This window comes from Nocardioides aestuarii (assembly GCF_039527245.1).
GTDB classification, from domain to species: Bacteria; Actinomycetota; Actinomycetes; order Propionibacteriales; family Nocardioidaceae; genus Nocardioides; species Nocardioides aestuarii.
In genome coordinates this window covers 954,089-1,040,830 of sequence record NZ_BAAAJT010000002.1, presented here as the reverse complement: position 1 = coordinate 1,040,830, position 86,742 = coordinate 954,089, and the positions used below count along the sequence as shown (strand labels likewise).

Genomic DNA, 86,742 nt, shown 5'->3' with positions numbered 1-86,742 from the left:
CGCCTGCTCGGATCAGGTGCTGGAGCCGTCGGACTCCAGCGTGACCGTCGTGGTCTGCTCCTGGTCCCCGCGCTGGTAGGTGAGGGTGACCTCGTCGCCGGGGCGGTAGGAGCGGATGGTCGCGATGAGCGAGTCGGCGCTGGTGATCTCGTGGTCGTCGACCTTGGTCACCACGTCGCCCTGCTCGAGGCCCGCGTCGGCGGCCGCGGAGCCGTTCGTAATCTCCCCGACGACGGCGCCGTCGGTGATCTGGACGGCCGTCGAGGTGGTGGCGGCGTCGGTGACGCCGATGCCGAGCCGGGCGTGGGTGGGGGTCTCACCCGCCGCGAGCTGGTCGACGATGTCCATGACCTCGTCGATCGGGATCGCGAACCCGAGGCCGATCGAGCCGGCCTGGGTGTAGGAGGACGACCCGCTCGAGCGGATCGAGGAGTTGATGCCGATGACGTGGCCCTCCATGTCGACCAGCGGGCCGCCGGAGTTGCCGGGGTTGATCGCCGCGTCGGTCTGGATCGCGGGATAGACCGTGGCGTTGCCGGTGTTGTCCGTGCCGACGTTGACCGGTCGGTCGAGGGCGCTGACGATGCCGCTGGTCACGGTCGCGTCGAGGCCGAACGGCGAGCCGATCGCGACGACCTCCTGGCCGACGTCGACGTTGCCGGACTTCCCCATGGTGGCCGGCGTCAGGCCGCTGACCCCCTCGGCCTGGATGACCGCGGTGTCGGTCAGCGGGTCGGTGCCGAGGACCCGGGCGTCGGCGTGGCTGCCGTCGCTGAAGGAGACGGTGATCCGGCCGTCCTGGCCCGCGCCCTCGACCACGTGGTTGTTGGTGAGGATCTGGCCGTCGGAGCTGAGGATGATGCCCGAGCCCGACCCCTCGCCCTGGCTGGTCGCGACGTCGATCTTCACCACCGACGGGAGGACGGTGCTGGCGACGTCCTCGACCGAGCCCTTGGCCGCAGGGGCGTCGCCGGTGTCCACCACCTGGGCCGAGGTGGGCGACCCGGCGGCGGTGTCGGCGCCGCCCTGGGCCGCGTCGTACGCCGCGGCACCGCCGACCCCTGCGGCGGCCCCGACCACGAGGGCCCCGGCCACGACCGCGGCCGCGAAGCCCGCCCGGCCGCGCTGCCGCTGCGGGGCGGGCGTCTGCTCCGGGGCGGGCTGCGGGGAGGCGTAGGGGTTCGGGGGAGGCGGCGGGAGGATGCGGTCGTCGGACATGACACCCACCCTGCGGGCCGTCCCTGTGCCGTTCCTGAGAAGCCGCTGGCACCGCGTCAAGAAGTGGGTCGTGCGCCCTCGATCCCGTGGACGGCCGGTTGTGGGCGATGTGTGACCCCCGCCACAATCGACTTCCATGAGCCTTGCTGACCCGACCTTCGTCGACGACCGCCTCGCCCACTGGGCGGCGGAGACCCCCGACGGGGAGGCGGTCACCTACCTGGGGCGGACCTTCACCTGGAGCGAGTGGGACGACCGCGTACGCCGCCTCGCCGGCGCGCTGCAGGCCCACGGCGTCGGCCGCGGCGACGTCGTCGCGTTCCTCGACAAGAACCATCCCGCCTGCGTCGAGCTCAGCCTCGCCGCCGCCTCCCTGGGCGCGGCCAACGCCATCGTCAACTGGCGCTCCGCGGGCGACGAGGTCGACTACGCCGTCAACGACTCCGGCGCGCGCGTCCTCCTGGTCGGCTCGGAGCTGATGCCGGTCATCGACAAGATCCGCGACCGGCTCACGAAGGTCGAGAAGATCGTGGAGGTGACGCCCGACGGCGCCGAGGGCGACGCCTACGAGGCCTGGCTCGCGGCGTCGTCACCGGTGTCGCGACCCGACGACGTCAGCCCCGACGACACCTGCCTCGTCATGTACTCCTCGGGGACCACGGGCCGCCCGAAGGGGATCATGCTGACCCACGCCAACATGGTCGCCCACACCCTCAACGCCCACGACGGCTGGGGGTTCGACGAGGGCGACAAGAACATGGTGTCGATGCCGCTCTTCCACGTCGGCGGCTCGTCGTACGTCCTTTTCGGCATCCACGACGGCGTCCCGAGCGTGATGACCCGCGACCCCGACGGCGCCTCGCTCGCGGGCGCGATCATGGCCGGGGCCAACCGCACCTTCCTCGTCCCGGCGGTCCTGGCGCAGGTCCTGCAGTCCGGTCCGGAGGCGATCGGGCTGTTCGGCAGGCTCAAGACCTACTGCTACGGCGCCGCCCCGATGCCGCTGCCGCTGCTCCGGGCGGCGATGGAGGCGTGGCCCGACACCGACTTCATCCAGGTCTACGGCCTGACCGAGGTCGGCGGCGTGATCACCCACCTGATGCCGGAGGACCACCGCGAGGCCGCGGCCGGCGACCGCCCCGAGCGACTCGTGAGCGCCGGCCGCGCCATCCCCGGCTGCGAGACGAGGGTCGTCGACCCGGCCACGCTCGAGGACGTCCCCCCGGGGGAGCACGGCGAGCTCTGGTTCCGCACGCCCCAGCTGATGAAGGGGTTCCTCGGCAAGCCCGAGGCGACCGCCGAGGTGATCACCGGAGACGGCTGGTTCCGGACCGGCGACATGGGTCGGATCGACGCCGACGGCTACGTCTACGTCCAGGACAGGCTCAAGGACATGATCATCTCCGGTGGCGAGAACATCTACAGCCCCGAGGTCGAGCGGGTCCTGGCCGAGCACCCGGCCGTCATGGAGGTGGCCGTCATCGGCGTCCCCGACGACACGTGGGGCGAGGTGGTCAAGGCGGTCGTGTCGCTCCACGAGGGCGCCTCGGCGACCGAGGACGAGATCATCGCGCACTGCCGCGAGCACCTCGCCAAGTTCAAGTGCCCGCGCAGCGTCGACGTCATCGAGGCGTTGCCCCGCAACCCCACGGGCAAGATCCTCAAGCGCGAGCTCCGCCGCCCCTACTGGGAGGGCCGCGACCGCCAGACCGTCTGACCGACCTCTAGGGTGCCGGGGTGACCACTGCCCGGACCGTCCCCGTCACGACGGAGATGGACGGGGACGAGCTCGACGCGGAGGACGCCTGGCACCTGGTACGTCGGCACGGCGTGAAGAAGGTGCTGGTCGAGGCGTTCGTCCGGTTCCGCTACGGCGACGGCTTCACCAACAGCCGCGCGCTGGCCTTCCAGACCTGCCTGGCGGTCGTTCCCTTCCTGCTGGCCGTCACCGGGCTCGCCGCCGACATCGACGACGAGCGCTGGGCCAAGGTCGTCGCCTCGACCGTCAACGCGATCGCGCCCGGGCACGGGCGCGACGACGCGCTGGCGGCCGCCGCCGACGGGTCCGAGTCGAGCGGCGAGGTGGCGCTGTGGCTGGGCCTGGTGTTCGCGCTGGTCTCGATGACGACCGCGATGGCCCAGGTCGAGCGGGGGACCAACCGGATCTACGGCATCCGCCGCGACCGCCCGGCCCAGTGGAAGTACGGCCGCTCGGCGATCTTCACGCTGCTCCTCGCGGGGCCGGTCGGGGTCGGGTTCTTGATGCTGGTCGGTGGCCAGGCCTTCGGTGACGCGATGGTGAAGCAGGGGTTGTGGTCCGAGACCGCCGAGAGCTGGTGGGACTGGCTGCGCTGGCCGGTGGGGGTGGTCCTGCTGGTGCTCGCGATCGCGGTGCTGCTCGACCACTCGCCGCGTCGGCGACAGCCCGCCCTGTCCTGGCTCGCGCTGGGGTCGACGATCGCGGTGCTCGTCAGCGCCCTGGCGACCGGCGGGCTGGCGGCCTACGTCGTCGTCAGCGCGTCCTTCAGCTCCACCTACGGCCCGCTGGCCGGGATCGTCGTGCTGCTGCTCTGGAGCCAGCTGAGCGCGATGGCGCTCTTCTACGGAGCCGCCGTCTGCGCCCAGCTCGAGGCGCTGCGCGCCGGTGAGACCGACCCGGTCTACGACGACCCGGGACGCCCGCGCCACACGCACGTCTGACCTCCCCCGACCGTTCACGTGGCGTTCCCGCGGCGGTCGTCGCACGTCCCTAGCCTGCCCGCGACCGTCTCGGACCCACGTCACGTCGCCCAGGAGGCCCCGTGCACCGCCGTACCCTCGTCCCCACCGTCGCCACCCTCGCCCTGGCGCTGCCCCTGGCCGCCGCCACGCCGGGGCTCGCGGCGCCGGCCCGCGGCGTCGTCCAGTACTCCGCCCCGGGAGCCGCCCTCGAGCTCACGCCGCTGGGTGCCTACGAGACGGGGATCTTCGACGAGTCGGCCGCCGAGATCGTCGTCCACTACGCCGCGAAGCAGCGTCTGCTCGTGGTGAGCGCCGCCGCCGCGACCGTCGAGGTGCTCGACGTCGCCGACCCCGACGACCCGACGAAGCTGTTCGACCTCGAGACCGCCGGCGTCGGTGACATCCCCGCAGGGGCGGTCGCCAACTCGGTCGCCGTGCGCCCCGACGGACTGGCCGTCGTCGCGGTCGAGGCGCCGGTGAGGACCGACCGTGGCTGGCTGGCCTTCTACGACGTCCGCGGTGACAGCGGGCGCGCGCTCGGGGCCGTCCGGGTCGGCGCCCTGCCGGACATGGTGACGATGACGCCCGGCGGCGACCGCGCGGTCGTGGCGAACGAGGGCGAGCCCGCCGACGACTATCTCGTCGACCCCGAGGGCTCGGTGTCGGTCGTCGACCTCCCGGGGAGGGTCAGGGCCGCGACGCAGGCCGACGTCCGCACCGCCCGCTTCCACCGCTTCGAGGACTCGCTGCCGAGGGGTGTACGGATCTACGGCGGCCGCGAGGACGCCGGCACCGGGATCCCGGAGCGACCCGTCAGCGAGAACCTCGAGCCCGAGTACGTGACGACCTCCGGCCGGTTCGCCTACGTCACCCTCCAGGAGGCGAACGCGATCGCCCGGGTCAACCTCAACAGCGCGAAGGTGCAGAAGGTCTTCCCGCTCGGCACGGTCGACCGGATGGTCGTCCCGATGGACGCCTCCGACCGCGACGGCGCGATCGACCTCGCGACCTGGCCGGTGAAGGCCTACCGCTTGCCCGACGCGCTCGCGTCCTACCGCGTCAAGGGACGTACCTACCTCGTCACCGCCGACGAGGGCGACACCCGCGACTGGGGCGCCTACAGCGAGGAGGCCCGGGTCAAGGACCTCGGCGACCCCGAGGAGGGGCTCGCCCCGATCTGCGACTCGGTCGCCGAGAAGGCCGGGATGACCCTGGAGGAGCTCACCGCCGACGAGAACCTCGGCCGGCTCAAGGTCACCACGGCCCAGGGCCTGACCCGCGACGGCAGCTGCTACCGGACGCTCTTCGCCTTCGGCGGCCGCGGCATCTCCGTGTTCACCACCGGCGGCACGCTCGTCGGCGGGACCGGCTCGGAGCTCGAGGAGATCACCGCGGCCGCGGTGCCCGACGGCTTCAACTCCGACCACGGCGCGTCCGCCTTCGACGACCGCAGCGACGACAAGGGCCCCGAGCCCGAGGGCATCACGGTCGGCACGGTCGACGGCACGCCCTACGCCTTCGTCGGGCTGGAGCGGGTCGGCGGGGTGATGGTCTACGACCTCAGCAAGCCGGCCCGGCCGCGCTTCGTCACCTACGTCAACACCCGCGACTTCACCGTCAGCGGCGAGGACGACCTGGCCGCCGCCGGCGACCTCGGCCCCGAGGGGCTGGCGTTCGTGAAGCGCGCCGACAGCCCCACCGGCACGCCGGTGCTCGCGATGGCCCACGAGGTCAGCGGCTCCACGCGGCTCTACGACGTGACGACGCTCGACTGACGACCGATGAGCTCGGCCGTCGGGGCCGGTCGGCACCGTCATGAGACTGGTGCGCGTGAGCGGCCCCGACGACCGTGATCCCGTCGAGCTCTGCGTCGACGAGCACGGTGACCCCGCCGACCCCCTCGTGGTCCTCGTGCACGGGGCGGCCGCATCGATGGACTGGTGGGACCCGGGGCTGTGCGACGCGATCGCGGACCGCGGCAGGCGGGTGGTGCGCTACGACCACCGCGACACCGGCCGGTCGACCACCGGCCGGCCGGGCCACCCGGACTATGACGGGGGAGTGCTGGAGCGCGACCTCGTCGCCCTCGTCGAGGCGCTCGGTGCGCCGGCCCACCTCGTCGGGCTGTCGATGGGCGGGGGCATCGCCCAGTCGGTCGCGCTGCGGCGGCCCGGCCTGGTCTCCGGCCTGACGCTGGTGGCCACGACCGCCGTCGGTGGCGTCGACGCGGACCTCCCGGGGATGTCGGCGGAGCTGCAGGCCTGGTTCGCCGACCCGCCGCCCCCGCCCGACTGGGACGACCGCGACGCGGTCGTGGCCGCGCAGGTCGCGGCCCAGCGCGCGTTCGCCGGGCCCGACTTCGACGAGTCGCGGGCGCGCCGCATCGCCGGCGAGGCCGTCGACCGCAGCATCGACCCGGCGGCTGCCGACAACCACTGGCTCGTCATCGGGTCGGGCGACGAGGACGGTCCACCGCTCGACGTACGCCGGATCGCGGTGCCGACCCTCGTCGTGCACGGCACCCACGACCCGATGTTCCCGCTGCCGCACGGCGAGGCGCTCGCGGCGGCGATCCCGGGCGCACGACTGCTCGTCGTCGACCGGATGGGCCACGAGACGCCCCCGCGCTCGGCCTGGAAAGACGTCGTACCCGACCTGAGCGTCGTGGATCGAGGAGATCGCGACGCTCAGGCCGGGTACGACGGGTGAGAGTGGGTCAGGCCCAGCGCTCGGAGGCCGGCACGAAGTCGAGCGTGCGGTCGCCGGTGTAGATCTGCTTGGGCCGCGCGATCTTCTGCTCCTTGTCCTGCACCAGCTCGAGCCACTGCGCGAGCCAGCCCGGCGTACGGCCGATGGCGAAGAGCACGGTGAACATCTCGGGCGGGAACTGGAAGGCCTCGTAGATCAGGCCGGAGTAGAAGTCGACGTTGGGGTAGAGCTTGCGCTTGACGAAGTACTCGTCCTCCAGCGCGATCTTCTCCAGTTCCAGCGCGATGTCGAGCAGCGGGTTGGTGCCGGTGACCTCGAAGACGTCCTCGGCGGACTTCTTGATGATCTTGGCGCGCGGGTCGTAGTTCTTGTAGACCCGGTGGCCGAAGCCCATCAGCCGCTCGTTGCCGTTCTTCACGCCCTCGATGAAGGCGGGGATGTTCTCCTTGCCGCCGATGCGGCGCAGCATCCGGAGGACGGCCTCGTTGGCACCACCGTGGAGGGGGCCGAAGAGGGCGCCGACGCCGGCGGAGACGGCCGAGTAGGGGTCGACCTGGCTGGAGCCGACGGAGCGGACCGCGTTGGTCGAGCAGTTCTGCTCGTGGTCGGCGTGGAGGATGAACAGCACGTCGAGGGCCCGCACGAGACGCTCGTCGGCCTCGAAGTTCTTCTCGCTCATCTTGAAGAGCATCGAGAGGAAGTTCGCGGTGTAGGACAGGTCGTTGTCGGGGTAGATGAACGGCTTGCCCTGCGCGTGGCGGAACGACCAGGCACCCAGCGTCGGCATCTTCGCGATCATCCGCACGATCTGCATGTGGCGGTTCTCGGCGTCGGAGATGTTGCGCGCGTCGGGGTAGAAGGTCGAGAGCGCACCCACCGAGGCCATCAGCATGCCCATCGGGTGGGCGTCGTAGCGGAAGCCCTCCATGAAGGACTTCACGTTCTCGTGCACGAAGGTGTGGAAGGTGATCTCGTGCACCCACGCGTCGTACTCCGCCTTGCTGGGCAGCGAGCCGTGGATGAGGAGGTAGGCGACCTCCATGAAGTTGGAGTGCTCCGCCAGCTGCTCGATGGGGTAGCCGCGGTACTCGAGGATGCCCTTGTCGCCGTCGATGTAGGTGACCGCGCTGCGGCACGAAGCAGTGTTGACGAAGCCCGGGTCGTAGACGGCGAGCCCCGGCTCGTCCTCTCCGGTGCCCTTGATCTGGCCCAGGTCGGCGGCCTTGATGGTGCCGTCGGTGATCGGGACCTCGTACTCCTGTCCGGTGCGGTTGTCGCGGACGGTGAGAGAATCAGTCACCCGCCCAACCTAACCCCGGCGGTGGAGCGGTGCGAATCCGCCGTCTCAGGGTCACCTCAGTCGGGCCTCAGGTCGCGCTCACCACCCGCCGGCCCGGCACCCCCGCGTTTTGACCCGTACGACGCGCCGCCGGTACCTTGACATGTCGCGACTCCTGCCGCGTCCTGACCTCCCACGTGGGTCGGGACGCAGTCCCGGACTGTAGTTCGAGCCGGGCCGTGTTCGTCAGAAGCCGCAGCACCACCGCCGACCGGCACCCGCCGGCTCGGATCCACGAACGAGAAGGGCCACTCACGTGCGCACTTACAGCCCCAAGCCGGGTGACATCCAGCGCAGCTGGCACGTCATCGACGCGGAGGACGTCGTCCTCGGTCGGCTCGCCGTCCAGACCGCGAACCTGCTGCGCGGCAAGCACAAGCCGATCTACGCGCCCCACATGGACACCGGTGACTTCGTCGTCATCGTCAACGCCGAGAAGGTCGCCCTCTCCGGCGACAAGGCCACCACCAAGCTGGCCTACCGCCACAGCGGCTTCCCGGGCGGCCTCACGGCCACCCCGGTCGGCGAGATCCTCGAGAAGGACGCCCGCAAGGTCATCGAGAAGGCCGTCTGGGGCATGCTCCCCAAGAACAAGCTGGGTCGTCAGATCATCAAGAAGCTCAAGGTCTACTCCGGCCCCCACCACCCCCACCAGGCCCAGCAGGCCACGCCCTTCGAGATCTCGCAGATCTCCCAGTGACGACGAGGAAATTTGAAGTGACTGAGAACACCGCTGAGGTCGAGGAGACCTTCGAGACCAACGAGCAGGGCGTCGCCTACAGCTCGGAGAGCGCCCCGGCCGCCGACGCGCCGGTCAGCTCCGCCATCGCCCCCGCCTCCGCCACCGGCCGCCGCAAGCAGGCCGTCGCGCGGGTGCGGATCGTCCCGGGCACGGGCAACTGGACCGTCAACGGTCGCACGCTCGACTCCTACTTCCCGAACAAGCTGCACCAGCAGGTCGTCAACGAGCCCTTCGCCGAGACCCGCCTCGAGGGCCGCTTCGACGTCATCGCCCGCATCCACGGCGGCGGCATCACCGGCCAGGCCGGTGCGCTGCGCCTGGGCGTGGCCCGCGCGCTCAACGCGGTCGACATCGAGGCCAACCGCGCGGTCCTCAAGAAGGCCGGCCTGCTCACCCGTGACGCCCGCGTCATCGAGCGCAAGAAGGCCGGTCTGAAGAAGGCCCGCAAGGCGCCGCAGTTCAGCAAGCGCTGACCTGCCTCGACACGGAGCGCTTTCCGCTGATGCCTAAGCGCTACTTCGGCACGGACGGGGTCCGGGGCCTGGCCAACGGTGACCTCACCGCTGAGCTGGCCCTGGACCTTTCCGTTGCCGCCGCCCACGTCCTCGCCGATCGCGGCGAGTTCGAGGGGCACCGTCCGTTCGCGGTCGTGGGCCGCGACACCCGGATCTCCGGGGAGTTCCTCGAGGCCGCCGTCGTCGCCGGCCTCGCCTCGGCCGGCGTCGACGTGATGCTGCTGGGGGTCCTGCCGACGCCGGGCGTCGCCTTCCTGACCGAGAAGCTCGGCGCCGACCTCGGGGTCATGCTCTCGGCCTCCCACAACCCGATGCCCGACAACGGCATCAAGTTCCTCGCCCGTGGCGGCCACAAGCTCGACGACGCCGTCGAGGTCGCCATCGAGCAGCGGATGCGCGAGGAGTGGCGGCGCCCGCAGGGTGGCGCCGTCGGGCGCGTCACGACGTACGACGCGGCGATCGACGACTACGTCGGCCACCTGATCGACTCGATCAGCCACCCGCTGGTCGGCATCAAGGTCGTCCTCGACTGCGCCGAGGGCGCCGCCCACGAGGCGGGGCCCCGCGCGCTCGTCGGCGCGGGCGCCGACGTGAGCGCGATCCACGCGATGCCCGACGGGCTCAACATCAACGAGCAGTGCGGCTCCACCCACCTCGAGGACCTCCAGGCCGCCGTCATCAAGGACGGCGCCGACGTCGGCTTCGCGCTCGACGGCGACGCCGACCGCTGCCTGGCCGTCGACCACGAGGGCAACGTCATCGACGGCGACCAGCTGCTGGCGGTGCTCGCGCTGTCGCTGCGCGACCAGGACCGGCTGGTCAAGGACACCGTCGTCGCCACCGTGATGAGCAACCTCGGCTTCGTGAAGGCGATGCAGGGAGCCGGCATCGGCGTTCGCCAGACCAAGGTCGGCGACCGCTACGTCCTCGAGGCGATGAAGGTCTCCGGCTACTCCCTCGGCGGCGAGCAGTCCGGCCACGTGATCATGAGCGACCACGCCACGACCGGCGACGGCATCCTCACCGCTCTCGCGATCCTCGAGCGGATGGCCACGACCGGCCAGTCGCTCCAGGAGCTCGCCTCCGTCGTCGCCCGGCTGCCGCAGGTGCTCGTCAACGTCCCCGACGTCGACAAGTCGCGCGCCGACGACGACCCGGTCGTCGCCGCCGCCGTCGCGGAGGAGGAGGCGGGGCTCGCCGGCAACGGCCGGGTCCTGCTGCGCCCCTCCGGCACCGAGCCGATCGTGCGCGTGATGGTCGAGGCGCCGACCGACGAGCTCGCCCGCGACGTCGCCGACCGGCTGGCCGGCGTCGTACGACGCCAGCTCGCGCTCTGACGTCCGCGATCCGGGAGGACGAATCTCACATCCCGGGCGATCCGGGAACACTCGGCGCGGGTGCGCCCGTTGTGCCCGGCATGACGCAGACACCCGAGAAGATCGTGTACACGGCCAACGCCACTGTCACCGGAGGTCGCCGCGGCGGCCACGGCAAGACCGACGACGGCCAGCTCGAGGTCGACCTCCAGGCTCCCGTCGAGATGGGCGGACCCGGCGGTGGCACCAACCCCGAGCAGCTCTTCGCCGTCGGCTACGGCGCCTGCTTCACCGGCGCGCTGGGCCTCGCGGGGAAGGCGGAGGGCGTCGACACCTCCGGCGCGACCACCCAGGTCGCCGTCGGCTTCGGCCCCGAGGGCGAGTCGTTCGCCATCGCCGTCGAGCTCGCCGTGACGATTCCCGGAGTCGACGACCAGACGGCCCAGAAGCTCGTCGACCGCACGCACGAGCTGTGCCCCTACTCCAAGGCGGTCCGCGGCAACGTCGACGTGACCGTCACCGGCAAGGGCGCCTGACCCACCCGCGCTCCGGAACCCCGCGACCCCCACGGTCGCGGGGTTCCGTCGTCTAGAGCTTCTTCAACCGGACGTAGCGCACCGAGTGGTCGCGGTCCTTGCGCAGCACGAGCGTCGCCCGGCTGCGGGTGGGCAGCACGTTGTCCGTGAGGTTGGGGCCGTTGATGGTGTCCCACAGGTGGGAGGCCATCTCGACGGCCTCGTCCTCGCTGAGCGCGGCGTACTTGGAGAAGTAGGACTCCGGGTCGCGGAAGGCCGTCTCGCGCAGCCGCAGGAACCGGGTGACGTACCACTGGCGGATGTCGTCGGTGCGCGCGTCGACGTAGACCGAGAAGTCGAAGAAGTCGCTCAGCGTCAGGCCGGCGCGGCCGTCGTCGCGCACGCGGGCCGGCTGGAGCACGTTGAGGCCCTCGACGATGACGATGTCGGGGCGCTGCACGACGACCCGCTCGTCGGGGACCACGTCGTAGACGAGGTGGGAGTAGGTCGGCGCGGTGACCTCGTCCTTGCCGGACTTGATGTCGACGACGAACCGCAGCAGGGCACGGCGGTCGTAGGACTCCGGGAAACCCTTGCGCTGCAGCAGGCCGCGGCGCTCGAGCTCGGCGTTGGGGTAGAGGAAGCCGTCGGTGGTGACCAGCGCGACGTTCGGGTGCTCGGGCCAGTGGGCGAGCAGCTGCTGGAGGACGCGCGCTGTCGTGGACTTGCCGACGGCGACCGACCCGGCGACGCCGATGACGAACGGCGTACGGCGCGGCTGCGGCTGGTGGAGGAACGACTCCTGCTCGCGGTGGAGGCGGCCTGCGGCCGCGACGTACATGCTCAGCAGGCGCGAGATCGGCAGGTAGACCTGCTCGACCTCCTCGAGGTCGAGCGAGTCGCCGAGGCCGCGCAGCCGCTGGATCTCGTCGGCGGAGAGGGGGCTCTCGACCTCGCGACCCAGCGCCGACCACGCGTCACGGTCGAGCTCGACGTACGGCGACGGCTCGCGTCCGGAGTCGTCGGACGACCCGCCGGCAGCAGACATGCGCGGCATTCTTGCAGCAGGCCGGCCACCCGTAGACTCGCGCCCATGTGTGGAATCGTCGGCTACGTCGGACCGAAGCAGGCCCAGGACGTCGTGATCGAGGGTCTGCGACGCCTCGAGTACCGCGGCTACGACTCGGCCGGCATCGCTCTCGTCAACGACGGCGCCATCGCCTCCGACAAGCGCGCGGGCAAGCTCGCGAACCTCGAGAAGGCCATCGACGAGAGCCCCCTCCCGGCCGCCACGACCGGCATCGGCCACACCCGCTGGGCGACCCACGGTGCGCCGAACGACCGCAACGCCCACCCCCACCTCGGCGCCACCGGCCGGGTCGCCCTGGTCCACAACGGCATCGTGGAGAACTTCGCGCGGCTCCGGGCCGAGCTCGAGGCCGCCGGGCACGAGCTGGTGTCCGACACCGACACCGAGGTGGTCGCCCACCTGCTCGAGGCGGACGTCGTCGCGGGCGCCGACCTGACCACCGCGATGCAGCAGGTCTGCCAGCGGCTCGAGGGTGCCTTCACCCTCGTCGCCACCGACGCCGCCGACCCGGGCCGGGTCGTCGCCGCCCGCCGCAACAGCCCGCTGGTCGTCGGCATCGGCGAGGGCGAGAACTTCGTCGGCTCCGACGTCGCCGCCTTCATCGAGCACACCCGCGAGGCGATGGAGGTCGACCAGGACCAGGTCGTCACGATCACCCCGGAGGGCGTGTCGGTCGCGGGCTTCGACGGCACCCCCACCGAGGGCACGCGCTACCACGTCGACTGGGACCTCTCCGCCGCGGAGAAGGACGGCTACGACTGGTTCATGCGCAAGGAGATCTTCGAGCAGCCCCGCGCCGTCGCCGACGCCCTCCTCGGGCGCCACACCGCGAGCGGCCAGCTCCAGCTCGACGAGGTCCGGCTCTCCGACCAGGAGCTCCGCGACATCGACAAGATCATCATCGTCGGCTGCGGCACCGCGGCCTACGCCGCGCTCGTCGCGAAGTACGCCATCGAGCACTGGTGCCGGATCCCCTGCGAGGTCGAGCTCTCCCACGAGTTCCGCTACCGCGACCCGATCCTGACCCGCAACACCCTCGTCGTCGCGATGAGCCAGTCCGGCGAGACCGCCGACACCCTGATGGCGCTGCGCCACGCGCGGACCCAGGGGTCGAAGGTGCTCGCGATCTGCAACACCAACGGCTCGACGATCCCGCGGGAGTCCGACGCGGTGATCTACACCCACGCCGGCCCCGAGATCGGCGTGGCGTCGACCAAGGGCTTCCTGACCCAGCTGGTCGCCTGCTACCTGCTCGGCCTCTACCTCGCCCAGGTCCGCGGGACGAAGTTCGGCGACGAGATCACGTCCGTCGTCCACGAGATCGCGGCGATGCCCGCCCACCTCGAGCGTGTGCTCGCCGGCGCCGACGACATCTACGCGCTGGCCCGTGACTTCGTCGACGCGCGCACGGTGCTGTTCCTCGGACGCCACGCCGGCTACCCCGTAGCGCTCGAGGGCGCGCTCAAGCTCAAGGAGCTCGCCTACCTCCACGCCGAGGGGTTCGCCGCCGGCGAGCTCAAGCACGGCCCGATCGCGCTGATCGAGGAGGGGCTGCCGGTCTTCTGCGTCGTGCCGCCCCGCGGTCGCGACCAGCTCCACGACAAGATGGTGAGCGCGATCCAGGAGATCCGGGCCCGCGGCGCCCACACGATCGTGCTGGCCGAGGAGGACGACGACGAGGTCGCGCCGTACGCCGACCGGCTGATCCGGCTGCCGAAGGTGCCGACGCTGCTGCAGCCGGTCGTCGCGACCGTCCCGCTCCAGCTCTTCGCCTGCGAGCTCGCGACGCTGCTCGGCCACGACGTCGACCAGCCGCGCAACCTCGCCAAGTCCGTCACGGTGGAGTGAGCGGGTCGCCGGGATGGCCGTGATCGGGGTCGGCATCGACGTCGTCGACATCGAGCGCTTCATGGGGTCGCTCGCGCGCACGCCGGGCCTCTCCGACCGGCTGTTCACGCCCGCCGAGGCGTCGCGCCCACCCGCGTCGCTGGCCGCGCGGTTCGCCGCGAAGGAGGCGCTCGCCAAGGCCCTCGGCGCCCCGGTCGGCATGGCCTGGCACGACGCGGAGGTCACCTCGGAGGACTCCGGCCGCCCGCGGCTGGTGCTGCGCGGCTCCGTCCTCGCCCGCGCCGACGAGCTCGGCGTGCGCCACCACCACCTCTCGCTCTCCCACGACGCCGGCATCGCCTCCGCCGTCGTCGTCCTGGAGTCCTGAGATCCGTCCTACCCGACCTCAGCGTCGCGAAACGGCCGGATCACGACGCTGAGGTCGGGTACGACGGCGCTAGCGTGGGACCCATGCGGCGGGCGCACACGGTGGAGCAGGTGCGGGCAGCGGAGGGGGAGCTGCTGGCCCGGTTGCCCGAGGGGGCTCTGATGCAGCGCGCCGCCGCGGGCCTGGCCCACGCCGTCATCGACCTGCTCGACGGCGCCTACGGGCGCCGCGTGGTGCTCCTGATCGGTCCGGGCGACAACGGCGGTGACGCGCTGTGGGCCGGGGCGATGCTCGCGCGCCGCGGTGCGGCCGTGGAGGCGTGGCTGGTCGCCGACCGGGCGCACGAGGCCGGCCTGACGGCACTGCGTGCGGCCGGGGGACGGGTGGCCGAGCCGCACCCCGACCACGGCGCCGACCTCGCCCTCGACGGCATCGTCGGCATCGGCGGTCGCCCCGGTCTCCGGGACGGGGCCGTGGCGGCGCTGCGGCACCTCGACGGCGTTCCCGTGGTCGCGGTGGACATCCCGAGCGGCGTCGACGTCGACACCGGCGAGCTCGACGGGCCGCACGTCGAGGCCGCGCTCACCGTCACGTTCGGCACCCACAAGGTCGCCCACCTCGTCGACCCCGCGAGCGCCGCCTGTGGCGTGGTCCACCTCGTCGACCTCGGCCTCGCGCTGCCCGAGCCGGCCGTCGAGGCCCTCCAGCCCGCCGACGTACGGGGCCTGCTGCCGCGGCCGGCGAGCGACGCCCACAAGTACACCCGCGGGGTCGTCGGCGTGCGCGCCGGCTCGGCGCACTATCCGGGCGCCGCGCGGCTGGCCGTCGCCGGCGCGTCCTGCGGCCTGGCCGGGATGGTCCGCTTCGTCGGCGACGCGGCCGACGGCGTCCGCGCCGACCACCCCGAGGTCGTGGGGGAGGGGCGGGTCCAGGCGTGGGTCGTCGGCCCGGGCGGGGGCGACGCGGCCGGGGAGGCGCTGGCGGCGGCGCTCGCGGACGGCGTGGCCCTCGTCGTCGACGCGGATGCCCTGGCCCACGTCGATGCTCCGTTCGGCGTCCCGGCCGTCCTCACCCCCCACGCCGGCGAGCTCGCGGCCATGACCGGTGCCGACCGTGCCGACGTCGAGGCCCGACCGCTCCACCACGCCCGGGCCGCCGCGGACCACTACGGCGCCGTGGTGCTGCTGAAGGGCCGCCACACGCTCGTCGCGGACCCCGCCGGCCCGGTCCGGGCGACGACCACCGGGGTCCCGTGGCTGGCGACTGCCGGCGCCGGTGACGTGCTGGCCGGTGTCATCGGTGCGCTGCTCGCCTCCGGCCTCTCGCCGTACGACGCCGCGTCGGCCGGCAGCTGGCTCCACGGGGCGGCGGCGACCCTCGCGAGCGGCGGCGGGCCGCTGACCGCCGGCGACGTCGCCCGCGCACTCCCCGAGACGGTGCGCCGGGTGCTCGACCCGGGGATGGAAGAATCACCCGCGTGACACGTGGCCGGGCAGACATCGTGGTCGAGCTGCCGGCGATCCGTCACAACGTCGCGCTGCTGCGCCAGCACGCCGGGGTGCCGGTCATGACAGTGGTCAAGGCCGACGGCTACGGCCACGGGCTGGCGCCCGCGGGGCAGGCGGCCCGCGAGGGCGGCGCGACCTGGCTCGGGGTCGCGACGATCGACGAGGCGCTCGCGCTGCGCGCCGCGGGTGACACGGGCCGGGTGCTCTGCTGGCTCACCGTCCCGGGCGAGGACCACGCCGCCGCCATCGAGGCCGACGTCGACGTCACGGTCTACTCGCGGGCCGAGCTCGCGGAGGTCGTCGCCGCGGCGGCCGGGCGTGCCGCGAGGGTGCAGGTCAAGGTCGACACCGGCCTCTCCCGCGGCGGCGCGCCGCGCGGGGAGTGGGAGGAGCTCTTCCGGCGGTGCGCCGACGAGGAGCGCGCCGGGCGGATCCGGGTCACGGGTGTGTGGTCCCACTTCGCGTGCAGCGACGAGCCCGACCACCCCGCCAACGACGCCCAGCAGGCGGCTTTCGACGACGCCCTCGCGCTGGCCGCCGCCGCGGGGCTGAGCCCCGAGGTCCGCCACCTCTCCAACTCCGCGGCCGCGCTGCTGCGTCCCGCGGCGCGCTACGACCTGGTGCGCCTCGGCCTGGCGTCCTACGGCCTCGACCCGGCGCCGGGCCGCAGCCCCGACCTGCGGACCGCCCACCGCCCGGGCCTGCTGCCTGCCATGGGGGCGGTGGCCCGGCTCGCGATGGTCAAGCGCGTCGCCGCCGGCGAGTCCGTCTCCTACGGCCACACCTGGACGGCCGACCGTCCGACCACGCTCGGGCTGGTCCCGGTCGGGTACGCCGACGGCGTGCCGCGCCACGCGGGCAACCGCGCCGAGGTGCTGGTCCGCGGCAAGCGGCGGCCGGTCCGCGGCAGGGTCTGCATGGACCAGTTCGTCGTCGACCTCGGCGACGACCACGCCGAGCCGGGCGACGAGGCCTGGCTGTTCGGCACCGGCCTGCTCGGCGAGCCGACCGCCCAGGAGTGGGCGGAGTGGTGCGACACCATCAGCTACGAGATCGTCAGCCGGATCGGCGGTCGGTTCCGCCGGGGCTGGGTCGACGAGTCGACCAGAGGGAGCAACGCATGAGCGTCCGCCGCAGGGTCCTCGGGATCGCCGCCTCCGCGGCCGGTGTCGCTGCCGCGGGAACCGCGATCGGGGTCGCGCGCCAACGGCGCGTCATCGCCCGGCGTGGCGCCGGCGACGAGGCCGGACTCGGGTCGCTGCGGTCGACGCCGGTGACCGTCGTGGCCAGCGACGGCGTCCCGCTCCACGTCGAGGTCGACGAGCCCGACGGCCGGGGCGCCCCGGTGACCGTCGTCTTCGTCCACGGCTACGCCCTCAACCTCGACTGCTGGCACTTCCAGCGCGCCGGCTACCGGGGTCTGGTCCGCGCGGTCTACTACGACCAGCGGTCCCACGGCCGCTCGGGCCGCACGACCGACGGCCACGCGACGATCGACCAGCTCGGTCGCGACCTGCTCCAGGTCCTCGACGACGTCACGGAGGGGCCGGTGGTCCTCGTCGGTCACTCGATGGGCGGGATGAGCATCATCGCCCTGGCCGAGGCCCATCCCGAGCTGTTCGGCAGCAAGATCGTCGGCGTCGGGCTGATCTCCACGACGGCCGGTGGGCTCGAGCCGCACCGGCTCTTCGCCCCCGTGCTGCCGCGGACGATCGGCAGCACCCTCGCGCTGCGCGGCGTCGCCTTCCTCGGCCGTGGCCACCGCACGGTCGACGTGCTCCGGCGCGCCAGCCGGGCCGTCGCCACCGTCGCGACCGACCTCTTCGCCTTCGGCGACGACGTGCCCGAGAGCTATGTGACGTTCGTCGACCAGATGCTGTCGGAGACACCGTTCGAGGTGATCGCCGAGTTCTTCCCGTCCTTCGGGTCCCTCGACAAGTTCGAGACCGTCGCCGCCCTGTCGTCCGTCCCTGTCTCGATCGTCTGCGGCACCGGCGACCGGCTCACCGCCATCGGCCACAGCCGCAAGCTCCAGTCGCGCATCGAGGGCTCGACCCTGCTCGAGTGCGAGGGCGCCGGCCACATGGTCATCCTCGAGCGCCACGAACAGGTCAACGCCGCCCTCGACCAGCTGCTGGCGGCCGCGGGGGAGCGGGTGACCCACCGGTGAGCGAGGGACTGGTGGAGGTCCGCCCGATCGGACCCGACGACGCCGAGCTGCTGCTGGAGACGATCCGTCCCGCCTTCGAGGCGCGGCCGCCGCTCGACCCGCCTGCGGCCACGCTGACCGAGTCGGCCGACTCGCTGGCCGAGCTGCTCGGCCACCGCGGCGGCCTGATCGCGACCCTCGACGGCGAGCCGGTGGGTGGGCTGGTGCTCGACCCGGTCGGCACGACCATGTACATCCGGCGCTTCGGCGTACGCCCCGAGGTCCAGGGGCACGGCATCGCCGCGCGCCTGATCGCCGCGGCCGTCGAGGAGTCCCAGGACTTCGACGACCTCACCGTCGTGGCCCGGCTCGAGCTGCCGAAGACCGTCGGCTTCTGGGAGCGCCGCGGCTTCCGGGAGGTACGCCGCGACGAGCCCAACGTCGAGCTGCGCCGACCGCTCAACACCTTCCTCTTCGACGTCCCCGACGCCGACGCGATGCGCGACCTCGGCGCCAGCCTCGCCACGCAGCTGCGCGCCGGCGACCTGGTGGTGCTTAGCGGCGAGCTCGGGGCCGGCAAGACGACGCTGACCCAGGGGATCGGCGCGGGGCTGCAGGTCCGCGGCGGCATCACGTCGCCGACCTTCGTGATCGCCCGGGTCCACCCGTCGCTGGTGGCCGGGCCGTCGCTGGTCCACGTCGACGCCTACCGGCTCGGCGGCATCGACGAGCTCGACGACCTCGACCTCGACGCGTCGCTCGACGACGCGGTGACGGTGGTCGAGTGGGGCGAGGGTATCGCCGAGGGGCTGGCGGACTCCCGCCTCGAGCTGCGGGTCATCCGGGCGCTCGCCCACGACGAGGACCCCGCTGCTGATCCGGGGGGGCTCGACCCCCGCCGGGTCCTCATGACGCCGGTGGGTCCCCGCTGGTACGAGCTCGTGGTCCCCGACTCCCAGCGGCCGCCGCTGGCCCAGAAGCCCGACGAGACCCTGCTCGTCGACTTCTGGGCCTGCGACGAGGGCGACCTCCACGACCTCGACCGCGACGTGCCGCTCACGATGTCGATCCTGGTGGCCGAGCACGGCGACCGGGCGCTGCTCGTCCACAACCCGCGCAGCGCCGAGTGGGAGCTGCCGCTGGCCCGGCTGCGCGACCACGAGTCGCCGCGGGCGGCGGTCGTCGACCAGTTCCGGCTCGTCACCGGCACCGACCCCGCCGAGCCCGAGTTCGCCGGCGTCGCGACGATCCAGTACGGCCACGAGCGCTTCATCAAGCGGGTCGCGCTCTACCGGACCACGCTCCCGGAGGACTCGGGCATGGCACCTGGCGGCGACGTCGACGCGCTGGCGTGGTGGGACCCGGCCGACGACCACGGAAACCTCTCGGCCATCGACGCCCACCTGGTGCGGGTGCTGCGGGGTCGCTGAGCCACCCGCGACTACCCTGACCGTCGTGCTGCTCGCCTTCGACACCGCGACCCCGACGGTCACCGTCGCCCTCCACGACGGCACCGACGTCGTCGTCGAGCACACCAGCGAGCTGACGATGAAGCACGGCGAGCAGCTCGCCCCGCTCGTCGAGCGCTGCCTGGTCGACGCCGGCGTCGTACGCCAGGACCTCACCGCCATCGCGGTCGGCACCGGCCCCGGACCCTTCACCGGCCTGCGGGTCGGTCTGGTCACGGCCCGGACGCTCGCCCACGTGCTCGAGATCCCGGTCTACGGCGTGTGCACGCTGGACGTCCTGGCGGTCGAGGCTGTCGACACCGGCGCCGTGATCGGCGACTTCGTGGTCGCCACCGATGCCCGGCGCAAGGAGGTCTACCTCGCCTCCTACGACGAGGAGGGCCGCCGGATGGCCGGCCCGGTCGTCGACCGGCCGGCCGACCTCGCGACGCAGGCGCAGGTCGTCGGCGAGGGTGCGCTGCTCTATCCCGACTCGTTCCCGACGGCGGTCGGCCCGCAGCGGCCGTCCGCGGGCTGGCTCGCGCGCACCGTCTTGGGCGAGCGGGCAGAGCTGACCGATCCCGAACCGCTCTACCTGCGCCGCCCCGACGCGGTCGCGCCCGGTCCCCGCAAGCCGGCCTCGTGACCGTTCCCCTGGACGGCGCCGTCGTCGGGCCCGCACACGTCGACGACGTCGACGACGTCGCCCGCCTCGAGGAGATCGCGCTCGGCCCCGACGCCTGGTCCCGCCGCCTGGTCGAGGACGGCATCGGCGGCCGCCTCCCGACCGTCCACTACCTCGTCGCGCGCGTGGCAGGCAGTGTCGCGGGCTACGCGGTGGTCAGCGTCGCCGCCGACGTCGCCGAGCTCCAGCGGATCGCGGTCGACCCGGCGCTGCGTCGTACGGGCGTGGCGACGCTCCTGCTCGACGCCGGTGTCGCGGTGTCCGGGGAGGCGGAGCGGATGCTGCTGGAGGTCCGGGAGGACAACGAGGGGGCGCAGGCCTTCTACGCCGCCCGCGGCTTCACCGAGCTCGACCGTCGTCCGCGCTACTACCGTGACGGGGCCGCGGCGCTGGTCATGGTGCTGCCGTTGACCGGGCCCGAGCGGAACGTGTGGGCCACGGCGTAGCCCAGGTCGCCGTAGATCCGCAGCGCCGGGTCGTTGTCGGTGTAGACGCCGAGGGAGCAGACCCCGGTGTCGGCCATCGCGGCCCGGGTGACCGCGCGGGAGACGTCGCGGCCCAGCCCGCGACCGCGGTGGGCGGGATCGACGGCCACGGCCCGGACGTGGCCGGTGCCGTCCGGCTGCCGCAGCACCCCGCCGGTCGCGACCAGCGCTCCGTCGTGGCGGATGCCGAGCCACGCCTCGATGCCCGGCGTTCCGGGGCGAGCCAGGGAGTCGGGTGAGACCCGGTCGAGCAGGGCGGCGACGTCCGCCTCGTCGGCCACGACCTCCACGTCGGCCTCGGGGGCCGGAGCCGGCCGCGTCGTGAGCATCCAGTGCCACGACCGCAGCTCGGTCAGCGGCCAGGCGTCCGGGACCACTGCGGCGTCGGCGTCGACCATCACGCGGTCGGGCCGTACGCCGCGCGCGGCCAGCCGCTCCAGCAGCGGCGCGAGGTCGGCGGCGTCGCCGAAGCCGTGGACGGCGAGCACGGGGCCGCCGGGCAGCAGGCGGCGCGCGAGGACCACGGCCGCGTCCCCCGACCGCCACGCGCCCTCGACGAGCGACGGGTCGACCTGGTGGCGGACGAACGGGACGTCGACCAGCTCATCCACCCCCACGCTGCGCACGGCCCCATTGTCGTGGGTGATGATGTGCTCCATGGACGCACCCCTCGTGCTCGGGATCGAGACCTCCTGCGACGAGACCGGCGTCGGCATCGTGCGCGGCCACGAGCTGCTGGCCGACGCGGTGGCGAGCAGCGTCGACGAGCACGCGCGCTTCGGGGGCGTCGTGCCCGAGGTCGCGAGCCGGGCCCACCTCGAGGCGATGGTGCCGACCATCGAGCGTGCCTGCGACACCGCCGGGATCAGCCCCCACGACGTCGACGCGATCTCGGTGACGAGCGGCCCGGGTCTCGCGGGTGCGCTGCTGGTCGGGGTCGCGGCGGCGAAGGCGCTGGCGCTGGGGCTCGGCAAGCCGCTCTACGGCGTCAACCACCTCGCCTCCCACGTCGCGGTCGACCAGCTCGAGCACGGGCCGCTGCCCGAGCCGTGCCTGGCGATGCTCGTCTCGGGCGGCCACTCCAGCCTGCTGCGGGTCGAGGACGTCACCGTCGGCGTGGAGCCGCTCGGTTCGACGATCGACGACGCGGCCGGCGAGGCCTTCGACAAGGTCGCCCGGCTGCTCGGCCTGCCGTTCCCCGGTGGCCCCCACATCGACCGCGCCGCGCGCGAGGGAGACACGGTCGCCATCGACTTCCCACGCGGTCTGACCTCCCGTCGTGACCTCGAGCGACACCGGTTCGACTTCTCCTTCTCCGGCCTCAAGACCGCCGTCGCCCGGTGGGTCGAGATGCGCGAGCGCACCGGCGAGCCGGTCCCGGTCGCGGACGTCGCGGCCTCCTTCCAGGAGGCGGTCTGCGACGTGCTGACCCGCAAGGCGCTCGACGCCGCCCGCGACCAGGGCATCGAGGACCTGCTGATCGGCGGCGGGGTCGCCGCCAACTCCCGGCTCCGGGCGCTCGCCGAGGAACGGGCGTCGTCGATGGGGATCCGGGTGCGCGTGCCGCGCCCGGGGCTGTGCACCGACAACGGCGCCATGGTGGCGGCGCTCGGCGCCGAGATGGTCGCCCGCGGGCGTCGGCCGTCGTCCCTCGACCTGCCCGCCGACTCCAGCCAGCCGGTGACCGAGGTCCTCGTCTGAGGGCTGCCCCTCAGTCCAGGACGGACGGGGCGGCGTCCTCGTCGTCGAGCCAGTCGTGGTCGTCGACGAGGTGGGTCATCGTGACGCCCTCCTCCTCGCGCTTGCGACCGCCGCGACCGCTCGCCCCGGCGGCGCCGGCGCTCCCGCGGGAGCCCGAGGTGCCCTTCCCGTCACCGGCCTTCGCTGCCTGACCGCGCGCACCGGCCTGGCCGACCGCTCCGGCCCGACCCGCAGGCCCGCCGCGACCGGTGGTGCCCGAGCGGCGGCCGCTCGTGGCGCGGGTCGAGGTCGATCCCGCCGCCCCGGCGCGGGCGGCCGACCCGGCGGCGCCGGCGCGCGTCGTGCTGCCGGCGGCACCGGTGGTGCCGAGGGTGCGGGTCGCGGCGGTGCGGCTGGTGCTGCCGATGGCGCGTGCGTTGGAGGAGGTCGCCGCGGCCGACGTAGGGCCGGGCAGCGCCCCGCCGCGTACGCCGCCGAGCACCCCGCTCGCACCACCGGTCGCGCCGGCCCCGACCGCGCCGGCCACCCCGGCCGCGCTGCTGCCGAGCGTGCCGCTCGAAGCGGCGGCGGGCGTCGTACCGGTGACCACGGCCGGGGTGGCGCCGGTGCTGCCACCGGCCACGGTGCCCTGGGGCGTGCCGGTCGCTCCGGGAGTGGTGGTCGTCGTGCCGTTCGTGCTGTTCGTGCCCGTTGTCCCGGTCTCACCGGTGGTCTGGCCTGCGGAGCCCTGGTCGGTGCCCCCGCTCCCTCCGGTGCCCCCGGTGGCGCCGGCTCCCGTCGTCGTCGTGGCTCGGCCGCCGGGCCCGCTGCCGGAGGGAACCGCGGGCTGCGGGACCGGGTCGGGCTCGCCGTGGATGCGCTTCATCACCGCTGTCGACTCGCGGTTCTGGGTGTCCATCGCCTCGTTGTGGCCTCGCGAGAGCTCTTCGTTGAACCGCTTGTTGCGCTCGTAGGTGCCCACGGCCGCGTCGTGCTCCGACCTGGCGCGGACCTCTTCCTTCGTCCTCGGCTGGCTCGGGCCGGTGTAGAGGCCCGGGTCGTCGAGGGGCTTGAGCTTGGCCCGGTCCTCCTGGGCCAGCCGGAGCCTGTCGGCGGCGCGCGACAGGGCCCGGCTGCCGTCGTCGAGATCGCCGGCCTTGAGGTCCATGGCGTCGGCCGACGTGTGGAAGGCTTCGGCCATCCGCGGACCGGTCTTCTCCGACACGTCGGGTGCCTGCGTCGCCTGGTCGCGCAGGCGGGTCGCCACGTAGCGCAACTTCTCGGCGGCGGTGCTCCAGTCGCGCGCCGCGCGTGAGATCACGGCATGGTCCTGCCCGTCGAGCGCCTGCTCGAACCGTGCCTGCTCCGCACCCTTGCTCACTGCTACCCCTCCGCGACGCACTCCGCGTTCTCCCCGGCCCTGGCCCGGCTGTCGGCCGAGAGCTACGACCCCGGCGAGATCGACGTGACCTACGACGCCGAGCTGGGCGGTGAACCGGCCTACCAGCTGCTGCGCCGGCTCCCCGACCTCCCGGCCACCTACGAGTACGGGGCCGGCCACAGGGGTCGGGCGACGATCGTCGGCATCGCGTTCCACGGCGGCTCGGCGCGCGCCGAGGAGGAGCAGCTCGTCGACGAGGTGCTGGCCGGGTTCGTGTGGAACTGACGTCCACCCGCGCTCAGCCGGTCGGGCCGAGCACGCCGTACGCCGGGGTGACGTCGTCGCCGCGCGGTCTCGGGCCGAGCACGACCTCCCGGGTGCCGTCGGTGCCGAGCCGTACGACGCTCCAGCCCTTCTCGTAGTCGTAGGTCGTGACCAGCAGGTGGGTGCTGTCCTCCCACGTGCTGCTGAAGACGAAGCCGCCGCGACCGGGCTCGAACCGGACGACCTCCTCGCCGTCGGCCTGAAGGATCGCGACGAAGCTGGCGCCGGCGCCGTCCTCGTCGGCAGGACCGGCGCTGAGGTGGGCCCCGTCGGGGGAGAACCGTCCGTAGGTGAGGGTGCACGAGTCGGCGTCGGTCGCGACGCCGTCGAAGACGGCGCTGCAGCTCCCGCCGTCGATCGGCTCGGCGCGGGTGACGACGGAGACGCGGCCGTCGGTCGCCACGTCCTGGACCTTCACCCCAGGAGGGGGCTCGACCCGGGGACCGCCGTTCTGGACGACCTCGAAGCCTCCCTCGCCGCGGTTGACCCACACCGCGCACGAGCCAGGAGCCGAGCAGTCCGGGCCGCCCACGAGGGAGACCGGCGAGAGGTTCGCCCGCTGCTCGCCGAGGTCGAAGACCGCGCCGTCGAACGACTCGACCACGACGTGGTCGTCGGCCCGGACGTAGGCGACGGCGGACGCGTCGCTGTTGGTGGCGAGGGTCGTCGTCGCGAGGGGCACCTCGCTGCCGTCCTCGTGCACCAGCCGCGCCTCGCCGGTCTCCCGGTCCTGGGCCACGGCCAGCACGGTGTCGCCCAGGACGACGGCGCCGTCGTAGCGCCCGGGGAGCTGGCGCTCCTCGCCGCTCGGCAGGACCAGCGTGCGGCCCTCGAGATAGGGAAGGCCGATCGCGCTGGGCTGCTCCTCGACGGCCTCGGTGGGGCTGGGGTTGGTGAAGTCGGGCGTGGAGTCGGTCCGCGAGGAGAGTCCGATCCCGGCCGGGACAGCGACGGCGAGGACGGCCGCGGCGACGACGCCGGAGGTCATCGCCCGCCGGCGACGGCGGATCGTGCGGGCCCGGCCCTGCACGCCCTCGAGGGTGAGCGGGGTGTCGTGCCAGCCGTCGACCTGGTCGTGCAGCTGCCGGCTCAGCCGGTCGGTGAGCTCGTCGTTCATCGGTCCTCCTCCCCGGAGGTCTCGTTCGGGTTCAGTGTCTCGGGTGCCCGGTCGCGCAGCGCGGCGAGGGCGCGGCTGGCCTGGGACTTCACGGTGCCGACGGAGATGCCGAGCACCTCGGCGGTCTCGGCCTCCGACAGCTGCTCGTAGTAGCGCAGCACGACGACGGCACGGGCCTTCTTGGGCAGGGTCTGCACGAGGTCCCACAGCTCACGGCCCACCCCGGAGTCGTAGTCGTCGTGGTGCGGGTGCTCGGGCAGCTGGTCGGAGCTGAGCTCGCGACGCTTCCACGCCCGCCGCCACAGCGAGTTGTGCTCGTTGACCACGATCCGGCGGACGTAGCCGTCGATCGAGCCCTGGTCGCGGACCTTGTCCCAGGCGAGGTAGAGCTTGGCGAAGGCGGTCTGGGTGAGGTCCTCGGCCGTGTGGCGGTCGCCGGTGAGCAGGTAGGCGGTGCGGAGCAGGCTCGCCTGGCGCGCCTGCATGTACGCCGCGAAGTCGGCGTCCTTGCCCGTGGCCCGGTCGGACTGTCCGATCGCCATGGTCACCCCCGTCCCCGCGAGTGCGTGCGTGCTGCCCATCGGCTGCACCTCCATTCCATCGCCTCCCAGACGCGAACGGGGGGAGGAAGGTTGCAAAACCGTGGACGTGTCGTTCCGGGCGCAGGACTACCGTCGACGGCATGACTCCAGGCCAGCTGCTCACCGATGCCCTCGGCCGCGTCGCCGAGGGAGTGCCGGCCGTCCTCGACGGCCTCTCGTCCGACGAGCTCGGCCACCGGCCGACGCCCGACGCGAATCCGATCGGGTGGCTGGTCTGGCACCTGACCCGTGTCTACGACGACCACGTCGCGGCGGTGTCCGACCAGCCGCAGGTCTACGTCGAGGGTGGCTACACCGAGCGGTTCGGCCTGCCCTTCGACGACCGCGAGATCGGCTACGGCCACAGCTCGGAGCAGGTGGCCCTGGTGCAGGCGCCGGGCGAGCTGCTCGCCGAGTACGCCGCCGCGGTCCACGCCCGGATGTCGCCGTGGTTGTCGGGCCTCGACGCCGCCGAGCTCGACCGGGTCGTCGACGAGCGGTGGGACCCGCCGGTCACGCTCGGGGTCCGGCTGGTCAGCGTCGTCAACGACCTCAGCCAGCACCTCGGGCAGGCGGCGTACGTGCGTGGACTGCTCGGGCACTGACCACCGGTCGCGGCCTATCCTCGCGGTGTGAGCATCCCCGTCGAGATCTCCGCCCTGGATGACGCGCTCGCGGACCGCGGGCCGGGCTACCTGCTGACCGCCGGCGCGGACGGCCGGGTGAAGGCCGTGACCGTCGAGCCGACGCTGGCCGACGGCGTCCTGCGCTGCCAGCCCAGCCGCGGCTCGGCCGGCAACCTCGCGGCGAACCCGACGGCGACGCTGCTCTTCCCACCGCCGGTCGCGCGCGGCTACACGCTGCTCGTCGACGGCACGGCGACCGCGAGCGACGACGACATCGTGTTCACGCCGGCCACGGCCGTGCTTCACCGGCCCGCCCACCACGCCGACGGGCCGGTCGAGGGTGACGGCTGCGGCCACGACTGCGCTCCCGTCGAGTGAGGCCCTTCTGGACCTCGGCGTTCCTCGACCTGGCCGCCGAGTCGCACGCCGACGGGCTCGGCTTCTGGCAGGCCGCCACCGGGTGGTCGGTGTCGCCGGTCCGGGGCGAGGCCGGGGAGTTCGTCACGCTCCTCCCGCCCGCGGGCGACGACCACCTGCGCGTGCAGCGGCTGGCGTCTGGCCGCTCCCGGCTCCACCTCGACCTCCACGTCGACGACCCCCGTGCGGCGGCCGACCGCGCGGTGTCGCTCGGCGCGCGCGAGATCGCCGACCTGGGCTACGTCGTGCTCCGCTCGCCCGGCGGCTTCCCGTTCTGCCTCGTGACCCACCCTGCCTCGACGCCGGCGCCGGCATCCTCCTGGCCGGGTGGCCACCGCTCGTCGGTCGACCAGGTCTGCCTCGACGTGCCGGCTCAGCTGCACGACCGCGAGCTCACCTTCTGGCACGCCCTGACCGGGCGCGAGCTCGCCGGGTCGCCGGGGCACCCCGAGTTCCACCGCCTGCGCCGTCCCGACGGCGAACCGCTCCACCTCCTCGTCCAGCGCCTCGCCGAGCCGCTCGGCGAGGTCCGTGCCCACCTCGACCTCGCCGCCTCGGACGTTGCCGCCGAGACCGCGCGCCACGAGGCGCTGGGAGCCCGCGTGGTGGCGACCTTCGACGAGTGGACCGTGCTGACCGACCCGACCGGCGCGGCGTACTGCATCACGGGGAGGAATCCGCAATGACGATCCGGGAGGCCGTCGAGGGCGACTGGGAGCGGATCTGGCCGATCTTCCGCGAGACCGTCGCAGCCGGCGAGACCTACGCCTTCCCCGAGGACCTGACCTCGCAGGAGGCCGCGGCGCTCTGGATGGAGCGGCCGCCCGGCCGCACCGTCGTGCTCGAGGAGGACGGGGTGCTGCTGGGCACGGCCAAGATGGGGCCCAACCGGGGTGGCCGCGGTGCCCACGTCGGTACCGCGTCGTTCATGGTCTCGCCGCAGGCGCGAGGTCGCGGCGTCGGGCGACGGCTCGGCGAGCACGTCGTCGCGTGGCACCGCGAGCAGGGCTTCCGCGCGATCCAGTTCAACGCCGTCGTCGAGACCAACACGGCCGCCGTGGCGCTGTGGCACTCGCTCGGGTTCGTCACGATCGGCACCGTCCCCGCGGCGTACGACTCACGTGAGCACGGCTACGTCGGCCTGCACGTCATGCACCTCGACCTCACCGGCCCTCTGGGGACGCGTGGCAGGGTGGCGCCATGATCTTCATCTGCGTGAGGTTCCCCGTGAAGCCCGAGCACGCCGACGACTGGCCCGAGCTGGCCCGCGGCCTGACCGAGGGCACCCGGAGCGAGCCGGGCAACCTGTTCTTCGAGTGGTCGCGCAACGTCGAGGACCCCACCGAGTACGTCCTCATCGAGGGGTTCCAGGACGACGCCGCCGAGGCCCACGTCACCTCCGCCCACTTCAAGCAGGCCCAGGCCGACCTCCCGCAGTACCTCCGCGAGACGCCCTGGATCCGCAACCAGCAGATGGAGGGCGACCACTGGGACCGCCTCGGCGAGTTCGAGGTCCCCGCCCAAGGGTGAGTCGCGGACTTGTGACCGTCGAGTCGCGCATTGGTGACGCGTTCGGTGTCACGAGCGCGCGACTCGCAGGTCACCAACCCACGACTCAGCCTTCGGCGAAGCCGGGGAGGTGCTGCTCCATGATCGCGCGGAAGGGGGCCTCGGCCTCGAGCTGGGAGAGGACCCCGAGCCCGCCCAGCCAGGTGCGGTGGATCAGCAGGTAGGACGTCGGCAGGTTGAGCTTGGTCGCGACCGTGAACGACGGGTTGCGCGGGTTGTTGATCCGCTCGAACTGCTCGCGCATCCACACGCGGGTGAACCGGAACGTGTCGTGGCGGGTCGGCTCGATGAAGGGTGAGAGGTAGTCGAGGACGAGCTGGGGGTCGACCTGGATCCTGTCCTTGATGAAGCCCTCGCGGCGCAGCTCGGCGACGAGCTCGTCGGCGGTGCTGTCGGAGGCGATCCGGATCAGGCGACCCATCGCCGACGGCAGCCCCCGCTCGGGCAGTCGGGCGACGGCACCGAAGTCGAGGACGCCGATCCGGCCCGGGGAGCCGTCCTCGTGGGGGAGGACGCGGTAGTTGCCGGGGTGGGGGTCGGCGTGGAGCATGCCCGTACGCCGCGGGCCCTCGAACAGGAACGTCACGAACAGCCGGCCGTAGTGGTCGCGCTCGGCCTGGGTGCCCTCGCGGATGACGTGGGAGAGCGAGTGCGGGCTCTCGAGCCACTCGGTGATCAGCGCCTGGTCGCCGACGTCGACCACGTCGGGGACGACGACGTCGGGGTCGTCGCGGAACGCGGCGGCGTAGGTGCGCTGGGCGTCGGCCTCGAGGGTGTAGTCGAGCTCCTCGGCCGCCCGCGCCTGGACCTCCTCGACGAGCGGCTTGATGTCGATGCCGGGGAAGACCGGGGCGATGCCGCGCGCGACCCGGGCGAGCTGCCGCAGGTCGGAGAGGAGCGCCTCACCGGCGCCGGGGTACTGGACCTTGACGGCGACGTCGCGGCCGTCCTGCCAGGTCCCGCGGTGGACCTGGCCGATGCTGGCGGCCGCGGCCGGGGCGCCGTCGAGCCACGGCAGCCGCTGCTTCCAGTCGTCGCCGAGCGAGAGCGCGAGCTGCTCGCGCACGGTCTGGGTCGGCATCGGCGGCGCGGAGTCCTGCAGCGCCGTCAGCTGGTCGCGGTAGGGCGCCGCGACCTCCTCCGGCAGCGCGGCCTCGAGCACGCTGAGCGCCTGGCCGAACTTCATCGCCCCGCCCTTGAGCTCGCCGAGGGTGCGGAACAGCTGCTCGGCCGTCCGCTGCTGGACCTCGGTGAGGACCGCCTCGGCCGGGGCGCCGCCGAGACGCTTGCCGAGGCCGACGGCCTGGCGCCCGGCGTAGCCCAGCGGCAGGGCCGCGAGACGGGCAGTGCGCGCGGCGGCCTTGCGGGGCAGGTCGGACATGGCCCCATTGTCACCGACCGGTGGTGACGGGTCACCACCGTTTCGACAGACTGGCGGCGTGAGGCGCTCCCGACTCGTGCTGCCCGCGGCCGCCCTCGCTCTGGTCGCGAGCGGGTGCTCGGCCGACGGCGACGGCACGGCCCCGGCCGGCCACAGCCACGGGGACGGCCAGGCGATCGTGTCGCTCCCGGTCGGCGACGGCACCGAGTCCGAGCGGGTCGGCTACGCCCTCGAGGACGTCTCGCTGCCGGCCAGGGCCGGGGCGACGGGCGACGTCGCGTTCCGGGTCACCTACCAGGGCGAGCCGGTCACGCACTACATCGAGGAGCTCACCCGCGACCTCCACCTCTACGTCGTGTCCGAGGACCTGACGACCTTCCGCCACCTCCACCCGGCGATGGCCGACGACGGGACGTGGACCGCGCCCGTGCAGCTCCCCGCGAGCGGCGACTACCGGGTCGTCGCCGAGTTCGTCGCCCGTGACTCCGGCGGCAACGGCGACCACCTGGTGCTGGGACGGTCGGTCGAGGTGCCGGGCGGCGCCGCGGCGTACGACGCGCCGGCCGACCCGGTCATCGAGGTCGACGCGACCCAGGCGCCGGTCGCCGGGTCCAACGGCCGGATGGAGCTGCGGGTCCGCGACACCGACGGTGAGCCGGTGCGGCTCGGCACCTACCTCGGCGCCTTCGGCCACGTCACGGGCTTCCACGAGGAGACCGGCTCGATGGTGCACGTCCATCCCCTCGACGCCCCCTCGGTCACCGAGGACGGCTCGACGCTGACCTTCCACACCGAGATCGAGCAGCCGGGCGACTACCGACTGTTCGTGCAGGTCCGCGTCGACGGCTACCTCCACACCGTCCCGGTCGAGGTGACCGTGGGCAGTGCGCCGGCGTGAGGATCGGTGGCTAACGGGTGATCCGGTGCGCTACCCACGGGCTACAACCCGTGGGTAGCGCACCCGATCCGACGTTAGCCACTCATCCGCCCGCGACTCACTCCTGCGGCGCGACCTCGAACCGCACCGTGGTGACGGGATTCTCGAACTTCGAGAGCCGCAGGCCGACCTGCACCTCCCAGGTGCCGGGCTGGGGGAGCAGCACGTCGGCCGACCAGGTGCCGGCGTCGGTCGGCTGCACGGGGACGCTGCCGAGGTCGAGCCCGGACGTGCGCAGCTGGACGTCGGGCGTGCGGTCGGTGACGACGGGCTCGCCGGTCTCGTCCTGCAGCTGCACCAGGAGGGTCGTCCGGCCCTCCCGGCGCGGGCTGAGCAGGACGAGGACCTCGAGGTCGGAGACCGACCCGTCCTGGACGCCGGTCCGGCCCTCGGGCACCGTGACCGGGGCCGGCCGCGGCGACTGGTTGACGAGGAAGCCGGTGACGGCGAGCAGCACCACGACGACCAGGGCCTCGACCCGGACGGTGCGGGTCACGGCACCGGCGGTCGCCGTCCGGTCGTCGTGACCGGCCGCGGCACGGACGCGGGGGAGCAGCCGGAAGCGGTTCCAGCCGCCGAGGCCCGCGACGACGAGCGCGAGGCCGATCTTCACCAGCAGCAGCCGGCCGTACGTCGTGCCGACGAACGGCGCCCAGCCGTCGAGGATCCGCCACGCGAGGACCGTGCCGGTCGCGGCCACGGCGAGCACGAGCCCCCCGGCCACCGTCGAGAACCGGGCGAGGGTCTCCGCCGCCAGCCGCTCGCGGCCGGCGAGGGCGCGCAGCGAGAGCCACAGCCCGACCAGCCCGCCGAGCCACGTGGCGCCGGCAAGCAGGTGGACCGCGTCGGAGGCCACGAGCAGCGACGTGGGCTGGTAGGCACGGGTGTGCCCGACCACGACCGGCCCGAGCAGCGCCACGGCCGCAGCGGCGGGGGCGAGCCAGCGCCGGGGACCGGCGGGGGTCGTGTCACCGAGCAGCGACACGGCCGCACCGAGCCCGGCGACGACGAGCGCGGCCGAGACGAGCTCGTCGCGCACCGCGGCGAGATCGAGGCCCTCGAGGACGGCGGGGAGCTCGGCCCCCTGCGCGTAGACCGCGGCGACCGGGACGGCGAGCACCACGCCGAGCGCGGCCACCGCGGCGGCGGCGCGGGCCAGGGTCCGCAGCCGCCGGCGCAGCACCGGCCCGTCGTACGACGTGGGCAGCAGCAGCGAGGCGAACAGGACCAGCCCCGCGGCGGTCAGGAGACCGAGGTAGGTGAGTCCGGCCAGCACGCCCTGGGTCGTGGTCACGACCCGGGAGGAGGTGGGTGGGGGCGGCGGCTCGGCGACGTCCTCGCTGCGCTCGCCGACCGAGAAGGTGAGCGAGCCCGAGATCGGGTGGCCGTCGGCGGAGACGACGAACCAGCCGACGACGTGGGTGCCACGCAGCGACGACGGGTCGTCGAGCGTGATGACGACGTCGGTGCCGGTCGTCCGTGCGGACGACGGGACGGTCGCACCGTCCGCGTCGTAGACGGTGATCTCCTGCGCCGTGAGCCGGACCGGCTCGTCGAAGGTCAGCGTCACCTCCGAGGGCGCGGTCTCGAGCAGCGCGCCGTCGGCCGGGTCGGTCGCGACCAGCTGGGCGTGGGCAGCGGCCGGCGCCGCCGTCCCGAGCAGGGCGAGGACGCCGAGCAGGACGGCGAGCGCCAGCCGCGACCTCATGCCCGCGTGCGGCTGCGGGCCAGGGCGGTGCCGCCGGCGACCAGGCCGAGCCCGCCGAGCACCAGCCCGGCCCAGCCGACCATGCCCGTCGACGGCTCCTCGACAGTGGCCTCGGTGGGCTCGTCCGAGGACTCCTCGGCGCCGTGGCCGTGGCCGTCACCCTCGGCCGCGGTCACCACGAAGGAGGGTGCGGGGGTGTCGAGCTCCTCGGCGTCCTGGCCGTCCTCGGGGATCTGGGTCCAGCCCGTCTTCCCCCGCTCGCAGGTCTGGATCGTCGGAAAGGCGAGCGTCTCGCCCTCGGCGTCCTCCGGGATCTGGAAGGAGAGCTCGAAGGTGTCGCGCTGTCCGTCGGGGAGGGCGGTGTCGGCCGTGTAGGTGACCGAGGCGACCCGCTCGGTGACCTCGTTGCCGTGGGTGTCGGTGATCGGCTCGTCGAGCTGCTCGATGTTCTTCTCGAGCTCGTAGAGCGGGTTGCGGGTCGGGGTGACCGCGTTGACGCCCTCCGGGACCTGGATCTCGATCCCGGTCGTGGGCGATCCCTCGCAGCCGTGGCCGACGCTGAAGGTGACCACGGTGAAGGCGCCGGCCGCGGTCGTCGTCGGCGTGCCGGTGACGTGGGCGGCGGCGGGGGATGCCGCGAGCGCGACGAGCGCGAGCGCGGCGGTGGGCGCGCCGAGGCGCGTCAGGGTACGGGTGTTCATGGGTCTGCTTCCTGGTCTGGGTCTCGGGTGGTGTCACGCGGGGCGTGGCAGCACCGGCGGACCCCGACGGGGAGCGACGGAGGAGTGGGCGCGTCGTGCGAGCGCGCGCGGGGAGTGAGCGTCGGTCGGTCGGCGCGGCGGCTCGACGACGACCCGGTGGTGGAGAGGCGGCAGCGCGCCGAGCACGCCGGTCGCCGCCCGGGCAGCGAGCCACCAGATCGCGGCGGTCAGCAGCGTGACCCCGCCGTGGGCGAGCAGCATCTGCCAGGTCCACACGTCGTGGCCCGCGTGGACGTGCTCGCCGGCCGACGGGACCGACGAGAAGGCGGCGTGGAGGCCGGCCTGTGCGAGCGCGACCACGGGCAGCAGCCAGCGGCCGGCCACCAGGCCGTGCATCACCAGCAGCGACCCACCGAGGACGAGCGCGCCCAGCGCGACGAGGGCGGCACCGTCGGGGACGTGACCGCCCGCCGTGGTGTGGGCGCCGACGGCCCCGGTCATGACGAGGACGGTCGCGGCGAGAGCACGCCACGCGGCGTACGGCGCCCGCCGAATCTCCACCGTCATGGTCGACATCCTGCCATCCACGAGGTTGGACAATGCTGGGGTGCACGAGCTCAGGACCGTCGACCCCGCCTCCCCGCCGGCACGCTGGGCCATGGGGCAGTACTTCGCCGAGATCTCCGAGCGGTTCGGCTTCGAGGCCGGCTCCGCGATCGACGACGCCGCGGCGGCGTTCTCACTGCCTCGCGGCTTCTTCGTCCTCGCCGGACCGGACGAGGCCCCGCTGGCGTGCGGTGCCGTCCAGCTGCTCGACCCCGACCGGGGCGAGGTGAAGCGGATGTGGGTCTCGCCGGAGGCCCGCGGGCAGGGGATGGCCCGCGCCCTCCTCGCCCACCTGGAGTCGCTGCTCGCCGGCGAGGGCTGTCGCTGGTCGCTGCTCGACACCAACAGCTCGCTCACGAGCGCCGTCGCGCTCTACGAGTCGAGCGGCTACGAACGGGTCGCCGACTACAACGGCAACCGCGACGCCGACGTCTGGTTCGCCAAGCGCCTCGACTAGCGCTTCGCGACCAGCTCGACGAGGGTGCCGTCGGGGTCGCGGACCACGGCGTTGCGGTTGCCGTTGCCGGTGTCGTGGGGAGCCGTCACCGCGGGAACGCCGGCGGCCACGACGGCGTCGTACGCCGCGTCGACGTCGTCGGTCCAGAACACCAGCTCCATCGTCGGCGACCCCGGCTCGGCGTCGAGGCCGTGCACGCGTCTGGCGGCCTCGACGGTGCTGATCGCGACCACGAACCCGCCGGCCGACATCTCGACGTGGTCGGGCGTGCCCTCGGTGGGTGTGCGGAAGGTCTCCGGCAGCCCGAGCACGCCCTGGTAGAACGCCAGGGCCGCGTCGATGTCGCGGGTGAAGACGTTGACCAGCCCCGAGGTGATCATCAGACCTCCGGGATCGGGCCGAACCGGCGCAGCTCCTGCGGCCAGCCGCAGCCCTCGGCCACGCGACCGGCCCAGTACTTCGCGGTCTCGTCGTCGGGGACGTCGATGATCGTCTGCCCGCCCAGGAACTCGGTGTGCTCGACGAACGGACCGTCGGTCACGACGATCTCGCCGCTGGTGGCGTCGGCCGAGTAGGTCGGGGCGGAGTGGTCGAGGCCGCCCGCGAAGACCAGGACGCCGGCGGCCTCCATCTCCTTCACGACGGCCATCGACGGCTCGACGCGGCTGAGGAACCACTCCTCTGTGTGGTCGCCGACCCACTGCTGGTTGAAGTAGATGACGTACTGCGCCATGCCGTGCTCCTCCGTTCGTGGCGGGCCCGATGCCCGCCGTCACCACTCTGACGGACGGGCCGGGCCGTTCTCGACAGGGTCAGGCCGGGAACTTCACGCCGGTGTTGGCGTGGCAGCGGTAGCCGAAGGGGTTCTTGGCGAGGTACTGCTGGTGGGCGTCCTCGGCGTAGTAGTAGGGCGTCTCGCTGGCCGGCCGGATCTCGGTGGTGATGGTGCCGAGGTGGCGTCGGGTGAGCTCGTCGCCGTAGACCGTGGTCAGCTCACGTGCGGTCTGCTCCTGCTCGGGGCTCGTGAAGTAGATCGCGGAGCGGTACTGGGTGCCGACGTCGTTGCCCTGGCGCATGCCCTGGGTCGGGTCGTGGACCTCGAAGAACTGCTTCACGAGGTCGGCGTAGGTCACGACGGTGGGGTCGAACACGACGCGGATGGCCTCGGTGTGGCCGGTGCCGCCCGTGCAGACCTCCTCGTAGGTCGGGTGGGGGCTGTGCCCGCCGGCGTAGCCGACCGAGGTCGACCAGACGCCCGGGAGCTGCCAGTAGACCTCCTCGGCGCCCCAGAAGCAGCCGAGCCCGAAGATCGCGACCTCGTGCCCCTCGGGGACCTCGTCGGTCACGACGGGGGTGTGGAGCACGACGTGCTCGCCGAGCTGCCACGGCCGGGCCTCGCGGCCGGCCAGCGCCTGGTCGGCGGTCACCATCTCGGTCTTGCGTCCCAGTCCGAACATCGTGCGTTCCTCCTCCGGAGGCAGGGGTAGGTCTGCTCCATCCTCCCCAACAACCGCACGCCTCCCAACCTTCCCGGCCCGGCGCCCCGTCGTACCCGACCTCACGGTCGCGATCCGGGGAGAACACGACGCTCAGGTCGGGTACGACGGCGCCGCGGGCGGTCGCTAGCCTCGGGGGGTGACTCAGGAGCATGCCCAGAAGGCCGGTTTCGAGACCCGCGCGATCCACGCGGGCTACGAGCCGGACGCGTCCACCGGAGCGGTGATCCCGCCCATCTACGCGACCTCGACCTACAAGCAGGACGGCGTCGGCGGTCTGCGCGGCGGATACGAGTACAGCCGCTCCGCCAACCCGACCCGCACGGCCCTCGAGGGGGCCCTCGCGGCCGTCGAGGAGGGCGAGCGCGGCTTCGCCTTCGCCTCCGGTCTCGCCGCCGAGCACACGCTCGTGAAGGCGGCGTTGCAGCCCGGCGACCACGTCGTCTTCCCCGACGACGCCTACGGGGGCACCCACCGGCTGTTCGACAAGGTCGAGCGGGCCTGGGGTGTTGACCACACGACCGCGCCGGTCAACGACGTCGACGCGGTGCGCGCCGCGGTCCGGCCCGGCGTCACGAAGATGGTGTGGCTCGAGACGCCGACCAACCCGCTGCTCAACATCGGTGACATCGAGGCGCTCGCGGCCGTCGCCCACGAGGCGGGCGCGCTGCTCGTCGTCGACAACACCTTCGCCTCGCCCTACCTGCAGCAGCCGCTCACCCTCGGCGCCGACGTGGTGCTCCACTCGACGACGAAGTACGTCGGCGGCCACAGCGACGTCGTGGGCGGCGCCCTCGTCGTTCGCGACCTCGACCTGGCCGAGCGGATCACCTTCCACCAGAACGCGATCGGCGCGGTCCCCGGCCCCTTCGATGCCTTCCTGACCCACCGCGGCCTCAAGACGCTGGCGGTCCGGATGGACCGCCACTGCGACAACGCGGAGGCGGTGGTCGACTTCCTGGCCGGCCACCCGGCCGTCAGCCACGTCGTCTACCCGGGTCTGCCGGACCACCCCGGCCACGCCGTGGCGAGCCGGCAGATGAAGCGCTACGGCGGCATGGTGTCGTTCCGCGTCACCGGTGGCGAGGAGCAGGCGCTGCGTGCCTGCGAGCGGGCGCAGGTCTTCACCCTGGGGGAGTCGCTGGGTGGGGTCGAGAGCCTCATCGAGCACCCCGGCCGGATGACCCACGCCTCCGTCGCCGGCACCGACCTCGAGGTGCCCAGCGACTTGGTGCGGCTCAGCGTCGGCATCGAGACCGCCGCCGACCTGGTCGCCGACCTGGAGCAGGCGCTGGGGTGACCGCGCGCCTGGCCGTCTGCGTGGACTTCGGGTCCACGTTCACCAAGGCGTCGCTGGTCGACCTCGACGCCGGCCGGATCCTCGCGTCGGCGTCGCACCCGACGACGATCCCCGGCCTGGCCGGGGCTGTCGACGTCCTCGAGGGCTACGACGCCTGCCGGGCCGCCCTCGAGGCGGCTGACCCGCGGGCGGCGGCCGCGTCGGTGCTGGCGTGCTCGAGCGCCGGCGGCGGGCTGCGGATCGCCGTGCTCGGCAACGAGGAGCTCGTCACCGCCGAGGCCGGCCGCCGGGTCGCGCTGTCCAGCGGCGGCAAGGTCGTCGGCGTCTTCGGCCGGGACTCGGACCTGTCCCCGCTGGCCGGCCTGGCCCCGGACGTCGTGCTGCTGACCGGGGGCACCGACGGCGGCAACGCCGCCTCCCTCGTCGCCGGGGCTCACGCCCTCGTCGACGCCGGCTGGACCGGCCCGGTCGTGGTCGCCGGCAGTGTCGACGCCCGCGACGAGGTCGCCGCGATCCTGGCCGGGCTGCCCCACGTCGTGGCCGAGAACGTCGTGCCCCGGATCGGGGTGCTGGCGCCCGAGTCCGCCCGGCTGGCGATCCGCGAGATGTTCCTCGAGCACGTCATCGGGGGCAAGCACCTCAGCGCCAGCGACGACTTCCGCGCGATGGTGCGCGGCGCCACGCCCGACGTGGTGCTCGCCGGGGTCGAGCTGCTGGCCCGCGGCGTCGACGAGGACCATCCCGGCCTCGGCGACGTCGCCGTCGTCGACGTCGGCGGCGCCACGACCGACGTGCACAGCGTCGTCGCCCTCGATCCCGAGGAGGCCGGGCTCTCCCGCGAGGTCGTCGCCGTCACCCCCGTCACCCGCACCGTCGAGGGCGACCTCGGCATGCGCTGGTCGGCGCTGTCGACCGCGGAGGCCGCCGGGCTCGACGACCTGCTGGACCAGGCCCGGGCGCGCCACGACGACCCGGGCTTCCTGCCCGACGACGAGGCGGGCGCCGACGTCGACGAGGCGATCGCCCGCGCGGCGGTCGACCTCGCGCTGCGCCGTCACGCCGGCCGGTCGCGCGTCGTGGTCAGCCCCGAGGGCCGGGTCCTGGAGCGGACCGGCAAGGACCTGCGCGAGGTCGACCTGCTCGTCGGGTCCGGAGGAGTCCTGCGCAACGGCCGCCCCGGCGTCGCCGAGCGCGTGCTCGGACCGAGCGTCGGCCCGGACCAGGAGGGGGGTTGGCAGCTGCCGCGAGCCCCGCGCGTGGTCGTCGACCACGACTACGCGCTGTGCGCGATCGGGCTGCTCGCCGGGTCGGAGCCGCAGGCGGCGTACCGGCTCGCGCACGGCCTGGCGGGTCGGCTCCCCGACCCTGCGGCGGAGGGTGCGTAGCCTGTCCACCGTGAGCGAGGAGGGCGACGGGCAGCAGCCCGAGGAGGGCCGCCAGCGCTTCGGCGAGCGCATCGCCCACCAGTGGGCCACCGTCCGGGCCGAACGCCAGCAGGCGCGCAGCCCCGAGCCGTTCCCGGCCCAGGGCGGGGTCACCAACCTGCGCAAGGCCGAGGTGCCCCACGGCGTCGACCTCGCCGCGGCCTGGTCGTGGCGGCTGCTGGTCATCGCCGGCGCCGGCTGGCTGCTGCTGTGGCTGGTGTCGTTCTTCGCGGTCCTGGCCGTCCCGGTCGCGATCGCCCTGCTCGGCACCGCCCTGGTCTCCCCGCTCGTCCGCCGGATGACCGAGGGGCGGGTGCCGCGGCCGCTGGCGGCAGGTGTCGTCGTCCTCGGTGGTCTCGTCTCCATCGGGTTGCTGCTGACCTTCGTCGGGTCGCAGGTGGCGGCGGGTGCGAGCGATCTCGCCGACTCCGTCGTCCAGGGCATCGGCCAGGTCAAGGACTGGCTGAAGACCGGCCCGCTCAACGCCAGCGACTCCCAGATCAACGACGTGCTGGGACAGGTGCAGGAGACCATCACCTCGACCACCGCCGAGGGCGGCGTGCTGACGCGCACCCTCGAGGTCGGGACCGCGCTCGGCCACGTCGTCGCGGGCTTCTTCATCGTGCTCTTCTCGACCTACTTCTTCCTCGCCGACGGCGAGAAGATCTGGGCCTGGCTGGTGCGGATCGCACCCCGCGTCGCGCGCGAGCGGGTCGACTCCAGCGGGCGCGTGGCCTGGCGCAGCCTCACCCAGTTCGTGCGGGCCACGGTCGTCGTGGCCGCCGTCGACGCCCTCGGGGTGATGCTCGTGGCGAAGATCCTCGGCGTCCCCTTCGTGCTGGCGATCGGCGTGCTGGTGTTCCTCGGCGCGTTCGTGCCGGTGATCGGTGCGACCATCGCGAGCACCGTCGCGATCCTGGTCGCGCTCGTCGACCAGGGTCCGATCGACGCCTTGCTGATGCTGGCCGGGGTGATCGTCGTCCAGCAGATCGAGGGTCACGTGCTCCAGCCCTTCCTCATGGGCCGTTTCGTGTCCGTCCACCCGCTCGGCGTGATCCTCGCGCTGGGTGCCGGAGTGCTGGTGGCTGGGGTCATCGGAGCCCTCGTCGCCGTGCCGCTGGCCGCCGCCCTCAACGCCGTCGTGGTGCACCTCGCCTCCGGGGCCCCCGGGGTAGTGGCGAGCGGTCCCGACGTCGGTACCGTGCCCGTCCACGACCCACCAGGAGGAGTTGCCGGTGACCGCCCTGCCGACGCCTGAGGACATCAGCGCCGCCCGTCAGCTGCTCGACGGCGTGGCCGTGCTGACCCCGATGGAGGAGTCGCGCTGGCTCTCCGCCCTCACCGGCGGCCCGGTCAGCCTCAAGTGCGAGAACCTCCAGCGGACCGGGTCCTTCAAGGCCCGCGGCGCCTACGTCCGCATGCACAACCTGACGGCGGAGGAGCGGGCCCACGGCGTGGTGGCCGCCTCGGCCGGCAACCACGCCCAGGGCGTCGCCCTGGCCGCCCAGATGCTCGGCATCAAGGCGACTGTCTTCATGCCCGAGGGCGCACCGATCCCCAAGGAGAAGGCGACGCGGGGCTACGGCGCCGACGTGGTGTTCCACGGGCAGTACCTCGAGCACGCGCTGGCGAAGGCGCGCGAGTTCGCGGCGGAGACCGGGGCGGTGCTGATCCACCCCTTCGACCACGCCGACATCGTCGCCGGTCAGGCCTCCTGCGGCCTCGAGATCCTCGAGCAGTCGCCCGACGTGGAGACGGTCGTCGTGCCGACGGGGGGCGGCGGGCTGCTGGCCGGCATCGCCCTGGCGATCAAGCAGCAGCGGCCGGACGTTCGGGTCGTGGGCGTCCAGGCCGAGGGGGCCGCCGCCTACCCGGGGTCGCTCGCCGCCGGCGTACCGACGCCGCTGGAGTCGATGCAGACGATGGCCGACGGCATCGCCGTCGGGCTGCCGGGCGACATCACGTTCGCGGCGGTGCGCGACCACGTCGACGAGATCCTCACCGTCAGCGAGGAGTCGCTCTCGCGTGCCCTGGTCGCGCTGATGGAGCGCGCCAAGATGGTGGTCGAGCCGGCTGGTGCGGCCGCCGTGGCCGCGATCCTCGACGACCCGGAGGCCTTCGGCGAGCCGACCGTCGCGGTCCTCTCGGGCGGCAACATCGACCCGCTGCTGCTCGGCAAGGTGATCCGGCACGGCATGGCCGCGGCCGGACGCTACCTCTACCTGCGGGTCACGATCCCGGACCGCCCGGGCGGGCTGGCCCTGCTGCTGACCGAGCTCGGCGACGCGGCGGCCAACATCCTCGAGGTCTCGCACGAGCGGATCTCGGCCAACCTCGCCCTCGACGAGGTCGAGGTCAGGCTCCAGATGGAGACCCGCGGCGAGGCCCACGCCCAGCAGGTCGTGTCCCGGCTGCGCGCCTGCGGCTACCGGGTCGAGGAGTGAGCCCCGACCCGGCGGCCGGTCAGGTCACTCCTGGAACGGGACGGCGTCGACGATCTCGAGCTTGAGGGTCTTGCCGTTGGGGGCGTCGAAGTCGACCGTCGAGCCCTTGGCCGCGCCCAGCAGGGCGGCGCCGAGGGGCGACTGGGGCGAGAACACCTCGATCTCGTGGTCGTCGTCGATCTCGCGGGCGCCGAGGAGGAAGACCTCGTCCTCGTCGTCACCGGCGTAGCGGTAGGTCACGACCTTGCCGGGGGAGACCGTGTGGTCGTCGGCGGAGGTCTCGGTCGAGACGTTGGCGAGCATCTCCTCGAGCTGGATGATGCGGGCCTCGATCTTGCCCTGCTCGTCCTTGGCGGCGTGGTAGCCGCCGTTCTCCTTGAGGTCGCCCTCGTCGCGCGCGGCGCTGATCCGCTCGATGATCTCCTGGCGGCGGGGGCCCTTGAGGTCCTCGAGCTCGGCGCTGAGCCGCGCGAAGGTCTTCTGGGTCAGCCAGACCTGGGTCGGCTGGGCGGGCGTCGTCATGGGTGTCAACTCCTGTGCAAAAGGAAAACCCGCCGGGGCGCCTGCTGACGTGGGAGAGTCGTGGGGACGGCCCTGCGGGATGTTCAGCGTCGAGCCTAGCAACTGGGAGCCTCAGATGCAGGTCGACGGGAGACCTGCGTCACGCCGGGTGCACGCTCAGCGCGGCCGCGGCTGGCCCGGGGCGGTGCAGCCGAGCAGCGTCACCGACGTCGCGCGGCGCTCGGTGCGCAGGGTGACCTGGTTGCGCCCGTCGACCGGCTCGAAGGCCAGCTCCCCGACGGTGGTGTGGTCCTCGGCGTAGGCCCGCACGCTGCAGCTGGCCACCACGCCGTCCTCCAGCTTGACCGACACGGTGACGTCCACGCTGCCGTCGTCGACCACCTCCCAGCCGCCGATCTCCGAGCTCACCGCGGGGGTGGCGTGGAAGAGCGTGGTCCACGCGAGCCAGCCGGCGAAGGCGAGCACGACGACCCCGACGGTGGCGAGGACGATCCGGCGGCCGGTCGGCGAGGGCGCGCCGTACCGCTCGGACAGGTCGGTGGTCACCCGTCCATGGTGTCACGCAGGGGCGACCTAGAATTCGGCGCATGTCGCTCCCACGGTCGGGCTACCGCCTGATGCACGTGCACGCCCACCCCGACGACGAGTCGAGCAAGGGGGCGGCCTCGACCGCCCGCTACGTCGCGGAGGGGGTCGACGTCCACGTCGTCACCTGCACCGGCGGCGAGCGGGGCTCGATCCTCAACCCGAAGATGGAACGGCCCGACATCCTCGAGAGCATCACCGAGGTGCGCCGCCAGGAGATGGAGCGGGCGCGGGACATCCTCGGCGTCCGCCAGGACTGGCTCGGCTTCGTCGACTCGGGCTGGCCCGAGGGCGACCCCAAGCCGCCGCTGCCGGAGGGCTGCTTCGCGCTCGTCCCGGTCGAGGAGGCCGCCGAGCGGCTGGTCCGCCTGATGCGCGAGTTCCGGCCGCACGTCGTCACGACCTACGACGAGCGCGGCGGCTATCCCCACCCCGACCACATCGCCTGCCACCAGGTCTCCGTCGCGGCCTTCGAGGCGGCCGGCGACCCGGACCGCTACCCCGACGCCGGCGAGCCGTGGCAGCCGCTGAAGCTCTACTACCACCACTCCTTCAACCGGCCGCGGATGGAGGCGCTCCACGAGGAGATGCAGCGCCACGGCCTCGAGTCGCCGTGGGGGGAGCGGCTGAAGGAGTGGAAGCCGGAGCCCGAGTGGGACGCCCGGATCACGACCCGGGTGCCGTGCGCCGACTACTTCGGCGTGCGCGACCAGGCACTCCTGGCCCACGCGACCCAGATCGACCCCGACGGCCACTGGTTCGCCGTCCCGCGGGAGATCCAGGAGAGGGTCTGGCCGACCGAGGACTACGAGCTCGTGACCTCCCACGTCGACGCGCCCACGCCGGAGGACGACCTGTTCGCCGGCATCCCGACCCCGGAGTGACCGGGCCCACCTGAGAGGATGGGTGCCATGCACGCGCAGGTCATGCTCTTCGTCCTCCGGCTCGCCGAGGGCCTTCCCGAGGAGGGCCCCGCCGCCGAGGACGTGAAGGCCGGGTGGCTCGGCTTCTCCGTCTTCCTGCTGCTGGTCGCCGCGGTCGTCTTCCTCTCCTTCAGCCTGGTCAAGCAGCTGCGCAAGGCCCAGGCCGCCAAGGACGCCGGCGTCTACGGCGACGAGCCGGTCGAGCACCCGGAGCCGACTGGACCCGCCGACTCGGCCGACCGGGACTGATCCTCACCCGATCCGGCGCCCGAGCTCGGTGAGTGAGTCGAGCTCGTCGAGGAGGTTGCGCAGGTTGATGATGAGGGCGCCGTGCACCGGCCAGTGCTGCGGAATGCCCTCGGCCGCGACCTCGTCGACCAGTTCCTCCAGGCGACGGCGCACGCCGGCCACACCTGTGGTGTCGGTGTCGTGGACCGCCTGTCCCGTGGCGACGAGGAGCTCGGGCCAGACCCGGCCGAACGGGTCGGCCCACGGGGCTTGGCTCGGGACGGCGGCGCTCAGGGTGCGCGCCATGCTCCGCACCTCGGCGAGCGCCTGCTCCCGCCGCAGGATGCGGTCGAGCCACGGCTGCGGATCGCGCACCTCGCGCGCCTCGCGTCGACGGTTGAGGTACGCCGCCTCCTGGCTCTGGCGGACCAGTGCCCAGGCCTCGTCGACGTTCTCGTCGAGCTCGCGGGTGCGCTCGACCCAGCCCGCCACCTCGTCCTCGACGGGGCCGCTGGCCAGCCGGCGCCCGATGTCCTGCAGCAGTTGGCCGATGCCCTCGTCGAGCCGGGCCATGGAGTCGACTGCTGTGTGGCGGAGCAGTGGCGGCCAGACCATCGCGTTGACCGCGAGACCCACCGCGACCCCGATCCCGGTGTCGAGCAACCGCGCGAGCAGCAACGAGTCCTCCGACCACCCGGTCGTGAGCACGATCAGGGCGGTCGTCGTGATGGTGATCGCCTCCGGGCCGAACCACGGCACCCAGCCGATCAGCATCGCGAGAGCGAGCAGCACCGCCAGGCCCACGGCGTCCAGGCCGAGGGCCTGGCCGACCCCGGCGGCGAGCAGGACCGCGACCACCGTGGCGACGACCTGCCGCACGCCACGCGACATCGACCGGTAGACGGTCGCGTGCACCACCAGCAGCGCCGACCAGGGCGCGAGGAACGACTGGGAGAGCTCGAGCAGGTCGGCGGCGAGCACCCACGCCAGGACGGCCGCGACCACCGACTTCACCAGCTGGATGAGGTCGTTCCACATCACCGAGTCGTGCCACTTCTGCTGTGCCCACGCCCGCAGGCGTGCCGGTGCCGTCGTGCTCATGCCGGGCGACGCTAGGAGTCGTGACCTGTCCGGCACACCACACTCAGGGGTCACCGTCGCCCGGAATAGCGTGGGGTGTGCCACGGTTGGTGCAGTAGTTCGGATTTCAACCACAATGGGAGGCCAGTTCGATGATGCAGTTGGGCATCTTCTCCGTCGGTGACGTGACGACCGACCCGACGACGGGTCGCACCCCGACCGAGCACGAGCGCATCAAGGCCCAGGTCGAGATCGCCAAGAAGGCCGAGGACGTCGGGCTCGACGTCGTCGCCGTCGGCCAGCACCACAACCCGCCGTTCGTCGCGTCGTCCCCGACGACCACGATGGCCTGGATCGCCGCGCAGACCGAGCGTATCGTGCTGTCGACCTCGACCACCCTGATCACCACCACCGACCCGGTGCGGATCGCGGAGGACTACGGCACCCTCCAGCACCTCACCGACGGCCGGATGGACCTGATGCTCGGCCGCGGCAACACCGGCCCGGTCTACCCCTGGTTCGGCAAGGACATCCGCGAGGGCATCAACCTCGCGATCGAGAACTACGCGCTGCTCCACCGGCTCTGGCACGAGGACGTCGTCGACTGGCAGGGCCGATTCCGTACGCCGCTGCAGGGCTTCACCGCCACCCCGCGGCCGCTCGACGGTGTCGCGCCGTTCGTGTGGCACGGGTCGATCCGCAGCCCCGAGATCGCCGAGCAGGCGGCCTACTACGGCGACGGGTTCTTCCACAACCACATCTTCTGGCCGGCGTCCCACACCGAGCAGATGGTCGCGCTCTACCGACGCCGCTTCGAGCACTACGGCCACGGCCGCGCCGACCAGGCCTTCGTCGGGCTCGGCGGGCAGTTCTTCATGCGCCGCAACAGCCAGGACGCGGTCAACGAGTTCCGGCCCTACTTCGACAACGCCCCCGTCTACGGCCACGGCCCGTCGATGGAGGAGTTCACGCAGGCGACGCCGCTCACCGTCGGCTCGCCGCAGCAGGTGATCGAGCGGACGCTCGGCTTCCGCGACTACGTCGGTGACTACCAGCGCCAGCTGTTCCTCGTCGACCACGCGGGGCTGCCGCTCAAGACGGTGCTCGAGCAGCTCGACCTGCTCGGCGAGATCCTGCCGGACCTGCGGGCCGGCTTCGCCGAGGGCCGTCCGGCCCACGTCCCCGACGCGCCGACGCACGGCGCGCGGGTCGCGGCCCTCGCCGGCTCCGAGGGTGCCGACACCGACGACTCCGAGGAGGCCTCGGCGTGACCGGTCCGACCACCAGCCGGATCGCCGTGGTCTCCGCCGGGGTGGGCGTCCCCTCGGCCACCCGGCTCCTCGCCGACCGTCTCTCGCAGGCGGTCGTCGGGGCGCTCGGCGACCACGACGTCGAGGTCACCCAGGTCGAGCTCCGGCCGCTGGCCCACCCGCTCGCCGACCGGATGCTGACCGGCTTCGCCGACGAGGCGCTCCAGGCCGCGCTCGACGCCGTCGCCTCCGCCGACGCGGTCGTCGCCGTGACGCCGGTCTATGCCGCCTCCTACTCCGGCCTCTTCAAGCAGTTCTTCGACGTCGTCGACCAGGGCGCGCTCGAGGGCGTGCCGGTCCTGCTCGCCGCGACCGCGGGCACGGCCCGCCACTCGCTCGTCGTCGAGCACGCGCTCCGGCCGCTCTTCGCCTACCTGCGCGCGGTGCCGGTCCCGACCGGGGTCTTCGCGGCCACCGACGACTTCGGGCGCGACGCCGACCTCAGCGGCCGGATCGCCCGGGCCGCGGCCGAGCTCGCGCTCGCCGTACGTCCCACGGCGGAGCCGGCCGCCAGGACCGCGCCGCGGCCCCGGCTCGCCGCCGCCCGCGACGACGACCCGGTCCCGTTCGAGGAGCTCCTCCGCCAGGCCTCCTCGGAGCGGTAGCCCCTCCCGGAACCGTCCTCGTCCGGGACTATCGCGACGGGACGACCGCCGGCTCGTGACGCGCTCCGGTGCGTTCGGCGCCGATCCCGGCGAGCACCACGAGGCCGATTCCGGCGACCGGTGCCCAGCCCGGCACCTGGTGGAGGAACACCAGGCCGACCGTCAGGGCGATGGCCGGCTCGAGGCTCATCAGCGTGCCGAACGCGGCCGTCGTGAGCCGACGCAGCGCGACCAGCTCGAGCGCGAAGGGGATGACAGGGAGCAGGAGGGCGAGGCCCAGGCCCACGACGAGCAGCTCGGGGGTCAGTGCCGAGATCGCGGCAGGTCCCGCGACCAGGGTCGCGACGACCCCGGCCACGGGCATCGAGACCGCCAGGCCCTGGAGGCCCGAGACCTCGTCGCCGACCTTCTGGGTCAGCAGGATGTAGCCCGCCCAGCAGCCGGCGGCGGCGAGGGCGTAGGCCACGCCGACCGGGTCGGCCGTGCCGTGCCAGGGCTCGGTCAGGAGCAGCACGCCGGCGGCCGCGGCGAGCGCCCACAGCCGGGCGGCCCCCCGGCCCCGCGCGATGGCGACCCCGAGCGGACCCAAGAACTCCAGCGCACTGGCGGTGCCGAGCGGCAGCCGCTCCACCGCGGCCATGAAGAGCAGGGTGACGCCCGCCGTGACGGTGCCGAGGGCGACGCACGCCGTCAGGCTCGACCGGGTGAAGGACGAGGGGCGGGGTCGGACGAGCACCAGCAGCAGCACGCCCGCCCACGCCAGGCGCAGCCACGCGACGCCGGCGGTGCCGAGGTCGTCGATCAGGCCGACCGAGACGGCGAGACCGAGCTGCACGCAGGTCATGGAGGCCAGCGCCATCGCGGCACCCGTCCGTGCGGGGTTCCCATGGGCCGCGACGGGGGAGGGGGTGGGGGCGGTCGTCGTGCTCATGGGACGGAGTCCACCCCACCGAGACCGTTCACGTCCACGTGAGAAACGTGGACAAAATGTTCGAGATCACTGAACAATAGGCCGATGGACACCCGTCGGCTCCAGATGCTGCTCCACCTCTCGCGCGTGGGGTCGATGAGAGCGGTCGCCGACGACCTCGGGGTGACGACGTCGACGGTGTCGCAGCAGATCGCGGCCCTTGCGCGCGACGTCGGTACGCCGCTGCTGGAACCGGTCGGCCGCCGGGTGCGGCTGACCCCGGCCGGCCGGCGCCTGGCCGACCACGCCGTGGTCATCCTCGCCGCGGTCGACGACGCGCGGTCGGACCTCGACCCGGCCGCCGAGCCCGAGGGGCGGGTGCGGCTCGCCGGGTTCGCGACCGCGATCCGGCGCACGGTCCTGCCGCTGGTCCGCGACCTGGCCGACAGTCACCCCCTCGTGGAGCTCCAGGTCCACGAGTACGAGCCGCGGGAGGCGCTCGACCTGCTCGCCCGCGACGAGGTCGACCTCGTCCTGACCTACGACTACGACCTCGCTCCGGCCGACGCCGACGACACCGTCGAGACCGCACCGTTGTGGTCCGTCGAGTGGGGGCTCGGCGTCCCGTCCGGCACGCCCGTCGACGCGTCCGCCACGGCGACCTTCGCCCGCCACCGCGAGACCCCCTGGATCGTCAACTCCCGCAACACCGCCGACGAGGACGTCGTCCGCACCCTCGCGTCGATGGCCGGCTTCGCGCCCCGCATCACCCACCGTGTCGACAGCCTCGAGCTGGTGCAGGACCTGGTCCGTGCCGGCCTGGGTGTCGGGCTGCTTCCGGTCGACCTCACCACCCGTCCCGACGTCGAGGTGCGGCCGCTGCGCGACCCGATCGTCACCCTCCGGGCCTACACCGCCGTGCGCCGTGGCCGTGCCCGCTGGGCGCCGCTCGCCCTCGTCCTCGGCTCGCTGGAGCGGTGAGGCCTCAGCCCCGCACGAGGTGGACCAGGCAGTCCCAGGCGACCCGGTCGGGCTCGCCGCCGTGCTCGGGCTCGACCCGCCGGGCGACCCGTTCGGCCCGGACCACGTCGACGTCGAGCCCCTCGAGATCGGCCAGCACGTCCTCGGCCGTGGACAGGACCGTGGGGTCCTGGGGACCGCCGGTGCCCTCGGCGATGTTGGTGGTGTCGTGGCCGACGAGGAAGAAGGTGCCGCCCGGGGCCAGCGACCCGACGGCACCGCGCAGGGCCGCGCGGCGCTGGTCGGCGGGGAGGTGGAGGTAGGCGACGACGACGAGGTCGACCGGCTCCGCCGGTCGCCAGGTGGTGGCGTCCCCGCGGACCCAGTCGACCTCCGCGTCACCGGCGACCCGTCGGCCCTTGTCCAGCGCGACCTGCGAGAAGTCGACGGCGGTCACCGCCCACCCGCGGCGTGCGAGCCAGATCGCGTTGCGTCCCTCGCCCGCGGCGAGGTCGGTGGCCCGACCCGGCGGCAGGTCGCCGAGCGCGTCGGCCACGAACTGGTTGGGACCGGCCGACCAGACCAGCTCGCTCGCGGCGTACCGCTCGTCCCAGGCCTCGGCGTCCATGGGTCCCATTGGAGCAGGGCGTTGCGGTCCCCGGCTAGCGTGAGCGGCATGTCCGACCGCACTGCACTCGTCCTCGGCGGAGGCGGCATCACCGGCATCGCCTGGGAGATCGGGATCCTCCACGGCCTCGCCGAGCACGGCGTCGACCTCACCGACGCCGACGTCGTCGTCGGCACCTCCGCCGGGTCGGTGGTGGGTTCCCAGATCACCTCGGGCCTCCCGCTCGAGGAGCTCTACGCCGAGCAGCTGGCCCCGGCGGACAGCGAGATCGGTGGTGCGTTCAGCCGGTCGGGCGCACTGCGCCTCGTGATCCCCTACGTCCTGCCCGGCAGCGGCCGCGACAAGCTGCGCCGGGTCGGCAGCCTGGCGATGAAGTCGCATGCGCCGGGGTCGGCCGATCGTGAGGGGGTGATCCGCTCCCGGCTGCCCGTGCACGCCTGGCCCGACCGCGACCTGCGGGTGACCGCGGTCGAGGCCGAGACCGGCCGCTTCACCGTCTTCGACCGCGACAGCGACGTCGACCTCGTCAGCGCGGTCGCCGCGAGCTGCGCCGTCCCGACCGTGTGGCCGCCCGTCTCCGTGGGGGAGCGGCACTACGTCGACGGCGGGATGCGCTCGACGGCGAACGTCGACCTCGTCGCCGGCGCCGACCGGGTCGTGGTGCTGGCACCGCTGCCCCGCTCGTTCAGCAGGAAGTCGTCGATCCGCGCCCAGCTCGAGAAGGTCGCTCCGCGCGAGTGGTCGGTCGTGGCTCCCGACGCCGAGGCCCTGGCCGCCTTCGGCAAGAACCTGCTCGACCCCGCCAGGCGCGCCGACGCGGCGCGCGCCGGCGTCCGGCAGGCGCAGGGGCTCGTGGCGGAGATGCGTCACGTCTGGGCTGGATGATTTCTGGATGAGAGGCGTCTCACCATGGACTCACGCAGTTCCCATGCGGGGGGTGGAGGCTGCTGCCACCATCAGCTGCAGGACTCGCACCGAGGAGTGACCATGACCCGCACCCGCATCGCCGCCGCAGCCCTCGCTGCCGCCCTCCCGCTCGCGCTCGTCTCGACCGTCCCGGCGCACGCCGGCGACGACGAGCAGATCAAGCGGGGCTCCTGCTCCGCCAACGCCGACTGGAAGCTCAAGGTCAAGACCGACAACGGTCGGCTCGAGGTCGAGGGCGAGGTCGACAGCAACGTCAACGGCCAGACCTGGCGCTGGTCGCTGCGCCACGACGGTCGGCTCGTCGACCGTGGCCGCAAGCAGACCCAGGCCCCCAGCGGCTCCTTCGACGTCACGCGCCGGGTCGACAACCACAGCGGGAGCGACAAGATCCGCTTCCGCGCCGTCAACCCCGACACCGACGAGGTCTGTGTCGGTCGGATGAGCTACTGACCCCTCGCCGGGTCCTACGCTCGGCCCGTGACCGAGCGATCCGTCCCCCGCACCGCCGTCCAGCTCGTCCTCGGCTGGGCGGCGACGTGCGCCCTGCTGCTGGGCGCCGGCTGGCTGCTCACCCACACCCTGGCCGGCTCGGTCGGCGCGTGGGACGACGACGTCGCCCGCGCGGTCGCGGAGCGCCGTACGTCGGGTCTCGACGCGGTCGCCGACGTCGGCACCCTGCTGGCCGAGACACCGGTCGGCGCGGGGGTGGCGGCCGTCGTGGCCGTCGTCGTGGCGCTCTGGAAGCGCTCTTGGCTGCCGGTGCTGGTGCTCGGGCTGGCGACCGCCGGGGCGGGCGCGCTCTACAAGGTCGGCACCACCCTCATCACCCGTGACCGGCCCCCGGTCGAGATCCTCGACCCGGGCCTGGTGCCCGACCACAGCTTCCCGTCCGGACACGTCGGCACCGCCGTGGCGGCCTACGCCGGCACGCTGGTCGTGCTGTGGTGGCTGGCGCCCCGCAGCCGTCGGTGGGTGTGGCCGCTCGCGCTGGTGCCGCCGTTCGTCGCCGCGTGCCGGGTCTACCAGGGTGCCCACCACGTCAGCGACGTGGTGGTCTCCGGCGTCCTCGTGACGGCGTGGTTGTGGCTGGTCGTGCGGCTCGTGCTCGTGCCGGAGGTCAGTCGGCCGCCGGCGCGTCACTCGGCGGCTCGGGAGCGAGGTGCACCCGCACCCGGGTGATCCGGCGCCCCGACATCTCCTCGACCTCGACCGACCCGCCGCCCTCGACCGGCGCGACCTCGCCGACCTCGGGGATGCGGCCCAGCCGGGCCAGCACGAAGCCGGCCACCGTCTCGTAGTCGCCCTCGTCGGGCAGCGTGAGGCCGGTGCGCTCGGCGACGTCCTCGAGGCTCGTGCTGCCGTCGACGCTCTGGTCGTCGCCGTGGCCCTCGGGAGCCCCGGCGTCGTACTCGTCCTCGATCTCGCCGACGAGCTCCTCGACGAGGTCCTCGAGCGTGACGATGCCGTCGGTACCGCCGTACTCGTCGACGACGACCGCGAGGTGGGTGCGGGCCTGTCGCATCGCCTGCACCGCCGGCAGCACCATGTTGGTGCGCGGCATGACGAGGATCTCGCGGGCGACGTCGCCGACCGTCCGGGGGTCGTCGGAGGAGATGTCGATCAGGTCGCGGACGTGGAGGAAGCCGACGACGTCGTCGAACCCCTCGCCGGCCACCGGGTAGCGGGAGTAGGGCTGGTCCTTGACCCAGGTCTCGGCGTCGGGCAGCGCGGTGTCGGCGTCGATGAAGACGACGTCGGCGCGCGGGCGCATGACCTCACGCAGGGTGGTGCGCGAGGCGGTGAAGACGTCCTGGAGGATCTGCCGCTCGTCCTCCTCGAGGCCCTCGTGGGTCGAGACCAGGTCGCGGAGCTCCTCCTCGCTGAGCTCCTCGCCGGTCGCCTTCGGGTCGCCCCCGAGCAGCCGTACGAGCGCGTTGGTCGAGATCGAGAGCAGCCAGATCACCGGGCGCATCAGGGTCGCGAAGCGGTCGAGCGTCGGCGTCACGGCCATCGCCAGGCCGGCCGACTTCTGGAGCGCGAGCCGCTTCGGGACGAGCTCGCCGAGCACCAGCGACAGGTAGGCGATCAGCAGCGTCATCACGGCGAGCGCCGTCGTCTCGGCCGCGCTCTCGGGGAGGCCGAGGGCCTCCAGCGTCGGGGAGAGCGCCGGTGCGAGCGTCGAGCCACCGTAGGCGGCGGAGAAGAACCCGGCGACGGTGACGCCGATCTGGACGGCGGCGAGGAACCGGTTGGGGTCGCGTGCCACCGACGCGACCTTGGCGCCACGGGTGCTCGCGCGCTCCAGCTGGTTCAGCTGGCTGTCGCGCAGCGAGACCAGCGCGATCTCGGTGGCGGCGAAGACGCCGCCGACGAGGACGAAGAGCAGGACCAGTCCGAAGTTGAGCAGGATCTGGGTGTCCATCAGGCCCGCCCACCCCCCTCACGGGAGAGCGGGCGGCAGTGACTTCGGGGTCGATCCATGGGCGCCACCGTAGCGAAGCAGACCCAGTCGGGCCGAGTCCGCGGGCGCCGTCGGGAGCGCTTCGAGGTCGCGGCACCTGAGGTCCCCCAGGAAGGGGACCTTTGCCCCTGCGGACCGACCCCCGGGGACCCGATGCTGGATGGCGGAGGAAGGAGTGGTCATGCCGATGTACTCGCAGCACGACTGGAGCACCCTCACCTGGGCGCTGATGCTCACCTGCATGGTGACGGTGGTCTTCGCGGCGATGGTGGTGTTCCTGGTCGTGGCGGGTCGCGCCAAGGCCGTCCCGGGGCAGCGCCGGCACCGACGCGCCGGTTGACGAGCCCACTGTCCCTCAGTGATCATTGACTCAATGAGCATTGAGAGGTTGCAGCAGCGCGTGCGCGTGCACGCCGCGCTGGCCGACCCGGCCCGGCTCCGGATCACCGACCGCCTCGCCGAGGGCGACGCCTCGCCCGGCGAGCTCCAGGCCCTGCTGGCGATGCCGTCGAACCTGCTCGCCCACCACCTGCGCGTCCTCGAGGACGCCGGCGTCGTCGCCCGCCGCCGGTCGGAGGCCGACCGCCGACGCTCCTACGTGCGGCTGCTGCCCGGGGCGCTCGAGGGTGCCGCGCCGCGGCCGGTCGCGGCGTCGCGCGTGCTGTTCGTCTGCACCGCCAACTCGGCGCGCTCCCAGCTCGCCGCAGCGCTGTGGAGCACGGCCAGTGAGGTCCCGGCCGCGTCCGCCGGCACCCACCCTGCGCCGGGCATCGCCGCCGGTGCGCGGCAGACGGCCGAGCGCCACGGGCTCCGCCTGGTCCAGCAGGAGCCCCGGCTGCTCGACGAGGTCGCGGCCGACGGCGACTACGTCGTGGCCGTCTGCGACCGCGCCTACGAGGAGCTGGACCCGGCCGGCGTCCGGGCCCACTGGTCCGTGCCCGACCCGGTCCGGGTCGGGCGCCGGGCCGCCTTCGAGGCGGCGTACGACGAGCTCGCGACGCGGGTCGCGCAGCTCGCCCCCCGACTCGTCCCGGAGGCCTCCGCATGACCGCTCCCGACCTGACGCGCCGGCTGGTCGCCGAGCTCGTCGGCACCGCGCTGCTCGTCACCGTCGTCGTCGGCTCCGGCATCGCCGCCCAACGGCTCTCGCCCGACGACGTCGGCCTCCAGCTGCTCCAGAACTCCACCGCGACGGTTCTCGGCCTGACGGTCCTGATCCTGCTGTTCGGCCCGGTCTCCGGTGCCCACTTCAACCCGGTCGTCTCCGCCGCCGACTGGCTGCTGGGGCGGCGTACGAGGTCGGGGCTGAGCGGTGCCGAGGTCGCGTCGTACGCCGCCGCGCAGCTCGTCGGCGGCGTCCTCGGCGCCGTGCTCGCCAACGTGATGTTCGAGGTCGAGGTGACCCGGCTCGCGACGACCGAGCGCACCGGGCTCCCGCTCTGGCTGGGCGAGGTCGTCGCGACCGCGGGGCTGGTCGCGCTGATCTTCGCGCTGGCCCGGACCGGTCGCGGCGCGCTCGCGGCCCCCGCTGTCGGTGCCTACATCGGCGCCGCCTACTGGTTCACCTCCAGCACCTCCTTCGCCAACCCCGCCGTCACGGTCGGTCGGGTCTTCTCCGACTCCTTCGCCGGCATCGCGCCCGGCTCGGTCGCCGGTTTCGTCCTCGCCCAGGTCGTCGGCGGCCTGGTCGGGGTGGCCCTGGTCCGCTACCTCCACCCCGAGGTCGGCGAGGCAGCCGGCGACGTCGTCGTCCCCCACCCCGAGACGAGGAGCCCGTCATGACCACCGACGTCCCGCAGGTCGTCTTCGCCTGCGTCCGCAACGGCGGCCGGTCCGTCATCTCCCGCGTGCTCGCCGAGCACTACGCCGGTGGCCGGGTCGTCGCGCTCTCGGCCGGCACCCAGCCGGGCGAGCACATCCACGCCGAGGTCGCCGCGGTGCTCGAGATGCTCGGGCTCGACACCTCTCGCGAGACGCCCGAGCTGCTCACCCGCGACACCGTGGCCGCCAGCACCATGGCGATCACGCTCGGCTGTGGCGAGGAGTGCCCCTACGTGCCGGGCGTGCGCTACGTCGACTGGCCGGTCGCCGACCCCGGCGGGCAGGACGAGGCGACTGTCCGCACGATCGTCGCCGACCTCGACGCACGTGTGCGTGACCTGCTGGTCGAGCTCGTCCCCGGGCTCGACCTCCCTCCCTCGGTCCTCGAGGACTGACGCGGTCCGTCCGGGAGCACCACCCCCTGGTTCCCGGACGGATCGTCGTCCCGCGGCTGGTCCGGGCCGTCCTCGCCACCGCGCGCCGTCGGTGCCATTCTTGTCCCGCTCGCCCGCGGCTCTCGCCGCCCGGGCAGGAGAGGAGCAACGTCAGTGGTCGACCGGGTCGTCCTGCACATCGGCACCATGAAGTCCGGCACGTCCTACCTCCAGCGGGTGCTGGAGAGCGGCGTGCTCGAGAACGTCGAGGCCTTCTACGCCGGTGGCGCGTTCCGGGCCCAGTCGCGCGCCGTCGACGGGCTCCCGCTGATCACGAAGCGCGGTGGTGGCAAGGCGTGGCGCGACCTCGCCGCCCGCACCCTCGAGCGGACGGGGACGGCCGTCTACTCCCACGAGTTCCTCTCCTTCGCCTCCGAGCAGCGGGTCCAGCAGGTGGTCGAGCCGTTCGCGGGCACCCCGGTCGAGGTCGTGCTGACGGTCCGCGACCAGCACTCCGCGCTCCCGGCCCAGTGGCAGAGCTTCGTGCGCAACAAGGGCCTCGAGTCGTGGGACGACTACCTCGCCGCGGTCCAGGGGTCCCGCCGGGCGACCCGCTCGCGCCCCCGGTCGGGCCCGACCAGCCCGAAGCCCGCACAGAACTACCGCCGGACCCAGGACGTGCCCCGCATGGTCCGTGCCTGGAGCGGCAACCCCGGCGTCGCGCAGGTGTCCGTCGTGACCGTCCCGCGGGCCGGCGCACCGGCCGAGCTGCTGTGGCAGCGGTTCGGCGAGGCCTCCGGCCTGGCCTCCGTGTCGCCCCCGGACGCCGGTGTCCGTGTCAACGAGTCCCTGGGCTACGCCTCCTGCGACCTGCTCCGACGGCTCAACGAGTCACTGGTCGGCCTGCCGCGGCTGGCCTACGAACGCGCCCGCCGGCAACCCGTCCAGGCGCTGCTGCCGCTGCGCGACCACGAGCAGCGGCCGGTGACCGACCGCGCGGGCGGGGCGACCGCCCGCAAGCTCAACCAGAAGATCCTGCGCGCGGCCTCGCGCGACGGCGTACGGCTCGTCGGGTCGGCCGACGACCTGCCGGTCACCGACCCGGCCAACGAGCCGCTTGCCGTCCCTCCCGCCGACGCCGAGGAGGTACGCCGCGCACTGGGTGTCGCCTGGGAGGCCTGCCTCCCCGGTGCCGCCCCGCCGCCGGACGACCTCGACGCCGGCGTGGCCGAGCTCGGACGACGGCTGGCCGTCCGCTTCGGCTGAGGCGGCGTCGCCGCCGCTCTGACGTCTACCCGCTGACCGGTATCGGAAGGGTCCCGCTGGCAGCGCTGTGGTGGCGCGCGCTCGTCGCGACAGTGGTTCACACACCACTCATCGCCTCGAGAACCAGGACCAGCCATGGATCCCCTTGCTACCACCGCACCGACCCGGCCCCGGCGCACCGGCGGCTCCCTCACCGTCGCTGCCGTCGTGGCGGTCGGCCTCGGCCTGGATGCCGCCCCGGCAGCCGGTGCGGTCGACGCGCCGCCCACGGTCTCGTCGGCGTCGCGGACCGACCTCACGAGGGCCGATGCCGCACTGGACGCCGCCACCGCCCAGCTGGCAGCCGACCACCCTCGACGTGCGCGCCTGGCCCTGACGCGCCTGCGCAGGAACCTGTCGCGGACGCACGCGTCCGCCGAGTCGCTGATCGGCAAGCCCCCCACCGACCCGGAGAGCGACGACCCTCCCGGCCCGCCGGCCGTGCTGGCTGCCCTGCGCCTGGACCACCGTGTGGGGACCCGTCTGGTGCCGGCCTACGACGGCCTGCAGCGCCCGCGGGTCCTCCGGTCGCTCTCGGAGAGCCTCACCACCACCTACTCCCACCGCGACGCGACCCTGGCGACGGTGATCGCGCTGCCCCCCGAGGGCGCTGGGGACGACTACACCGATGGCATGTCCGACACGCTCACGCAGTACTCCTCGGAGGTCTCGCAGCTCACCACCGCGCGCTCCACCTACACGCTGACCGACGCCGGTTCTGCTGCCCTCGCGACCTCCCTGGCGACGGTGCTCGCCACCCAGGAGGTCGTCGAGGCGGCGTACGGAGGTGGCGAGTAGTCCTCCAGCGCCAACCCTCGTCATCGCCCACACCCCATCACCAGGAGCTCCTCACATGTCCCGACACACCAGCCCCCGATCTGCGACCAGCCCGCGTCACCTCACCCCCGTCCTGCACCTGGGGATCGCGCTGATCGCGGTCCTGCTCGTGCTCACGACCGCCGGCTGCAGCACCGGACCGGCCCCCCTCTCTCCCCAGGACAACGGCAGCGACACCGTCGAGCGCGGCGAGAACGAGCCCGACGAGGTCGACGACGAGAGGGAGGAGGTCGAACCGGAGGAGAGCGAGGCCGACGACGAGGGCGACGCCCGCGCCCGTGGCCGGGTCGTGGCCCGGCACGCAAACGGGGAGCACGAGGCCGACGAGGACGAGCGTGACGAGAACGAGGCCGGAGAGAACGAGAAGGGCGAGAACGAGAACGGAGGCAATGAGCGCGAGGCCGACGAGCGCGAGGCCGACGACTAGCCCACCCTCGCCAACGTCCTTCGCCTGCCCGGAGCGCCTCGCTCCGGGCAGGTGCACGCGATGGCCCGGGGAGCTACGCGGTCGGAGCCGGGCCCGGACCTCGCCGCCGTACCGAGCGCAGCGAGGCGCCCACCTCCCGCCGGTTCTCCCACAACAGGTCTGCCGCGAACACACCGATGACCACGGTGGCCGCGAGCCGGACGGCGGGGCTGGGGTAGGCCAGCTGGACGAGGAAGACGGCACCGATGAGTGCGGCGTCGACCCGGGTCGGACGGAGGGTGGAGAGAGAGGCCACGATGAAGAGGGTGCACGCGATGGTGAAGGTGATCTCGAGCTGCTCCCGCGGCGCGAGCGCCATGGCCGGGCCGCCGCCACCCGCCAGGTACGCCAAGGGCAGCAGACCCATCCCGAGGGTCCACTGGCTCACGCTCGACGCGAGGAACAGGGCCAACCCCTGCGCCGGTCGGTGGTTGGCCACGAGCACGCCGACCACCACGAACTCCGGTGCCTCGGTCGCCACCGGCACGGCCGACTGGATCAGCAGGTAGGGGTCCATGCCGAGGGCGGTCCCGGCAGCGAGGATCGCGTCGGCGAAGGGGTTGGCCACGATCAGCACGACGACGCCGGCGAAGGCGATCATCCCCGCGATCGCCGGCCGCCGGCGGTCGACGGGCAGCGCCACGAGGCCCGCGGGCACGCCGGCGACCGCGGCGCGCTCCCCGAGGGTCCCCTGCACCCGCCGCGCGTAGAGGACGTAGAAGGCCACGAGGATCACCCCGTCCACGGCGCTGAGCTGACCACGAATGACGATCTGGACGGCGAACAGGGCGGTGACCGCGAGCGTGGCGAGCTCCAGACGACGGTTCTCGCCGAGGGTGAGGGTTTCGGTGCGCTCGGCACGCGCTCTCGCGACCCAGGCGACGAGGAGCGGCACCGCGGCGGCGCCGGTCAGCAGCAGGCGGGTGGCACCCGTGAGGTTCGCCGTGACGAGATCGGTGGCCTGGATGTAGGCGAACCTGATCTCGATCACGAACTCCGGCAGCACGGTGAGGAGAGCGACTGCCGCCAGCACGAGGCCTCCGGAGAACACCGACTCGCCGGCGTCGGCTGCCCAGGCCATCAGGAATCCCGCCCCGACCAGTCCGGTCCCGAGCAGCACCAGCGCCAGGTACGGCGGGAGCGCCGCACCCACCACGTGGGCCACCACGCCGGTCGTGGCGCACACGGCCGCCGCACCCACCTGCCGCTGCCACGCGGGCCCTCCGGCCGGATCCGCCCGCAACGGCGACGCCTCCGTCATGGCGTGCCTCCGTCCACGGAGGCGGACCGACGCTGGAGGACCGTCACCTCCAGCTGGGTGCGGACGGTCGCGTCGCGTCCGCGCGCGCTCGCCGTGAGGAGGTGCTTCCCCGGTGCCGTCGGGATCCAGGTGATGACGGCCTCGGATGCCGGGCACGCGAAGTTCCAGGTGCTCGTCGTGCCGTCCGGCGCTCGGGCCCTCACGGTGCCGGTGGTGCAGTCGGAGGCTGCCACGGTGAACCGGGCGGGGCGGCCGACGACGAAACGCGTCGGCATCACCGCGAACGTCACGGTCGGGGGACTCACGGCGTCGGTGGCCACCACCTCGAGGCGGATCCGGCGGCTCGTCGCGCGGGAGTCGGTGCCGTAGGCACGCAGCGTCACGACGGCCTCGCCGGTCGCCGTCGGCGTCCAGATCAGCTCGCGGGTGCCGGCGGTGCGGTCGTAGCGGCGGTCGAGCACCACGCCCTCGTCGGTCGAGACGCGGGCACGCGCTGAGGACGCGTGACCCAGGTCGAACGCGAGCCGGTACGGCTCGCCGACCACCGCCTCGCCGGGGGCGCTCACCACGCGGAGCGTGGGCGGCGGCCCCAGGACGTCGACCTGACCCGAGGCGCGGGACCTGGTGCCGTCCAAGCCGTCGACGACGACGGTGATCCGAGCGCGCCCCGGCGCGCGCGGGTACCAGGTCGTGGAGTCCTCGCCGTCGGTGGCTCGGATCCGGTCGACGAACGGCGGACCCTGGGAGGGGGTGACCCGCACCGTCACCCGGCGGGCGTTCTGCACGGAGAACCCGACCTCGACGGGGCGCCCGACGAGCACCGGCGCCGGGGGCGTCAGGACCTGCACCAGTGGAGGCTGGTTGAGAGCCTGCCGGAGCGCACTCTGGATGTCGGGGCCGAGACCCGCGTTGCCGTTGAGGTAGGCGGTGACCCCCAGCAGCCGGGCGGCACCGGCGCCACGGGACCCCTCGTACAGGCTCTGCAGCTGGAGCACGCCCTGCGGCGTGAGCAGGATCCGGGGGCGACCGAGGAGCACCGAGCTCAGCGACGACGCCGTGAGGTCGCGGATCTCGAGGTTGCGCAGGCCGAGCAGGTTCCGGACACGGGGCTGCGCGAAGACCAGCCGGCTCACCTGCGCCGGGCCGAGGTTGACCGGGTCCCGCGTGAGGAGCCGGGAGCCGAGTCGTGGTCGGCCGTCCTCACCGATCCAGCCGCTCAGGCTGGCGACGAGATTCTGGCCGCGCGCGGGTGAGAAGTAGGTCTGGCGAACCAGCCGCGGTGACTGCTCGCCGGCGGGCACGGTGTAGACGGTCCCGGTCTCCAGCCGTAGCCGCAGGTCGTCCTCGTCGTCCTCGTCGAAGTCGACGTCGCCCGCGACGTCGATGGGCCCGGAGAGGGCCAGTGGCCGCGACCAGACGTCGGACTCGCTGGCGAACACCGAGGCATCGGTGTCGTGGAAGCGCTCGTACGCCGTGGCCTGGGCCTCGAAGAGGGCCGTGGGGTAGCGCAGCTGCCGGTGCAGGGGATCGGGCAGCTCGCTCAAGGGCCGCAGCAGGCTCGGGAAGACGTCCTGCCAGGCTCGGATGAGCGGGTCCTCCGGATCGGCGACATACATGGAGACGGTGCCGTCGAAGGCATCGACCGTCGCGACGACCGATCCCCGGACGTAGTTCACGCTGCCGTCTCCGAGCGGCACGGCCTCGGCGTAGGGGAAGCTGCCCGACGTCGTCATGCCGTGGGCGAGGTAGACCACCCGGCCGCCGCTCTGGACGGGTGAGGCGGACTCCTCCCAGGTCAGGAACGGCGCGAGCACCTCGAGTCGCTCGTGCACGTCCCGGTGCATCAGCAGGCGCGACGCCGGAGTGAGGTCGTCGGAGAGCAGCAGCTCCTTGCTGCCGAGGGCGAGGGCGAACACGAGCTTCCGCTTCCAGTCCGACAGAGCTATGCCCCCCGAGCCCTCGTAGTGGTAGGGACCCTCGGCGCGGGGCGAGGTGGGCGGGAAGTCGACCTCGGGACGACGCGTGTCGGCGAGCACCCAGCCGGGATCGGCGATCCGCGGATCCAGCACGGGGGTGAGCAGGGCCAGCGCTCCGGCGCCACCGCCGTGGCCGGGTCCCTCGTCCTCGGTCGGCTGCTCGACGCCGGCGAGGTTGCCGAAGTACAGCCGCGGTTCCTTCACCCCCGAGCCGGCGTCGAGCACGCGGGGTTGGCGGCGCTCGTCGACGGCGCTCGCCGACATCCGCACCAGGCCGAGACCGTGGGTGTAGGCGAGCCGGTCGTTCTCCCAGCTGCCGGTGGAGTCGTCCTCCGACGACGGGTCCAGCTCCCGGGCCCCCACCACGGTCAGCTGCGGCTCGCCGTCGACGGTCCTCACGTCCAGGGCCGGCTCGTCGGGCCTGAAGTAGGGCGGGTCCGCGACGAGCTCGCGCATTCGGGCTCCCAGGATGTAGTTGTCCCAGGTCGCGACCCGGTCGAGGCGCCGGCGCGTGGCCGCGTAGTCGGCGGCGTCGGGTGAGGGGTCGGGCTCGTAGGCCTCCGTCTGGATGCCGCTCAGTCCGAGCGCTGCGCGCGTCGCCGTGATCGAGTCGGCCAGGTGCTGCTGCTCGCTCAGCAGCGGGTTGGGATCGACGACGTACCTCTGGACGACGGCAGGCAGCACGGTGGTGGCCAGTGCCGTGATCGCCACGACCACGCCCGCGACGGCGCCGAGCCACGGCCGAGCCCGCGGCCGCACCCTGATCCGGACGACCGGGGTGAGCAGGAGCAGGACCCCGAGCGCGGCGGTCAGGACCACGAGCACCTCGATCACGGGATCACGGACGGCGAGGTCGACGTAGTTGGCCCCGGCGAAGGTCCGTCCCCCGGGGGTCGGTTGCGACAGCTCCAGCAGATACGTCTCCAGGTGCAGTCGCCAGCTCGTGGCGAGCAGGAACAGCCCCGCCAGCAGGCCGAGGTGTCCTCTGGCGGCAGTCCTGGCGCGGAGCGGGCGGAGCGTCACGCTCCCGGTGGCGACGCGGACGACCACCGAGAGCAGGGTGGTGACGACGACCAGCGACAGCACGAGCTGCACCACCTCGAGGAGCAGCGGGAGCGTGAACACGAAGAACGCGACGTCCTGGCCGTGGACGGGGTCCGCGAGGCCGAAGGGTCTCCGGTGACGCCACAGGGCCACCAGCTGCCAGTGGTCCTCGGCCCGCGCGGCGAAGAGGTTGGCCACCACGACGGTGACGACCGAGGTGGCGACGGAGCGGCCAGTGCTTCTCGGGGTGCTCGAGCCGACGAACGACGCCGCGAGGTTGGCGCCGAGGAACACCGACGCCACGGCCAGGACGACGAGGTGGATGGCCAGGCGCTGGGTCACCAGCGAGCGGAACATGTCCTGCTGCCCGAGCTCGGCGTACCACAGCGACGTCGGCATGACCCTGGCCGAGACGTACGCGGCCAGGACGGGTGTGCCGAGGACGAGGAGTACCGCGGCTGCGCGGACCCGGGGCCGCAGCAGCAACGGTCGGGCCCGGCCCGGCAGCTCGCCCTCCACCGGCTCGCTGAGGTCCTCCCAGCCGAGGTCGTGCGGGGCCTCCGGCTCCGCGCTCGGCTCGGCCGTCGGTGGAGCGCTGGTCTGGACCGGTGGGGTCGGGTGCGCGCCCGGTCGCCGCCGGGCACCATCGAGCCGTCCGAACTCGTCCAGGAAGGCCACGACGGAGTCCTCGTCGACGACCCAGACCTCGCGCGCCCCCCACGCGCGCTTGTGACCGCGCAGCTCCCCCTTGCGCAACAGGGTCCTGACGGTCTGCGGGCTGGTCCCGAGCACCTCGGCCGCCTCGGCCACGGAGAGGTCCTCCACCTCTGGAGGCTAGGGACCTGCTTTCTCACTGGCAATCGATCCTGGGAAAGGACCGGAAAGTCCCCAAATTGGGTGGCGAGCCGAGCGTGGCGAGAGGCCCCGGTGCTTTCCCAGACGCTGCGTGCCGTCCCGGGCACCCGTAGGACGTGGTTTCGCTGAGGTCGGTGCTCTCGCGCGAACCCCGCACGAAACCGCAGGAGCCCGCTCTGCTGCGCGGTCCGGCTCGAGAAGCCTGGGAGACGGCAGGGCCCGAGACCGGTGGTGGTGGCGGGCAGGTCCGGGAGGCCCCTGCTCCGTCGGTCTCGGCGGCCGGCACGTTCCGACGGTGGACACCGCTGCTGGGCCCGGGGTCCCGCCCACGCCTGCCGCGTTCTTCGACGAGCACGGGACACGTGCTCGGGTAGTTTCGCGACGTGGCGACGACATCGCCGAAGCGACGGATCACGAGCCACGTGCTCGGCTCCTTGGTGGCCGGACTGGGATGGTTCGGCCTGAGCGCCACGGTGATCTCCGGGCTGCCCCAGGTACCAGGTGTCGCCGTGGCGCTGCTCGGTGCCGACATCGTGCTGGTCGTGGTCCTCGCGCGTCGGCTCGATCTCCCGATCGCGATCACCGTCGGAGTGGCCAGCGCCGTGGCCCTGGACTGGTACGCCATCCCGCCGACCCATCGCAACCTGATGCCGGACGCCAGCAACACCCTGGCGCTGGGGTCCTACCTCCTGATGGGGTCCTTGCTCGGCGAGCTCGCAGTGCGCGCCCGGCAGCGGGCGGTGGACGCCGAGTCCGCGAGGCTGGAGCTCGAGGGTGAGCAGGCCGCCCTGCGCCGGGTGGCGACGCTCGTCGCACGCGAGACACCGTCCGCGGAGGTCTTTGCGCGGGTGACCGAGGAGGTCGGCCGCATCCTCGGCGTCGACCTGGCGCTGATGCTGCGCTACGAGACTGACGCCACGGCCACGGTCGTGGCCTCGTGGAGCAACGACCTGCCGTGGCTGGCGAGCGGTACCAGGCTGGTGCCCGACGGCGACAGCATCGCGGCGCGCGTACGGGACACCGGTACCTCGGCCGCCATCGCGGACTTCGCGCAGGTCACCGGTGAGCTCGCAGAGGTCCTGCGCGGCTACGGGGTGCGGGCCAGCGTCGGCAGCCCGATCATGGTGGCCGGTGGGGTCTGGGGGGCCCTGGTGGCGGCGTCCACGACGCGCAGCCTTCCCGACGACGGGGGGTCCCGGCTCAGCGAGTTCACCGAGCTCGTGGCCAGCGCCGTGGCCAACGCACACTCACGCACCGAGCTCAACGACTCCCGCCGGAGGATCGTGGCTGCCGGTGACGAGGCCAGACGTCTGATCGAGCGCGACCTGCACGACGGAGTGCAGCAACGCCTGGTCTCGCTCGCTCTCGGCGTGCGCCTGGTCCGTGACCTGGTTCGGGACGGAGAGGACGCGCGCGCGCACCTGGAGGCCATCGAGTCGGAGCTGACCGGCACCATGGAGGAGCTGCGCGAGCTGTCCCACGGCATTCACCCGGCGATCCTGTCCGAGGGCGGCCTCCGCCCCGCGGTGGCCGCCCTGGCCCGTCGCTCAGCCCTCCCCGTCGAGGTGGTGGTCTCGGGCACGGCTCACCGTGCCCCGGCCGAGGTCGAGGTCGCGGTGTACTTCGTGGCGGCTGAGACGCTCAGCAACGTCGCGAAGCATGCGGCCGCGAGCTCGGTGCGGCTGGAGCTGGCACTCGAGCCGCACCACGCTCTGCTGGTCGTCACCGACGACGGCCGCGGCGGGGCTGACCTCGGCGCCGGGACCGGGCTGGTCGGACTCGCCGACCGCGTCCACGCACTGGGTGGGGACCTCGAGCTGTCGAGTCCGCGGGGTCAGGGAACGACGCTACGCGTCCGGGTGCCCTGGGTCGGTCAGCCGGGAGACGCCGTCCAGGATCAGCCGGAGGGCTCCACCTGACAGCTGCTCCTTGGGGAGGAACCCGGCCGCGCCGCTCCCCGGCAGCAGCTCCCGCACCTCGTTCTCGCCGTGGGTCGACATCAGCACCACGACCGGACGGTTCGCCGGCGCGGTGGCGGCGATCCGACGCGCCACCTCGAGGCCGCTCTCGGAACCGAGGTGGAGGTCGACCAGGACCACGTCGGGGTCGGCCTCCTGCACCAGAGCGAGCGCATCGACCACGGTCCCGGCGACCCCGGCGACCTCGATCGTGTCCCGGGCCAGCACCCGGCTCGCCAGGTCCCTGAAGGGGGCGCTGTCGTCGACGATCACCACGCGGAGGGTCACACGTCCAGTGTCGAGGATCGCTGCGGCGGCGCCATTCCCGCTAGCGGGAAGAGGCCGCAGCGCCGCCCAGGCCCGTCGGCCCGCGGCCACGGTGGTGTGCACCGGGACGATGCCGCCCCACACCGGACCACCCAGCGGCCACAGCAGCGTGAGGACGAAGCCCAGCGGCCCGAGCTCGCACCCCTGGAGCATGGCCGCGACCGCGACGACGTGGGCGACCAGGACCTCCGAACCGGGGACGGCTGTGGCCAGGGCGTCTCCTCCGTGGGAGAGAGCCGCGCCGGCGAAGTTCTCGGCGGACTCACCCGCGAGCTGTTCGAGGACGATCCGGGCGATCGTCGCACCGGCGCCGCCGACGGGCACGCCCCAGAGGCCGAGGGACTGTGCTGACGCTGCTGATGCGAACGATGCGGTGACCATGACGGGCTCCGAACGAGCTGGAGGAACTGGACGCGTCCAGCCTCGCCGTGGTTCCCCTCGAGCGCGTCGCCGCTGCCCTCACTGTCGAGGCCCGGTCCGCCTCACCCCATGAGTTCCCGCTGGCCGGGGGGTCAGCGGGACCCGAGGTAGGTGATGACCGCCAGCACCCGACGGTGATCAGCCGGGGTGTCGTCCAGCCGCAGCTTCTGCATGACGCTCTTGACGTGCTTCTCCACCGTGCCCTCGGTCACCCAGAGACGTTCGCCGATGCCGGCGTTGGAGCGCCCCTGGGCCATCAGGTCCAGCACCTCGCGCTCCCGAGGGCTCAGGGCGTCGAGCGGGTCCTCGTGCCGGCGTGCGGCGAAGAGCTCCTGCACCAGCGCCGGGTCCACGACCGAGCCGCCGCGGGCCACGCGCCGGACCGTGTCGATGAAGTCCTCGGCGTCCACGACCCGATGCTTGAGCAGGTATCCGACACCGCCACCGGCGGTCAGCAGGGTGGTCGCGTGGTCCACCTCGACGTGCGCACTCAGGACCAGCACGGCCACGTCGGGGTGCTCGCGCCTGATCGTGTCGGCGGCCTCCAGTCCCTCGACCGTCTGGGACGGCGGCATCCGGATGTCGGTCAGAGCCAGGTCCGGGCGCTCGCCGCGGACCAGTCGCAGCAGCTCGTCCCGGTCGCCGGCCTCGCCGACGACCTCCATCCCGGCGCGCTCCAGGACGCTGACCAGCCCGGCTCGAAGGAGCACGTCGTCCTCGGCGACCACGACCCGCAGCGGCGGTCCCGGACTCTCGTTGGCACCGCGCGGGGTCGTCACGGTTCGAGTATGGACCGTCAGTGCGGCGGGAGCGACCCGCTGAGGCGTTCGTGCCGCTCTGCGCTCGAGGCGTTGAGCCCGACGATCTCGACGGTCGTCCCGCGGCGCTCGTACTTCGTCGTGATCGCGTCGAGGGCGGCGACCGTCGAGGCGTCCCAGACGTGGCTCTCACTGAGGTCGATGACGACCCGGTCGGGGTCCTCGGCGTAGTCGAACTGCGTGTAGAGGTCGTTGCTCGAGGCGAAGAACAGCTCGCCCGTGACGCGGTAGACGGCGGTGGCACGACCGTGCTCGTCCTCCACCAGCTCGCGGTGGGTCTCGGTCAGGTGGGCGACACGGCGGGCGAAGAGCGTCATCGCGACCAGGACGCCGACGACGACGCCGATGGCCAGGTTGTGGGTGGCGACGGTGACCACCACGGTCGCGACCATGACGATGGTCTCCGACCGCGGCATCCGGCGCAACGTCGCAGGGCGGATGCTGTGCCAGTCGAAGGTGCCGACCGAGACCATCACCATCACCGCGACCAGCGCCGCCATCGGGATCAGGGCGACGACGTCCCCGAAGCCCACGACCAGCACCAGCAGGAAGAGGCCGGCGAGGAAGGTCGAGACGCGGGTGCGGGCGCCCGAGGCCTTCACGTTGATCATCGTCTGGCCGATCATCGCGCAGCCGCCCATGCCGCCGAAGAAGCCGGTGATGACGTTGGCGGCGCCCTGGCCCCAGGCCTCGCGGGTCTTGTCGGACCGGGTGTCGGTGACGTCGTCGACCAGCTTGGCGGTCAGCAGCGACTCGAGCAGCCCGACCAGCGCCATCGCCACGGCGTACGGCGCGATGATGCGCAGCGTGTCGAGGGTGAGCGGGACGTCGGGCACGAACAGCGAGGGCAGGCTGTCGGGCAGGGCGCCCTCGTCGCCGACGTCGGGCAGGGCGAGACCGGCCGCGAGCGTGAACGCGGTCAGGGCGACGATGGCCACGAGGGGTGACGGCACGGCCCGGGTCACGCGGGGGAGCAGCACGATGACGGCGATGCCGATGGCGACGAGCGGGTAGACCAGCCACGGCACGCCGACCAGGTGCGGCACCTGGGCCCAGAAGATGAGGATCGCCAGCGCGTTGACGAAGCCGACCATGACCGAGCGCGGCACGAACCGCATCAGCCGGGCAACGCCGGCCACGCCCAGTGCGACCTGCAGCAGGCCGCCGAGCAGCACGGTGGCGACGAGGTAGTCCATGCCGTAGGTGCGCGCGACGGGGGCGATGACCAGCGCGATCGCACCGGTGGCCGCCGAGATCATCGCCGGCCGGCCGCCGAGGAAGGCGATCGAGACGGCCATCGTGAAGGAGGCGAAGAGGCCGACCCGGGGGTCGACGCCGGCGATGATCGAGAACGAGATCGCCTCGGGGATCAGGGCGAGGGCGACGACGAGGCCGGCCAGGACCTCGGTGCGCAGCAGGCGTGGGCTGCGGAGGGTCTCGCGGACGGTGGGGGCGTGGCTGGTCACGTGTCACCACTCAACCTCACGCAGCGTGAGGGTTGCCAATCGGCGGCGCGTGACAGGCTGCCTTCGTGAGCAAGGACACCACCCCGCGCACCATGCACATCGGCGAGGTCGCCGAGCGCACCGAGCTGTCGCTGCGCAGCCTGCGCCACTGGGACGAGGTCGGGCTGCTGCGTCCCTCGGCCCGCACCGAGGGCGGCTTCCGCCTCTACACCGAGCAGGACGTCGAGAAGATCCTGCTGATCCGCCGGATGAAGCCGCTCGGTTTCACCCTCGAGGAGATGGCCCGGGCCATACGTGACATCGAGACGGTGCTCGACGACGGGCCCGACACCGGGCCCGCGCGCGAGCGGCTGGCCGAGGTGCTCGCCGACGCCGCCACCCGCCGCGAGAAGCTGGAGCGGCAGCTGGCCATGGCCGACGAGTTCCTCGAGGTGCTGGGGGAACGGCTCGCACGCCGGGGCTGACCCGTCAGCGTCGGCGGGAGCGCACGCCGAAGAGAAGCGCGGCGAGGGCCGCGGCGACCACGGAGCCGAGGAGCACCCCGACCTTGGCCTGGTCGCCGAGCGGGCCCGTGGCCCCGTAGGCGAGCTCGCCGACCAGGAGCGAGACGGTGAAGCCGATGCCGGCGAGGAGGCTGACCCCGGTCAGGTCGGGCCAGCGCAGCTGGGGGTCGAGGTCGACACCGGACAGCCGGGTGACCAGGAAGGTCGCGCCCAGGATGCCCACCGTCTTGCCGACGACGAGCGCCACCATGATGCCCGCCGCCACGGGGCTGGCGGCCTCGCTGACGAGGCCGTCGAGACCTGCGACCGCGACGCCCGCCGCGAAGAAGGCGAACAGCGGGACCGCCACGCACGCCGACCAGGGCTTGAGCCCGTGCTCGAGCCGGGTGGCCGGCCCGAGGTCGGCGGCCGCCGCCAGCCCGTCATCGCTGCGGTCCGTGACCGGCCCGGCGAACACCGGGACCGTGAGCGCCAGCGCGACGCCGGCGATGGTGGCGTGCACCCCCGAGGCGTGGACCAGCGTCCAGGTGGTCAGCGCGAGGGCGACCAGCAGCCACGGCGACGGGAGGCGGCGTACGGCGAGCGCGAACGCGGCCGTGCCCGCCCCGCCGAGCAGGAGCATCGCCCCGTCGAGCCCGCTGGCGTAGCCGACGGCGATGATGGTGATCGCGATGAGGTCGTCGACGACGGCGAGGGTCAGTAGGAAGGTGCGCACCGCCACCGGCACCCGCGGCGCGACGACCGCGAGGACGGCGAGGGCGAAGGCGATGTCGGTCGCGGCCGGGACCGCCCAGCCGACGAGGGCGTCGGCGTCACCGCCGGTGAGGGTCACCACGGACACGAACAGCAGCACCGGCACGACCACGCCGCCCGCCGCGGCGACGACCGGGACCAGCGCACGACGGGGGTCGCGCAGGTCTCCGGCCACGAGCTCGCGCTTGAGCTCCAGCCCGACCACGAAGAAGAACAGGGCCAGCAGGCCGTCGGCCGTCCACGCCCCGAGACTGAGGTCGAGGTGCAGCGCGGCCGGGCCGACGGTCAGGTCGCGGAGCGCGGTGTAGGTGCCGCTCAGCGGCGAGTTGGCGGCGACCAGCGCCAGGACGGTGGCGCCGAGCAGGAGCAGGCCACCCGCGGGCTCGCTGTGCATCCACGCGGGGACGTGGGACCTCGGGCCAGGGTCGGGGGGGGCGGGCTCGGAGGGGACGGAACGGGAGGAGGTGTGCGACATCGGCAGATCCAGACGTGGGACCGCAGGCGCGGTCGGGGCGGCACGGACGCTGGGAGGCCGTCCCGTGGGTGATCTGCGGGACGGCTCAGGCCACGGGCCGCGGGCACCCGGCCTGCAGCGCACCCCAGGTCGACACGTAGCCGTTGGTGCCGGTCGCCGAGGAGGTCGTGCCGCGTCCCACCACGGGCACGTCGGCAGGCGCCGGACGAGTCGTGGTGGAGGGCATGAGACCGATTCTAGTGGCCCGACGGGCACCTGCCTCATCCCCGCACCGATCGTCCCCGCCGCGTGGGGCCGGGTGTCGGGGGGTCCTCGCTAGCGTGGAGGTGATGACGAACCGACTCGCGAGCGCCACGTCGCCCTACCTGCTCCAGCACGCCGACAACCCGGTCGACTGGTGGGAGTGGGGAAGCGGCGCCTTCGAGGAGGCGCGCCGGCGCGACGTCCCGGTGCTCCTCAGCGTGGGTTACGCCGCGTGCCACTGGTGCCACGTCATGGCCCACGAGTCGTTCGAGGACGACGCCACCGCGGCCTACCTCAACGACCACTTCGTCAGCATCAAGGTCGACCGCGAGGAGCGGCCCGACGTCGATGCGGTCTACATGAACGCGACGACCGCGATGACCGGCCACGGCGGCTGGCCGATGACGTGCGTGCTCGACCACGACGGCAACCCCTTCTTCGCCGGCACCTACTTCCCCGACCAGCCCCGGCACGGCCAGCCGAGCTTCCGCCAGGTGCTCGGCGCGATGGTCGACGCGTGGGACAACCGCGCCGACGACGTACGACGGGTCGCGGCCAACCTGCGCGACCACCTGCGGCAGCCGCTCGCGGCGGCGCCCGCCCCGGTCGGCCGCGACATCGTCGAGCGGGCCGTCGCGCTGCTCGCCCGTGACTTCGACGCCGACCGCGGCGGCTTCGGCGGAGCGCCGAAGTTCCCGCCGTCGATGGTGCTGTCGTTCCTGCTGCGTGAGGGGTCCGGGCCCGCGCGCGACATGGCCGCCCGCACCCTGGAGGCCATGGCGAGGGGCGGCATCCACGACCAGCTCTCCGGGGGCTTCGCGCGCTACAGCGTCGACGCCGACTGGGTCGTGCCCCACTTCGAGAAGATGCTCTACGACAACGCGTTGTTGCTGCGGGCCAACGCCGAGTGGGGCACCGACCTCGGCGTGTGGGCGGCCGAGGGCATCGCCGACTTCCTGATGACCGAGCTGCGCACGACCGAGGGCGGGTTCGCGTCCGCGCTGGACGCCGACTCCGAGGGCGCCGAGGGCACCTACTACGTGTGGACCCCGGCCCAGCTCACCGCCGTGCTCGGACCCGACGACGGTCCGTGGGCGGCCCGCTGGCTCGGCGTCACCGAGGCCGGGACCTTCGAGCAGGGGACCTCCGTCCTCCAGCTGCGCGAGGACCCGGACGACCTCGTGCGCTGGTTCGACGTCCAGCGCCGGCTCCGGGCCGCACGCGGCGAGCGCGAGCGACCCGCCCGCGACGACAAGGTCGTCGCCGCGTGGAACGGACTCGCGATCAGCGGCCTGTGCGTCGCCGGAACCCTGCTCGAGCAAGGCTCCTACGTCGACGCGGCGGTGGCTGCCGGGGAGCTCCTGTGGGACGTGCACGTCGTGGACGGGCGGCTGCGCCGGGTGTCGCGCGACGGCAGGGTCGGCGCCCCGGCCGGCGTGCTGGAGGACCACGGGTGCGTGGCGTCGGGCTTCCTCGACCTGCTCCAGGCGACCGGCGACCCGGTGTGGCTGACCCGCGCGGAGGCCGTCCTCGACGTGGCGCTCACGCACTTCACGGCGGGGGACGGCGGCTTCCACGACACGGCGGACGACGCCGAGGCCCTGGTCGCCCGGCCGCGTGACCCCTCCGACAACGCCTCGCCGAGCGGGACCTCCGCGATGGTCCACGCGCTCGCGACCCACGCCGCGCTGACCGGCTCGGGCCGCCACCGGGACGCCGCCGAGGCCGCGCTGGCCTCGGTCGCAGCGCTGTGCGAGAAGGCCCCCCGCTTCGCCGGCTGGTCGCTGGCGGCGGCGGTGCCGATGCTCGACGGGCCGGAGGAGGTCGCGGTCGTGGGACCGCCGGGTCCGGAGCGCGACGCCCTCGCGCTGGCCGCCCGGCGCCGGCTCGGCGCGGTCGTGGTCGTCGCCGACGGCGAGTCGAACGCGGTCCCGCTGCTGGTCGGCCGGGTCCCGGTCGAGGGCCGCCCGGCGGCGTACGTCTGCCGGGGGTTCGTCTGCGAGCGACCGGTCACCGACCCGACCCAGCTGTAACGCCGGGTTGCGGCTTGTTCCCCCCACGCCATACCACCGGGGGAACAAGCCACAACCCGGCGTTACAAGCCGCTCCGCTGTCCCCGCGCGGTGCCAGAGTGAGGCCATGCAGGTCTCTCGGGTGACGCCCCAGCTCCACCGGTTCCACGACGGGGGTACGCCGAGCGAGCCGCCCGACCGTGGCGCCGCCCCGCGGATCGTGCTCGAGCGGCTGACCGAGCGCGGTGCGGAGGAGTTCCGCCTCGAGCGCCGGATCGGCTACGACGACCGCGAGCTCGGCGAGCTGCTGGTTCCGGCCGACGGCGCCTTCCGCACCGACCTGACGTCGGTCCCGTGGCTGTTCACCTGGCTGGTCCCCAAGACCGGCGCCCACCTGCCCGCCGCACTGCTCCACGACGGCCTGGTCGGCGGCGCCGACGGCCCGGCGTCCTACGTCTCGACCGAGGGCCACGTCGTCCACCGCGACGTCGCAGACCGGGTGTTCCGCGACGCGATGGCCGACACCGGCACCGGTCCGGTGCGCCGCTGGCTGGTGTGGACGGCCGTGGCGACGGCCACGATCTTCGTCGGCAGCGGCGGCTGGTCGCGCGCGCGGACGTGGGCCCACCGCGTCGCCGCGGCCACGACCATCGCGGTCGTGGTCGTCGTCGGCACCCTGGCCACGGTCGACCTGCTCGACGCCGGCGTCGCGCTTCCGTGGATGGGCGAGCGGCCCTGGTGGAGCGAGCTGGTCGGCGGCGCGGCGGGTGCGGTGGCGATCCCCTTCCTGCTCGGCCTGGCATGGGGCCGGTTCCGGGTGGCGGGCGCCGTCCTGGGGGTGCTGCTCGCGCTGCTGCTCCACGTGACCGTGGCGCTGCTGCTGCTCACCGGCCTCTACCAGGCCGTCGAGCGGCTCGCCCGCGCCTCACCCACGCTGGGCGCCGTGCTGGGCGGCAGCGCCGTGGCCGCCGCGTTGATGGTGTTCGCGACCTACGCGCTCTTCTGACCCAGGCCCATCTCGAGGAGGAGCCGCGCGGCGAAGGTGTCCGACGGCAGGTCGCGCAGGAGCAGGTCGAGGCCGGTGTGGAAGGCGACGGCGACCAGCCCGAGCGCCAGCGCGCCGACCGCGGCGGAGCGGAGCCGGCCCTGCGCGACCGTCTCGCGCCGTACGGCGAGGTCACGGGCCCGGTGGAGCCAGCCGGCGAGGGACGCGGCGACGACGGCGGAGACGACGCTGGCGAAGGCCGCACCGACGATGCTCCCGAGCAGGCCGAGGCGGTCGCTGAGCGCGGCCGCCGTCGCGGCGGCGACCGAGCCACCGACCAGCTGCGGCACGGAGAGGTCGATGGTGCGGGTGCGTTCGTGGGTGGGGGACTCGTGCGTGGGCATCGGAGGTAGGACGAACGCGACCCCCTCGCGGATTCCCGTCGTGAGCGGACTCACGTGGGACGCAGGCTCAGCGCAGGGAGTAGGTCGCCAGCGACACGCCGACGTAGTGGGTGACGAAGGCGAGGATCGTGAAGGTGTGGAAGACCTCGTGGAAGCCGAACCAGCGAGGGGACGGGTCGGGGAACTTCGTGCCGTAGACGAGTCCGCCGAGGGTGTAGAGGCCACCGCCCACGATGATGAGGACGATGACGGCGGTGCCGATGGCGTCGCCCAGCGACATCGCCCCGTCGATGAACCCGCCGAAGAAGAACACCGGCGCCCAGCCGAGCGCGATGTAGACCGGCGCGGAGAGCCACCGGGGGGCGCCCGCCCAGAAGAGCTTCATCAGGACGCCCGCGAGCGCTCCACCCCACGAGATCGACAACATCAGCCACTGGTCGCGGCCGTCGAGCAGCAGGATCGCGAACGGCGTGCACGACCCCGCGATCAGGACGTAGATGTTGGAGTGGTCGAAGCGCTTGAGGAAGCCGTGGACCCGCGGCGACCAGGTCCCGCGGTGGTAGATCGCGGAGACGGTGAAGAGCACCAGGGCAGAGGCCGCGAAGATCGTCGACCCCAGCCGCGTGGCCGCCGTCGGCGAGAGCACGATCAGCACGATGCCCGCGGCGAGCGTGAGCGGTGCGTTGACGAGGTGGAGCCACCCGCGCAGCTTCGGCTTCAGCTCGGCGGCCACCTCGGCAAGGTTGTCCGCGAGGTTGTCGAAGCCGTTCCGGACCTGCTCGCGCATGTCGACAAGGGTAGCGACGAGGGGGTCTACGCTGGACATCGTGGGGACGACCAGACGAGTGAAGGACGCCGTACGTCGGCGCCTCTACCCCGCCTACGAGGCTCGGATGGTCCGCTCGCTGCCCGCCGACAAGCTGCCCAAGCACGTCGGCGTCATGCTCGACGGCAACCGCCGCTGGGCCAAGGCGGTCGGGCGCGACACCGCCCACGGCCACCGCACCGGCGCGGCCAACATCGAGCCGCTGCTCGACTGGTGCGACGAGGTCGGCGTCGAGGTCGTCACGCTGTGGCTGCTCTCGACCGACAACCTCAACCGCGCCCACGAGGAGCTCGAGCCGCTGCTCGAGATCATCGAGGAGGCCGTCGCGACCCTCGCCGACGAGCGCCGCTGGCGCCTCCACCCGGTCGGCGCGCTCGACCTGCTGCCGGCGGCGACCGCGGCGCGGCTCAAGCAGGCCGAGGACGACACCCGCGACGTCGACGGCATCCTGGTCAACATCGCGGTGGGCTACGGCGGTCGCCGCGAGATCGCCGACGCCGTGCGCTCGTTGCTGACCGAGCACGCAGCGCTCGGCACGAGCCTCGAGGAGCTCGCGCAGCTGATCGACGTCGAGCACATCGCCGACCACCTCTACACCAAGGGCCAGCCCGACCCCGACCTCGTGATCCGGACCTCGGGCGAGCAGCGGCTCGGAGGCTTCCTCCTGTGGCAGAGCGCGAGGTCGGAGTTCTACTTCTGCGAGGCCTACTGGCCCGACTTCCGCCGCGTCGACTTCCTCCGCGCGATCCGGGCCTATGCCCAGCGCGAGCGTCGGTTGGGTCGCTGAGCGGACGTTACGCAGGCTTCACCCTGCGTTCGGGCGTGTCGCCCCGGATCGGCTCCCGGGCGGGCGTACTTTCCGAGTCATCGGCAGGTGGGGAAGCCGGCCGAACCGGGAGGCAGTTCGTGAGCAGTCACGACCGACACGCGTGGTGGAGATCCCGCCGCGCGCCAGGGGGCCGGCACTCCGGTCCACCGCGCTCTCCCCGGTCCACGTAGCAGGACAACACGGACCGGGCGAGGAGTGCGCGCGCCGGTCCCCGAGGGGTGACACCGTGCCCAACCAGGCCAGCAAGACCCAGGCGCCCGCCAGCTCGCGCAAGAAGACCCCGAGCACCTCAGCCCCCGCCAGCCGCACCTTCGTGCTCGACACGAGCGTGCTCCTGGCCGACCCGGCGGCGCTGCGGCGCTTCCACGAGCACCAGGTCGTGCTCCCGGTCGTGGTGATCACCGAGCTGGAGGGCAAGCGTCACCACCCCGAGCTGGGCTACTTCGCGCGCTCGGCGCTGCGGATGCTCGACGAGCTGCGGGTCTCCCACGGTCGCCTCGACGAGGCGGTGCCGATCGGCGACGAGGGCGGCACGGTGCGGGTCGAGCTCAACCACACCGACGCGGCGTCGCTGCCGAGCGGCTTCCGGCTGGGCGACAACGACACCCGGATCCTCGCGGTGGCGCGCAACCTCGCCAACGAGGGGCACGCGGTCACGCTGGTGTCGAAGGACCTCCCGCTGCGGATCAAGGCCTCCGCCGTCGGGCTGCCCGCGGAGGAGTACAAGGCCGAGGCGGTCAGCGACTCCGACACCGGCTACACCGGCATGTCCGAGCTCGACGTGACCGCGGCCGACCTCGACGAGCTCTACGACGACGGCACCCTCGACCTCGACGCCGCGCGCGACCTGCCCTGCCACTCCGGGTTGGTCCTGCTCTCCGAGCGCGGCACGGCGCTGGGCCGGGTCGGCCCGGACAAGCTGGTCCACCTCGTGCGCGGGGATCGGGAGGCGTTCGGGATCCACGGCCGCTCCGCCGAGCAGCGGATCGCGCTGGAGATGTTGCTCGACCCCGAGGTCGGCATCGTCTCGCTCGGTGGCCGGGCCGGCACGGGCAAGTCGGCACTGGCGCTCTGCGCCGGCCTCGAGGCCGTGCTCGAGCGCGGGCAGCACAAGAAGGTCGTGGTCTTCCGGCCGCTCTTCGCCGTGGGCGGCCAGGAGCTCGGCTACCTCCCCGGGTCCGAGGCGGAGAAGATGGGGCCGTGGGCCCAGGCGGTCTTCGACACCCTCGGCGCGATGGCCTCGCGCGACGTCATCGACGAGGTGCTGGCCCGCGACATGCTCGAGGTGCTCCCGCTGACCCACATCCGCGGCCGCTCGCTCCACGACGCCTTCGTCATCGTCGACGAGGCCCAGTCGCTCGAGCGCAACGTGCTGCTGACGGTGCTCTCGCGGATCGGTGCCAACTCGAAGGTGGTGCTGACCCACGACGTGGCCCAGCGCGACAACCTGAGGGTCGGCCGCCACGACGGCATCGTGGCCGTGGTCGAGAAGCTCAAGGGGCACCCGCTGTTCAGCCACACCACGCTGACCCGAAGCGAGCGCTCGCCGATCGCCGCCCTGGTGACCGAGATGCTGGAGAACGTCACGCTCTGACGCGCGTCCTACGCCGGCCCGGGGTCCGTGACCCGGGGCCGGCGTGACGTGTGTGACCTGTGGTGCTGGTGTGCTGGTGTGTGATCCAGATTTCACGCATTTCCGCGGCGTTCGGTTTGCATCAGCCACCTGCCTCCTGCAGGGTGGCTCGTGATCAATTCGTGACCTTGGCGGATCGGGCCCCCGAGGAGCTCACGGAGCCGGGTGCCTGCACCCCCCCGCACCACCGCAGCACTCGACCCTGTCGTCTACCCCCGATATACCTCCCCATGCCCCTGTCGAAGTCCCGCCGTACGCCCAGGTACGCCCCCAAGCACCGCACCGTCCGTGAGCGCACGCTCGCCCAGCAGGCGCAGCGCACGGTCGTGCGCAACGCCGCTGTGCTCTCGACCGCCGCCGTGGCCGCCACCGGTGTGGTCGTCGCGGGCGGGGTCGTCAACGGTGACGACGTCACCGCCGCGACCATGAGCTCGTCGGTCGACGACGCCACGACGGAGCCCCTGACCCGGGCCGAGCTCGACGAGGGCCGTGACCTGCTGTCGCGCTCGGACAGCCGCGACCGCAAGGACGAGGTCAAGGAGGCCTCCCTCGACCAGTCGCAGGGCGGTGCCGTCACCGGCAGCGAGAACCTCGACGCCTCCGACCCCCGTGACATCGCGCGAGCCCTGCTGCCCGAGTACGGCTTCTCCGCCGACCAGTTCAGCTGCCTCGACGCGCTCTACGTCAGCGAGAGCAACTGGCGCGTCGACGCCGACAACCCGTCGTCCTCGGCCTACGGCATCCCGCAGGCGCTGACCGAGACCCACGACATGCCCGCGGGCTACTTCACGTCGGCCGAGGTCCAGATCCGCTGGGGTCTCGACTACATCCAGGACTCCTACGGCTCGCCGTGCAGCGCGTGGGAGTTCAAGCAGTCCAACAACTGGTACTGACGCAGGAGGTCCGGTCCGGGGGTGGTCAGGTCAGGGTCTGCGACCTAGACTCCGGGGCGCAGCAGCCCACTCGGTAGCCCCCCGACCGACGAAGGACCCCCCCATGACTCGCACCCCCCTGCGAGTGATCTGCGGCATCGCCGCGGCGCTCGCCACCACGCTCGCCACCGTCATCGCCCTCGTGGCCCTCGGCCCGGCCGCCACGGCCGACCAGCCCGAGGGCTACGGCCCGATCCACCCGTTCGACGACTCGATCATGCCGGACGACGGCCCCCAGCCGAAGGTGACCGGCCACCAGGCGCTCATCCTCCGCACCACCCACGGCTACCGCTTCATCTCCGGGGCCCAGGGCGCGCGGCTCCGGATCAAGGTCGTGGGCGACCGGCTGCGCTTCCGCGACACCGGCCTGTGGTCGTGGAAGTCGCTGCCTGACTCCTGCCGGAAGGTCCGGGTCAGCCCGGGCAAGGCCGCCTCCTGCGCCATCCCCGACGGGGCCAGCACCGACGACCCGGTCCTCCTCGAGATCCGTCCCCGCCTCGGCAACGACCGCGTCGACGGACGCGGACTGCCCGCACGGTTCCAGATGGCGGTGCTCTCCGACGCCGGCCGCGACACGGTCTTCGGCGGTCGCGGCAACGACTACCTCGGCGGCGCGACGGACGGCGACCGGCTCTTCGGCGGTGCCGGCAAGGACTGGATCCGCGGTGGTGACGGACGCGACCGCATCAACGGCGGCATGCACGGCGACTGGCTGGTCGGCATGGCCGGCAAGGACCGGATCAAGGGCGGCGCCGGGGCCGACCGCGTCTTCAAGTGAGGATCGTCAGGGACGGGTCATCGACGCCACGTCGAGCGCGGCGTCGAGCTGCTCCTCGGTGAGCTCGCCACGCTCGACGTAGCCCATCGCCACCACGGTGTCGCGGATCGTGGCGCCGTCGGCCATGGCCTGCTTGGCGATCCTCGCCGACTCCTCGTAGCCGATCAGCCGGTTGAGCGGCGTGACGATCGAGGGTGACGACTCGGCATAGGCCCGCATCCGGTCGACGTCGGCGGTGATGCCGTCGACGCAGCGCTCGGCGAGCAGTCGGGTCGAGGTGGAGAGCAGGCGGACCGACTCGAGCACGTTGCGCGCGAGGACCGGCATCATCACGTTGAGCTCGAAGCTCCCCGAGGCCCCGGCCGCGGTCACGGTGGCGTCGTTGCCGACGACCTGGGCGCAGACCATCAGCGTCGCCTCCGGCAGCACCGGGTTGACCTTGCCGGGCATGATGCTCGACCCCGGCTGGAGGTCGGGCAGCCGGATCTCGGCCAGGCCCGTCGTCGGACCGCTGGCCATCCAGCGCAGGTCGTTGCAGATCTTGGTGAGGCCGACCGCGATCGTGCGCAGCACGCCGCTGAGCTCGACCAGCGAGTCGCGGGTCCCCTGCGCCTCGAAGTGGTCGCGGGCCTCCGTGAACGGCTGGCCCGACAGGTCCGAGAGCGCCGGGATCGCCGCCGCCGCGAAGCCTTCCGGGGTGTTGATCCCGGTGCCGACGGCGGTGCCTCCCAGGGGCAGCTCGCGCACGCGGGGGAGCACGGAGTCGAGCCGCTCGCCGGCGAGCGCCAGCGTGGCGGCGTACCCGCCGAGCTCCTGGCCGAGCATCACCGGCGTCGCGTCCATCAGGTGGGTGCGACCGGACTTCACGACGTCCGCGAGCTCCTCGGCCTTGGCGGCGAGGCTGTCGTGGAGCACCCGCAGCGCCGGCTGGAGGTCCTCGACGACCGCGAGCGTGGCGGCGACGTGGATCGCGGTGGGAAAGGTGTCGTTGCTCGACTGGCTGGCGTTGACGTGGTCGTTCGGGTGGACCTCAGTGCCGTCGGCCGCGGCGAGCGAGGCCAGTACCTCGTTCATGTTCATGTTGGAGCTGGTCCCCGACCCGGTCTGGAAGACGTCGACCGGGAAGTGGTCGCCGTGCTCACCGCTCGCGACGGCCCCGGCCGCCTCCTCGATGGCCCGGGCGCGTGCCTCGTCGATGACCCCGAGCTCGCGGTTGGCCCGCGCGGCTGCCTGCTTCACGAGGGCGAGCGCGCGGACGAGGCGCGGCTCGAGCGGGGTGCCGCTGATCGGGAAGTTCTCCACGGCACGCTGCGTCTGCGCCCGCCACAGGGCGTCGGCGGGCACCCGCACCTCGCCCATGGAGTCGTGCTCGGTCCGAAAGTCGTCGCTCACGCGTCGACCGTACCCACGAGCAGCCAGTAGTCCTCGTCACGGTCCTGGAGCCGCACCGGGTGGGGCACGGCGTCGACCTCGGTGAACACCTCTGCCAGCGCCCGCTGCAGGTCGTCGGCCTCGTCCATCGACCACACCACCACCGCCCCGCCCGGTCGCAGGACGCGGCGTACGTCGGTGAGGAAGGGCGTGCGGTAGAGCGCGGCGTTGGCGTCGTGGACGAGGTAGCCGGGTCCGTTGTCGACGTCGAGGAGCACCAGGTCGTAGGTCGCCTCACCGGCCTCGGCCAGCGCTGCGGCCACGTCGGCGACGACGACCCGGGCGCGGGCGTCGGCGAGCACGGAGGGGCCGTGGGGGACGGTGCCGTCGCGCATCCAGCCGACCAGCGCCTCCTCGATCTCGACGACGGTGCAGCGCTCCACGCGGAGGTCGGCGAGGACGCGGTGGGCGGTGAAGCCGAGACCGAGGCCGCCGACCAGCACCTCGCGGGGCTCGGCCACGAGGTCGAGCGCGGCGGCCGCCAGCGCCTCCTCGCTCGTGAACTCGGCGTTGTCCATCACGAACACGCCGTTCGCCCGGAGCTCCACGACCGGAGTCGCGCCCTCCTGCCGCCGCTCGCGCAGCACGAGCTCGCCGCGCGGGGACTCGGCGCGGGCGAGCTCGACGTAGTCCATCGGCTGGTCCACGGCGCACACGCTAGCCGGGCGGCTCGTCAACGATGGCGCTCGACGCAGGTCGACACGAGCGGGCCGGTGGTGGTGAAGCGGTCGCTGCAGGCCGGGTCACGCTGGGTGGTGCTGCTGGCGGCGGGGGTGATCGCGAGGATGGCTCCGACGACGGACGCTGCCACGACCAGGACGCCTGCTGGCGCTCGCCAGCCCGCTGTCGTCGGCACGTCTGCGGTAGCGGTGGACATGGGGGCCAGCCCTTCGTCGTCGGCCCCGGTTGAGCCGTGCTCGTCACACCTTTCCACTACCCGGGACAGAATGTCCAATGTTTGTCCAGACCTTCGGGTATCCTCGCAGTCATGTACACGGTGAGCAGGGCAGGTGTGCTCACGGGTGTCCCAGCCGCCACGCTGCGCAAGTGGGAGCAGCGCTACGGCGTCGTGGCGCCTGCGCGCACCGAAGGCAACTACCGCCTCTACGACGACGAGGCGATCCGACGGTTGAGCGCCATGCGCGACCTGGTCGACGCGGGCTGGTCGGCCCGTGACGCGGCGCGCCAGGTCCTCGACCGCACGAGTGTCTCCCCGCCCCGTCCGCAGGCCGGGGCGACCACCGGCGACCTCGGGGCGCTCACCCGCTGCGCCGTGGACTTCGACGCGCTCGGCCTCCACCGGCTCCTCGACGAGGAGCTCGCTGTCGGGGAGCCGACGGACGCCGTCGACGGATGGCTCCTGCCGTCCCTCGCGAAGCTCGGCGAGGCCTGGGCTCGCGGTGAGGTCAGTGTCGCGGGCGAGCACTTCGCAAGCGCCGCGGTGCAGCGCCGGCTCTCGCGCCTCTACGACGAGGTGCCGCCCGCGCCGGTCGACGCGCCGCGCATTGTCGTGGGGCTGCCGCGGGGCTCGCGCCACGAGCTGGGCGTCCTCGCCTTCGCCGTCGTCGCCCGGTCCCGGGGTCTCGACGTCACCTACCTCGGCAGCGACCTCCCGGTCGAGGCCTGGGTCGCCACGACGCGCGCGGTGGTCCCGCGGGCGGCGGTGGTGGGGGTGCCGCTCGTCGAGGACCTCCCCGCCGCCCGGGAGCTGGCCGGTGCGCTGGCCCCGCTGACGCAGGTCCTGCTCGGCGGCGCCTATCAGGACCGGGTCGAGGGGGTCGAGCCGTTGGGCCACCGCCCGGGGGCGGCCGCTGCCGACCTCGCCCTCCGCCTCCACGGCTGAGGTCGCCTCACCACCGGTCCGACACAGTGGACCCATGAGTCGTCACGACGAGCAGGACGGTCAGGTCTCGGAGGTCGGTAACCTCGACGAGGCCGACGCGGACACGCCGATCCAGCCGGACCAGTCGGTTGCCGGCGCCCCTGACGCCGAGAGCGGCGAGGTCGACGAGGGGCCTCAGGGTCCAAACGCCCGACCTGAGTGGGAGGACGACCCCGGGGACACCGACACCCGCTCGTAGCGCGCGTCGGTCTCCGAGGACGAGGAGCGGTCCGCGCCTCCCTCGGGGACGGGAGGCGCGGACCGGTGCTCGTGCTCGCCGGTCGTCAGCGACCCGGGCACCACGGGTAGGTGAACAGGCTCGACGAGCCGGCGCGGTGGTCGGCGAGGATCAGCGACAGTGGCAGCGGGTCAGGCACTCCGCTGATGTCGGCCCCGTCGCGGACGCCGACCCCGAGGGAGACGGCGGTCTCGATGGCGAGGCCGTCGCGGGCGACGTCGTCGAGGAGGCCGGCCGACTGGAGGGTCTTGATGCCCGCCTTCATGCACGAGGTGTCGGGCTTGGCGGCCTCGGCCGGTGACGCGGTGAGGACGGCTCCGGTGGCGGCGACCGCGATGGCGGCGGTGGCGGCGGCGAGGCGGGTGCGGGCTCTGGTCATGTCGACTCCCTTGTCGAAGGTTTGTCCAATGCTTGAGTCCAATGCATCACGCTCGGGCGCACTTGTCCACAGTTTGTCCCAGGTTTGTGGACGTGGTCTGGCCGTGGGACGTCCGCTGCTCGAAGGTCTCGGCCTACTCCGCGGAGCGGACCCGGATGCCGGTGAGCGGGACGGTGACCGTGCCGGAGGGGTCGGTGAAGAAGTCGTTGCCCTTGTCGTCGACGACGATGAAGGCCGGGAAGTCCTCGACCTCGATCCTCCAGACCGCCTCCATGCCGAGCTCCTCGTACTCGAGGACCTCGACCGAACGGATGCAGTCCTGGGCGAGGCGGGCGGCGGGGCCGCCGATCGAGCCGAGGTAGAACCCGCCGTGGGCCTCGCACGACTCGGTGACGACCTTGCTGCGGTTGCCCTTCGCGAGCATCACCTTCGACCCGCCCGCGGCCTGGAACTGCTCGACGTAGGAGTCCATCCGGCCGGCCGTGGTCGGGCCGAACGACCCCGACGCCATGCCGTCGGGGGTCTTGGCGGGCCCGGCGTAGTAGACCGGGTGGTCGCGCAGGTAGGAGGGCATCTCCTCGCCGGCGTCGAGCCGCTCCTTGATCTTGGCGTGGGCGATGTCGCGCGCCACGACGAGCGGTCCGGTGAGCGAGAGCCGGGTCTTCACGGGGTGCTGCGTGAGCTCGGCCAGGATCTCCTCCATCGGCTGGTTGAGGTCCACCGGCACGACCTCGCCGCCCGAGATCTCCTCGGACACGCCGCCGTCGGGCATGTAGTGGGCCGGGTCGGTCTCGAGCTGCTCGAGGAAGACGCCCTCGGCCGTGATCTTGCCGAGCGCCTGGCGGTCGGCCGAGCACGAGACGGCGATCGCGACCGGGCAGGAGGCCCCGTGGCGGGGGAGGCGGACGACGCGGACGTCGTGGCAGAAGTACTTGCCCCCGAACTGGGCACCGATCCCGAAGGCCTGGGTCAGCGTGAAGACCTCCTCCTCCAGCGCGAGGTCGCGGAACCCGTGGGCATCCATCGACCCCTCGGTCGGCAGGTGGTCGAGATAGTGGGCGCTCGCGTACTTCGCGGTCTTGAGCGCGTACTCCGCCGACGTGCCGCCGATGACGACCGCGAGGTGGTAGGGCGGGCAGGCGGCCGTGCCGAGCGAGCGGAGCTTCTCGTCGAGGAACTTCAGCATCCGCGTGGGGTTCAGGATCGCCTTCGTCTCCTGGTAGAGGAAGGACTTGTTGGCCGAGCCGCCGCCCTTGGCCATGAAGAGGAACTTGTACTCAGGCTTCCCACCCGGACCGGTCGGCGTGGAGTAGAGCTCGATCTGGGCGGGGAGGTTGGACCCGGTGTTCTTCTCCTCGTAGGTCGTCAGGGGGGCCAGCTGCGAGTAGCGGAGGTTGAGCTTCGTGTAGGCGTCGAACACGCCCCGGCTGACGGCCTCGGCGTCGTCGGCGCCGGTGAGCACGCCCTCGGACTTCTTGCCCATCACGATCGCGGTGCCGGTGTCCTGGCACATCGGGAGCACGCCGCCGGCGGAGATGTTGACGTTCTTGAGGAGGTCGAGCGCCACGAAGCGGTCGTTGCCCGACGCCTCGGGGTCGTCGATGATCCGGCGCAGCTGGGCGAGGTGGGCCGGCCGCAGGTAGTGGGCGATGTCGTGCATGGCCTCGGCGGTCAGCCGTCGGATCGCCTCGGGGTCGACCTGGAGGAAGGTCCTGCCGTCGACCTCGAAGGTCGAGACCCCCTCGTCGGTGATCTTCCGGTAGGGCGTGTCGTCGGCGCCCAGGGGGAGCAGGTCGGAGTAACGGAACTCGGCTTCACTCACCCGTCGAAGGGTAGTCGCCCTCCTCGCGCCGCTTCTGCTCGGCCGCCCTGCGCCGTTGCTCCTCCGCGCGCTCGCGGACCTTGCGCAGGAACTCCGCGTCGGCCCCGGGGTCGGCCGCCGCCATCCGGCCGGGGCGGTCGTACTCCGGGAAGTCGGGCACCTCCCGCTCGTACGCCGACCGGCGGCCGCGGACGCCCGTGGGGCGTCCGGCGACCAGCCACGCGACCGACCCGGCCAGCGGGAAGAACAGGATCAGCAGGATCCACCAGACCCTGCCGAGGTGTCGCACCTCGTCGTCGCGGCTGGTGACCGCCTCGACCAGGCAGAAGACCATGAGGACGAGTGGGAGGACGTAGAGCAGCAGACGCATGGCAGGAACCCCCGTGCCGGACAGGCCGCGCCACGACGGTGCGGGCAGGACGGAGGCTAGGGGACCCGGACGCCGCTGTCCGGCGTCTAGGCTGACTCGCATGGCAGGACCGCTCGAGCCCCAGCCCCGTCCCGGCGACCCCTCGCAGCTGCGCATCTCCGACGCCGACCGCCACAAGGTCGCCGACCTGCTGCGCGACGCCGCGGGGGAGGGCCGCATCGACATCGAGGAGCTCGACGAGCGGCTCGAGGCGACCTACGCCGCCAAGACCTACGCCGACCTGGTGCCGATCACCATCGACCTGCCGGCCCACCCCCAGCAGTCGGCGCCGGCCGTGCCCCGCAGCACCGCCCCGGTGACCTCGACCTGGGAGAACTCGGTCTCGATCATGGGCGACTGCACGCGCAAGGGCGCGTGGCTGGTGCCGGAGCGGCACAACGCCTTCGCGCTCATGGGCGGCATCACCCTCGACCTGCGCGAGGCCACCTTCGCGGCCCGCGAGACGGTGATCTACGCGAACGCCGTGATGGCGGGCATCGACATCGTCGTCGACGCCCGCACCCACGTCGTCGTCGAAGGGGTCGGGATCATGGGCGCGTTCGACCAGGGGCGCGACAAGGTGCCGGCCGAGGTCACCGCGGACTCACCGGTGGTCAGGGTCAAGGGCGTGGCGCTGATGGCGGGCGTCACGGTCACCCGCAAGGGCCCGCCCGGCGCGCTGAAGCGCAAGCTCCTCGGTCACTGACGGGTCCCCGGCCGGTCACCCGTCGAGCGGCGCGGCCGTGGTGCCGCGCACGACCAGACGGCTCGGCAGCACGGTCGAGCGCTCGGGCCGGTCGCCGCGCAGCAGCGCGACCACCAGCTCGGCGGTCGAGGTGGCCTGGGCGGCGACCCCCTGGTCGACCGTCGTGAGGTCGAAGAGCTCGGCGAGGGGATGGCCGTCGACGCCGACCACCGACATCTCGCGCGGCGCGTCGACCCCGCGCTCGCGCAGCCGCTGGAGCGCAGCGACGGCGAGCTCGTCGGAGTAGGCGAAGACCGCGGTGGGCCGCTCGGGCAGGTCGAGCAGCGCGTCGACACCGTCGGCGCCCGCGCGGACCCCGAAGGGGCGGGTCACGACGTACTCCTCGGGCAGCGGGCACCCGGCGGCCGCCAGCGTGTCGCGGAAGCCGCGCACCCGCTCGACGTCGGCCGACCAGCGGGTGCCCTCGGTGTCGCTGGTGCGGACGAGGGCGATGCGGCGGTGGCCGAGGTCGAGGAGGTGACCCACCGCGAGGCGCGCGACCTCGTGGTCGTCGACGCGGACGTGGGGGCAGTCGCGCAGCCGGCCGCCCGCCACCACGACCTCGGCGCCCATCAGGTCGAGCCGCTTCTCCTCCTCGGCGAGCACCGGCATCGCGACCAGGACGACGGCGTCGACCTTGCGGCGCGAGGGCAGGTCCCGGAAGAAGGTGCTCCGCGCGGTCACCCCGTCGACCTGGTAGACGAGGACGTCGAGGCCGGCCTGCCGCAGCCGGGCCTCGAGGCCGGCGAGCATCGCGGAGTAGAACCAGACGTCGGCGCGCGGGACCACGACCGCGACGCGTCCGGTCTCGCGGCGGGCCAGGCGCGAGGCCTCGGGGGAGACGACGTAGGAGAGCTCGTCGGCGATCGCACGGATCCGGTCGCGCGTCTCCTGGCCGACGCCCGGCAGGTCGCGCAGGGCGCGCGACACCGTCGCGATGGACACGCCGGCCCGAGCGGCGACGTCGGCCATGTTGGCCGGCGTCCCCTCGCGCGACAGGCCCTCCGGCGGGGTGCTCACCCGGGTCAGGCTACTCAGGTCGTAAACGTTTGCGCCAGACCCCTTGACCACGAACTGTGACGTGGGCCACGATGGGCACGTAAACGTTTGCTCAACCCGGGGCCGGTCCGCAGGGCCAGCCTGACAACAGCAGCATGAGGGCGACGCCGCGGACAGGGGACCGTTGCCACTTCGTTATCGGCCATCGTCCCGCGAGGCCGTCTCGACCGTGGACAACCGTCACAGACCCGGAGTATGACTGAGGTCACACGTCGGCGCCGACGGCGTCGCCCCCGACACCGAGGAGTCAATCCATGAGGACGAGGAGCATGCGCCGCGTGGCGGCGTTCGGCATGGCCGCAGCGGTCGCGACGACCATGACCGGCTGCCTGGCAGGCGGGGGTGACGAGGAGGCCGGCGGCGACAACGAGGTGCTCGTCTGGGTGTCCGTCGACCCACCCGTGGTCGAGGGACTTCAATCCGCCCTCGATGCCAAGGCGCCCGACGGCGTGTCGATCAAGGTCCAGCGCGTCGACGACATCAACTCGCTGATCATGCAGCGCATCCAGGCCGGCGACGTCCCGGACATCGCGCTCATCCCCCAGCCCGGCGTGGTGAAGGACGTGGTCGCCCGCACCGACACCGTCGCCCTCGACGACGTCCTCGACATGGACGCCCTCCAGGAGACGATGACCCCCGGCACGCTCGAGGCCGGCACCGTCGACGGCGAGCTGCGCGGTCTGCTCGTCAGCATGAACATCAAGTCGCTGGTGTTCTACAACAAGAAGGCCTGGGACAAGGCCGGCTACCAGGCGCCGGAGTCGATCGACGAGCTCAACCAGCTCACCGAGCAGATCAAGTCCGACGGCGGCACCCCGTGGTGCATGGGCATCGAGTCCGAGGCGGCCACCGGCTGGCCTGCCACCGACTGGTTCGAGGACCTCGTCATGCGCTATGGCGGCGCCGACGTCTACAACCAGTGGGTCGCCCACGAGGTCCCGTTCGACTCCGACGTGGTCCGTCAGGCCGCCGGGGAGTTCGAGGAGCTGATGTTCACCGACGGCAACGTCCTCGGTGGCCGTCAGTCCATCCCGAGCACCAACTTCGGCACCGCCGGCAACCCGATGTTCAAGGCCGAGCCCGAGTGCTGGCTCTACAAGCAGGGCTCGTTCATCACGGGCTTCTTCCAGGAGAGCGGCGGCGTCAAGGACCTCGACGCAGAGGTCGGGGTGTTCGGCTTCCCGCCCGCCGAGGCTGGTGGCGACAACCCCGTCCTCGGTGGTGGTGACCTCGCGGTCATGCTCTCCGACGACGACAACACCGCCGCGGTGATGAACCTGCTGGCCGACCCGACGATCGGTGAGGAGGCGGCGCCCAACAGCTCCTTCATCTCGCCCCACACCACGTTCGACGCCTCGCTCTACCCGAACGACCTGACCCGCGACATCGCCAACGTGGGCTACGACTCGACGGCCTTCCTGTTCGACGGGTCAGACCAGATGCCCGGCGAGGTCGGTGCCGGCTCGTTCTGGAAGGAGATGACGGCGTGGATCGCGGACCAGCAGGACCTCGACACCACGCTGAAGAACATCG

General features: G+C 73.0%; 92 protein-coding genes. 56 read left to right on the top strand and 36 right to left on the bottom strand.

From position 1 onward, the window contains the following. Positions 1–12: 12 nt before the first annotated feature. Entirely contained in the window at positions 13–1,218 is a 1,206-nt protein-coding gene (locus ABD091_RS05320; RefSeq protein ID WP_343916139.1) for a S1C family serine protease, read from the bottom strand. Between the two features lie 136 nt (positions 1,219–1,354). Here ABD091_RS05320 and ABD091_RS05315 point away from each other — a divergent pair, with 136 nt between their 5' ends. The 4 genes from ABD091_RS05315 to ABD091_RS05300 all read left to right on the top strand — a co-directional run bounded on the left by ABD091_RS05315 (position 1,355) and on the right by ABD091_RS05300 (position 6,648). Next, a complete protein-coding gene (locus ABD091_RS05315; protein ID WP_343916137.1) occupies positions 1,355–2,935 on the top strand; it encodes a long-chain-fatty-acid--CoA ligase in 1,581 nt (526 codons plus the stop codon). Positions 2,936–2,955: 20 nt separating this feature from the next. Continuing rightward, positions 2,956–3,918, top strand: a complete 963-nt coding sequence (locus tag ABD091_RS05310) for a YihY/virulence factor BrkB family protein (RefSeq protein ID WP_343916133.1) — start codon at positions 2,956–2,958, stop codon at positions 3,916–3,918. 101 nt (positions 3,919–4,019) lie between these two features. Further along, positions 4,020–5,714 (top strand): choice-of-anchor I family protein, encoded by a 1,695-nt coding sequence (locus tag ABD091_RS05305; protein WP_343916130.1) that lies wholly within the window; start codon positions 4,020–4,022, stop codon positions 5,712–5,714. Positions 5,715–5,769: 55 nt separating this feature from the next. Further along, positions 5,770–6,648 (top strand): alpha/beta fold hydrolase, encoded by an 879-nt coding sequence (locus tag ABD091_RS05300; protein WP_343916128.1) that lies wholly within the window; start codon positions 5,770–5,772, stop codon positions 6,646–6,648. A 7-nt stretch (positions 6,649–6,655) separates the two neighbouring features. Here the strand turns inward: ABD091_RS05300 and ABD091_RS05295 are convergent, their stop codons facing one another. Further along, positions 6,656–7,948 (bottom strand): citrate synthase, encoded by a 1,293-nt coding sequence (locus ABD091_RS05295; protein WP_343916126.1) that lies wholly within the window; start codon positions 7,946–7,948, stop codon positions 6,656–6,658. A 295-nt stretch (positions 7,949–8,243) separates the two neighbouring features. On the opposite strand from ABD091_RS05295, the gene rplM reads away from it, so the two are divergent. The 4 genes from rplM (at position 8,244) to ABD091_RS05275 (ending at position 11,096) form a co-directional block, all read left to right on the top strand. After that, positions 8,244–8,687 (top strand): 50S ribosomal protein L13, encoded by a 444-nt coding sequence (gene rplM / locus ABD091_RS05290; protein ID WP_343916124.1) that lies wholly within the window; start codon positions 8,244–8,246, stop codon positions 8,685–8,687. Between the two features lie 17 nt (positions 8,688–8,704). Further along, on the top strand, positions 8,705–9,202 hold the full coding sequence (rpsI, locus tag ABD091_RS05285; protein ID WP_343916122.1) for a 30S ribosomal protein S9: 498 nt from the start codon (positions 8,705–8,707) through the stop codon (positions 9,200–9,202). A gap of 29 nt (positions 9,203–9,231) precedes the next feature. Then, positions 9,232–10,581 carry a phosphoglucosamine mutase gene (gene glmM, locus ABD091_RS05280; protein ID WP_343916120.1) on the top strand — a complete coding sequence of 450 codons (1,350 nt, stop codon included), beginning with the start codon at positions 9,232–9,234 and terminating at the stop codon, positions 10,579–10,581. A gap of 80 nt (positions 10,582–10,661) precedes the next feature. After that, a complete protein-coding gene (locus ABD091_RS05275; RefSeq protein ID WP_343916118.1) occupies positions 10,662–11,096 on the top strand; it encodes an organic hydroperoxide resistance protein in 435 nt (144 codons plus the stop codon). A gap of 52 nt (positions 11,097–11,148) precedes the next feature. Here ABD091_RS05275 and coaA read toward each other — a convergent pair whose 3' ends face one another. Then, positions 11,149–12,123, bottom strand: a complete 975-nt coding sequence (gene coaA, locus ABD091_RS05270) for a type I pantothenate kinase (RefSeq protein ID WP_343916116.1) — start codon at positions 12,121–12,123, stop codon at positions 11,149–11,151. 45 nt (positions 12,124–12,168) lie between these two features. On the opposite strand from coaA, the gene glmS reads away from it, so the two are divergent. From glmS to rimI, 8 genes are all read left to right on the top strand, one after another. Further along, positions 12,169–14,013 (top strand): glutamine--fructose-6-phosphate transaminase (isomerizing), encoded by a 1,845-nt coding sequence (gene glmS / locus ABD091_RS05265; protein WP_343916114.1) that lies wholly within the window; start codon positions 12,169–12,171, stop codon positions 14,011–14,013. Between the two features lie 13 nt (positions 14,014–14,026). Beyond that, positions 14,027–14,380, top strand: coding sequence for a holo-ACP synthase (locus ABD091_RS05260; protein WP_343916112.1), 354 nt, complete (start codon positions 14,027–14,029; stop codon positions 14,378–14,380). Positions 14,381–14,463: 83 nt separating this feature from the next. Next, positions 14,464–15,861 (top strand): bifunctional ADP-dependent NAD(P)H-hydrate dehydratase/NAD(P)H-hydrate epimerase, encoded by a 1,398-nt coding sequence (locus ABD091_RS05255; RefSeq protein ID WP_343916110.1) that lies wholly within the window; start codon positions 14,464–14,466, stop codon positions 15,859–15,861. Beyond that, positions 15,858–17,012, top strand: coding sequence for an alanine racemase (gene alr / locus ABD091_RS05250; RefSeq protein WP_343916108.1), 1,155 nt, complete (start codon positions 15,858–15,860; stop codon positions 17,010–17,012). Before ABD091_RS05255 ends, alr begins: the two co-directional genes overlap by 4 nt. Continuing rightward, the gene (locus tag ABD091_RS05245; RefSeq protein ID WP_343916106.1) at positions 17,009–18,058 is read left to right on the top strand and encodes an alpha/beta fold hydrolase; all 1,050 of its coding nucleotides are present in this window, start codon (positions 17,009–17,011) and stop codon (positions 18,056–18,058) included. The genes alr and ABD091_RS05245 overlap by 4 nt, the downstream gene beginning before the upstream one ends. Beyond that, on the top strand, positions 18,055–19,467 hold the full coding sequence (gene tsaE / locus ABD091_RS20220) for a tRNA (adenosine(37)-N6)-threonylcarbamoyltransferase complex ATPase subunit type 1 TsaE (protein ID WP_379189269.1): 1,413 nt from the start codon (positions 18,055–18,057) through the stop codon (positions 19,465–19,467). The genes ABD091_RS05245 and tsaE overlap by 4 nt, the downstream gene beginning before the upstream one ends. A 25-nt stretch (positions 19,468–19,492) precedes the next feature. Beyond that, positions 19,493–20,131 carry a tRNA (adenosine(37)-N6)-threonylcarbamoyltransferase complex dimerization subunit type 1 TsaB gene (gene tsaB / locus ABD091_RS05230; protein ID WP_343916104.1) on the top strand — a complete coding sequence of 213 codons (639 nt, stop codon included), beginning with the start codon at positions 19,493–19,495 and terminating at the stop codon, positions 20,129–20,131. Next, entirely contained in the window at positions 20,128–20,616 is a 489-nt protein-coding gene (gene rimI, locus ABD091_RS05225; RefSeq protein WP_343916102.1) for a ribosomal protein S18-alanine N-acetyltransferase, read from the top strand. The genes tsaB and rimI overlap by 4 nt, the downstream gene beginning before the upstream one ends. On the opposite strand, the gene ABD091_RS05220 is transcribed toward rimI, so the two are convergent. Then, positions 20,538–21,314 (bottom strand): GNAT family N-acetyltransferase, encoded by a 777-nt coding sequence (locus ABD091_RS05220; protein ID WP_343916100.1) that lies wholly within the window; start codon positions 21,312–21,314, stop codon positions 20,538–20,540. The two genes, rimI and ABD091_RS05220, sit on opposite strands and share 79 nt — an antisense overlap. Here ABD091_RS05220 and tsaD point away from each other — a divergent pair. Beyond that, complete coding sequence (tsaD, locus tag ABD091_RS05215; RefSeq protein WP_343916098.1) at positions 21,313–22,356, top strand: tRNA (adenosine(37)-N6)-threonylcarbamoyltransferase complex transferase subunit TsaD; 1,044 nt, start codon at positions 21,313–21,315, stop codon at positions 22,354–22,356. The genes ABD091_RS05220 and tsaD overlap by 2 nt on opposite strands. A 10-nt stretch (positions 22,357–22,366) precedes the next feature. On the opposite strand, the gene ABD091_RS05210 is transcribed toward tsaD, so the two are convergent. Continuing rightward, positions 22,367–23,656, bottom strand: a complete 1,290-nt coding sequence (locus ABD091_RS05210; RefSeq protein ID WP_343916096.1) for a hypothetical protein — start codon at positions 23,654–23,656, stop codon at positions 22,367–22,369. A gap of 3 nt (positions 23,657–23,659) precedes the next feature. Between ABD091_RS05210 and ABD091_RS05205 the strand changes: the two genes are divergently transcribed. Then, complete coding sequence (locus tag ABD091_RS05205; RefSeq protein WP_343916094.1) at positions 23,660–24,001, top strand: hypothetical protein; 342 nt, start codon at positions 23,660–23,662, stop codon at positions 23,999–24,001. A gap of 13 nt (positions 24,002–24,014) precedes the next feature. Here ABD091_RS05205 and ABD091_RS05200 read toward each other — a convergent pair whose 3' ends face one another. Together ABD091_RS05200 and ABD091_RS05195 are read right to left on the bottom strand one after the other, a co-directional pair. Then, the gene (locus ABD091_RS05200; protein WP_343916092.1) at positions 24,015–25,157 is read right to left on the bottom strand and encodes a hypothetical protein; all 1,143 of its coding nucleotides are present in this window, start codon (positions 25,155–25,157) and stop codon (positions 24,015–24,017) included. Continuing rightward, the gene (locus ABD091_RS05195; RefSeq protein ID WP_343916090.1) at positions 25,154–25,738 is read right to left on the bottom strand and encodes a SigE family RNA polymerase sigma factor; all 585 of its coding nucleotides are present in this window, start codon (positions 25,736–25,738) and stop codon (positions 25,154–25,156) included. The genes ABD091_RS05200 and ABD091_RS05195 overlap by 4 nt, the downstream gene beginning before the upstream one ends. Positions 25,739–25,839: 101 nt before the next feature. On the opposite strand from ABD091_RS05195, the gene ABD091_RS05190 reads away from it, so the two are divergent. From ABD091_RS05190 to ABD091_RS05170, 5 genes are read left to right on the top strand one after another with little or no spacing between them, the layout of a single operon-like run. Next, the gene (locus ABD091_RS05190; RefSeq protein ID WP_343916088.1) at positions 25,840–26,343 is read left to right on the top strand and encodes a mycothiol transferase; all 504 of its coding nucleotides are present in this window, start codon (positions 25,840–25,842) and stop codon (positions 26,341–26,343) included. A 27-nt stretch (positions 26,344–26,370) separates the two neighbouring features. Next, the gene (locus tag ABD091_RS05185) at positions 26,371–26,742 is read left to right on the top strand and encodes a pyridoxamine 5'-phosphate oxidase family protein (RefSeq protein ID WP_343916086.1); all 372 of its coding nucleotides are present in this window, start codon (positions 26,371–26,373) and stop codon (positions 26,740–26,742) included. Then, positions 26,739–27,467 carry a VOC family protein gene (locus ABD091_RS05180; RefSeq protein ID WP_343916085.1) on the top strand — a complete coding sequence of 243 codons (729 nt, stop codon included), beginning with the start codon at positions 26,739–26,741 and terminating at the stop codon, positions 27,465–27,467. The genes ABD091_RS05185 and ABD091_RS05180 overlap by 4 nt, the downstream gene beginning before the upstream one ends. After that, the gene (locus ABD091_RS05175; RefSeq protein ID WP_343916083.1) at positions 27,464–27,985 is read left to right on the top strand and encodes a GNAT family N-acetyltransferase; all 522 of its coding nucleotides are present in this window, start codon (positions 27,464–27,466) and stop codon (positions 27,983–27,985) included. The genes ABD091_RS05180 and ABD091_RS05175 overlap by 4 nt, the downstream gene beginning before the upstream one ends. Continuing rightward, positions 27,982–28,311 carry a putative quinol monooxygenase gene (locus ABD091_RS05170; RefSeq protein WP_343916082.1) on the top strand — a complete coding sequence of 110 codons (330 nt, stop codon included), beginning with the start codon at positions 27,982–27,984 and terminating at the stop codon, positions 28,309–28,311. Before ABD091_RS05175 ends, ABD091_RS05170 begins: the two co-directional genes overlap by 4 nt. 85 nt (positions 28,312–28,396) lie before the next feature. Here ABD091_RS05170 and ABD091_RS05165 read toward each other — a convergent pair whose 3' ends face one another. Next, entirely contained in the window at positions 28,397–29,731 is a 1,335-nt protein-coding gene (locus ABD091_RS05165) for an ABC1 kinase family protein (RefSeq protein WP_343916081.1), read from the bottom strand. A 58-nt stretch (positions 29,732–29,789) separates the two neighbouring features. Here ABD091_RS05165 and ABD091_RS05160 point away from each other — a divergent pair, with 58 nt between their 5' ends. Next, complete coding sequence (locus ABD091_RS05160; protein WP_343916080.1) at positions 29,790–30,629, top strand: hypothetical protein; 840 nt, start codon at positions 29,790–29,792, stop codon at positions 30,627–30,629. Positions 30,630–30,726: 97 nt separating this feature from the next. Here ABD091_RS05160 and ABD091_RS05155 read toward each other — a convergent pair whose 3' ends face one another. Genes ABD091_RS05155 through ABD091_RS05145 form a run of 3 tightly spaced genes read right to left on the bottom strand, consistent with a single transcriptional unit; the run spans position 30,727 to position 33,644 of the window. Next, positions 30,727–32,376 (bottom strand): copper resistance CopC/CopD family protein, encoded by a 1,650-nt coding sequence (locus tag ABD091_RS05155; RefSeq protein ID WP_343916079.1) that lies wholly within the window; start codon positions 32,374–32,376, stop codon positions 30,727–30,729. Further along, positions 32,373–33,077: a YcnI family copper-binding membrane protein gene (locus tag ABD091_RS05150; protein WP_343916078.1), complete on the bottom strand. Its 705-nt coding sequence runs from the start codon at positions 33,075–33,077 to the stop codon at positions 32,373–32,375. The genes ABD091_RS05155 and ABD091_RS05150 overlap by 4 nt, the downstream gene beginning before the upstream one ends. A 33-nt stretch (positions 33,078–33,110) precedes the next feature. Beyond that, positions 33,111–33,644, bottom strand: a complete 534-nt coding sequence (locus ABD091_RS05145; protein ID WP_343916077.1) for a hypothetical protein — start codon at positions 33,642–33,644, stop codon at positions 33,111–33,113. Between the two features lie 40 nt (positions 33,645–33,684). Here ABD091_RS05145 and ABD091_RS05140 point away from each other — a divergent pair, with 40 nt between their 5' ends. Then, a complete protein-coding gene (locus ABD091_RS05140; RefSeq protein WP_343916076.1) occupies positions 33,685–34,140 on the top strand; it encodes a GNAT family N-acetyltransferase in 456 nt (151 codons plus the stop codon). Here ABD091_RS05140 and ABD091_RS05135 read toward each other — a convergent pair. The 3 genes from ABD091_RS05135 to msrA form a co-directional block, all read right to left on the bottom strand. Next, on the bottom strand, positions 34,137–34,520 hold the full coding sequence (locus ABD091_RS05135) for a VOC family protein (RefSeq protein ID WP_343916075.1): 384 nt from the start codon (positions 34,518–34,520) through the stop codon (positions 34,137–34,139). The two genes, ABD091_RS05140 and ABD091_RS05135, sit on opposite strands and share 4 nt — an antisense overlap. After that, entirely contained in the window at positions 34,520–34,873 is a 354-nt protein-coding gene (locus ABD091_RS05130; protein WP_343916074.1) for a YciI family protein, read from the bottom strand. The genes ABD091_RS05135 and ABD091_RS05130 overlap by 1 nt, the downstream gene beginning before the upstream one ends. 79 nt (positions 34,874–34,952) lie before the next feature. Next, positions 34,953–35,597: a peptide-methionine (S)-S-oxide reductase MsrA gene (gene msrA / locus ABD091_RS05125; RefSeq protein ID WP_343916073.1), complete on the bottom strand. Its 645-nt coding sequence runs from the start codon at positions 35,595–35,597 to the stop codon at positions 34,953–34,955. A gap of 178 nt (positions 35,598–35,775) precedes the next feature. Between msrA and ABD091_RS05120 the strand changes: the two genes are divergently transcribed. The 4 genes from ABD091_RS05120 to ilvA are packed head-to-tail and all read left to right on the top strand — an operon-like array spanning position 35,776 to position 40,804. Further along, a complete protein-coding gene (locus ABD091_RS05120) occupies positions 35,776–36,936 on the top strand; it encodes a cystathionine gamma-synthase (protein ID WP_343916072.1) in 1,161 nt (386 codons plus the stop codon). Next, positions 36,933–38,321, top strand: a complete 1,389-nt coding sequence (locus ABD091_RS05115; RefSeq protein WP_343916071.1) for a glutamate mutase L — start codon at positions 36,933–36,935, stop codon at positions 38,319–38,321. The genes ABD091_RS05120 and ABD091_RS05115 overlap by 4 nt, the downstream gene beginning before the upstream one ends. A 10-nt stretch (positions 38,322–38,331) precedes the next feature. After that, entirely contained in the window at positions 38,332–39,618 is a 1,287-nt protein-coding gene (locus tag ABD091_RS05110; RefSeq protein ID WP_343916070.1) for an AI-2E family transporter, read from the top strand. Continuing rightward, positions 39,596–40,804, top strand: coding sequence for a threonine ammonia-lyase (gene ilvA, locus ABD091_RS05105; RefSeq protein ID WP_343916069.1), 1,209 nt, complete (start codon positions 39,596–39,598; stop codon positions 40,802–40,804). Before ABD091_RS05110 ends, ilvA begins: the two co-directional genes overlap by 23 nt. A gap of 24 nt (positions 40,805–40,828) precedes the next feature. On the opposite strand, the gene greA is transcribed toward ilvA, so the two are convergent. Together greA and ABD091_RS05095 are read right to left on the bottom strand one after the other, a co-directional pair. Continuing rightward, entirely contained in the window at positions 40,829–41,326 is a 498-nt protein-coding gene (greA, locus tag ABD091_RS05100) for a transcription elongation factor GreA (RefSeq protein ID WP_343916068.1), read from the bottom strand. Between the two features lie 156 nt (positions 41,327–41,482). Further along, positions 41,483–41,872 (bottom strand): DUF4307 domain-containing protein, encoded by a 390-nt coding sequence (locus tag ABD091_RS05095; protein ID WP_343916067.1) that lies wholly within the window; start codon positions 41,870–41,872, stop codon positions 41,483–41,485. Between the two features lie 41 nt (positions 41,873–41,913). Between ABD091_RS05095 and mca the strand changes: the two genes are divergently transcribed. Together mca and ABD091_RS05085 are read left to right on the top strand one after the other, a co-directional pair. Beyond that, positions 41,914–42,795, top strand: coding sequence for a mycothiol conjugate amidase Mca (gene mca, locus ABD091_RS05090; protein ID WP_343916066.1), 882 nt, complete (start codon positions 41,914–41,916; stop codon positions 42,793–42,795). Positions 42,796–42,822: 27 nt separating this feature from the next. After that, on the top strand, positions 42,823–43,083 hold the full coding sequence (locus ABD091_RS05085; protein ID WP_343916065.1) for a hypothetical protein: 261 nt from the start codon (positions 42,823–42,825) through the stop codon (positions 43,081–43,083). 3 nt (positions 43,084–43,086) lie between these two features. Here the strand turns inward: ABD091_RS05085 and ABD091_RS05080 are convergent, their stop codons facing one another. Continuing rightward, positions 43,087–44,163: an FUSC family protein gene (locus ABD091_RS05080; protein WP_343916064.1), complete on the bottom strand. Its 1,077-nt coding sequence runs from the start codon at positions 44,161–44,163 to the stop codon at positions 43,087–43,089. Between the two features lie 134 nt (positions 44,164–44,297). Between ABD091_RS05080 and ABD091_RS05075 the strand changes: the two genes are divergently transcribed. Further along, positions 44,298–45,413 (top strand): LLM class flavin-dependent oxidoreductase, encoded by a 1,116-nt coding sequence (locus ABD091_RS05075; protein WP_343920885.1) that lies wholly within the window; start codon positions 44,298–44,300, stop codon positions 45,411–45,413. Next, positions 45,410–46,057, top strand: a complete 648-nt coding sequence (locus tag ABD091_RS05070; protein ID WP_343916063.1) for a CE1759 family FMN reductase — start codon at positions 45,410–45,412, stop codon at positions 46,055–46,057. The genes ABD091_RS05075 and ABD091_RS05070 overlap by 4 nt, the downstream gene beginning before the upstream one ends. 28 nt (positions 46,058–46,085) lie before the next feature. Here the strand turns inward: ABD091_RS05070 and ABD091_RS05065 are convergent, their stop codons facing one another. Further along, positions 46,086–46,988: an EamA family transporter gene (locus ABD091_RS05065; protein WP_343916062.1), complete on the bottom strand. Its 903-nt coding sequence runs from the start codon at positions 46,986–46,988 to the stop codon at positions 46,086–46,088. A gap of 84 nt (positions 46,989–47,072) precedes the next feature. Between ABD091_RS05065 and ABD091_RS05060 the strand changes: the two genes are divergently transcribed. Further along, complete coding sequence (locus tag ABD091_RS05060) at positions 47,073–47,948, top strand: LysR family transcriptional regulator (protein WP_343916061.1); 876 nt, start codon at positions 47,073–47,075, stop codon at positions 47,946–47,948. Between the two features lie 4 nt (positions 47,949–47,952). Here ABD091_RS05060 and ABD091_RS05055 read toward each other — a convergent pair whose 3' ends face one another. Beyond that, on the bottom strand, positions 47,953–48,555 hold the full coding sequence (locus ABD091_RS05055; protein ID WP_343916060.1) for a class I SAM-dependent methyltransferase: 603 nt from the start codon (positions 48,553–48,555) through the stop codon (positions 47,953–47,955). A 48-nt stretch (positions 48,556–48,603) separates the two neighbouring features. Between ABD091_RS05055 and ABD091_RS05050 the strand changes: the two genes are divergently transcribed. The 3 genes from ABD091_RS05050 (at position 48,604) to ABD091_RS05040 (ending at position 50,661) form a co-directional block, all read left to right on the top strand. Continuing rightward, positions 48,604–49,440, top strand: coding sequence for a patatin-like phospholipase family protein (locus ABD091_RS05050; RefSeq protein ID WP_343916059.1), 837 nt, complete (start codon positions 48,604–48,606; stop codon positions 49,438–49,440). Between the two features lie 102 nt (positions 49,441–49,542). Then, positions 49,543–49,932, top strand: coding sequence for a hypothetical protein (locus ABD091_RS05045; RefSeq protein ID WP_343916058.1), 390 nt, complete (start codon positions 49,543–49,545; stop codon positions 49,930–49,932). 27 nt (positions 49,933–49,959) lie between these two features. Further along, complete coding sequence (locus tag ABD091_RS05040) at positions 49,960–50,661, top strand: phosphatase PAP2 family protein (protein ID WP_343916057.1); 702 nt, start codon at positions 49,960–49,962, stop codon at positions 50,659–50,661. Here the strand turns inward: ABD091_RS05040 and ABD091_RS05035 are convergent. Further along, positions 50,600–51,904, bottom strand: a complete 1,305-nt coding sequence (locus ABD091_RS05035) for a hemolysin family protein (RefSeq protein WP_343916056.1) — start codon at positions 51,902–51,904, stop codon at positions 50,600–50,602. The two genes, ABD091_RS05040 and ABD091_RS05035, sit on opposite strands and share 62 nt — an antisense overlap. A 220-nt stretch (positions 51,905–52,124) precedes the next feature. Between ABD091_RS05035 and ABD091_RS05030 the strand changes: the two genes are divergently transcribed. The 7 genes from ABD091_RS05030 (at position 52,125) to ABD091_RS05000 (ending at position 56,707) form a co-directional block, all read left to right on the top strand. Then, positions 52,125–52,283 carry a hypothetical protein gene (locus tag ABD091_RS05030; protein ID WP_343916055.1) on the top strand — a complete coding sequence of 53 codons (159 nt, stop codon included), beginning with the start codon at positions 52,125–52,127 and terminating at the stop codon, positions 52,281–52,283. A gap of 33 nt (positions 52,284–52,316) precedes the next feature. Then, positions 52,317–52,991, top strand: a complete 675-nt coding sequence (locus ABD091_RS05025) for an arsenate reductase/protein-tyrosine-phosphatase family protein (protein WP_343916054.1) — start codon at positions 52,317–52,319, stop codon at positions 52,989–52,991. Beyond that, entirely contained in the window at positions 52,988–53,725 is a 738-nt protein-coding gene (locus ABD091_RS05020; protein ID WP_343916053.1) for an aquaporin, read from the top strand. Before ABD091_RS05025 ends, ABD091_RS05020 begins: the two co-directional genes overlap by 4 nt. Beyond that, the gene (locus ABD091_RS05015; protein ID WP_343916052.1) at positions 53,722–54,159 is read left to right on the top strand and encodes an arsenate-mycothiol transferase ArsC; all 438 of its coding nucleotides are present in this window, start codon (positions 53,722–53,724) and stop codon (positions 54,157–54,159) included. The genes ABD091_RS05020 and ABD091_RS05015 overlap by 4 nt, the downstream gene beginning before the upstream one ends. Positions 54,160–54,312: 153 nt before the next feature. Further along, entirely contained in the window at positions 54,313–55,404 is a 1,092-nt protein-coding gene (locus ABD091_RS05010; RefSeq protein WP_343916051.1) for a hypothetical protein, read from the top strand. A 135-nt stretch (positions 55,405–55,539) separates the two neighbouring features. After that, positions 55,540–56,241 (top strand): hypothetical protein, encoded by a 702-nt coding sequence (locus tag ABD091_RS05005; RefSeq protein WP_343916050.1) that lies wholly within the window; start codon positions 55,540–55,542, stop codon positions 56,239–56,241. Positions 56,242–56,296: 55 nt separating this feature from the next. Then, positions 56,297–56,707, top strand: a complete 411-nt coding sequence (locus ABD091_RS05000) for a hypothetical protein (RefSeq protein WP_343916049.1) — start codon at positions 56,297–56,299, stop codon at positions 56,705–56,707. 73 nt (positions 56,708–56,780) lie between these two features. On the opposite strand, the gene ABD091_RS04995 is transcribed toward ABD091_RS05000, so the two are convergent. Together ABD091_RS04995 and ABD091_RS04990 are read right to left on the bottom strand one after the other, a co-directional pair. After that, complete coding sequence (locus ABD091_RS04995) at positions 56,781–58,007, bottom strand: hypothetical protein (protein ID WP_343916048.1); 1,227 nt, start codon at positions 58,005–58,007, stop codon at positions 56,781–56,783. Continuing rightward, positions 58,004–61,852, bottom strand: coding sequence for a UPF0182 family protein (locus tag ABD091_RS04990; protein WP_343916047.1), 3,849 nt, complete (start codon positions 61,850–61,852; stop codon positions 58,004–58,006). Before ABD091_RS04990 ends, ABD091_RS04995 begins: the two co-directional genes overlap by 4 nt. A gap of 413 nt (positions 61,853–62,265) precedes the next feature. On the opposite strand from ABD091_RS04990, the gene ABD091_RS04985 reads away from it, so the two are divergent. Then, positions 62,266–63,801 carry a sensor histidine kinase gene (locus ABD091_RS04985; RefSeq protein WP_343916046.1) on the top strand — a complete coding sequence of 512 codons (1,536 nt, stop codon included), beginning with the start codon at positions 62,266–62,268 and terminating at the stop codon, positions 63,799–63,801. On the opposite strand, the gene ABD091_RS04980 is transcribed toward ABD091_RS04985, so the two are convergent. The 3 genes from ABD091_RS04980 to ABD091_RS04970 form a co-directional block, all read right to left on the bottom strand. Next, positions 63,730–64,548 (bottom strand): response regulator, encoded by an 819-nt coding sequence (locus ABD091_RS04980; RefSeq protein ID WP_343916045.1) that lies wholly within the window; start codon positions 64,546–64,548, stop codon positions 63,730–63,732. The two genes, ABD091_RS04985 and ABD091_RS04980, sit on opposite strands and share 72 nt — an antisense overlap. A gap of 131 nt (positions 64,549–64,679) precedes the next feature. Further along, positions 64,680–65,366 carry a response regulator transcription factor gene (locus tag ABD091_RS04975; protein WP_343916044.1) on the bottom strand — a complete coding sequence of 229 codons (687 nt, stop codon included), beginning with the start codon at positions 65,364–65,366 and terminating at the stop codon, positions 64,680–64,682. A gap of 17 nt (positions 65,367–65,383) precedes the next feature. Then, positions 65,384–66,871 carry a SulP family inorganic anion transporter gene (locus tag ABD091_RS04970; RefSeq protein WP_343916043.1) on the bottom strand — a complete coding sequence of 496 codons (1,488 nt, stop codon included), beginning with the start codon at positions 66,869–66,871 and terminating at the stop codon, positions 65,384–65,386. A 65-nt stretch (positions 66,872–66,936) separates the two neighbouring features. Between ABD091_RS04970 and ABD091_RS04965 the strand changes: the two genes are divergently transcribed. Continuing rightward, positions 66,937–67,335 carry a MerR family transcriptional regulator gene (locus ABD091_RS04965; protein ID WP_343916042.1) on the top strand — a complete coding sequence of 133 codons (399 nt, stop codon included), beginning with the start codon at positions 66,937–66,939 and terminating at the stop codon, positions 67,333–67,335. A 4-nt stretch (positions 67,336–67,339) separates the two neighbouring features. Here ABD091_RS04965 and nhaA read toward each other — a convergent pair whose 3' ends face one another. Beyond that, entirely contained in the window at positions 67,340–68,521 is a 1,182-nt protein-coding gene (gene nhaA, locus ABD091_RS04960; protein WP_343916041.1) for a Na+/H+ antiporter NhaA, read from the bottom strand. 166 nt (positions 68,522–68,687) lie between these two features. Beyond that, positions 68,688–68,828: a hypothetical protein gene (locus ABD091_RS04955; RefSeq protein ID WP_343916040.1), complete on the bottom strand. Its 141-nt coding sequence runs from the start codon at positions 68,826–68,828 to the stop codon at positions 68,688–68,690. 103 nt (positions 68,829–68,931) lie between these two features. On the opposite strand from ABD091_RS04955, the gene ABD091_RS04950 reads away from it, so the two are divergent. Together ABD091_RS04950 and ABD091_RS04945 are read left to right on the top strand one after the other, a co-directional pair. Further along, on the top strand, positions 68,932–70,878 hold the full coding sequence (locus ABD091_RS04950) for a thioredoxin domain-containing protein (protein WP_343916039.1): 1,947 nt from the start codon (positions 68,932–68,934) through the stop codon (positions 70,876–70,878). 106 nt (positions 70,879–70,984) lie between these two features. Further along, positions 70,985–71,863, top strand: coding sequence for a DUF1353 domain-containing protein (locus ABD091_RS04945; protein WP_343916038.1), 879 nt, complete (start codon positions 70,985–70,987; stop codon positions 71,861–71,863). Here ABD091_RS04945 and ABD091_RS04940 read toward each other — a convergent pair. Together ABD091_RS04940 and trhA are read right to left on the bottom strand one after the other, a co-directional pair. Then, the gene (locus tag ABD091_RS04940; RefSeq protein ID WP_343916037.1) at positions 71,848–72,246 is read right to left on the bottom strand and encodes a hypothetical protein; all 399 of its coding nucleotides are present in this window, start codon (positions 72,244–72,246) and stop codon (positions 71,848–71,850) included. The genes ABD091_RS04945 and ABD091_RS04940 overlap by 16 nt on opposite strands. A 67-nt stretch (positions 72,247–72,313) precedes the next feature. Beyond that, entirely contained in the window at positions 72,314–73,033 is a 720-nt protein-coding gene (gene trhA, locus ABD091_RS04935; protein ID WP_343916036.1) for a PAQR family membrane homeostasis protein TrhA, read from the bottom strand. A 40-nt stretch (positions 73,034–73,073) separates the two neighbouring features. Between trhA and ABD091_RS04930 the strand changes: the two genes are divergently transcribed. The 4 genes from ABD091_RS04930 (at position 73,074) to ABD091_RS04915 (ending at position 77,244) form a co-directional block, all read left to right on the top strand. Beyond that, on the top strand, positions 73,074–73,859 hold the full coding sequence (locus tag ABD091_RS04930) for an isoprenyl transferase (RefSeq protein ID WP_343916035.1): 786 nt from the start codon (positions 73,074–73,076) through the stop codon (positions 73,857–73,859). A 268-nt stretch (positions 73,860–74,127) separates the two neighbouring features. Further along, positions 74,128–75,495 (top strand): RNA 5'-3' helicase PhoH2, encoded by a 1,368-nt coding sequence (phoH2, locus tag ABD091_RS04925; protein WP_343916034.1) that lies wholly within the window; start codon positions 74,128–74,130, stop codon positions 75,493–75,495. A 269-nt stretch (positions 75,496–75,764) separates the two neighbouring features. Next, complete coding sequence (locus ABD091_RS04920) at positions 75,765–76,427, top strand: aggregation-promoting factor C-terminal-like domain-containing protein (protein ID WP_343916033.1); 663 nt, start codon at positions 75,765–75,767, stop codon at positions 76,425–76,427. A gap of 103 nt (positions 76,428–76,530) precedes the next feature. Beyond that, the gene (locus tag ABD091_RS04915) at positions 76,531–77,244 is read left to right on the top strand and encodes a calcium-binding protein (protein WP_343916032.1); all 714 of its coding nucleotides are present in this window, start codon (positions 76,531–76,533) and stop codon (positions 77,242–77,244) included. Between the two features lie 6 nt (positions 77,245–77,250). On the opposite strand, the gene ABD091_RS04910 is transcribed toward ABD091_RS04915, so the two are convergent. From ABD091_RS04910 to ABD091_RS04900, 3 genes are read right to left on the bottom strand one after another with little or no spacing between them, the layout of a single operon-like run. Next, complete coding sequence (locus tag ABD091_RS04910; RefSeq protein ID WP_343916031.1) at positions 77,251–78,636, bottom strand: class II fumarate hydratase; 1,386 nt, start codon at positions 78,634–78,636, stop codon at positions 77,251–77,253. Then, positions 78,633–79,322, bottom strand: a complete 690-nt coding sequence (locus ABD091_RS04905) for a spermine/spermidine synthase domain-containing protein (RefSeq protein ID WP_343916030.1) — start codon at positions 79,320–79,322, stop codon at positions 78,633–78,635. Before ABD091_RS04905 ends, ABD091_RS04910 begins: the two co-directional genes overlap by 4 nt. A 26-nt stretch (positions 79,323–79,348) precedes the next feature. Continuing rightward, positions 79,349–79,486 (bottom strand): hypothetical protein, encoded by a 138-nt coding sequence (locus ABD091_RS04900; RefSeq protein WP_343916029.1) that lies wholly within the window; start codon positions 79,484–79,486, stop codon positions 79,349–79,351. 177 nt (positions 79,487–79,663) lie between these two features. Between ABD091_RS04900 and ABD091_RS04895 the strand changes: the two genes are divergently transcribed. Further along, positions 79,664–80,518 (top strand): MerR family transcriptional regulator, encoded by an 855-nt coding sequence (locus ABD091_RS04895; protein WP_343916028.1) that lies wholly within the window; start codon positions 79,664–79,666, stop codon positions 80,516–80,518. A 34-nt stretch (positions 80,519–80,552) separates the two neighbouring features. Continuing rightward, entirely contained in the window at positions 80,553–80,756 is a 204-nt protein-coding gene (locus ABD091_RS04890; protein WP_343916027.1) for a hypothetical protein, read from the top strand. Between the two features lie 85 nt (positions 80,757–80,841). On the opposite strand, the gene ABD091_RS04885 is transcribed toward ABD091_RS04890, so the two are convergent. The 3 genes from ABD091_RS04885 to ABD091_RS04875 form a co-directional block, all read right to left on the bottom strand. Continuing rightward, the gene (locus ABD091_RS04885; protein ID WP_343916026.1) at positions 80,842–81,174 is read right to left on the bottom strand and encodes a hypothetical protein; all 333 of its coding nucleotides are present in this window, start codon (positions 81,172–81,174) and stop codon (positions 80,842–80,844) included. A 133-nt stretch (positions 81,175–81,307) separates the two neighbouring features. Beyond that, entirely contained in the window at positions 81,308–82,996 is a 1,689-nt protein-coding gene (locus tag ABD091_RS04880; protein WP_343916025.1) for a fumarate hydratase, read from the bottom strand. Further along, on the bottom strand, positions 82,989–83,366 hold the full coding sequence (locus tag ABD091_RS04875; RefSeq protein WP_343916024.1) for a PLD nuclease N-terminal domain-containing protein: 378 nt from the start codon (positions 83,364–83,366) through the stop codon (positions 82,989–82,991). Before ABD091_RS04875 ends, ABD091_RS04880 begins: the two co-directional genes overlap by 8 nt. Positions 83,367–83,466: 100 nt before the next feature. Between ABD091_RS04875 and ABD091_RS04870 the strand changes: the two genes are divergently transcribed. Beyond that, positions 83,467–84,111, top strand: coding sequence for a DUF1707 SHOCT-like domain-containing protein (locus tag ABD091_RS04870; RefSeq protein ID WP_343916023.1), 645 nt, complete (start codon positions 83,467–83,469; stop codon positions 84,109–84,111). 15 nt (positions 84,112–84,126) lie between these two features. On the opposite strand, the gene ABD091_RS04865 is transcribed toward ABD091_RS04870, so the two are convergent. Further along, positions 84,127–85,170 (bottom strand): LacI family DNA-binding transcriptional regulator, encoded by a 1,044-nt coding sequence (locus ABD091_RS04865; RefSeq protein ID WP_343916022.1) that lies wholly within the window; start codon positions 85,168–85,170, stop codon positions 84,127–84,129. Between the two features lie 293 nt (positions 85,171–85,463). Here ABD091_RS04865 and ABD091_RS04860 point away from each other — a divergent pair. After that, on the top strand, positions 85,464–86,742 hold a 1,279-nt coding region (locus ABD091_RS04860), incomplete at its 3' end, for an ABC transporter substrate-binding protein (RefSeq protein WP_343916021.1).

What these genes read in the sequence shown, in the direction of transcription:
- msrA (WP_343916073.1), bottom strand. Translation starts at nt 35,597, where the DNA reads ATGTTCGGACTGGGACGCAAGACCGAGATGGTGACCGCCGACCAGGCG.
- ABD091_RS04950 (WP_343916039.1), top strand. Translation starts at nt 68,932, where the DNA reads ATGACGAACCGACTCGCGAGCGCCACGTCGCCCTACCTGCTCCAGCAC.
- ABD091_RS04955 (WP_343916040.1), bottom strand. Translation starts at nt 68,828, where the DNA reads ATGCCCTCCACCACGACTCGTCCGGCGCCTGCCGACGTGCCCGTGGTG.
- ABD091_RS05030 (WP_343916055.1), top strand. Translation starts at nt 52,125, where the DNA reads ATGCCGATGTACTCGCAGCACGACTGGAGCACCCTCACCTGGGCGCTG.
- ABD091_RS05200 (WP_343916092.1), bottom strand. Translation starts at nt 25,157, where the DNA reads ATGAACGACGAGCTCACCGACCGGCTGAGCCGGCAGCTGCACGACCAG.
- nhaA (WP_343916041.1), bottom strand. Translation starts at nt 68,521, where the DNA reads ATGCACAGCGAGCCCGCGGGTGGCCTGCTCCTGCTCGGCGCCACCGTC.
- ABD091_RS05275 (WP_343916118.1), top strand. Translation starts at nt 10,662, where the DNA reads ATGACGCAGACACCCGAGAAGATCGTGTACACGGCCAACGCCACTGTC.
- ABD091_RS04915 (WP_343916032.1), top strand. Translation starts at nt 76,531, where the DNA reads ATGACTCGCACCCCCCTGCGAGTGATCTGCGGCATCGCCGCGGCGCTC.
- ABD091_RS05155 (WP_343916079.1), bottom strand. Translation starts at nt 32,376, where the DNA reads ATGAGGTCGCGGCTGGCGCTCGCCGTCCTGCTCGGCGTCCTCGCCCTG.
- ABD091_RS05045 (WP_343916058.1), top strand. Translation starts at nt 49,543, where the DNA reads ATGACCCGCACCCGCATCGCCGCCGCAGCCCTCGCTGCCGCCCTCCCG.
- ABD091_RS05000 (WP_343916049.1), top strand. Translation starts at nt 56,297, where the DNA reads ATGTCCCGACACACCAGCCCCCGATCTGCGACCAGCCCGCGTCACCTC.
- ABD091_RS05145 (WP_343916077.1), bottom strand. Translation starts at nt 33,644, where the DNA reads ATGACGGTGGAGATTCGGCGGGCGCCGTACGCCGCGTGGCGTGCTCTC.
- ABD091_RS04885 (WP_343916026.1), bottom strand. Translation starts at nt 81,174, where the DNA reads ATGACCAGAGCCCGCACCCGCCTCGCCGCCGCCACCGCCGCCATCGCG.
- ABD091_RS05080 (WP_343916064.1), bottom strand. Translation starts at nt 44,163, where the DNA reads ATGAGCACGACGGCACCGGCACGCCTGCGGGCGTGGGCACAGCAGAAG.
- ABD091_RS04980 (WP_343916045.1), bottom strand. Translation starts at nt 64,548, where the DNA reads ATGGTCACCGCATCGTTCGCATCAGCAGCGTCAGCACAGTCCCTCGGC.
- ABD091_RS04945 (WP_343916038.1), top strand. Translation starts at nt 70,985, where the DNA reads ATGCAGGTCTCTCGGGTGACGCCCCAGCTCCACCGGTTCCACGACGGG.
- ABD091_RS05165 (WP_343916081.1), bottom strand. Translation starts at nt 29,731, where the DNA reads ATGTCCGACCTGCCCCGCAAGGCCGCCGCGCGCACTGCCCGTCTCGCG.
- ABD091_RS05135 (WP_343916075.1), bottom strand. Translation starts at nt 34,520, where the DNA reads ATGATCACCTCGGGGCTGGTCAACGTCTTCACCCGCGACATCGACGCG.
- ABD091_RS05015 (WP_343916052.1), top strand. Translation starts at nt 53,722, where the DNA reads ATGACCACCGACGTCCCGCAGGTCGTCTTCGCCTGCGTCCGCAACGGC.
- ABD091_RS05130 (WP_343916074.1), bottom strand. Translation starts at nt 34,873, where the DNA reads ATGGCGCAGTACGTCATCTACTTCAACCAGCAGTGGGTCGGCGACCAC.
- greA (WP_343916068.1), bottom strand. Translation starts at nt 41,326, where the DNA reads ATGACGACGCCCGCCCAGCCGACCCAGGTCTGGCTGACCCAGAAGACC.
- ABD091_RS05170 (WP_343916082.1), top strand. Translation starts at nt 27,982, where the DNA reads ATGATCTTCATCTGCGTGAGGTTCCCCGTGAAGCCCGAGCACGCCGAC.
- ABD091_RS05065 (WP_343916062.1), bottom strand. Translation starts at nt 46,988, where the DNA reads ATGAGCACGACGACCGCCCCCACCCCCTCCCCCGTCGCGGCCCATGGG.
- ABD091_RS05205 (WP_343916094.1), top strand. Translation starts at nt 23,660, where the DNA reads ATGGTCCTGCCCGTCGAGCGCCTGCTCGAACCGTGCCTGCTCCGCACC.
- trhA (WP_343916036.1), bottom strand. Translation starts at nt 73,033, where the DNA reads ATGCGCGAGCAGGTCCGGAACGGCTTCGACAACCTCGCGGACAACCTT.
- tsaD (WP_343916098.1), top strand. Translation starts at nt 21,313, where the DNA reads ATGGACGCACCCCTCGTGCTCGGGATCGAGACCTCCTGCGACGAGACC.
- coaA (WP_343916116.1), bottom strand. Translation starts at nt 12,123, where the DNA reads ATGTCTGCTGCCGGCGGGTCGTCCGACGACTCCGGACGCGAGCCGTCG.
- glmS (WP_343916114.1), top strand. Translation starts at nt 12,169, where the DNA reads ATGTGTGGAATCGTCGGCTACGTCGGACCGAAGCAGGCCCAGGACGTC.
- ABD091_RS05245 (WP_343916106.1), top strand. Translation starts at nt 17,009, where the DNA reads ATGAGCGTCCGCCGCAGGGTCCTCGGGATCGCCGCCTCCGCGGCCGGT.
- ABD091_RS05055 (WP_343916060.1), bottom strand. Translation starts at nt 48,555, where the DNA reads ATGGACGCCGAGGCCTGGGACGAGCGGTACGCCGCGAGCGAGCTGGTC.
- ABD091_RS05195 (WP_343916090.1), bottom strand. Translation starts at nt 25,738, where the DNA reads ATGGGCAGCACGCACGCACTCGCGGGGACGGGGGTGACCATGGCGATC.
- ABD091_RS04890 (WP_343916027.1), top strand. Translation starts at nt 80,553, where the DNA reads ATGAGTCGTCACGACGAGCAGGACGGTCAGGTCTCGGAGGTCGGTAAC.
- ABD091_RS04870 (WP_343916023.1), top strand. Translation starts at nt 83,467, where the DNA reads ATGGCAGGACCGCTCGAGCCCCAGCCCCGTCCCGGCGACCCCTCGCAG.
- ABD091_RS05060 (WP_343916061.1), top strand. Translation starts at nt 47,073, where the DNA reads ATGGACACCCGTCGGCTCCAGATGCTGCTCCACCTCTCGCGCGTGGGG.
- ABD091_RS05190 (WP_343916088.1), top strand. Translation starts at nt 25,840, where the DNA reads ATGACTCCAGGCCAGCTGCTCACCGATGCCCTCGGCCGCGTCGCCGAG.
- ABD091_RS04995 (WP_343916048.1), bottom strand. Translation starts at nt 58,007, where the DNA reads ATGACGGAGGCGTCGCCGTTGCGGGCGGATCCGGCCGGAGGGCCCGCG.
- ABD091_RS05260 (WP_343916112.1), top strand. Translation starts at nt 14,027, where the DNA reads ATGGCCGTGATCGGGGTCGGCATCGACGTCGTCGACATCGAGCGCTTC.
- mca (WP_343916066.1), top strand. Translation starts at nt 41,914, where the DNA reads ATGTCGCTCCCACGGTCGGGCTACCGCCTGATGCACGTGCACGCCCAC.
- ABD091_RS05035 (WP_343916056.1), bottom strand. Translation starts at nt 51,904, where the DNA reads ATGGACACCCAGATCCTGCTCAACTTCGGACTGGTCCTGCTCTTCGTC.
- ABD091_RS04875 (WP_343916024.1), bottom strand. Translation starts at nt 83,366, where the DNA reads ATGCGTCTGCTGCTCTACGTCCTCCCACTCGTCCTCATGGTCTTCTGC.
- ABD091_RS05320 (WP_343916139.1), bottom strand. Translation starts at nt 1,218, where the DNA reads ATGTCCGACGACCGCATCCTCCCGCCGCCTCCCCCGAACCCCTACGCC.
- ABD091_RS04940 (WP_343916037.1), bottom strand. Translation starts at nt 72,246, where the DNA reads ATGCCCACGCACGAGTCCCCCACCCACGAACGCACCCGCACCATCGAC.
- ABD091_RS05050 (WP_343916059.1), top strand. Translation starts at nt 48,604, where the DNA reads ATGTCCGACCGCACTGCACTCGTCCTCGGCGGAGGCGGCATCACCGGC.
- ABD091_RS04895 (WP_343916028.1), top strand. Translation starts at nt 79,664, where the DNA reads ATGTACACGGTGAGCAGGGCAGGTGTGCTCACGGGTGTCCCAGCCGCC.
- ABD091_RS05075 (WP_343920885.1), top strand. Translation starts at nt 44,298, where the DNA reads ATGCAGTTGGGCATCTTCTCCGTCGGTGACGTGACGACCGACCCGACG.
- ABD091_RS04920 (WP_343916033.1), top strand. Translation starts at nt 75,765, where the DNA reads ATGCCCCTGTCGAAGTCCCGCCGTACGCCCAGGTACGCCCCCAAGCAC.
- ABD091_RS05255 (WP_343916110.1), top strand. Translation starts at nt 14,464, where the DNA reads ATGCGGCGGGCGCACACGGTGGAGCAGGTGCGGGCAGCGGAGGGGGAG.
- ABD091_RS05025 (WP_343916054.1), top strand. Translation starts at nt 52,317, where the DNA reads ATGAGCATTGAGAGGTTGCAGCAGCGCGTGCGCGTGCACGCCGCGCTG.
- ABD091_RS05005 (WP_343916050.1), top strand. Translation starts at nt 55,540, where the DNA reads ATGGATCCCCTTGCTACCACCGCACCGACCCGGCCCCGGCGCACCGGC.
- ABD091_RS05085 (WP_343916065.1), top strand. Translation starts at nt 42,823, where the DNA reads ATGCACGCGCAGGTCATGCTCTTCGTCCTCCGGCTCGCCGAGGGCCTT.
- ABD091_RS05175 (WP_343916083.1), top strand. Translation starts at nt 27,464, where the DNA reads ATGACGATCCGGGAGGCCGTCGAGGGCGACTGGGAGCGGATCTGGCCG.
- glmM (WP_343916120.1), top strand. Translation starts at nt 9,232, where the DNA reads ATGCCTAAGCGCTACTTCGGCACGGACGGGGTCCGGGGCCTGGCCAAC.
- ABD091_RS05315 (WP_343916137.1), top strand. Translation starts at nt 1,355, where the DNA reads ATGAGCCTTGCTGACCCGACCTTCGTCGACGACCGCCTCGCCCACTGG.
- ABD091_RS05020 (WP_343916053.1), top strand. Translation starts at nt 52,988, where the DNA reads ATGACCGCTCCCGACCTGACGCGCCGGCTGGTCGCCGAGCTCGTCGGC.
- ABD091_RS05220 (WP_343916100.1), bottom strand. Translation starts at nt 21,314, where the DNA reads ATGGAGCACATCATCACCCACGACAATGGGGCCGTGCGCAGCGTGGGG.
- ABD091_RS05150 (WP_343916078.1), bottom strand. Translation starts at nt 33,077, where the DNA reads ATGAACACCCGTACCCTGACGCGCCTCGGCGCGCCCACCGCCGCGCTC.